Annotated in this window: 96 protein-coding genes, 1 tRNA gene and 1 pseudogene (1 of these 98 cut by a window edge); 27 read left to right on the top strand and 71 right to left on the bottom strand. The window is 54.2% G+C overall.

Annotated elements, in window-relative coordinates; all coding sequences use genetic code 11:
• The 6 genes from DESAC_RS12140 to DESAC_RS12115 form a co-directional block, all read right to left on the bottom strand.
• Nucleotides 1-438 carry the start of a Glu/Leu/Phe/Val family dehydrogenase gene (locus tag DESAC_RS12140; protein ID WP_013707368.1) on the bottom strand. The gene continues 822 nt to the left of window position 1, outside the view, so the window shows 438 of its 1,260 coding nt (coding positions 1-438); the start codon lies at nt 436-438; the stop codon falls past the left edge of the window.
• A 183-nt stretch (nt 439-621) separates the two neighbouring features.
• The gene (locus tag DESAC_RS12135; RefSeq protein WP_013707367.1) at nt 622-924 is read right to left on the bottom strand and encodes a hypothetical protein; all 303 of its coding nucleotides are present in this window, start codon (nt 922-924) and stop codon (nt 622-624) included.
• 3 nt (nt 925-927) lie between these two features.
• A complete protein-coding gene (locus DESAC_RS12130) occupies nt 928-1,275 on the bottom strand; it encodes a hypothetical protein (RefSeq protein ID WP_013707366.1) in 348 nt (115 codons plus the stop codon).
• 394 nt (nt 1,276-1,669) lie between these two features.
• A complete protein-coding gene (locus DESAC_RS12125; protein WP_013707365.1) occupies nt 1,670-5,095 on the bottom strand; it encodes a DEAD/DEAH box helicase in 3,426 nt (1,141 codons plus the stop codon).
• Nucleotides 5,096-5,398: 303 nt separating this feature from the next.
• Nucleotides 5,399-6,139 carry a transposase gene (locus tag DESAC_RS16400; protein WP_013707364.1) on the bottom strand — a complete coding sequence of 247 codons (741 nt, stop codon included), beginning with the start codon at nt 6,137-6,139 and terminating at the stop codon, nt 5,399-5,401.
• Nucleotides 6,140-6,322: 183 nt separating this feature from the next.
• Nucleotides 6,323-8,173, bottom strand: coding sequence for a site-specific DNA-methyltransferase (locus tag DESAC_RS12115; protein WP_013707363.1), 1,851 nt, complete (start codon nt 8,171-8,173; stop codon nt 6,323-6,325).
• Here DESAC_RS12115 and DESAC_RS12110 point away from each other — a divergent pair.
• On the top strand, nt 8,172-8,369 hold the full coding sequence (locus DESAC_RS12110) for a hypothetical protein (protein ID WP_041283965.1): 198 nt from the start codon (nt 8,172-8,174) through the stop codon (nt 8,367-8,369). The two genes, DESAC_RS12115 and DESAC_RS12110, sit on opposite strands and share 2 nt — an antisense overlap.
• Here the strand turns inward: DESAC_RS12110 and DESAC_RS12105 are convergent.
• The 5 genes from DESAC_RS12105 to DESAC_RS12080 form a co-directional block, all read right to left on the bottom strand.
• A complete protein-coding gene (locus tag DESAC_RS12105) occupies nt 8,366-9,799 on the bottom strand; it encodes a sigma-54-dependent transcriptional regulator (protein WP_013707362.1) in 1,434 nt (477 codons plus the stop codon). The genes DESAC_RS12110 and DESAC_RS12105 overlap by 4 nt on opposite strands.
• Nucleotides 9,777-11,648 (bottom strand): PAS domain-containing sensor histidine kinase, encoded by a 1,872-nt coding sequence (locus tag DESAC_RS12100; RefSeq protein WP_013707361.1) that lies wholly within the window; start codon nt 11,646-11,648, stop codon nt 9,777-9,779. The genes DESAC_RS12105 and DESAC_RS12100 overlap by 23 nt, the downstream gene beginning before the upstream one ends.
• A gap of 389 nt (nt 11,649-12,037) precedes the next feature.
• Entirely contained in the window at nt 12,038-12,811 is a 774-nt protein-coding gene (locus DESAC_RS12090) for a class I SAM-dependent methyltransferase (RefSeq protein ID WP_013707360.1), read from the bottom strand.
• A 71-nt stretch (nt 12,812-12,882) separates the two neighbouring features.
• A complete protein-coding gene (fdhD, locus tag DESAC_RS12085; protein WP_052301961.1) occupies nt 12,883-13,722 on the bottom strand; it encodes a formate dehydrogenase accessory sulfurtransferase FdhD in 840 nt (279 codons plus the stop codon).
• A 51-nt stretch (nt 13,723-13,773) separates the two neighbouring features.
• Nucleotides 13,774-14,604 carry an NAD(+)/NADH kinase gene (locus DESAC_RS12080; protein WP_041284570.1) on the bottom strand — a complete coding sequence of 277 codons (831 nt, stop codon included), beginning with the start codon at nt 14,602-14,604 and terminating at the stop codon, nt 13,774-13,776.
• A gap of 113 nt (nt 14,605-14,717) precedes the next feature.
• Here DESAC_RS12080 and DESAC_RS12075 point away from each other — a divergent pair, with 113 nt between their 5' ends.
• Nucleotides 14,718-15,908, top strand: a complete 1,191-nt coding sequence (locus tag DESAC_RS12075) for a pyridoxal phosphate-dependent aminotransferase (RefSeq protein WP_013707357.1) — start codon at nt 14,718-14,720, stop codon at nt 15,906-15,908.
• A gap of 67 nt (nt 15,909-15,975) precedes the next feature.
• On the opposite strand, the gene DESAC_RS12070 is transcribed toward DESAC_RS12075, so the two are convergent.
• The 3 genes from DESAC_RS12070 to DESAC_RS12060 form a co-directional block, all read right to left on the bottom strand.
• Nucleotides 15,976-16,260, bottom strand: a complete 285-nt coding sequence (locus DESAC_RS12070) for a PxxKW family cysteine-rich protein (RefSeq protein WP_013707356.1) — start codon at nt 16,258-16,260, stop codon at nt 15,976-15,978.
• Nucleotides 16,261-16,397: 137 nt separating this feature from the next.
• Entirely contained in the window at nt 16,398-17,066 is a 669-nt protein-coding gene (locus DESAC_RS12065) for a hypothetical protein (RefSeq protein WP_013707355.1), read from the bottom strand.
• 27 nt (nt 17,067-17,093) lie between these two features.
• Nucleotides 17,094-17,906: a YkgJ family cysteine cluster protein gene (locus tag DESAC_RS12060; protein WP_013707354.1), complete on the bottom strand. Its 813-nt coding sequence runs from the start codon at nt 17,904-17,906 to the stop codon at nt 17,094-17,096.
• A gap of 196 nt (nt 17,907-18,102) precedes the next feature.
• On the opposite strand from DESAC_RS12060, the gene hypE reads away from it, so the two are divergent.
• Together hypE and DESAC_RS12050 are read left to right on the top strand one after the other, a co-directional pair.
• Nucleotides 18,103-19,101, top strand: coding sequence for a hydrogenase expression/formation protein HypE (hypE, locus tag DESAC_RS12055; RefSeq protein WP_013707353.1), 999 nt, complete (start codon nt 18,103-18,105; stop codon nt 19,099-19,101).
• Between the two features lie 240 nt (nt 19,102-19,341).
• A complete protein-coding gene (locus DESAC_RS12050; protein ID WP_041283963.1) occupies nt 19,342-20,319 on the top strand; it encodes a transporter in 978 nt (325 codons plus the stop codon).
• Nucleotides 20,320-20,613: 294 nt separating this feature from the next.
• Here the strand turns inward: DESAC_RS12050 and DESAC_RS12045 are convergent, their stop codons facing one another.
• The 4 genes from DESAC_RS12045 to DESAC_RS12030 all read right to left on the bottom strand — a co-directional run bounded on the left by DESAC_RS12045 (nt 20,614) and on the right by DESAC_RS12030 (nt 26,677).
• Nucleotides 20,614-21,252 (bottom strand): hypothetical protein, encoded by a 639-nt coding sequence (locus DESAC_RS12045; RefSeq protein WP_013707351.1) that lies wholly within the window; start codon nt 21,250-21,252, stop codon nt 20,614-20,616.
• Between the two features lie 15 nt (nt 21,253-21,267).
• Nucleotides 21,268-25,443 carry an acyl-CoA dehydratase activase gene (locus DESAC_RS12040; RefSeq protein WP_013707350.1) on the bottom strand — a complete coding sequence of 1,392 codons (4,176 nt, stop codon included), beginning with the start codon at nt 25,441-25,443 and terminating at the stop codon, nt 21,268-21,270.
• A gap of 119 nt (nt 25,444-25,562) precedes the next feature.
• Entirely contained in the window at nt 25,563-26,483 is a 921-nt protein-coding gene (locus DESAC_RS12035; protein WP_013707349.1) for a radical SAM protein, read from the bottom strand.
• Between the two features lie 20 nt (nt 26,484-26,503).
• Nucleotides 26,504-26,677, bottom strand: coding sequence for a hypothetical protein (locus tag DESAC_RS12030; RefSeq protein WP_169311540.1), 174 nt, complete (start codon nt 26,675-26,677; stop codon nt 26,504-26,506).
• A gap of 288 nt (nt 26,678-26,965) precedes the next feature.
• On the opposite strand from DESAC_RS12030, the gene DESAC_RS12025 reads away from it, so the two are divergent.
• Nucleotides 26,966-27,871: a DUF2156 domain-containing protein gene (locus DESAC_RS12025; RefSeq protein ID WP_013707347.1), complete on the top strand. Its 906-nt coding sequence runs from the start codon at nt 26,966-26,968 to the stop codon at nt 27,869-27,871.
• Here the strand turns inward: DESAC_RS12025 and DESAC_RS15875 are convergent.
• From DESAC_RS15875 to DESAC_RS12015, 3 genes are all read right to left on the bottom strand, one after another.
• Nucleotides 27,826-28,167, bottom strand: coding sequence for a hypothetical protein (locus DESAC_RS15875; protein ID WP_148231242.1), 342 nt, complete (start codon nt 28,165-28,167; stop codon nt 27,826-27,828). The two genes, DESAC_RS12025 and DESAC_RS15875, sit on opposite strands and share 46 nt — an antisense overlap.
• An 836-nt stretch (nt 28,168-29,003) precedes the next feature.
• Nucleotides 29,004-29,918, bottom strand: coding sequence for a quinolinate synthase NadA (gene nadA, locus DESAC_RS12020; RefSeq protein WP_013707345.1), 915 nt, complete (start codon nt 29,916-29,918; stop codon nt 29,004-29,006).
• A gap of 112 nt (nt 29,919-30,030) precedes the next feature.
• Nucleotides 30,031-30,753: a LolA family protein gene (locus DESAC_RS12015; protein WP_013707344.1), complete on the bottom strand. Its 723-nt coding sequence runs from the start codon at nt 30,751-30,753 to the stop codon at nt 30,031-30,033.
• A 435-nt stretch (nt 30,754-31,188) separates the two neighbouring features.
• Between DESAC_RS12015 and galT the strand changes: the two genes are divergently transcribed.
• Genes galT through DESAC_RS17035 form a run of 5 tightly spaced genes read left to right on the top strand, consistent with a single transcriptional unit; the run spans nt 31,189 to nt 36,771 of the window.
• Entirely contained in the window at nt 31,189-32,223 is a 1,035-nt protein-coding gene (gene galT, locus DESAC_RS12010) for a galactose-1-phosphate uridylyltransferase (RefSeq protein ID WP_013707343.1), read from the top strand.
• 18 nt (nt 32,224-32,241) lie between these two features.
• The gene (gene glgA, locus DESAC_RS12005; RefSeq protein ID WP_013707342.1) at nt 32,242-33,717 is read left to right on the top strand and encodes a glycogen synthase GlgA; all 1,476 of its coding nucleotides are present in this window, start codon (nt 32,242-32,244) and stop codon (nt 33,715-33,717) included.
• A 1-nt stretch (nt 33,718) separates the two neighbouring features.
• Nucleotides 33,719-36,073 carry a GAF domain-containing protein gene (locus DESAC_RS15415; protein WP_013707341.1) on the top strand — a complete coding sequence of 785 codons (2,355 nt, stop codon included), beginning with the start codon at nt 33,719-33,721 and terminating at the stop codon, nt 36,071-36,073.
• A 12-nt stretch (nt 36,074-36,085) separates the two neighbouring features.
• A complete protein-coding gene (locus DESAC_RS11995) occupies nt 36,086-36,439 on the top strand; it encodes a response regulator (RefSeq protein ID WP_013707340.1) in 354 nt (117 codons plus the stop codon).
• A gap of 35 nt (nt 36,440-36,474) precedes the next feature.
• A complete protein-coding gene (locus DESAC_RS17035; RefSeq protein WP_013707339.1) occupies nt 36,475-36,771 on the top strand; it encodes a lipopolysaccharide assembly protein LapA domain-containing protein in 297 nt (98 codons plus the stop codon).
• Here the strand turns inward: DESAC_RS17035 and DESAC_RS11990 are convergent.
• From DESAC_RS11990 to DESAC_RS11955, 7 genes are all read right to left on the bottom strand, one after another.
• A complete protein-coding gene (locus tag DESAC_RS11990; RefSeq protein WP_013707338.1) occupies nt 36,700-37,404 on the bottom strand; it encodes a YIP1 family protein in 705 nt (234 codons plus the stop codon). The genes DESAC_RS17035 and DESAC_RS11990 overlap by 72 nt on opposite strands.
• Nucleotides 37,385-37,846 carry a YdbT family protein gene (locus DESAC_RS11985; RefSeq protein ID WP_013707337.1) on the bottom strand — a complete coding sequence of 154 codons (462 nt, stop codon included), beginning with the start codon at nt 37,844-37,846 and terminating at the stop codon, nt 37,385-37,387. Before DESAC_RS11985 ends, DESAC_RS11990 begins: the two co-directional genes overlap by 20 nt.
• An 81-nt stretch (nt 37,847-37,927) precedes the next feature.
• Nucleotides 37,928-38,212 carry an acylphosphatase gene (locus DESAC_RS11980; protein ID WP_013707336.1) on the bottom strand — a complete coding sequence of 95 codons (285 nt, stop codon included), beginning with the start codon at nt 38,210-38,212 and terminating at the stop codon, nt 37,928-37,930.
• Nucleotides 38,209-40,239: an NAD-dependent DNA ligase LigA gene (gene ligA / locus DESAC_RS11975; RefSeq protein WP_013707335.1), complete on the bottom strand. Its 2,031-nt coding sequence runs from the start codon at nt 40,237-40,239 to the stop codon at nt 38,209-38,211. The genes DESAC_RS11980 and ligA overlap by 4 nt, the downstream gene beginning before the upstream one ends.
• Nucleotides 40,240-40,568: 329 nt before the next feature.
• Nucleotides 40,569-40,790, bottom strand: a complete 222-nt coding sequence (locus DESAC_RS11965) for an addiction module protein (protein WP_013707333.1) — start codon at nt 40,788-40,790, stop codon at nt 40,569-40,571.
• 72 nt (nt 40,791-40,862) lie between these two features.
• Nucleotides 40,863-41,081 carry a hypothetical protein gene (locus tag DESAC_RS11960; RefSeq protein WP_013707332.1) on the bottom strand — a complete coding sequence of 73 codons (219 nt, stop codon included), beginning with the start codon at nt 41,079-41,081 and terminating at the stop codon, nt 40,863-40,865.
• A gap of 273 nt (nt 41,082-41,354) precedes the next feature.
• Nucleotides 41,355-42,626, bottom strand: coding sequence for a DNA methyltransferase (locus DESAC_RS11955; protein WP_013707331.1), 1,272 nt, complete (start codon nt 42,624-42,626; stop codon nt 41,355-41,357).
• Between the two features lie 127 nt (nt 42,627-42,753).
• On the opposite strand from DESAC_RS11955, the gene scpB reads away from it, so the two are divergent.
• Nucleotides 42,754-43,533 (top strand): methylmalonyl-CoA decarboxylase, encoded by a 780-nt coding sequence (gene scpB, locus DESAC_RS11950; RefSeq protein ID WP_013707330.1) that lies wholly within the window; start codon nt 42,754-42,756, stop codon nt 43,531-43,533.
• 118 nt (nt 43,534-43,651) lie between these two features.
• Here scpB and DESAC_RS11945 read toward each other — a convergent pair whose 3' ends face one another.
• A complete protein-coding gene (locus DESAC_RS11945) occupies nt 43,652-43,864 on the bottom strand; it encodes a DUF2905 domain-containing protein (protein ID WP_013707329.1) in 213 nt (70 codons plus the stop codon).
• 299 nt (nt 43,865-44,163) lie between these two features.
• Between DESAC_RS11945 and DESAC_RS15410 the strand changes: the two genes are divergently transcribed.
• The 4 genes from DESAC_RS15410 to DESAC_RS11925 all read left to right on the top strand — a co-directional run bounded on the left by DESAC_RS15410 (nt 44,164) and on the right by DESAC_RS11925 (nt 50,901).
• On the top strand, nt 44,164-45,792 hold the full coding sequence (locus DESAC_RS15410; protein WP_013707328.1) for a TIGR03790 family protein: 1,629 nt from the start codon (nt 44,164-44,166) through the stop codon (nt 45,790-45,792).
• A gap of 180 nt (nt 45,793-45,972) precedes the next feature.
• The gene (locus DESAC_RS11935; RefSeq protein ID WP_169311539.1) at nt 45,973-46,653 is read left to right on the top strand and encodes a ribonuclease H-like domain-containing protein; all 681 of its coding nucleotides are present in this window, start codon (nt 45,973-45,975) and stop codon (nt 46,651-46,653) included.
• Nucleotides 46,654-47,019: 366 nt separating this feature from the next.
• Nucleotides 47,020-48,741 carry a proline--tRNA ligase gene (locus DESAC_RS11930; protein ID WP_013707326.1) on the top strand — a complete coding sequence of 574 codons (1,722 nt, stop codon included), beginning with the start codon at nt 47,020-47,022 and terminating at the stop codon, nt 48,739-48,741.
• A 6-nt stretch (nt 48,742-48,747) separates the two neighbouring features.
• Nucleotides 48,748-50,901 carry a RelA/SpoT family protein gene (locus tag DESAC_RS11925; protein ID WP_013707325.1) on the top strand — a complete coding sequence of 718 codons (2,154 nt, stop codon included), beginning with the start codon at nt 48,748-48,750 and terminating at the stop codon, nt 50,899-50,901.
• Between the two features lie 205 nt (nt 50,902-51,106).
• Here the strand turns inward: DESAC_RS11925 and ppsA are convergent, their stop codons facing one another.
• The 4 genes from ppsA to fusA all read right to left on the bottom strand — a co-directional run bounded on the left by ppsA (nt 51,107) and on the right by fusA (nt 57,283).
• A complete protein-coding gene (gene ppsA / locus DESAC_RS11920; protein ID WP_013707324.1) occupies nt 51,107-53,563 on the bottom strand; it encodes a phosphoenolpyruvate synthase in 2,457 nt (818 codons plus the stop codon).
• Between the two features lie 597 nt (nt 53,564-54,160).
• Entirely contained in the window at nt 54,161-54,652 is a 492-nt protein-coding gene (locus tag DESAC_RS11915) for a MogA/MoaB family molybdenum cofactor biosynthesis protein (protein WP_013707323.1), read from the bottom strand.
• Entirely contained in the window at nt 54,645-55,115 is a 471-nt protein-coding gene (locus DESAC_RS11910; RefSeq protein WP_013707322.1) for an MOSC domain-containing protein, read from the bottom strand. The genes DESAC_RS11915 and DESAC_RS11910 overlap by 8 nt, the downstream gene beginning before the upstream one ends.
• Before the next feature lie 89 nt (nt 55,116-55,204).
• Nucleotides 55,205-57,283: an elongation factor G gene (gene fusA, locus DESAC_RS11905; RefSeq protein ID WP_013707321.1), complete on the bottom strand. Its 2,079-nt coding sequence runs from the start codon at nt 57,281-57,283 to the stop codon at nt 55,205-55,207.
• A 664-nt stretch (nt 57,284-57,947) separates the two neighbouring features.
• Here fusA and DESAC_RS11900 point away from each other — a divergent pair.
• The gene (locus DESAC_RS11900; RefSeq protein WP_013707320.1) at nt 57,948-59,330 is read left to right on the top strand and encodes an MBL fold metallo-hydrolase; all 1,383 of its coding nucleotides are present in this window, start codon (nt 57,948-57,950) and stop codon (nt 59,328-59,330) included.
• 185 nt (nt 59,331-59,515) lie between these two features.
• On the opposite strand, the gene DESAC_RS15405 is transcribed toward DESAC_RS11900, so the two are convergent.
• The 21 genes and pseudogenes from DESAC_RS15405 to DESAC_RS11795 form a co-directional block, all read right to left on the bottom strand.
• Entirely contained in the window at nt 59,516-59,893 is a 378-nt protein-coding gene (locus DESAC_RS15405; protein ID WP_013707319.1) for a response regulator, read from the bottom strand.
• Between the two features lie 294 nt (nt 59,894-60,187).
• Nucleotides 60,188-61,621, bottom strand: coding sequence for a sigma-54-dependent transcriptional regulator (locus tag DESAC_RS11890; protein WP_013707318.1), 1,434 nt, complete (start codon nt 61,619-61,621; stop codon nt 60,188-60,190).
• Nucleotides 61,599-63,089, bottom strand: coding sequence for an ATP-binding protein (locus tag DESAC_RS11885; protein WP_013707317.1), 1,491 nt, complete (start codon nt 63,087-63,089; stop codon nt 61,599-61,601). The genes DESAC_RS11890 and DESAC_RS11885 overlap by 23 nt, the downstream gene beginning before the upstream one ends.
• Nucleotides 63,090-63,357: 268 nt before the next feature.
• The gene (locus tag DESAC_RS11880; protein ID WP_013707316.1) at nt 63,358-64,791 is read right to left on the bottom strand and encodes an efflux transporter outer membrane subunit; all 1,434 of its coding nucleotides are present in this window, start codon (nt 64,789-64,791) and stop codon (nt 63,358-63,360) included.
• Complete coding sequence (locus DESAC_RS11875; protein ID WP_013707315.1) at nt 64,788-67,961, bottom strand: efflux RND transporter permease subunit; 3,174 nt, start codon at nt 67,959-67,961, stop codon at nt 64,788-64,790. Before DESAC_RS11875 ends, DESAC_RS11880 begins: the two co-directional genes overlap by 4 nt.
• Nucleotides 67,962-67,966: 5 nt before the next feature.
• Complete coding sequence (locus DESAC_RS11870) at nt 67,967-69,157, bottom strand: efflux RND transporter periplasmic adaptor subunit (RefSeq protein WP_013707314.1); 1,191 nt, start codon at nt 69,155-69,157, stop codon at nt 67,967-67,969.
• Nucleotides 69,158-69,193: 36 nt separating this feature from the next.
• Complete coding sequence (locus tag DESAC_RS15400; RefSeq protein ID WP_013707313.1) at nt 69,194-69,904, bottom strand: potassium channel family protein; 711 nt, start codon at nt 69,902-69,904, stop codon at nt 69,194-69,196.
• A 72-nt stretch (nt 69,905-69,976) separates the two neighbouring features.
• Complete coding sequence (gene cax, locus DESAC_RS11860) at nt 69,977-71,059, bottom strand: calcium/proton exchanger (RefSeq protein WP_013707312.1); 1,083 nt, start codon at nt 71,057-71,059, stop codon at nt 69,977-69,979.
• 24 nt (nt 71,060-71,083) lie between these two features.
• On the bottom strand, nt 71,084-73,639 hold the full coding sequence (locus DESAC_RS16325) for a hypothetical protein (RefSeq protein ID WP_013707311.1): 2,556 nt from the start codon (nt 73,637-73,639) through the stop codon (nt 71,084-71,086).
• A 52-nt stretch (nt 73,640-73,691) separates the two neighbouring features.
• A complete protein-coding gene (locus DESAC_RS11850; RefSeq protein WP_013707310.1) occupies nt 73,692-74,975 on the bottom strand; it encodes a hypothetical protein in 1,284 nt (427 codons plus the stop codon).
• A gap of 500 nt (nt 74,976-75,475) precedes the next feature.
• Nucleotides 75,476-76,981, bottom strand: coding sequence for an alpha-amylase family glycosyl hydrolase (locus DESAC_RS11845; RefSeq protein ID WP_013707309.1), 1,506 nt, complete (start codon nt 76,979-76,981; stop codon nt 75,476-75,478).
• Between the two features lie 42 nt (nt 76,982-77,023).
• Nucleotides 77,024-77,401 carry a hypothetical protein gene (locus DESAC_RS11840; RefSeq protein WP_148231241.1) on the bottom strand — a complete coding sequence of 126 codons (378 nt, stop codon included), beginning with the start codon at nt 77,399-77,401 and terminating at the stop codon, nt 77,024-77,026.
• 32 nt (nt 77,402-77,433) lie between these two features.
• Nucleotides 77,434-77,868, bottom strand: a pseudogene (locus tag DESAC_RS11835) (hypothetical protein); the annotation flags it as partial.
• A 249-nt stretch (nt 77,869-78,117) separates the two neighbouring features.
• Nucleotides 78,118-79,602, bottom strand: a complete 1,485-nt coding sequence (locus DESAC_RS11830; RefSeq protein ID WP_083800287.1) for an adenylate/guanylate cyclase domain-containing protein — start codon at nt 79,600-79,602, stop codon at nt 78,118-78,120.
• A gap of 6 nt (nt 79,603-79,608) precedes the next feature.
• Nucleotides 79,609-80,133 carry a V4R domain-containing protein gene (locus tag DESAC_RS11825; RefSeq protein WP_013707305.1) on the bottom strand — a complete coding sequence of 175 codons (525 nt, stop codon included), beginning with the start codon at nt 80,131-80,133 and terminating at the stop codon, nt 79,609-79,611.
• 93 nt (nt 80,134-80,226) lie between these two features.
• Nucleotides 80,227-80,847, bottom strand: a complete 621-nt coding sequence (locus DESAC_RS11820) for a PqiC family protein (RefSeq protein WP_013707304.1) — start codon at nt 80,845-80,847, stop codon at nt 80,227-80,229.
• A 1-nt stretch (nt 80,848) separates the two neighbouring features.
• On the bottom strand, nt 80,849-81,796 hold the full coding sequence (locus DESAC_RS11815) for an MlaD family protein (RefSeq protein ID WP_013707303.1): 948 nt from the start codon (nt 81,794-81,796) through the stop codon (nt 80,849-80,851).
• 20 nt (nt 81,797-81,816) lie between these two features.
• The gene (locus DESAC_RS11810) at nt 81,817-82,575 is read right to left on the bottom strand and encodes an ABC transporter ATP-binding protein (RefSeq protein ID WP_013707302.1); all 759 of its coding nucleotides are present in this window, start codon (nt 82,573-82,575) and stop codon (nt 81,817-81,819) included.
• A gap of 49 nt (nt 82,576-82,624) precedes the next feature.
• A complete protein-coding gene (locus tag DESAC_RS11805; RefSeq protein WP_013707301.1) occupies nt 82,625-83,758 on the bottom strand; it encodes an MlaE family ABC transporter permease in 1,134 nt (377 codons plus the stop codon).
• Nucleotides 83,755-84,195 carry a hypothetical protein gene (locus tag DESAC_RS11800; protein WP_013707300.1) on the bottom strand — a complete coding sequence of 147 codons (441 nt, stop codon included), beginning with the start codon at nt 84,193-84,195 and terminating at the stop codon, nt 83,755-83,757. The genes DESAC_RS11805 and DESAC_RS11800 overlap by 4 nt, the downstream gene beginning before the upstream one ends.
• A gap of 118 nt (nt 84,196-84,313) precedes the next feature.
• Nucleotides 84,314-84,589: a hypothetical protein gene (locus DESAC_RS11795; RefSeq protein ID WP_013707299.1), complete on the bottom strand. Its 276-nt coding sequence runs from the start codon at nt 84,587-84,589 to the stop codon at nt 84,314-84,316.
• Nucleotides 84,590-84,752: 163 nt separating this feature from the next.
• Here DESAC_RS11795 and DESAC_RS11790 point away from each other — a divergent pair, with 163 nt between their 5' ends.
• Entirely contained in the window at nt 84,753-86,387 is a 1,635-nt protein-coding gene (locus DESAC_RS11790; RefSeq protein WP_013707298.1) for an adenylate cyclase, read from the top strand.
• 217 nt (nt 86,388-86,604) lie between these two features.
• Here the strand turns inward: DESAC_RS11790 and DESAC_RS11785 are convergent.
• From DESAC_RS11785 to DESAC_RS11755, 7 genes are all read right to left on the bottom strand, one after another.
• Nucleotides 86,605-86,681: transfer RNA gene (locus DESAC_RS11785), tRNA-Arg, on the bottom strand.
• A 175-nt stretch (nt 86,682-86,856) separates the two neighbouring features.
• Complete coding sequence (locus tag DESAC_RS15395; protein WP_013707297.1) at nt 86,857-87,789, bottom strand: YkgJ family cysteine cluster protein; 933 nt, start codon at nt 87,787-87,789, stop codon at nt 86,857-86,859.
• Nucleotides 87,790-88,041: 252 nt separating this feature from the next.
• Nucleotides 88,042-88,938 carry a M28 family peptidase gene (locus DESAC_RS11775; RefSeq protein WP_052301956.1) on the bottom strand — a complete coding sequence of 299 codons (897 nt, stop codon included), beginning with the start codon at nt 88,936-88,938 and terminating at the stop codon, nt 88,042-88,044.
• Nucleotides 88,935-89,798: a 16S rRNA (adenine(1518)-N(6)/adenine(1519)-N(6))-dimethyltransferase RsmA gene (gene rsmA, locus DESAC_RS11770; protein WP_013707295.1), complete on the bottom strand. Its 864-nt coding sequence runs from the start codon at nt 89,796-89,798 to the stop codon at nt 88,935-88,937. The genes DESAC_RS11775 and rsmA overlap by 4 nt, the downstream gene beginning before the upstream one ends.
• Nucleotides 89,746-90,261 carry a DUF2062 domain-containing protein gene (locus DESAC_RS11765; RefSeq protein ID WP_083800326.1) on the bottom strand — a complete coding sequence of 172 codons (516 nt, stop codon included), beginning with the start codon at nt 90,259-90,261 and terminating at the stop codon, nt 89,746-89,748. Before DESAC_RS11765 ends, rsmA begins: the two co-directional genes overlap by 53 nt.
• A 179-nt stretch (nt 90,262-90,440) precedes the next feature.
• A complete protein-coding gene (locus DESAC_RS11760; protein WP_013707293.1) occupies nt 90,441-91,013 on the bottom strand; it encodes a UbiX family flavin prenyltransferase in 573 nt (190 codons plus the stop codon).
• A gap of 167 nt (nt 91,014-91,180) precedes the next feature.
• Nucleotides 91,181-92,188: a sulfite exporter TauE/SafE family protein gene (locus DESAC_RS11755; RefSeq protein ID WP_013707292.1), complete on the bottom strand. Its 1,008-nt coding sequence runs from the start codon at nt 92,186-92,188 to the stop codon at nt 91,181-91,183.
• 618 nt (nt 92,189-92,806) lie between these two features.
• Here DESAC_RS11755 and DESAC_RS11745 point away from each other — a divergent pair.
• The 9 genes from DESAC_RS11745 to tsaD all read left to right on the top strand — a co-directional run bounded on the left by DESAC_RS11745 (nt 92,807) and on the right by tsaD (nt 100,607).
• Entirely contained in the window at nt 92,807-93,247 is a 441-nt protein-coding gene (locus DESAC_RS11745) for a response regulator (RefSeq protein ID WP_013707290.1), read from the top strand.
• Entirely contained in the window at nt 93,228-93,533 is a 306-nt protein-coding gene (locus DESAC_RS11740; protein WP_013707289.1) for an MTH1187 family thiamine-binding protein, read from the top strand. The genes DESAC_RS11745 and DESAC_RS11740 overlap by 20 nt, the downstream gene beginning before the upstream one ends.
• A 10-nt stretch (nt 93,534-93,543) precedes the next feature.
• Nucleotides 93,544-94,683, top strand: a complete 1,140-nt coding sequence (dnaJ, locus tag DESAC_RS11735; RefSeq protein WP_013707288.1) for a molecular chaperone DnaJ — start codon at nt 93,544-93,546, stop codon at nt 94,681-94,683.
• A gap of 167 nt (nt 94,684-94,850) precedes the next feature.
• The gene (locus tag DESAC_RS16320) at nt 94,851-95,015 is read left to right on the top strand and encodes a hypothetical protein (RefSeq protein ID WP_013707287.1); all 165 of its coding nucleotides are present in this window, start codon (nt 94,851-94,853) and stop codon (nt 95,013-95,015) included.
• Nucleotides 95,016-95,269: 254 nt separating this feature from the next.
• Nucleotides 95,270-96,301 carry a peptidase U32 family protein gene (locus DESAC_RS11725; protein WP_013707286.1) on the top strand — a complete coding sequence of 344 codons (1,032 nt, stop codon included), beginning with the start codon at nt 95,270-95,272 and terminating at the stop codon, nt 96,299-96,301.
• A 70-nt stretch (nt 96,302-96,371) separates the two neighbouring features.
• Entirely contained in the window at nt 96,372-97,079 is a 708-nt protein-coding gene (locus tag DESAC_RS11720; RefSeq protein WP_013707285.1) for a Smr/MutS family protein, read from the top strand.
• A 5-nt stretch (nt 97,080-97,084) separates the two neighbouring features.
• The gene (locus DESAC_RS11715; protein WP_013707284.1) at nt 97,085-98,629 is read left to right on the top strand and encodes an ArnT family glycosyltransferase; all 1,545 of its coding nucleotides are present in this window, start codon (nt 97,085-97,087) and stop codon (nt 98,627-98,629) included.
• Between the two features lie 201 nt (nt 98,630-98,830).
• Nucleotides 98,831-99,628, top strand: coding sequence for a DNA repair protein RecO (gene recO, locus DESAC_RS11710; RefSeq protein ID WP_013707283.1), 798 nt, complete (start codon nt 98,831-98,833; stop codon nt 99,626-99,628).
• Complete coding sequence (tsaD, locus tag DESAC_RS11705; protein WP_013707282.1) at nt 99,609-100,607, top strand: tRNA (adenosine(37)-N6)-threonylcarbamoyltransferase complex transferase subunit TsaD; 999 nt, start codon at nt 99,609-99,611, stop codon at nt 100,605-100,607. The genes recO and tsaD overlap by 20 nt, the downstream gene beginning before the upstream one ends.
• A 174-nt stretch (nt 100,608-100,781) precedes the next feature.
• On the opposite strand, the gene DESAC_RS11700 is transcribed toward tsaD, so the two are convergent.
• From DESAC_RS11700 to DESAC_RS11665, 8 genes are all read right to left on the bottom strand, one after another.
• Nucleotides 100,782-101,672: a complex I NDUFA9 subunit family protein gene (locus DESAC_RS11700; protein WP_013707281.1), complete on the bottom strand. Its 891-nt coding sequence runs from the start codon at nt 101,670-101,672 to the stop codon at nt 100,782-100,784.
• Between the two features lie 159 nt (nt 101,673-101,831).
• Nucleotides 101,832-102,212 carry a holo-ACP synthase gene (gene acpS / locus DESAC_RS11695; protein WP_013707280.1) on the bottom strand — a complete coding sequence of 127 codons (381 nt, stop codon included), beginning with the start codon at nt 102,210-102,212 and terminating at the stop codon, nt 101,832-101,834.
• Between the two features lie 16 nt (nt 102,213-102,228).
• A complete protein-coding gene (gene lon / locus DESAC_RS11690) occupies nt 102,229-104,640 on the bottom strand; it encodes an endopeptidase La (protein WP_013707279.1) in 2,412 nt (803 codons plus the stop codon).
• A gap of 63 nt (nt 104,641-104,703) precedes the next feature.
• Nucleotides 104,704-105,114, bottom strand: a complete 411-nt coding sequence (locus DESAC_RS11685) for an Hsp20/alpha crystallin family protein (RefSeq protein ID WP_169311538.1) — start codon at nt 105,112-105,114, stop codon at nt 104,704-104,706.
• A 402-nt stretch (nt 105,115-105,516) separates the two neighbouring features.
• Nucleotides 105,517-107,088, bottom strand: coding sequence for a hypothetical protein (locus DESAC_RS11680; RefSeq protein ID WP_013707277.1), 1,572 nt, complete (start codon nt 107,086-107,088; stop codon nt 105,517-105,519).
• Between the two features lie 155 nt (nt 107,089-107,243).
• Nucleotides 107,244-110,384, bottom strand: a complete 3,141-nt coding sequence (locus DESAC_RS11675; protein WP_013707276.1) for an efflux RND transporter permease subunit — start codon at nt 110,382-110,384, stop codon at nt 107,244-107,246.
• A 13-nt stretch (nt 110,385-110,397) separates the two neighbouring features.
• A complete protein-coding gene (locus DESAC_RS11670) occupies nt 110,398-111,564 on the bottom strand; it encodes an efflux RND transporter periplasmic adaptor subunit (protein ID WP_174261964.1) in 1,167 nt (388 codons plus the stop codon).
• A gap of 56 nt (nt 111,565-111,620) precedes the next feature.
• Complete coding sequence (locus tag DESAC_RS11665) at nt 111,621-113,204, bottom strand: efflux transporter outer membrane subunit (RefSeq protein WP_013707274.1); 1,584 nt, start codon at nt 113,202-113,204, stop codon at nt 111,621-111,623.
• Nucleotides 113,205-113,242: 38 nt separating this feature from the next.
• Between DESAC_RS11665 and DESAC_RS11660 the strand changes: the two genes are divergently transcribed.
• Nucleotides 113,243-113,428: a hypothetical protein gene (locus DESAC_RS11660; RefSeq protein ID WP_013707273.1), complete on the top strand. Its 186-nt coding sequence runs from the start codon at nt 113,243-113,245 to the stop codon at nt 113,426-113,428.
• A 33-nt stretch (nt 113,429-113,461) separates the two neighbouring features.
• Here DESAC_RS11660 and DESAC_RS11655 read toward each other — a convergent pair whose 3' ends face one another.
• Both DESAC_RS11655 and lptG read right to left on the bottom strand, forming a co-directional pair.
• A complete protein-coding gene (locus DESAC_RS11655) occupies nt 113,462-113,734 on the bottom strand; it encodes an HU family DNA-binding protein (protein WP_013707272.1) in 273 nt (90 codons plus the stop codon).
• A 412-nt stretch (nt 113,735-114,146) separates the two neighbouring features.
• Nucleotides 114,147-115,265, bottom strand: a complete 1,119-nt coding sequence (gene lptG, locus DESAC_RS11650; RefSeq protein ID WP_013707271.1) for an LPS export ABC transporter permease LptG — start codon at nt 115,263-115,265, stop codon at nt 114,147-114,149.
• Nucleotides 115,266-115,343: the final 78 nt, after the last annotated feature.

The raw sequence follows: 115,343 nt of genomic DNA, 5'->3' as shown, positions 1-115,343 counted from the left end.
CGGTATGTCTTTGGTAGGACTGATAAATTGGCCGATAGCCTTGATGTAGGCCCGACTGATGCGCTCCTGCTCCTGCAGGGATAATTCCTTGGGATTGCATACCACTCCGCCCTTGCCGCCGCCGAGGGGCAGGTCTAGCAGAGAGCACTTCCAGGTCATCCAGGCGGCTAGGGCCCGGACGGTATCAATGGTCTCATCTGGGTGGAAGCGAATCCCCCCCTTGGTGGGTCCCTTGGCATCGTTATATTGGACGCGGTAACCTTCGAAGACCTTAATCGACCCGTCATCCATCCGAACCGGGAAATTGACGTGAAATTCCCGCATGGGACGCAGGAGTACCTCTCGGGCGCTCTGCTCCAGACCCAGAATGTCGGCACAGGTCCTGATCTGCTGTTGGGCGATGTGGAACGGATTATGGTTATGGCTGTGTTCTGTCATCTAATCGACCTCTCCCCTTATGATAAAAAAATTTGTATGATTTTGATACTGCGTGCATTAGTTAGAAATCAGAGGGCGCAGCAGGCTGTAAGGCAAAGACGAAATTCGCTCCTTCAATTGAAGTCTCCAGGCGCGTTCTGATAATTGTGCCGTGGTTGCCAGTTCTGACTCATAAATTTGCCATTAGGCGTCTTTGGCGGCAAATTTCCTGGCATAATCAAGGTAGTGTTTCAGCAGCCAGAGTTTTTCCAGGAATTCGGCCCAGCCGCACTTGGGTTTGGCCCCTTTCTGGGCGTCGGATAGGATGATGCTGCCGTTGGTCACGGTACCCATCAGCTCGTTCCAGATGTCCGCCCAGGTCATCTGGGCCTCCCGCAGCAGGCTATCAAGAACCAGGTGAAAAGTTCTCAAGTCTTCTTCAGGGGACAGAACTTCATGGCTCTCAGGTTGTTTGCCTCCAGGGATGACTTCAAGTTTGCTGAGCATTATTCAACCTCCCTTCGGTTCCGAATGCTGTCGATCTATTGATCCTTCGCAGAGTCTTTTGGCATAGTCAATGTATGCCCGGAGAAGATGAAGTCTCTCGTAAAATTCCGGCCATCCCCCCGTCGGCGTTCGGGCCGCCGGCTCCGGGACCCCGTCTAAGATTTCTTTCCAGGAACGCGGATCTTGGCAGGAATCCCAGATTTCTTCTAAAATCTCAAGGGCGTCATGCATCACGGTGACAGCTATGCCCCGAAAATGACGCAACCTGGCGTTCGTGCGGGCGATCTCTTCCTGGGCGATCTCATCATCGGTTCGGCAGGTTCGGGATGCATCCTTGAGACTTCTTTCCATCAACGCCGCCTTTTAGCTGTAGGGGCGAATCCTGTATTCGCCCTGTAATAATCCATGCCAATATTTTCTGCTGGCGAAATGGCATAAACCGCAGGACGCCTGCTTCGCCGCCAAAGGTAGATTTTAGCTGTAGGGGCGAATCTTGTATCTGCCCTGTAATACTGCGAAGCAACACCTGTGCCAGCACGCCCGGCTAACCGGATGGAATTACCAACCGATTAATATAATTTATCAATGCATGAATCGGCGATCCTGCCGGGTCAGCGGCAGGTGGTTGAGATGGTGGTATTGCAACATCCAAGATGGGGTTCAAAGATCTGGAAAGGGGGGGAGAGGGGCTGCTGCCCTGCGCTATTTTCGGCCTGTGCAAATTTTGCACAGGGGTGCGGCATTATTAACCATACGTTAAACCGGCCATTCGGCCCAGGCAGCGGCACCAGTCAACCATAGCTTTCCAGGCCTCATCGGGGTTGTCCAGTTTGGTTTCCACATGCGCTACCCGGGTATTGCGGAATGCCGTTACCGGTTTGAGGATAGTAAAGAGTTCAGCCATGGCCTGGTCGGCGAAGCATTTTTCTACGTCGGCCCAAACACCCCCGGTTCGATGGCCGCCCCCTTGGGCATAGTCGATACAATAGAGGAGCAGGCCGACCTTGAAGATCGGACGGCCAAAGACCAGATAACCGCGCAGATATTTCTGATAGCGGGATAACAACATCTGTTCTTTTTTGGGCAGGTCTTCGAGATATGGACTGAAATAGGCCCATTGGGAGGCAGTGTCCGGCGGGAGGCAAGGCCGCAGGCGGTTTTCCAAGAGCTTTATGGCATATTCATCCAGCGGGCGTAATAACGGTTGAAACGCATGGCTGAGATCCTGCATTCCGGCCCGTACGGCATAATCCAGGAGATGGACCGCCTGGCGCAGGGAATCTGCCAGCGCCGCGGGTGCTGACGACATACCCGCCTGCTGCAGGACGGCGGTAAACCGGTCTTCTGCTTCCTGTTGGGCGGTGGCCTCTTCCAAAGGGAGCCGGGCCTGTCTCGATTTTTCTTCATCAAGCAGCGTTTTGAGGGAGGGCTCGCAGGCGCGCCGCAGTTCCTCCAGGGTGGCCGGAGCACTCTGTTGAAAGAGGTAGTAGGGAACATAAAGGTAACGCCACCTGACCTTTCCCTGGGAGGCCGCCCGGCACCATTCCACCGCCGTTCTGGCTTTGAGGGGAACCAGGTTGTCCTGTTTGCCTTTCAGTTCCACTAGCAGGTAATCGCCCTCTTTGAGACCTACAAAAAAGTCGGGGATATAGTGGGCGCGATGACCGTCGGGTTTCAGATAGTCAATCATCAGCTTTTGCGGTCCGGCGTTTTTGGCGAAGGCCCTGATATCATCGGCAAAGTCGCAGAAATCGGCGAATTCCTGCTCAAATTCATTTTCGCAAGGCGCCAGGTTGAACATGGTGCGTCGCGCCGTGACCGCCGGACGCTTTTCGGTGCTGCTGGCCTGGTATGGTTTCCAGGTGGAAAGGCGCTGTCCCCGGCTGATCCGCTGGCGTTCTTTCTTCTTGACCGTGCGGCTCAGAATTAATGGGGTAAAGGTGGCCCGAACGTGCTCCATAACGTCGACCTCCCGCATGCGGTGGTCCACTTCTCCGGAAAAGAGGTCCACCTCGCGCTCGAACAGCACCTTGCCGAGGAACTCCTCCACGAGGGGCGTCAATATCTGGTGCGGGTTGCTCAGACGACAGGCCCGGCCGAGCATCTGGGCGAAATACCCTGCCGCCGACCAGGCGTTGGTCAGGAGGCCGGCATCCAACTGCATCCGGGCGACGACTTCATCGGTGAAGAGATGGCGTTCTTTGTACTCCACCGGGCCTGTTTTTCTCCGGCCGACGGGCAGGGGGCTGTAACGCTCCTGGAAATAGCGCCGCACCGCCGCAAAGGTTAAGCCCTGGAGCTCGGCAATGGTTTCCACGGCATCGGAGATGAGCGGGAGTTCTATTTCCAGGTCTGCCACCGGCTTGTTGGCGCGGTCGACAAAGATGGTCACCGTCTGTTTGAAGACTTCCCGGATAGGCAGGTAGCCGATATCCACCCCCTCCTGGGCCAGCTCCTCCTCATAGAGTTTACGGAACGCCGGATGGTGTACCACCGTCACCATTTCCGGGATGCCGGCGGCCGGGAACATGCGGCGCAGGCCGCGGCCCAGGGTCTGTTCCGGGAGAATCCCCGCCTTGGCGGAATAGGGGCGCAAAGGTACGATGGTGGTGACGTTGCGCACGTCCCAGCCCTCCCGGAGCATCATCACGGAAACCACGCAGCGGAACTTGCTGTCTTTGGCGTCCAACTCCCGGGACATCTCCCGCAAGGCCCGGAGGTCATCCGGTTTCATGGCGGTCTCGTTTTCGACGAATTCCTTGATTTCCCGTCCGCCGCGTTTGACAGTTTTCACCTTGCCTTTCAGGCGGGTGTGGATGTTGAGGACCCGGCCTTTAAGGAGAGGGAAGGTGTCGCTGTCCAGGTAGTCGGCAATTTCATTGGCGGCCTGGGCGTCTTCGGTCATGACGAACAGGATCGGTTTGCGCACTCGGTTCCATTCCGCATAGGTCTTTTCATAACGCTGGTAGCCGAGATTCAGGTGGTTGGCGTAGCGTTGGCGGGCCGGGGTTCGCTTATTGCCCCGCTCCACAAGTTCATCGGATTCACCCAGGACCGGCACCTTGACGATCCCGGCGTCCACTGCCTCACCCAGGGGGAAGTCGCAGACGATATGGTGGAACAGCTCGCCGTTGGTATGCTTGGGGGTGGCGGTGAAGTCCAGTTGCAGACAGACGCCGCCGTTGCCCCGGCTAACGCTCTGGCGGTGCAGCGCCTCGATGGCCTTGTTCCAGGCCAGGTCGGGGTCATGCAGGTGGTGGGCCTCATCATTGAGCACCATCAGCCGGGGATGGCGAGTGATCCGTTCCCTCAGCGCCGCGCCGGTGTCCAGAGCCTGGGCCCGCTTCACTGGCGGGCCGAAGATAGCGGCCACGCCCTCGGCCTCTGTGCCGCCGCCGTTAACCCGCGATTCATACAGGCGGTGGATATTGGTCAGGTAGACGGCGCCGCCGGTGCTGGCCCCGCCCGGCTCATCCTGCAGTACTACCTGCACCTGAAAATCAGACTTCCATTCCTCCGGCAGCAGCGGGTCGTGATAAAAAACGACGCAGTTTTCAAAATCATCTTTCAGGCGTTCATAGACCGTCAGGTTGGGGGCAATGATGACAAAGTGCCGGGCCAGGTCGGAGCCCGGTTCGTACAGGCGGTGGAAGTAGCTCCAGACTATCGCCAGGCTCATCACCTTGGTCTTGCCGCCGCCGGTGGCCACCTTGCAGCAGTTCCGGGGCCAGCGGTCTTCCTCCGGGTTGAGGCCCAGGGCCAGGTCATTCAGGCTGCCGCCGCCGAATTCCGTCATCATCTCCGCCAGGCTTTTGATATTTCGCAGTTCATAGAGGTAGATGATGGTCTCAATGGCTTCCCGTTGGGCCCAGTGGTAGCGGAAGGGGATGGCGTTGCCGGCCTCATCGCGGATTTCGTGTTCGGTACTGAACCAATAAGTGAGCAGGGTGCGGGAGGTTTGGCTGACGCCGGCGTAGCCGCCCTGGCGCCAGCCGTCCACTTCCGCCCGGATGCTGCGGACCAGAGAACATTTGCTCGGCCGCCGCCCCGGCTGGATGATGGCCGGACCGCCGGGCATGGGGTTCGGCAGACGGTGACGGAGGGGTTCTTCCCAGGGGTTGAACAGCGGCTCCAGGGCGGCAAGATTTTTTTCGTTTACCTCGAAAGCCATAGATCTCCTCGCTTGCGAACGGGCTTTCTATTTTCCCCCGCGCGTCTATTGTCGGGGCGAATACAAGATTCGCCCCTACGGGATGTGGAAAATCTGTTATTGGCGGGGCGAATACAAGATTCGCCCCTACAGCAAAAGAGATCTCCGTTGTAGGGGCGAACCTTGTGTTCGCCCATCACGCCGGGTGAATATGTGGTTCGCCCCAACAGGATGTGGATAATCTGTTATTGGCGGGGGGAATACGAGATTTGCCCCTACGCGGTATGAATAACCTCTTTGCCGGGGCGAATACAAGATTCGCCCCTATAGAGGCATGGATGATCGGGGAAATTGATTCAACCATATGTCGAAATCATCCTGTCCCTGCGGTTGCGGATTTTCACGATCAAGATGCCATCTCAACGGGTTTGACACAACGTACTCTCGGATTCGATTCAATGCTGCCTCATCACGTACCACATGGTCATAATAATTTCTTTGCCAGAATCTTTTCGAAAACGGAGGCCATCCACGATTCTTGACCCCGGAAATATAAGCCAAAGTCGTGATGGATTTGAATGTTTGTATTATGCGTCCAACAGAATCGTTTGCTGTCCCTCCTGGCCAACCCCCGTCGGGGCGAACCTTCTCGTCAGGGCGAATACAAGATTCGCCCCTACAGCAAAAGAGATCTCCGTTGTAGGGGCGAACCTTGTGTTCGCCCATCACGTCGGGGGGAATATGGGGTTCGCCCCTACGGGATGTGGAAAATCTGTTATTGTCGGGGGGAATATGGGGTTCGGTCCTACCCAACCCGGTAAATAAAAAAATGCAATGAAAATGATTGGGCATGACCACCGAAATGTCCGGTGTCATAAAGGGAAATCTTAGGGGCAAATCTTCCCAGGCATGGCGGACCATTTCTCCTGCTTCATTTAGATTCATCACCCCTTCAATGATGTCGCCTAACAGACAGAGGCGATGTTGAATACAGATGGTAATAAAATATGCGCCCGGTTGACTGTAATCATATCCCGCCACGCGCATGGAACGCCGCTGTTTCATTTTATTGTCCTTGCACCTATCCTCTCCCCGTAGGGGCGAACCTTGTGTTCGCCCATCACGCCGGGTGAATATGTGGTTCGCCCCAACAGGATGTGGAAAATCTATTATTGGCGGGGCGAATACAAGATTCGCCCCTACGCGGTATGAATAACCTCTTTGGCGGGGCGAATACAAGATTCGCCCCTACACCGCAATTATTGTGGTGGTGTCCACCCCAAAGACGTCGATCACCTTGATGCAGATCCGATGGGGGCCTTGGTGGTCATATTCCCAGCCCAGATCGGTTCGGGTCTTGAGGGAGCGGTCCTTGCGGGTGCGGAAATCCTGCCAGTGATGTTCAAACGGTTTGTTGTCCCGCCAGTCGAAGTCCACGGCCCAGAAGTCAATGAAATCAAACGGGGATTTTATGGCCCGTTCCCGCAGGGCCGACATTTCCGCCTCTGGCGCCTCGGCCAGGGCCGGAGTGAAGCGGAGCAGCTCCACATCCACTTTTTTGCCCTTTTTGATGGCCCTGGCCTCGAGGTAGCCGGCTTCGAAGAACTGGCAGGCGGTGCGGTTGGGTTCCATGATCTCCCGGGGGATGTACTTCAGCCGGACGGTGAGGCCGGTTTCCGCTTCGATGGCCTGTTTTTTGGCGGCCAACTCCATCTCAAATTCCCAGGCCAGGCAGTGCAGTTCCCGGCCCCCCGCCGATCTGGCCGCCTCGGCCGCCGTCTTGAGCTCATCAAAGGCAAAGATGCTGTCTATCTGGTCCACATGCACGAAGGCGCCATGTTTCTTGCCGTGCAGGAGCGGATGGGGCGGGTTGTCCAAGGGGGCGGCCTGGTAAAACTGCAGGACAAGGCGCCGGTGTTCGCTGTCGGCCCCCTTGAGCCGGTCAAGCTGCCACCACTGGCGCTCGTAGCGGCCCAGGTTGTAGACATCGAAGGAGCGGTAGGGTTTGCCGGCGGTGTGGAGTTCCCGCTGCACCTGGATGAGGCGTTTGCGGCTGACGTGGATGGCGTAGCGGCCCAGGTCCACGCCAATCCAGCGGCGGCCTAGTTTTTCAGCGACGGCCATGGTGGTGCCGGAGCCGCAGAAGAAGTCGGCGACGAGGTCGCCTTCGTTGGAAGCAGCCTTAATAATAACATCGAGCAGATTTTCAGGTTTTTCTGTTTGGTAGGTTGCATTTCTCTCGAAGGGAATACTCATCCAATCATCAGGAAACTTACCTTTTTCATGAAGCTCACACACACTACCCTCTTTTAATAAACCACTTCCAACACCTTTTTTTGCATAACCTGCTCTTTTTTTACTGCTTTCGGCATATTCAGTTCTTACTTGGTCAACATTGAAAGTAAACCCTGGTCCTTTCCGATACCAAAAAATAGTTTGATGTGTATTATTAAAGTTACGCTGATTTTTTGAGGCCATTCTCGAGTAAATCCAAATAAGTTCGTTTTGATGGTTATCCCCACTTAAGATGTCATCAAGCAGTAAACGGATGTAGCTATTTACTCTCCAGTCACAATGCACAAATATATTACCACTCTCACTTAAAAGATCTTTCATTAATACCAGCCGCTCATACATCATATGCAGATAAGAATCCGTTCCCTTGCCCCAGGTGTCTCGGTAGGCTACCGCCTCGAGAATCGATTGTTCTTTCTGTAATGCTTCGCCTTCTCCGCCGAGCTGCACCTGCATGGTGAAATCCGCCCCCACATCGAAAGGTGGGTCGATGTAAATCAGGTCAATTTTGCCCCGGAACTGTTCCAGCAGGGCGGCCAGGGCGAGTTTATTATCTCCCCAGATGAGGAGGTTGCGGAAGTCATCGCGGTGGGCCGACTCGGGTTCCCATAACAGCCCCTGGGAGCGGCTGCGGTCCCGGGGTTCGTCGATGGTCTCAATGCGCTGCAAGGGCAGGGGGGAAGCAGGTAATTTGATGGGGCGGCGATTGCCGTATGCATCGTATTTGCCCTCCCAGACCAGTTCGGTCTTCATGGTGGAGAGAGGATGGGGGTGGTCGGGACCGAAGGCAGCAGGGCGGTTCATGTCGGCGTCTCCACGTCTTTTAGGGAAAATCTTTAGGGGCATATTAGGTAATGTAGTCTTCTTTTCCTTATGCCACGAATTGGCGGCATCGGTCAAGAGTATCTTGCAGAATTGGGGAGCGGAAGGCGGGAGGCGCGGCGCTTTGGCTGACGCCGATCTGCGATTCCCGCAACATCTTGTGGTCTTATGGGGTTAGTCGGTGGCCAGGTGAAACTTTTTCATGCGGTGGCGGAGCGTATTCCGGCTGATGCCGAGCATTTTAGAGGCTTTTACCTGGTTATAGCCGCACTGTTGCAGGACCTTGGCGATGAGCGTCTTTTCGACCAGGTCGATGACGTTGGCATAGGTTTTTTCACTGGAGAAGCGCAGGATCTCTGGAATGAGCTCTTCCAGCTTTCTATCGATGGTGGCTAGTAATTGTTCCTGGCCGGCGCCTCGCAGTTCCGGTTGATCGGACTGGAGTTTGAGATGTTCTTCCAGGATAACATCTCCTAAAGACAGCAACACTGCCCTCCGGAGGCAATTTTCCAGTTCTCTGACGTTGCCCGGCCAGGCATACGAGGTGAGCTTCTCGATGGCCGCCGGGGCCACATACCGGATAGGGGTTTGATACTCTTCGCTAAAGCGGCTGACAAAATACTCGACCAGCAGCGGAATGTCTTCCGGTCGTTCCCGCAGGGGGGGCAGATGAATGGAAATGACTTTGAGGCGCCAATACAGGTCTTCCCGGAAGCGGCCCTGCTCGACTTCTCTTTCAAGATTTTTGTTGGTGGCGGCAATGATCCTGACATTGACCTTGAGATTCTCGTTGCCGCCAAGCCGCTCAAATTCGCCGTATTGCAGGACGCGCAACACCTTCGCCTGAATTGAGAGGGACATGTCGCCGATTTCATCGAAGAAGAGGGTGCCGTCCTGGCATCTTTCGAATTTGCCGATATGGGTCCGCGCCGCGCCGGTAAAAGCGCCCCGCTCATAGCCGAATAATTCGCTTTCCAGCAACATCTCCGGGATGGCGGCGCAGTTGATGGCCAGAAACGGTTTATCCTTCCGGTGGCTGTGGTGATAGATTGCCCGGGCCACCAGCTCCTTGCCGGTGCCGCTCTCACCGGTAATGAGAATGGTCACGTCCTTATCGGCGACCTGGCCGATGAGTTTGTAAACTTCCTGCATCCGCCGGTGGTTGCCGACAATTTTTATTGGCCCCCGATCGGGAGCGGCGGGTTGGCAGACGTGGCCGGGAAAACTGACTCCCTCCTTCATGAGGCGATTCACCTCCAGGGCGTCGGCGGCGATGCGCTGCAATTCCTCCCGGTCGAAGGGTTTGAGCAGATAGTCGTAGGCCCCTAGCTTCATGGCCTCGATGGCGGTGTCCGTGGTGCCGTAGGCGGTCATGATAATGACAGGGGTTTTGACCTGTAGGCGCCGTACTTCCCTGAGCGTGTCCAGACCATTGAGGCCGGGCATTTTGTAGTCGAGCAGGATCAGATCGAACTGCTCGCCGGCTATCCTCTCGAGAGCCGCCTGGCCGCTGCTGCAGGCGCATACCCCATATCCCTGCCGGACAAAAAAACGATGCAGGAAGTGGATCAGGCCTTCATCATCATCAACTATCAGTATGTTTTCCATTTTTCCCGATTGCGGGTTCCGCCTCTGTCGGGATGAACACCGAGAAAGTGGTTCCCCGGCCGACGACGCTGCGCACCATGACTTCCCCGCCATGCCGTTGCACCGTGCTGGAGACAATAGATAACCCCAGACCGGCGCCGGTGGCTTTGGTGGTGAAGAAGGGTTCGAAGAGTCGGCCGATATTTTCCCCCTGGATGCCAGGGCTGGTATCGCTGATGTCAATCACCACGCACGGGCGCGAACCATCCGTTCCCGGCAATTCTCCGGGGTGCGCTGCCACCGTGAGCCTGCCGCGCTGGGGCATCGCTTCAAGGGCATTGACCATCAGGTTCAGCAGCGCTTCCCCCAGTTGTTTTCTATCCCCTTTGATCTTGGGCAGGGATGGGCTCAAAGACTTCCGGATCGTGGTTTCCTGCAGGCGGGCCCGCGGTCCGATTATTAGGAGGGCATCTTCCAGCAGATCCCCCACCTCGAGCCAGGAATAGACCGGTTCCCGCGGTCTGGCGAAGTCAAGGAAGCGGTTAATGGTGGCCTCCATCCGCCGTATCTGGTTCATGGCCACCTGAAAGTCCTCTTCGTATTCCGGGGATATGGTGATTTCGTTCTCAATCGATTCGAGAAACAATTTGAGCGAAGTCAGGGGAGTCCGGATTTCATGGGCCACCCCGGAGGCCAACTGCCCGAGAGAGGCCAATTGCTGCGATCGGACCGCGGCCTGTTGGGTCTCCTTCAATTTTTCGCCGGTCTCCTCCAGCTCCGACTCGGTGAGGACCATGCGCTGCTCAAGCTTCTGCTGCCGGCTCTCGAGCTGCCTCGCCATATCTGCAAAGGCGTTGGATAACAGCCCAATCTCGTCAGCCCGGGTAGTCTCAATAGAGGCCTCGGCAAATTCACCTCGGGCCAGGCAGTTGGCGGCGACGCTGAGTTTCCGAATCGGATTGACGATATAATAGGAGAGCAGCCAGGCCAAAACCAGCGCCCCCCCGGCGGACATCGCCGCTACTAGAAAGATGTAGTGCTTTAACCGGAGGGCGCCGCGAAAGGCTTCATCCTTGTCCTGTTCGACGACCAGGGCCCAATCGGTTCCGCCCACCCGCGCCGAGGCTCCGATGACTTCTATCCCCCGATAATCGATGTAGGTGATCCGGTGGGTTCCGGCATTGAAGATATTTTTAAAGCTTTCCGACTGGGCAATGGTCTCCGTCAGTATTCTCCGGGGTTCTTTGTGGGCCAGGAAGGTTCCTTCGCGGTTTACCAGGTAACATTCACCGGTCTCGCCGAGGGAGATCCGCAGGATGATGGAAAGAATAACGTTCGTGCCGACCTTGGCGCATACGGCGCCTTGCACCCCTCCCGAGGCATGCAACAGGGGAGTCGATATTCGGAAGAACGATTCCTTCTGGGCGGCATCGAAGGCGATATCAGACATATATGGTTTGCCGGCCAGCGCATTTGAGAACCATTCTGCCGTCCGGGGGTGGTGGCGGTTGTCCGTGCTGTCGTAGATGATCCTGCCATCAGACGCGATAACGATAAATTCACTGTATACCTTGTACTGATCTCTGACCAACTCGAGAAAGGGAGCAATCTGTTCCCGGTTGAGCGATCCCAAGAGGCTGGAACCGGCGATGACTTTAAGGTCGGCCTGGCGTTCTGAAATCCATCTCTCTAATAACGTTGCCTTATCGACCGCAATGTGTTGAATCTGGTTCCTAACCATGTTCAGGATGATTTCTTCAGCGGTCTTGATGGCAAAGGCGCCGACAATGGCGAGGGGCGCCAGGGCCAGGGAGATGAAAAGCAGCATGACCTTAATCTGCAGGTTCGTGAAGACCAGTCTCTGCTTCACAATGCGGGGCCTCTGAAAAATATGGACAGATGCATTTCCGAGTTATGAGTTGACCGCCAGGGCACAGGCGGGACGCCTGGGCCACCAATGAGGCGGAAAGAGATATTGCCATCCGCCGGGGGGAATACGAGATTCGCCCCTGCAGCCGTAGGGGAGAACCTGGTGTTCGTCCCTCCTGCCGGGGGGAATACGAGATTCGCCCCTACCGCAAAAAAAATCTCCATTGTAGGGGAGAACCTGGTGTTCGTTCCTCGTGCCGGGGGGAATATGAGATTCGCGCCTGCAGCCGTAGGGGAGAACCTGGTGTTCGTCCCTCTTGCCGGGGGGAATACGAGATTCGCGCCTGCAGCAAAAGAGATCTCCGTTTGACGGGGTAGGCATAATGACAATTATTTTTGAATGATAAAGTGGTAGTCGCACGTCCGGATAACAATGCGTCCGGCCAAGGCATACGGGTCGAATAGTTTCAAGACTTCTCCCCGGTTCATCCGGAAAAAATGTTCTCCCAGCAAGAAACGGCACATCTTGTGGCGGTTTTCCTCCAGGTCCGGGAAAATCAACTCAAAATCGACCTCATGCCTTTGAAACTCCAGTCCTCTGCCGCCCAGTACTATTTCAAGGTCTTCAGCCAGGTAATAGGGCATAGGCTCGTCAAATGAGGCAAAGGCGAGGTTGATGAGGTGACAGAGGACATTCTTGCTCCCCCCCATGGAGATGAGGAACAGGCCGCCGACGGTGAGCGTATTTAATATCTGCCCCAGGGTCTGGTCCAGATCGTTGACATAATAGAGGACGTGATTGGCCACAATCAAGTCAAAGGAATGTGATTGCTCCGAGGGAAGTGAGGTCCAGGCTGACACGGGTGTGCTTGAAAAGGTCTGAAGCCGGGTTGCGGCCTGATGGAGATAACCCACGTCGGGTTCGACTAGGGAGAGGGTCAATCTGTTAGGATCGAATCCGGCCCGCGAGAGCAACCGGGAGGAAAATAAACCGTCGCCACAACCGAAATCCAACAGGCGGATTGTCTTGCCGGATTGCACCAACGGCGAGAGATAGGGCAGGTGGCTTTTCAAGTCCTGTTCAGCCTCAGTAGAGTGCTCCATGAAGAAACTATAGGCGTCATGGATTGAGTCGAAATTCTTGCTGCTGCTCATATGATCCATCGCAGTATCCGAGATGAGATAAAAAATAGTCTGCAGGGCAGGAGAGTGAAGCGCCTGCCGCCTGCCGCACCTTAAACCGCGGCCCGGGGAGCGAGTTCGGCCAGGCGGTGGGGATGGGTATAGACATTAAGGTGTTCTCCGCGGGCGAAACCGATGAGGGTAATGCCCTGTAGTTCCGCCAGCCTGACCGCCAGAGAGGTGGGGGCCGAAACAGAGGAGAGGATGGGGAGGCCGGCGCGCGCCGCTTTGAACACCATCTCAAAACTGGCCCGACCGCTGAGCAGGGCGATGGTGGAAGCCGTAGGGAGGTTTTTCATCAGGGCCTGGCCGATGACCTTATCAAAGGCATTGTGGCGGCCCACGTCTTCGGCGCTGAGGAGGATGCCGTCCCCGTCGGCGGCGGCCAGACAGATGGCGTGGGTAGCCCCGGTCTGGCGGAAGATTTCCTGGTGGTGCGGCAGGGCGGCCATCAGCGCTTTGATTTTGGAGACCGGAACTTGTACCGGCGACTCTTGGGACCGGCGGAACTGCCGGGCAGTGAGGTTATCATTGATCCCACCTTCGCCGGTCAGGATGGCAAGGGCATGGTGAGAACTGAAATTGTTTTTGAGATCAGCCGGCTTGGCTAAGCGAATCCATACTTCGCCCCAGTCCCGGCCGGCATGCCAATCCGGCGGCAGCAGCCGCATCTCGAGGACCTCGGCCATGGTTTCGAGAACACCGCTGGTCAGTAAGAATCCCAGGCAGAGTTCGATTTCCAGTTTTGGCAGATAGAGGAATTGATGTGCTTTCTTTCCGTTAACATATAGAGTTAAAAGAGATTCAGGGGCCAGCAGATCGGGCTTTTGCCTGATGTCATGGCCTGCAATCTTCCAGGTAACGATAGGGTAGGTGTCCCGAGAAGTCATCATTTGGTTGATTATCTAAGATCCTTCTAAGAAAACTGGAAACCGGAAGCCATCCTACATCTCTCCCCAACGCAGTTTCGTACGCAGAATTTCAAAATAGCTTTTATAGGGTGATTTAATCAGGTTGATGGCCCCGTCCGCTTTTTTGATTTCGACGATATCCTGCGGCTGCAGGGCCAAGCCAACCTGACCGTCAAAAGTGAGGTAGACATCCCGGCTGCGATCGTCCAGGACTACCGAGATGCTGAAACCATCCGGCAGGATCAGGGGGCGATTGGTCAGGGTGAAGGGGCAGATGGGGATCAGGGTGATGGCCTGCAGCGTCGGGAAGACGATGGGGCCGCCGGCGCCCAGGGTGTAGGCGGTAGAGCCGGTAGGAGTGGAGACGATGAGGCCGTCGGCCCGATATGTAGTTAAGTATTCGTTATCGATGTAGGTTTTCAATTCGACGATGCGGGCCAGGGCGCCTTTGTTGATGACCACGTCGTTGAGGACGCTCTGTCGGCAGAAGACCTCCCCCTGGCGGATGACCGTACCGGTAAGCAGCATCCTCTCCTCCACCTGGAAATCATGGTGCAGGATTTTTTCGAGGATAGGGTAGAGTTTTTCCAGGCCGATAGCGGTAATGAAGCCCAGGCCGCCGACATTTACCCCCAGGATGGGAGCACCGTGCCGCCCATAGTGCCGACCGGCGGAGAGGAGGGTGCCGTCGCCGCCGAAGACTACGATAACCTCAGTCTGCTCAGGTAAGGGGGGGATATCCGGCTCCGGTTCATTCAGGAGCAGGTTGGAACGGACGTTGCGGGCCGCCAGCCAGCTTTGCAGGGCCTCGCCGGCCTGAACGGCGCTGGCATTTTTTTTAACGACAATGCTTATATGCTGAATCATGGTTAGTTCGGCAGCGGAGAGTTCCCAAAAATGAGCAATGTTCGTTGACAGATATCACAATTTCTTGTAATTATCAAGTTTTGAAATTATCTTCAAAGGAGAAGAAAGTAGTGTTGACCCAGCGTATCAGTCAGATCAAACCCTCTCCCACCCTGGCTATCGACGCCAAGGCCAAGTCGATGCTGGCCCAGGGGATTGATATTGTCAATTTCGGCATCGGCGAACCGGATTTTGAAACCCCTGAAAATATCAAAGAAGCAGCAATTAAAGCCATCCGCGATGGTTTTACGCGCTATACTCCGGCGGGCGGCGTCCTGGCCCTGAAAGAGGCGATTGTCGAGAAGTTCAAACGGGATAATGACCTGGACTACCGGCCGGAAGAGATCATTGTCTCCTGCGGCGGCAAACACGCCCTGTATAATCTCTTTCAGGTCCTGTTTGAGAAGGGCGACGAGGTCATCGTGCCAAGCCCGTATTGGGTTTCCTATCCACCCATGGTTATGTTGGCCGAGGCGACGCCGGTCATCGTGCCGACCCCGGAAGCAAACGGCTTCAAACTGACGCCGGAGGTTTTACGGGCGCATATTACCCCACGCACCAAGGGCCTGATCCTTAACAGCCCCTCCAATCCTACCGGATCGGTTTACACGAGGAGCGAATTAGCCGCTTTGGCCGAGGTCATTCTGGACCATAAACTCTTTGTGGTTTCGGACGATATCTATGAGAAAATCCTGTTCGATGGCCTGGAGTTCTTCAACCTGGCGCAACTGGACCCGGAATTGAAAAAACTGGTTTTTGTGCTCAACGGCGTGTCCAAGACCTATGCCATGACCGGCTGGCGCATCGGCTACCTGGCCGGAGACGCCAGGGTGATCAAGGCGGTGACCAACCTGCAGAGCCAGAGCACTTCCAATCCCTGCTCCATCGCCCAGAAGGCGGCACTGGAGGCCATCAACGGTCCGCAGGACGCAGTTGCCGCCATGGTGCAGGAATTCGCCTGGCGGCGGGACGATATCCTGACCCGGGTGGCCCGGATTCCCGGTCTGAAATGCGTCAAGCCGGGGGGGGCGTTCTACGTATTTCCTAATTTCTCTTATTATTATAATAAGATAAAACCTGATGGGCAGGGGAGCTATTCTGATCCGTTAGCGGATTTTCTGTTGGAAGAGGCGCACGTGGCCCTGGTGGCGGGCATCGGCTTCGGCGAAGACGCCTGCCTCCGTTTTTCCTATGCCACGTCCCGGGAACGGATTGCCACCGGATTGGCCCGTATTGAGGCGGCGTTGCAGAAGTTGGGATAAGAAGAGACGGCTTAGCCAGCGCGTCGGCTGATATTCAAGCCGCCGCGCTGCTCCCGTTGGTAAAATGTTACTGCCGCATACCCCGTTTAGAGGCCTTTATTGGGTTGATCTTGACGGTCTTGCCACCGCTGGTGGCGTTTTTGACGTGCGTGGCCAAATTGCAGGTTCCGGTCCGCCATTTGGCCTCCGGGTTAGGCGTGGCAGCACAGTACCGACCGCTTTCGGTTTCCAGGATGCGATCACAGCCTTCGCATTTATCGATGATCTCATGGCACCGGCCGCCATTGAAGGAGCAGCCTTTTTTGGTCATAAAATTACAGGGTTGACCAGCCTTAATCGTTACACAGTCCATGGGTATCAGTCCCCCTTTCCGGTATTGCAGATTTTCGATTATTCTAAATTGTACATTTTATAATACTTTAAATTTAATTGTCAAGCCATCAATGGCGCCATACAGCCCCAATGACAAAATGATAGTTAATTCAGACCTTATGGTTCCGGTGACGGCATTGCCTTCTGAAAGGATTTCAGCATCTCCGCCGCTTCCGGGGGGAGTTGTTGATTTTTCATCATACCGTCCAGGTTTTTAAAGAGTTCCGGTCCCTGCTCCCGCCAGGCCTGGGGGTCCTTGCCGCTGGCGAACCCCTGCATCAGCTCCAACATTCCCTTGAATAAACCTGCCGCTTCGGGTGGAAGCTTCTGGTTCTGCATCAGGCCGTTGAACTGTTTGGTGAGCGCCTCGAGTGAAACCGGCGCCTCGCCGGGAGAGAGAGGCGTTTGTGGTGAGCCGGTTGCCGAGGGCATCAGCTTCTGAAAAGACTTGAACAGCTCTGCTGCTTCCGGGGGAAGCTGCCGGTTCTGTTGCAGACCCTCCAGGTTCTGGAATAGCTCCCGGGACCGGCTGCGCAGGGCTTCCGGGTCCTTTCCCTGAGTGGCTCCTTGCATGATCTCGATGAGCCCCTGAAATGATTTAGCCGCCTCCGGAGGGAGCGTCTGTTTCTGCATCAGGGTGGAGAATTGTTTGGTAATCTCCTCTGGGTTAACCGGTGGGGTCCGTTCCTGGGCAGCCACTTCTAGGGGTGGCAGCAGGGCGGCAAGCATCAGGCCGACCAGCAGAGCGAACCCGGCTTGTCTCGGGGTTGGCAATTGTACGGCCATCGTTATGATCCTTTCAAGGAAGATGACTTAGAAAAAGAACAGGGACGACCGTTGATCGGCAGGCAACGGCATCATCTGCATTTCTTCCTTCATCTGTAAGGCGTCTTCAATGAGGAGCGCCATCTTAAGATACTTGTAGCCGAAGCGCAGGAGTTCTACGTCACTCTTTTGCACCACCTCCGCCACATTGGGTGGAATCTCAAAGATGTTCAGGAAGGGCGTTTCAAAAACGAACCGCCGAAATTTATCGATATCATAAGCAACCATGGAGAACAGGGCGGGAGCGCGGGCGTCGTCGGCGGGGGGATTGATATCTCCCCGTTTCAGAATAATCTCCAGCCATTCCTGGCTCAAAAGGTCGTAGGGTTCAAGGTTCTGATCGGCCTTCCACTGGGCCACCGTCCATTCCCGGTTCTCATTAAATCCCTGGCAGAAATCCAGCCGTTTACAGAAATAGTGATCTATGACCGCGCCTCCCGCCAGGCTGCTCCCCTGGGTGATGGGAAAAAGTCGGCAGGCGCCGGGCCGGTCGTCATAGACGGTACAGCCATTCTCGCCTAAAAAAGGGCAGCCTTTTCCCCCCTCCCGGTCGATATCCAGTAGCATGAGAGGCAGATAGGATTTTCCCTCCACCGTCTTGGTGGTATAGCGCTCCAAAAATTCAGTGGACGAGATACCCAGCCGCCGGCGCAGGCGGAGGATGTCGTAAGGTTTCAGGATTATCGTGGGTTGCCGGCAGCATTGATTGAAGCAGGACAGCCCGGAATGACAGTTAAACCGGAACGTGCTTTCCAACAGTAATTTCTCCGGGGACTCCATGTCTTTATAGAGGTCAACCATATGAGTTTTCTCCCAAAGTTAGTGTCTAAGAGGCTGTTTGGCAGACTGGAATTCGTCGAAAGCGCCGCCAGACCTGGTATCGAAGCCGATTTTCCTTCCCAATAATACGTTTATTGGCGTATAGATATATCATAATGAGTATAACCAATTGGGGCAACATCGGCGACGAAATTTATCAGAGGTGCGAGGTCCGGCCATGAAGCGCATCCTTCTCAGTCATGGGGCGGGGGGGCAGGAGATGTTTGCCCTTATTGAGCAGGTTTTCCAGCGCAGCTACGGTCCCTCCGGGGTCAGCCGGGACGATAGCGCCATCATAGAACTCGCGGGCGGCAATCTGGCTTTAACCACGGACGCGTATGTGGTCTCCCCTATCTTTTTTCCAGGGGGGGATATCGGGCGGCTGGCAGTAGCGGGGACGGTGAATGACCTGCTCACCGCCGGGGCCAGACCAGCGGTCCTGGCCGCCGCCTTTATCCTGGAAGAGGGCTTTCCACTGGAAAGCTTGCAGGCCATTACCGATTCCATGCACCAGACTGCGGCCGAGGCCGAAGTAAACATTGTTACCGGAGACACCAAGGTGGCGCCGCGCCGCGCCGCCGATGCGGTCTTTATTACTACTACCGGTTTAGGCGCGGTGCTTCGACCGGGGTTGTCCGGCGCCGCGGCCAAACCGGGAGATAAGATCATAGTGACCGGCTCATTGGGCGACCACGGTATTGCCGTGATGTTGGCCCGCGAGAACCTGTTGGGAAGCGACAATATTCGCAGCGACGTGGCGCCCCTCACTGAGATTGTCCTGCGTCTGCTCGAGGCTGAGGTGGAGGTGCATGCCTTACGCGATCCCACCCGAGGGGGGATAGCGGCGACGCTCAACGAAATTGCCCGGCAGTCGCAGGTCGCCATTGAGATCGAAGAGTCGCGGGTGCCGGTGCGTCCGGAGGTGGCTGCGGCCTGCGAGGTTCTCGGCTTTGATCCCTTTGCCGTGGCCAATGAAGGAAAGATGGTGGTTATCGTGGCGGCCTCGGATGCGAACCGCGCCCTGGGAATAGTGCGGGACTGCCGTTATGGCCGGGAGGCACAGCTCATCGGGGAGGTGCTACCGGCGCCAGCCGGGCGGGTGCACTGCCGTACGCCCTATGGCGCCGCCCGATTGCTGGAAATGCCAACCGGAGAGTTGCTGCCGCGTATCTGTTAGACTAATTTAGCATCAAAATTAGAGTTTAGAACAAATGACTTAAAGGTCGATCAAATAAGGTGGAACAGGCTTTCGGCCTGTTCAATATGGCACAGGCGGGACGCCGGTGCCACCGATAGTTTTTCAATTACTCTATATTTGACATCAAATTAGTATTAAATGGCCCGGTGGCCCGTAAAAACCGTGATCAGGCCGGGAGGGAAAGGAAAGCGCCTCCCGCCTGGCAAAGCGTAAGGTAGTATGATGAGAGTTGTGACGGCGTTTTTGGGTTGGCTGCTGCTTATGGCGGTCTTACCGGTGACGGCGTTGGGGGGAACTGAAAAAAACGAGGTTGGATATGACCATCCACCACGATTCGATCCCATTATCACTGATACCGCCGTGCCTCTCCATCCGAATAAGTTGTGTCTCGAATATAATTGCGGCCTCTCTTTCTACACCCACAGACTTAGCCGCAACTGGCGTCAACAGTCAGCTGGCGGCGATTATAGCTCCCTAGATATGGAGCTCAAGATCAGTTATGGACTGTTCCGGGATTGTGAGATCTACGTAACCTTGCCCTTCGAATACAACTGGGCTGGCGACGTCAACCAACCCGGCCCTGGTGGGGAGCGCTCGAGCACGTTTGGCGGGTTAGATGATGTCAATCTTACCATAAAGTATCAACTACTGGCAGAAGGCTATAGGGTGCCTACCATAACGGGCCTGGTTGCCATGGATTTTCCAACCGGCCGTTATCGCAATCTCGATCCGGGGCGCCTGGGGACCGATGCCATCGGAGATGGAGTCTATGTTCTTACGGGCGGCTTGAACTTTTTTAAGACCCTCAAACCCGTTTATCTGTATGCCAACCTCTGGTACAGTGTGCAGACCGCGTATGACTATGAAGATACTGAAAGTGGTCAGGATCCATTTAACTACCTCTATCATCCCCGAGATTATCTCACCGTCAACCTGGCGATAGATTACGCCCTGACCGCTAAATGGTTCGCAAAATTGGAAGTCAACAGCTACTGGGACGTCGGCAATCTTTCCGGCAGGATCTTTGGCGGCCAGGCCCAAGCTCCCTATACGGCTCTTATCACCGTTCAACCCGGGATCGGTTTTATGGCTACAGACAGATTCTCGTTGGATCTGGGGGTGGGAATCGACGCCTGGGGGAAAAAATCTTATCGGGCCATCACGCCGCTCCTCTCATTGGGATATAGTTTTTACTAGGTTTCAGAGTGGCGCGAAGAGATCCTGCCTGCTCGTTTCCATCGGGAAAGTCCTTTTTCCGGCCCGGGGGCGAGAGTTGCTTGGGGCGAATACAAGATTCGCCCCTACAGACGGGTCTGTCAATGCTTTAGTGCTGTAGGGTGCTGTCGCGGCTGCACCACCTCAGTTACCCAATTCAACAGATGGGTCTGTCGATGCTTTGGTGCTGTAGAGTGGGCACCGCCAACCATGCTCCTGATCTATTATCTCAGATAGCTGAAGTATTACGAAACTCGAAGCCGGAAATCTCCGAAGCTAATACGAGGGAGAGCGGATGCCAAAAACGTCCTGATAGGCAACCGTGAGGGTGCAGATGGTCCAGGGTACCGTTACCAACAGTCCCAGGCCCAGACATAACATGCCTCCCAGGTTGATGAGCAGGAGCAGGAGGGCAAAAGTAAAGACCTCGAACCAATGTTTATGGACCGTCTTGCGGCTTATCTCCATGGCCGGCCAGAAGTCCAGCCGGCGGTCAATTATCAGCCAGGTGGTGAAGATGTAGCCTACGACCAGATAGAGGCCCGGCAGGATCAGCAGGATCAGACCGGCGGTGATAAAAACTGAGGAGACAACGCTGTAGAGTAACAGCGGCAGGAAATACTTGAAGCCGGCAGTAAAGTCGTTAACCTGAGTGGGTTGTTCCTGGATCATTTTCAGGCTGACGATAACCAGACCGGCCCAGAGGGCGCCGCTGATCACAAAGGAAACCAGCTGTCCGATAGCCGGTTGAGAATTGAGGGCCAGTTGTAGAAATAAGGCCACCAGGCTGAAGCCGATATAGCCGAGAAAATTCTTTTTGAGCAGTTCCCAACCGGATTTCAGGTAAAAACCAGGTTTAATCTGATAATCGGCTGGCATCGCTTCGGTAAGATTGATTAATTCGCCCTCGGCCATGCTGGTCTCTCCTTTCTAACGGTGAAGTTCCTGATATTGGCGGACCTGATACATAAAGGCCTCCATGCGGGTGCGGGTATTGGTCTGCTCCTGGCCGTCGTAGGCCAGGTTTAGAAAGGGGATGTTGTCATGTTCCTCCCGGAAACGTTTGAATAAGGCATTAACCACCGTGCCGGGCATACAGGTGAAGGGCATGATATTCACCAGACCGCTGACCCCCTTGCGGATAAAATCCTTGGACTTGCCGATGCTCAGGATGCCTTCGCCTTCGAAGGAAGAATCCAGATAGTCTTTGGCATTGGCGATGAGATCGGCGATGGGCGGTTCCGAGAGATTTTTGAGGCTGCCTCGAAAAACCTCTGCCAACCGGTGTTCGTCTTTCTGTTGTACCCGTTCGGTCAGGTAGACCTGCAAAAAATGCTTCCATTGGCGCGTCTGCCAGGCCCGGCGTTTAGCCGTGAAGTTGACGTACAGGAGCCATTCGCTGATGGGGGCCATCCAGACTTCGCCGCCCAGGGCTTCGATTTCCCTGACAGTGTCTTCGTTGGCGAAGGTATTGGCGCGGGTGTAGATTTCGCCCACTACCCCCACCACCGGCTTACTTCTCAGGCCGTTGCGCGAGATGTTGTTGAAGGACTGTTTGATCTGGCCTAATATGGCCGGCAGATTACCCCGGTGGCGCAGGGTTTGGTAAACTTTTTGTAATGATTGGGCATAGACCGCATCCGCCTCCCCGGCGTACCGTTCGTAAGGTCGGATTTCCCGCACTTTTTTCTCCAGCAGGTCGATAGCGACCACACCCTGCCAGGCTATCCGGGAGAAGTCATCACCCACCATGCCGAGTTCCTGATAAAACGTTTCCGTCTGATTGGGGGAAACGATGGGGGTCTGGGGGAACCCCAGGTCGTTCAAGATCATGCGCTGCAGCCTGTTATATTGGCCGAAGCGGCAGGGACCATCCCCGCCGGGCATGAAGAAGGCGCTGCGATCCGGGTCGAAATCAGCCCGCCGGGTCATTTTCGCCATATCGCCGGTGGTCAGGATTAGGGGATAGCACTCCTTCCCGGAGGTCAGGCGGCGGCCGCACAGCAGGGTTTCTTCATCCGACGGCGGCAGCAGTTCGGCCTCCATGCCGCACGCCTCGAACGCAGCCACCAGGGCCAGGGCATGATCGGTCATCGGCGGGACATAGACCTTCCGTTTGGTAACGCTGGGGATTCTGATACTGGGCGGACCCATCGGCAGTTCTCGGGGCAGCGGCGAGACATTTTTGAGGCTGTCCAGGAAGGCCTCGAGGCGGGTGATCGCCCCGACGTCAGCGGAATGCTCGTCGATTTCGATCTCCAGATAAGGTTTCCCCTGCATTTTGTCTTTGAAAAAGTGTTGGATAAAGGAGTCCGGGCCGCAACTGAAGTTGGTGACATAGACGGCGTAAAGCTGCGGGTCTTTTCGGATAATGTCTGCCGCCGCCAGGATTTTCTGGCCAAAGCGCCAGTACATCTCCTTGATTTCCTCCGGGTGGCCGGATTCGTCCAGGGGGAGGAAATCCATGGGAATGGCTAATACGCCCAACTGACGGAGTTTGCGGGGTAGATTGAGGTTTACGCCGCAGTCAAAACCGTTGTAAGGCCGGCTGACGATCACCATAGCCCGGTTTTCCGGATTCAGGGTTGCCAGGATTTCCCGGCCGCGAGCCTGTAGACGTTGATAGAAGGCCATCTGCGCGGCTTCGGCGGCGCGCCAGGCCCGGTCAACAGAATGGGAGGAAACGCCCAACTGTCTACCTAAAGACCGCAAGGAATGGCGGAGCGCCTGAGGTCCGCGGCCGAAGTAGATTACGGGGGCGAGAAGTCTGGCTTGGTAAGCTGAAAAATTGATCGTCGCCGGTACGGTGTAGGCCAGGGTCTGCGCCAGGGGACAGACCAATCCCTGGGCGACGGTCGGGTTTGGGTGCTGCAGGTCGATAATGCTCGGCAGGAAGATCTGGTCGATCCCGGACTCTAACAGGTCCAAGATATGGCCGTGGGCTACTTTCACCGGGAAGCAGGTTTCCGCCGCCATGCATTCGACCCCCCGACGGATGACGGCTTTATTGGTCTTGGGGGAATACATCACGCCAAATCCCAAGGACTCAAAGAAAGTCCGGAAAAAGGGCATCAATTCCTGAAAGAACATTGCCCGGGGGAGGCCGATCAGACCGCGCCGACCCGCCTGGGGGGGCTCTTCCCCGTAGAGCCAATCATCCCGCTCCCGGAACAGATCCGGTAGGTCGTAAGTCTGCTGAGCGCGGCTGACTTCGTATTTCTCGCAGCGGCCGCCGTAAAAAAGGGGTTTCTCGCCAACGATCTTCACCTGCCTGATCTCACAGGTGTTGGGGCAGCCCTGGCACTCAAAGGAGGAGATGGAATACTCGCGGTTGACGAGGTCAAATCCTTTGAAACGGGAGGTTTCCCAGGTCCGCTCGCGTTTGGCCAGGATGGCGGCGCCGATGGCGCCGGTGACATCGTGATGGGGCGGTACGATGATCTTCTTACCGAGGACCGCCTCAAAGGCAGCCACAATGCCACGGTTGGCCGCAGTGGCGCCCTGGTAGAAGATGACGTTGCCCACCCGGCGCTCTTCCTTCACTTTGTTGAGATAATTTTGGACGATAGAGTAGGCCAGTCCGGCCACCAGGTCTTCTTTGGCGGCGCCCTGCTGCTGATGATGCACCAGGTCGGATTCCATGAAGACAGTACAGCGCTCTCCCAAAGGGACCGGTTTGGTACTTGCCAGAGCCAGGCGGCCGAACTCCTCTTTAATGGCGATGCCTAATTTTTCCGCCTGTTCTTCCAGGAAGGAACCGGTTCCGGCGGCGCAGACCTTGTTCATCATAAAGTCGACGATAGCGCCATGCTCCAGACTGATGAATTTGGAATCCTGGCCGCCGATTTCAAAGATAGTGTCCACCTGGGGGTTAATGGCCGCGGCGGCGGTTGCCTGGGCGGTGATTTCGTTGCGCACCAGATCGGCCCCGATGAAATCCGCCGTGAGATAGCGGCCGGAACCGGTAGTGGCGGCCCCCAAAATTTTCAGCCGGTCCCCTAGGCTCTTGCCGATGCGCCTCATACCTTCTGTTACCGCCTCGAGCGGCCGTCCTGCGGTCATGAGGTATTCTCGGGCCAGAACCTGCATTTCGGCGTCGATCACCACGATATTGGTGCTGATGGAGCCGACGTCGATGCCTAGATATCCTTCGGCCGCGGTTTGGGGGGGCAACTCCACCACCCGATAGTGGTCCGGGGTTAAGGGTTCGGGTTCGGACAACGGGGTAAGATGGCGCTGCTGGCGATCGGACCGCTGCAAATACGCTGCTAATTCGCCCAGGTTGAGTTCGAAATCGGGAGAGGGATTTTCCCGGCCCACCAGTACGGCTCCGACCGCCCCCAAGGAACAGAAGTAAGGCGGGATGATCAGATCGCCCTCATCTAGTTCAAACACCTGCCGGAAGGCCTGGCGAACGCCAAGATTATGAGCCACACCGCCTTGAAAGACGACCGGTTTACGGATGGTCTTGCCTTTGGCGATGTTGCTCTTAAGATTGCGAGCCATGGCCAGACAGAGGCCGGCAATGATCTCATAGTCCGGCGTGGCGCCCTGTTGCAGGTGGATCATATCGGTTTTGGCAAAAACGCTGCAGCGACCGGCAATTCTCGGCGGAGTGGTGGATTTTAGGGCCAGGCGACTGAAATCTTCGATGCCGTAACCTAATCGGTGGGATTGTTGATCCAAGAAAGAACCGGTGCCAGCAGCGCACATGGTATTCATGGCGAAGTCTTGGATGACCAGGCCGCCCTGCTCATCCTGGTCCAGGAGGATGAGTTTGGCGTCCTCGCCACCCATATCGATAATTGTGCGAGCTTGCGGCAAAAAAAAGAAAGCGCCGCGGGCCTGTGCGATGACCTCGTTGATAAAAGGGCTCCTCAAGGCCTCCGCCAGCATCTTACCGCCGATGCCGGTAAAGGCCGCCAGGCGCCAGATGGCCCCGGCAAATCTTACCTGCAGTTCCCTCAGGATTGCGAGGGCGGTCGGCAACGGCTCCCCGTGGGTCCGCCGGTAGTCTTCGAAGACTACCTCGTCCCGGCGATTGAGAACTACCGTATTGATGCTCACTGAGCCGATATCCATGCCCAGATCAAGAAATTCCTTCATAAAACGACCCTCAAGTCTGGTCTAAAAATTTCAGGTGCCAAATTCCAGGTTCCAGGTTCAAGGTTCAAAGTGAGATAATGAAATAAAAAGAATTATTGAGATAGCATAATTCGAATGAATCAATGCGTCTGATAAAATATCCGATTCTGGCGCTGCGAGCGGGAAACCCGCCCTTCCCGGAAGAGGTGATCCAGACGTTTCATTACGGCCACCAACGGCATTCCCAAGACCTCGGCCAGGTCTCGGGCGGTCTGCGGTCTGCGGGCCAGTGTCGCCAGCAACTCAGAGTCGGTCAAGATAAAGGTCGGGTGCACAGAGCCGCTGAAGTCAGCAATAACCTCGGTTCCTTCTCCCAAAAAGGACGCCGCTGCCGCCAACTCCTCCGGCGTGAGCGGTTTGGCGGTCTCTTCGGTTGCCGGCCGCACCGCCGTATTGAGCTGCACTCTGTCCGGCTGGAGCTTTTGAATAGCCTTTTTGAGGTTGGCCAGTTCGGTCTCGGTGTCGTTCAACCCGCGCAGCAGCAGTATCTCCAGCCAGATCTGGCCGGAATATTCGGCCCGGAGGTGGTGCAGGCCGGTAATCAGCGCCCCGATGATAAGGCCGGCCACCGGGCGATTAATCATCTCAAAAAGCGCCGGTGTTACCGCATCCAAAGACGGCAGGATGACATCGGCGTTTATTATTTCCCGGCGTACCTCCGGCAGAGAGAGGAGGGCGCCGTTCGTCAAGACTGCTACCGGCGTGGAGGTTAGTTCCTTAGTGCGCCGGATGATGCGTCCTAAAGCGCTGTTTAAAGTAGGCTCTCCCGAGCCTGCCAGGGTTATATAATCAGGGTTCTGGCTGGCGTTGGCAAGGTACTCCTCTAACTCGGCCAGAATTTCTTGAGCCGGGATATACTCGCGACGTTCCCGGGTTTTTACCGTGGTCGGGCCCACCTCGCAATAGATGCAATCAAAAGGGCAGGTCTTAGGGGGGATGAGATCAACTCCTAAAGACATGCCCAAACGGCGGGACGGAACCGGTCCGAAGAGATATTTCATGCCCCTCTCCCCCGGTCTGTTTAGAAGCAGCCTAGTTGGCATTGAGTTATCTTGATCCTGAGTTCATTGAGCAGTTCTCCCAAACGACTCTCAGAGATGTTCAGGGTCTTGGCAAGTTCGAAGGCGGCGGCGCAGGCGATTCTGTCCTCGGGGGCCGCGGCCCGGATACGATTTTTCAGTTCCTCAATAGACATACAGACATACCCCATGAAGATCAATGGTGTTGCCAACGGTAAGCGGGTGGAAAGTCAGATTTGTAAGAGAAGGGATACCGGATCTGAGGTCTGCCGATCGCTTGTCCTCTGACTTGATCCGTCAACAACCGCCTCACTTTAGCTGATCCCTCAGAAATGTGCTAAAATCAGTATACCCAATCTGATTCTGATATTATGTTATAGCTCAGAGATTGATAAAAGGCAATAATACTCCCTTAGCAAGAATAATTCGCACCATCTTAGTCTCTGATTAAAGGATCGGCGCCGATGAACCATGTACCCCGTTTCCCAGAATTTCTTCCTATCAGCCTGGAGGCAAAAGATCTTTTTAAGAGATTCTTGCGGGATTATCAACCCACAACCTCCGAATTAACCTTCAGTAATCTCTTTATCTGGCGATCCCATTATGGCCTGTCCTGGAGTCTCTATCAAGACTGGCTGGTTTTATTGAATGAACCGCCGCACGGGGAGCCGTGGTTTTTACCGCCGGTGGGGCCGCCGGGCCGAGTTGAGGTATGCCGCCGATTGCTCGATTGGTTGGGGGAGGTTAAAAAAATTTCGCATCCCTGCATCAATCGGGTTGATCGGCGTCTGGCAGAGGAAGTTACCCAAAAGGGATTCACTTGTGAGACGGTGCGGGATCATTTTGATTATCTTTATCGGAGTGCCGACCTCATCAGCTTAAGCGGCAATAAATACCACAGCAAAAAAAATCATATTAATCGTTTGAGGCGACTCCAACAACCTGTTTATGAGCCTTTGCGGGAAGAATTTCTCTCGGCCTGTCTACACCTCACGGACTGCTGGTGTGAATTTAAGCGCTGTGAAGAGGACTTGAATCTAACCAGCGAATGGGAGGCCACCCGTTTGGCGATCAGACATTTTAGGGAACTGGAGCTGCAAGGGGGATTGATCTTACTGGCAGGAAAGGTCGAGGCCTTTGCGCTGGGTGAATTACTCAACCGGCAGACTGCAGTCATTCATATCGAGAAGGCTAATCCGGAAATCCAGGAGCTATATGCCCTGATCAACCAACAATTCTGTGAACATGCCTGGAAAGAGGTGGAATTGATCAATAGAGAGCAGGATTTAGGCGAACCCGGCCTCAGAAAGGCCAAACTATCCTATCACCCGGTGCTTTTAGAGGAAAAGTTTCGGATCTCCCTGGGCTGAGCTGGGAAAGGATTTCCATGAGTATTTAAAGATGCTAGCTCTGGACCGGAATGAGCCGGCTTTGAAGAATTGATATTGGAGTGTATCTGGCGGGCTAATTGCCGGATTGCAGTTATTTTTTCAATGATTGACTGCAGGTTGTCACTTATGTTCTTGATTTCATTAAAATATACCATTTTCGGATCGGATTCAAAGAGCATCAGATCAACAGTACCTGCAACCACCGACAGCGGTTGGGCAAGGTCGTGCAAAGCTAAACGCATGTTTTTAATTAAACTGTCTAAATCTTCGGCCATGAGCCACCTGGTCAAAACGAATTTTAATTGATCGATTGGATACATCTTCCTTAATACCTCTTATCGGCAGTTTTGTGAGATTAATTAAAATTTAATATTTCTGAGTGAAATATTTGCAATATTAATGCCATATCGAAGTCTTAAGGGCATCACGGTTTTTTGTGGGCTAGCGCAGGCTAGCGTAAATTTCTGAAGTGTCATGGCCCTGAAAGGCTTCAAGAAAAAGTCTATACTTAGTCTTCTGTCTCGGGGGAAAAGTTATGGCGGGAGTTGCCTGGATGCCGCTGGGAGCTGCGGAAGGGGCGTAATTAGAGCGACTGCCAAAAGTTCTCATGTTATCGGAAACACTACGAAATATGAAAGAATGACTGGTGGCATAGGCCTCCTGACCTGTGCATCAGCGTGCAGACTGGAGAGCCTGCACCACCATAACGGCCAGGGAAGGTTAGGCTTGCGGTTTTACTGCCAAAATAAGGACCAAGACCTGGGACACTGGGACTCTGCTGCCGCGGGACATGTAATAACGTTTCCGGTTTTTGAAAATAATTGCCATTGCCTACCAGCCCCACTCGAACCATGAGAATCATCTGGTTGCTTGGGTCGAATACAAGATTCGCCCCTACAGATCAGTTGTTTGGGGCGAACACAAGATTCGCCCCTATCAGACGGGTCTGTCGATGCTACGGTGCTGTAGGGTGGGCACCGCCAACCATGTTCCTGATCTATTATCTCAGATAGCTGAAGTATTACGAATTCTTTTATTAGCTCGAAACCCGGAACTTGAAACTCAAAACTTATTATCTTAGTAATTAAAACGCATTATCCGGTTGGACGGCTCAATCCCGGGGGACGGCCATCATGCGGTTTACTGCCAGGAGGGCGCGTTGGCGTATGTCCGGCGGCACCGAGACGACTGGTGCCAGGTTCTGGAGAGAGGCAACGATGTCCGCCAGAGAAATTTTCTTCATATCCTGGCAGAGGAGCCGTTCTGAGGGGGAGTAAAAGTGTTTCTGCGGATTTTCCCGTTTCAGGGTGTGCAGCAGGCCTTTTTCGGTGCCGATAATAAACTCCTGATGGTCATCATGGCGGACGTAGGTGAGCATTCCCGAGGTGCTGCGGACGGCGTCGGCCAGGTCCAGGACCTCGGGGCGGCACTCGGGATGGGCGATGAAGGACGCCTCCGGATGGGCAGCCTTGCAGGCCAGGACCTCTGCCACGGTTAATTGATCATGGATATTGCAGCAGCCTTCCCAGAGGTGGATTTTTTTAGAGGAATGCCGTTGGGTGTAGAGGGCCAGATTGCGGTCGGGGGCCATCAAAACCTGGATTTGGGGCAGGGAATTGACTACCCGCACGGCATTGGCGGAAGTGCAGCAGATATCGCTTTCCGCCTTGACCGCGGCGCTGGAGTTAACATACATCACTACCGGGACTCCAGGCAGGGTCGCCTTTTTCTGCCGCAGTGATTCGGGAGTGATGGTGTCGGCCATAAAACAACCGGCGTCCGGCCGGGGGAGCAACACTAACTTTTCGGGGCAGAGGATCGCCGCCGTCTCCGCCATAAAATGCACCCCACAGAAAACGATGACTTTGGCCGAGGTTTGCGAGGCGGCCCGAGACAGTCCCAAAGAATCTCCCGTGAGGTCGGCAATGTCCTGTATCTCGCCGGGTTGGTAATTATGGGCCAGAAGAATCGCAGCTCTTTTCTCCAGCCAGCTTCGGACTTCCCGTTGTAGGGGTGATAAGTTCACTGATTATTTCCCTTCAATACCTTCAAATGCTTATGAAGTGAAACGGCAGTAACGGCGACTGCTTCATGACGTGCGGCTGATTTATACATAATGGCAATTACTAGGGTTTTCCTCAGTAGATTTTGTCTCTGACGATTTCCACTCCCGGCGGCGGGATGAAGGTGAAAAAGCCTGGAGCCAGTTTGATGTCCAACTGCGTCTGGGTAAAACTCATCCGGGTGTGATCGCCGTAGGCATTGCTGAACTCCAGGGCTTGCACCAGAAACGTCTCGGGATCAATGGTGAGAATCAGATGCTTTAACTCAGGCTGGGGTTTGACAGGTTTTAATCTGATCCTGATCGGCTCATGGATCTGGTACGGCCTGTCCCAGGTCACGGTAAAGTCTGTTTGCAGGCGGCCCATGCCTGAAAAAAAGCGCATGACCAGATCGGAACGGAGGACCTGGTTAAGGGGATATACCATCACCATGCGGTCTTGGGGGATATAAATGGAGACCTCCCGACCGTCGGCAATGACCTCTTTTTTCTGCTCTGGCGGATATTGATATTGCCACCGCATCCGGGAGGGTTTTTTGAAGAAGAGCCACCCTTCGGCAGTATCAGGAGCGCCAGCCGTTTTGAGCTGGGATTCCTGGCGAAAGCGCGTTTTGAACATCCCGGTGGCGTCATATTTTTTCTGCACCTGGGTGATGATTTCTTCCGGACTGACTGCAACAGCCGGACCCGCTGGTCCTAGGCAAAATCCCCAGACCAGGAGAATCATGGCTGCCCACAAGATGCTTCGACAGTGCACCGGATAACAGGATAAGGCGTTATTTTTAGACATCCTCTTCATGAACTGAGTATTACCTTACCGAAGGCGAGCTGTCAAGGCGTTCCAAATAAAGTCTGGTTGCGTCAATGGTCCTAAATTTACTGAGAAAATGGCGCAAACCCCTTTTTCCCCTTAAATTTTGCCTCAGATAGCTATCTTCAGACAGGACTGATCTACTGTTTTGAAAATTAAACACCGAGAAAGCCACAGTGGCAGATTCTTTGCAACATTGAGTTGGTATGAGCAGATGGTCTTGAATCACTATGGAAAGGACTTGCATTATTTTAGGTGGTCGATATACTGATTCAGATTGATGCGAGAATATTGATGGGACATATGCCTCTTCTTTGCCAATAATCCCAACCGCCTGCGAACCGGGGTGCTGCGGAGAAGAGATCATTGATGGGTGCGGACCTTCTAAGTATCGGGGACCAATAGCTCGAGGAGAACAACTGCATGCCGGAACTAAGAAAAGATCCGATTATCTCACGTTGGGTTATCATTTCTACCGAGCGCGGAAAGAGACCGCATGACTTTGTGGTTGAGCCGGAGGTCACCAAGGGAGGTTTTTGCCCTTTTTGTCCTGGCAATGAGCATACGACACCTCCCGAGATCATGGCCTATCGACCGGCGGGTCAACCGGCGAATTCACCGGGCTGGACAGTTCGGGTGGTTTCCAATAAATTTCCGGCGCTAGTCATTGAGGGGGAACTGGACCGCCGGGGTGAAGGTATGTATGACCTGATGAACGGTATCGGGGCCCATGAGGTTATCATTGAGAATCCTAATCATCAGGCAACCCTCTCCACTCTCACGATACCACAATTTGCCGATGTCCTCTATGCCTATCGGGATCGGATCCGAGATCTGAGCCGAGACCCGCGTTTCCGCTACATCCTCATCTTTAAGAACTCCGGTCGGGCCGCCGGTGCCTCATTGGAACATAGCCACAGCCAGCTTATCGGTCTCCCCATCGTCCCGGAACTGGTTCAGGAAGAGCTTTCCGGGTCTCTGATGCACTATCGGTTGAAGGAGCGCTGTGTCTTCTGCGATATGATCCGCCAGGAGCTGCAACAGGGGGTGCGGGTGGTATTAGAAAATGAGCTGTTTGTGGCCATCTGCCCCTTTGCCCCGCGTTCCCCTTTTGAGATCTGGATATTGCCCAAAAAGCATCATTCCTCCTATATAGATATGCTTGACAAGGAATATTTAAAGCTGGCCGAACTTTTCTCACCCGTACTACGGCGGCTGGATGTCGCCTTGAATCGGGCGCCCTATAATTTTATTCTGCATACCGCCCCGGTGCGCGAAACCCATATGGAACATTACCATTGGCATTTTGAGATCATGCCCAAGTTGACTTTGATGGCCGGTTTTGAGTGGGGCTCCGGTTTCTTTATCAATCCCACGCCACCGGAAGACGCCGCCCGTTATCTCCGGGAAGTTCAACTTGAGGAGGCTGCACCGCCTGCGGGAGAGAGCACGACATAACAATGGGGATCAGAGCCTATGCGTATCCTAATCGTTAGTCCGGAAGCCAACCCCTTTGCCCGCGCCGGCGCTCTGGCGGAGATTATCTACGGTCTGGCCAAGGCCCTGTCCCAACGGGGTGATCAGGTCGCCGTTGTTCTGCCTCTGTATCGCCAGGTAAAAGAATCATCGTGGGACTTGAAGCCGACCGGTACGAGCATATCTATTCCTCTGTCCATTAAAACCCTAACGACTGATATCTATACTACCCGCCTGGACCCAGGGCTGGATTTCTATTTCATCGGCCAGGATAGTCTTTATGACCGGGAAGGATTGTATGGCACCCAGTTCGGGGACTACCAGGACAACGCCGAGCGTTTTATCTTTTTCAGCCGTGCGGTGCCGGAACTGCTCAACGCCCTAAAACTCCACTTTGATGTCTGTCATTGTCATGAATGGCAGACCGGACTGGTGCCGGTTTACATTAAGACCCTGTATCAAGACTCTCCCTATTGTAAAAATCTGGCCACGGTTTATAGCGTCCATAATGTTGGCTACCAGGGAATTTTTTGGCATTATGACATGGCCCTGACCGGGTTGGGATGGGAGCTGTTCACTCCCAACCTGCTGGAATATTATGGTAAAATAAACCTGGAGAAAGGCGGCTTGGTAACTGCCGATATCATCAACACCGTCAGCCAGACCTATCGCCAGGAAATCCTGACGCCGGAGTTCGGCTTCGGTTTGGAGGGAGTCTTCCAGGAGCGCGCCGCTGATTTATACGGCATCTTGAACGGGGTCGATTATGAGCATTGGGATCCGGCGCATGACGCCTACCTTGCGGCCCCTTACGACGCCCGGAATCTGGCCGGCAAAGATCACTGCAAGCTTGACCTGATCCAACACTACGGATTGAAAGTTTCTCTTGACCAGCCGCTGATTGGCATGACCACCCGCCTGCGGGAACGCAAAGGATTGGATCTGGTCAGGGAGATCATGCCCCAATTGACCGATGCCAACATCGGCTTTGTGCTCCAGGGAACCGGTGAGGAAAGATATCAGTATGCCTTTATGGAACTCCAGAAACGCTATCCGGCATCGGTGGGGGTGAAAATAGGCTACTCGGAAGAAACCGCCCATAAGATTATCGCCGGGTCTGATATTTTTCTCATGCCCTCGCGTTACGAACCATGCGGTTTAGACCAGCTCTACTGCCTGCGCTATGGAACTATTCCAGTGGTGCGGGCCACCGGCGGCCTCAAAGAAACAGTGGTGGAATATGACCCCGTAAGCGGTCAAGGAACAGGTTTCACGTTTTCCAATTTTGATTCTCTAGAGCTCTGGATGGCGATTCAGCGTGCCATTGCCTTATATGGCAACCGCCCATCCTGGGACCTGCTGCGGCGGCAGGCAATGCAACAGGAATTTTCCTGGCTGCACGCCGCCGGACAATACCAGGAGCTTTACCGGAAGGCCGTACAGAAAAAACTAACCCAGGCACCGAGAGACATCTGAAATGCCTCTTAACCGGTTATCATTCCTTACTCAGTTAATCGATCTCTTCACCTCTACCGTCAGCTATAACGAGAGGTTGGATAATTTTGTCTATCTCTTGGCCCGCAATCTGAGAGTGGACCTGATTCTTTTTTTCGGTCTGGATAAAAACCGGGAGACCCTCTTCCTGAGCGCTGATAGCCAAAGAAGCGAAGTGGCCCGGCCCCGGGTGGAATTCCCTCTGGGCGTTGGCATTGTGGGGCAGACGGCCCAAACCAGATGCCCCCTGGTGCAGCATCTAGATGCCCCTGGGACAAAAGACAGCAACCTGGCTATAGAGGCTATATTCCCTATATATCAGACCCTTACCAGTTTTCCCGTTGCCGATGATAATTTTCTCTACGGCGTTCTGCTGCTCGTCGATAAAGCCCGGCGTGAGTATGATCCCTACGATCAAGAGACCATCCTGATCGCCTGCCGGATGTTGGCGGGCAACATCCGGCAGGCTCTTCTCCACGAGGAGGCCAAAAAGCGCATCGCCGAATTAGCCGTGCTCTTCGACGTCGGCAAGGCCATGAGCTCCACTATGGAGTTGAACGCCCTCTTGGAGAGAGTGGTGAGCATCAGCGCCAAGGTGATCAATGCCCGAGGAGCAACTCTGCGCATCGTTGACGAAGTATCCGGACAGGACCAGGTCAGTGCCGAATATGGCGACATCCCCGGCGGTTTCCCGTCGCTGGAAACCATTACCGGTCAGCCACCTTCCGGAACCGGCGAAATGCCCTGTGTGGCCTCCGAGGTCGCTGATGCGGGTGGCAATAAGCATTATTATTTAGGCGTGCCGCTCAATCTAAAAGGTCATTTGAAGGGGATGCTCTCCGTTTATGACAAGCAGACCCCCAACCAGCGGTACCAACAGTTTGATTCCGAGAACCGCCAGTTACTCCAGACTTTGGCGGGAATGGCGACCAGCAGTATTGAAAATGCTCTAGCCTTTCAACAGATAGAATCTCTGGCAGAAAAAAATGAACATATGGTGAATGTCCTGACGGTGTTGCATGATATCTCCTATGCGCTGATGACCACCGTCAATCTAGACAAGATTCTGACCATTCTGATCAAAGGCCTTACCCTGAACAATGCCATGAATTATGATCGGGCCCTGGTCTTTCTGATCGATAAATTCAGGAATGGTCTTGTCGAAGTACGATATTCCGGGGGACAGGAAGCGCCACCCAGATTGCCGCTGCGAGAAGCCCTGCTGCTGGACAATGACCAGAAATTAAGACCCGCCCTGGGCACCGCCGGTCCTATCCGGGTAAGGTTGGAAGAAGATCAGGGGGTGTTGGCCCGGACGGCCCTATATAAAAAGGCCTTTCATATTACCCAGGCCGACCAGAATGTCTTAGTAAACCAAGCGATTCGAGCCAAACTAGATACCCTGGAATTTTTGACCGTGCCGCTTCTGGTCAAGGACGAAGTGATCGGCGTCGTTGTCATTGATAATTATCAATCGAAAAAGCCCCTTAAAGACGAGGACTTGCATTTCCTTACGATGTTTGCCAATCAGGCGGCTTTGGCCATTGAGAACTCCCGTCTGGTTGCCACTATTGAGTCCAGTAATAAAGAACTGACCCTCATCCGGGAGAGGATGCTGGAATCAGACCGTCTGGCGGCCATGAGCAGCATGGCAGAGGGACTGGCCCACGAAATCCGCAATCCCCTGGTTTCCATCGGCGGTTTTGCCCGACGTATAAGTAAACAGGTGGCTTCCGAGGATCCCATCAGACAGTACGTTGATGTGATTGTTGACGAGGTCGGTCGGCTGGAAAAAATTCTACGCCAGATGTTTGACTTTACCGGGGATGCCATCGGTCACTTCCAGGAACATGATCTCAATAAATTAGTGGCTGACGCACTGACCCTCATCCAGCGCGACCTCGACCGGGATAATATTCGGGTTGTCAAGCAGTATGCCGAGTTGCCCCTGGTGTTCTGCGACGACCGTCAGATAAAACTGGTATTCTATCACATCTTTCAGAATGCCCAGCAGGCTATGGGGAGCGGGGGGACGCTGACTATCCACACATTTCCCCTGGAAAAATCAGACGGCCTCTATGCTGCCATCGCCGTTTCGGATACCGGCGGCGGTATCCCGCCCGAATTGGTCCACAATATCTTTAATCCGTTCTTCACCACCAAGGAGATGGGAACCGGTCTGGGGCTCTCTATCGCGCAGCGCATTGTCGCTCGCCACTACGGCGACATCGAAATTAATAATGAACTAGGCAAAGGTATTACGTTTACCGTGACCCTGCCCATCGCCAAGTACTGTTTACTTGATGCTAGAACAACATCGCCATTGGAGGAAAACTAGAGGAGATTTAACATGAAACGAATTCTTGTGGCGGATGATGAGATGAGTATACGTTTATTGTATAGCGAAGAATTGAGAGAGGAGGGCTATGAAGTGCTCACCGCCGCCAATGGTCGCGAAGCCCTGGAAATAGTAGAAAAGGAGCCTCTCAATCTGATCATCTTGGATATCAAGATGCCGGAAATGAGCGGTATTGAGGTACTGCGGCAGATCAAAGAGAAGCACCCCAACCTTCCTGTCCTCCTGAGTTCGGCTTATAGCGAATATAAGCAGGACTTCGGCACTTGGGCCTCAGAAGAATATCTGGTTAAGTCTTCCGATCTGGAAGATTTGAAAACCGCGGTGCGTAAGCACCTGAAGGATTAAACCGGTCGGCGCCGAGCGACGCGAGGAGGTCTAGCATGGCAAAAATCAAGATATTTTTGCTGATTCTTTTTACATCTCTACTTACTTACTTTATTATTGAAAATTCGGTATTGGCTCCGCCCATAAAGGTTTTTGGCAAGGAATTGATTCAATTACACACATCGCTCATCATCATTATTTTTTTCGTTCTGGGTTTTATCCTCGGATGGCTAGGCCACGTCGGTTGGCGTCACCGGCGCCGCAAAGCGGCTGAATCTTCCTTAGGAGAAGAGAAAATTCGAGAGTCCGCGAAAGATGAAGAGTCCGCCGAGGAGAAGGAGAAACAGGAGTAACATCGCCTGAAAGACGGCGCTGAGGATGAGGGCGAAGATCGCCTTAGGAACAGTAAGATTGAAAGTTTGGCCGAGTCCGATGACCAGGACCCAAAAGCCCCAGACGGCGGCGGCCAAGGAGCCGACCAGGGGTATCAGGCAGGCAAGCATGGGGGCCTCGGCATAGGCGGCGACCCGGAACACTGCTTCAAACGTAGTCTCACTCGGTCCGGTCAGGCGGACGGCCCAGGTCAGGCAGATGCTCAGGAAAAATTGCCCTGCCGCCACCAGGAGCGGCGCCAGCAGGAAGAGTCCGACAATCAGCTTGGGGGTGTTGAGGAATCTTAATGTTTGGGTGAGGAGCATACCGGAAGCCGATTCAGATAATCCTCCCTCCAAGAGGGCCTGCCAGATAAGCGAACTGAGCAGTCCCAATGTGCCCACCACCAGAGCGAAGCCTAGCGGTTCCCCCAGGCCGCCGGTGGTTGGCAGGGTTTGAAAAAAGCTTCTCGGTCGTCTCAAAATTCCCGTCAGCGTCGAGCACAAGGCTGGGAGAATCGAAAGCGACGGGTCTTCCCACGGCGGCAGCGGTTTTTCCTGCGGCAATGCCTCTTCGGCCGTCGCATCAGTCCAATCAATCGGAGGTAAACTCATCGAGGCCTCTTTCCAGGTAGGTTTTTATCTGTTTGGGGTTTTTCATACCGTACCAGACAATCTCTTTATCGGCGGACTGGCGTTTTTGGATAACGATGTTGCCGATACCCAGCAAGGTTTGGGTCAAGCCGCAGCGTATCTTGATAGCGGCGATATCCGGCCAGGGCACGATTTCCCGGCGCCTCGGGTAGTGCCAGATTTTCATTACTCCTTCTGAGTCGGCGGCGTATTCCTGGCCCCATTTTAGGTACCAGACACCGGCCAGCAACAGGGTTCCGAGGACCAGTCCTATTGCTGGACTAAGACCTAACTGGTCGGCAAAATCGGGATTTAGCTGCGGTCCGAACCAGCAGATGGCGATGGCGAGATAATACAAATAAAAGGCCCGCCAGGAGGTGGTGAAGACCTTTTTGGTGTCCGGATGCCTCTCTGATTGATTCATGGTTTCCTCTGGAACGGTAATGATAGAAGATTTGGATTGGGATTTCAAGAAAAACAGCGCTAACTCAGGAACGAATGGGCGTCAATAGGCCACCTGAAACCCTTTCTGGTCGCCCAGATACGGTTCGTAGGAGACATGTACTTTATGAACCGCGGCATAAGGTGGCCCCTGGTAGCACCAGGCCAAGATTTGGCTGACTGCGGCTCGGTCTCCTTCGAACAAGGCCTCCACGCTGCCGTTGGGCAGGTTGCGGACCCAGCCCTGAATACCGAGTTTTCGCGCCTCGTCCCGGGTGGAGGCGCGGAAGAAGACGCCCTGGACCCGGCCTTCGATCACGGCGCGGGCGCGCAGCATATTTTGAGTCATGTTATCCTCCCGATCAACTGAGCGAAACCGGCCTCATCCAGGATAGTCAGGCCCAGCTCCAGCGCTTGGGCGTATTTAGTGCCGGGGTCTTTGCCCACCACCAGGTAATCGGTTTTGGCTGAGACGGAGCTGCTGACCTTGCCGCCTTGGGCGGTCACCAGGGCTTTGGCTTCATCTCGGGAAAGTTGTTGCAGTCTGCCGGTGAAGACAAAGGTCTGGCCGGCCAGGGGGGTGGTCAGGACTTGGGTTGCTGCCTGCGGCTGCAGGTTGGCCTGCAGTAATTTGGCCAATAAAGCCTGGTTTTTGGGGTTTTGAAAATAGTCCCGAATGCTGGCGGCCACCTGGGGACCGATGCCTTCGATCAGGAGGAGGTCTTCCACCGCCGCCGCCTTCAGGGCGTTCAGGGTCTGGAAATGGCGGGCCAGGAGGTTGGCAGTGGCCTCCCCGACATAGCGGATCCCCAGGGCATAGATGAATCGTCCCAGGGACGGCTTTTTGCTGCCGGCAATGGCCTGCACGATATTCTGGGCCGATTTTTCGGCGAAGCGCTCCAGGGGTAGCAGGTCAGACGCCTGCAGGCGGTAGAGATCGGCCACATCCTGCACTAATCCTTGATCAATGAGCTGCTCGATGATCTTTTCCCCCAAGCCGTCGATATCCATCGCCCCTTTGCTGGCAAAGTGGCGGATGGCGCGTTTCAGTTGCGCGGAGCAGTCCGGGTTGGGACAGCGGGTTACAGCCTCACCCTGCGGTCGCACCAGAGGAGTATCGCATACCGGGCATCTTTCCGGCATTTTGAATGGCTTTTCGCGGCCGGTGCGCCGGCTGGTGATTACCTTTACCACTTCAGGGATAACGTCTCCGGCCCGCTGAATCAACACCCAATCGCCCTCCCGGACGTCCTTGCGGGCTACTTCGTCTTCATTGTGCAAAGTGGCTCGGCTTACGGTGACGCCCCCCACCTCCACCGGTGCCATGATGGCCGTCGGGGTGACGGCGCCGGTGCGCCCCACCTGGACGATGATTTTCCGTACCTGAGTAGTTGCCTGAGTAGCGGCGAATTTATAGGCCAGGGCCCACCTCGGGCTGCGGCTCTTGATCCCTAATCGAGTCTGCAACTCCAGGGAATCGACCTTGATGACCACGCCGTCAATCTCATAAGGCAATCCGTGGCGCAGTCCTTCCAGGCGATGGTGATAGGCAACGGCCGCCTCAATGCCCTGGCAACGGTCGACATACGGGTTCACCCGCAGCCCCCACGTTTTTAAGGTCTGCATGACTTCCCAATGGCTGGAGAACTCGCGTCCGGCTACTTCCCCTATGCCATAGCAATATATTTTCAATGGTCGACCGGCGGTTACTGCCGGATCGAGCTGCCGGAGGGATCCGGCGGCGGCGTTGCGGGGGTTGGCAAAGGCTGGCTGCCCCTGGGCCTCGCGGGCGGCGTTGAGCTTTTTAAATTCGGCCAGTTCGATATACACCTCGCCTCGCACCTCTAGGAAGGCTGGCGCCGGGGTTGTCTCCCGCCGCAAGACCAGGGGAATGGTCTTAATGGTCCTGAGATTCTGGGTGACGTTTTCACCCCGATGGCCGTCTCCGCGGGTAGCGCCGATGGCAAGGAGACCGTCCTCGTAGGTCAGATTCACCGCCACGCCGTCCATCTTGGGTTCGAGGACGTAATCGAATTCCGCCTGCTGGTGCAAGAACCTCTTAAGCCGCGGCTCGAATTCCTGCACCTCACCCTCGCTGAAGGCGTTTTCCAACGACAGCATGGGCTGGCGGTGCGTTACGGACTCAAATTTTTCCGCCGGTCCGCCGCCTACCCGCTGCGTCGGGGAGTCGGGAGTAACCAGTTCCGGATACTCTTCCTCCAGCCGCTCCAACTCCCGGAACAGTAGGTCATATTCGGCATCAGAAATCTCCGGGTCGTCCAGGACATAGTAACGGTAGTCGTGGTAGTGGATCTGGTCCCGCAACCGGGCTGCTCTGGCTGCTATTTCTATAGTTATCCTGGCATTATCTATCATAAGTTTAGTATTATTAATTACTTAATTCTTCCCGGTCTTGTAAGAACGTTCTAATAAATTTAGGATCGCGAACACAATGAAATAACCCGAAAATAATAATTGTGCTTCCTGCCAATCGATAATAAATGGCATAAGGGAATCTTCTGAGAAGACGCCGACGAAATTCACCATAAACCTTTGGTAACCCTTGGGATATCTGATCAAATCATGGGTGCAAGCCCAAAACATTCGCAGGAATTCCTCCCCGAGCCCTGGCGATTTCCCATCATACCAGGCATACCCGGTCAGGATATCGTTTTCTACTTCAGGGAGAAAACGGACAGCTTTCGTCATTTTCGGCTTTCTATACGTTCCTGAAGCTCTTCTAACGAAAGCAAATCTCCTGGATGAGCCATATACCTTTTTAGTCTTCTTTCCAATTCCTCGACATGACTCTGCGGCACAGGAACTTTGGCCTCATCCCTGATAATACTATCCCAAAGGTCCTCTACTAATAATATCTTTTCGGCAGTACTTAATTGATTTATATATGGTATATCGTTCGCACGCATCTAGGAACTCCTTTAGCAATCCTAATTGATCTAAGTCTTTTTCAGCCCGCCGGGAAATCTCAACGTGATATTTCACAACCCACGGGCCTTTTCATATTCATCCAAGGAAATGACCCTGCCTTGGGCTACATCCTCCCGGCCTTCTTGGATTGCCGTCCAATCATCGTCAGTCAGTAATTCATCTTCTTGTTCATAGAGAAATTCCACAAATTTTCGGAGGGCATGACTATCAGGTCCCTGATAAATGGTATGAATCATAAAAAGTAATTGCTCATCGATATTTATTTTCATTATTTGCTCTACAAGGACAATACTCCAATCGGTATACTTCAGCTATCTGAGAGAATAGAGCAAGGAATGGTGGGCGTGCCCATCCTACGTTTAAAAACCTTGATTTCTCGATGATTGCCACTACCCGTGGGTTACCCGTAAACCATGAAAATTGGTGTCGGAGCATTCCAAAAGGCGGGATGCGCTCCGCTTTTCCGTCCTACAACAACACTGCAGCACCGGCAGATCCATCCCTTGGAGCGAATCTTGTATTCGCCCCAAGCGACTGAGTTGTTACAGGTATTTTAAAAACCTCTCTTTGTATTTATAATTACTTTCAGTATCGACATCAACCAATTTATTTTTTATTAGGTGAGCATTAATAAATGTCTTATTGGTAAGGTATAAATAAACCTGATCAGAATCTTCAGATACTTTTTCGTCCTTCCGGAAAAACACTTTACTACCCTTAGTCAATTTTTTGAGAAATTCTATGGCATCTCCATTTTTTCCTGGAATTTCCTTGATTCCGAGTAAAGATATATATTGGCCATTATTCAAAAGCAGTCTTGTAGGAGATAAAATCTCCCGTACTCGAGAATAATCTTCTTTCTTTCTGCTAGTCGAATCAATCTTTGAACCATAAGTCCTTTCTTTCGGGTTATTTTTTTTATCAAAGCGTATCGGATCATGGAATACATACGGCAAGGCGGCGATGCGAGTCATATGGTCGGTAGGAGCCTTTTTCCGTTGGGTTAGTACAACCTCATCGGAACCAAAAAGGGCTCCGTGCTGCAGCCCCAATTTCTCCTGAATGATCGGCAGAAATTCCTCGTTGATCTCATAGCCCACCGAATTCCGGCCCAGATTCCTGGCCGTCAGGCTGGTGGTGCCGCTTCCCAAGAATGGGTCCAGGACGGTCTCCCCCACAAAGGTAAACATCTTTATAAGACGCCGGGGCAGCTCTTCCGGGAACATGGCCAGGTGTTTAGACTGCTTTTCGCCGGGGAAGTTCCAGTGGCCCTGGAAATAGGTTTTCCATTCCTCCTGGCTCATTCGGGACCGCTCTTTTACTTCAGCCGAGGCCGGCGGTGTCGCTCCGGGCTTTTTGAAGATCAAAATAAACTCATAGTCCAGCTTCAGCATACCGTTGCGGGGGAAGGGAAACGATCCCATGATGGTGGCCCCGCCGCTGGTGTTGCAGGTGGTGACCTTCTGCCAGATGATCGCCCCCATGTAATCGAAGCCCATGGTTTCGCAGAACTTGATGATCTCGGTGCGGATGGGCATGATCTTATACCGGCCATAGTAGGCCGCCCGGGCGAACTGGTCGCCGATATTGACACACAACCGGCAGCCGGGGTGCAGCACCCGCCAACACTCCTGCCAGACCAGGTTGAGATGGTTGATGTAGTCCTCATAGGAGTCATCGTAGCCGATCTGCTGTTTCGGCCCATAGTCCTTCAACTGCCAGTAAGGTGGCGAGGTTACCACCAGGTGCACTGTGGCATCCGCCAATTCCGGCATCCGGCGGCAGTCGCCGACGATGATCCGATGACTGGTCAAAGATAGTCTATCCTTTCATCCATAAGAAATAATTTCATAGTAAATGTTCTCTTGCCGAACGTCAAGTTTTAGATATGATGACATAATGGTGATAGAGATTTAAAGAGAAAGATTGAGGAGGAGTTCTATGTCTCTGGTCATTCAGGAAGTGCGCAACGCTATCGGCATTATTACTTTTGATAACTATGACCGGCGCAACGCTCTCAGTAAGGCCTTTATTGCAGATATTATGACTGCTATGAACAGCCTGCTCTATGAAGAAGTCCGGGTAATTATTTTCCGGGCCCACCCTGGCGCCAAGGTCTGGTCCGCCGGGCATGATATCATGGAACTCGAGCGGCCGGGGCGGGACCCTTTGGGTTACTATGATCCTTTGGAAAAGATCATCCGGGCGATTCAGAACTGTCCGACGCCGGTCATCGCCCTGATCGAGGGGGGGGTCTGGGGCGGAGCCTGCGAACTGGCCTGTATCTGTGATATTCTGATCGGCGGTCCCAATGCTTCTTTTACGATTACGCCATCCCGTTTCGGCATTCCCTACAATCCCTCCGGTATTCTGCATCTGATCAACCGGTGCGGCTTGGGCGCGGCCAAGGAAATGTTCTTTACCGCCCAGTCGGTGAATGCCGAACGGGCCTTGCGGCTAGGAATCTTAAATCACCTGGTAGCGGCAACAGAATTGGAAGACTTTACCTATGACCTGGCCGGAGCCATCGCCCGCAATTCGCCCCTGAGCGTCTCCGTCATCAAAGAGCAGCTCCGGATTTTCAGCAATGCCCTGGCCCTCAATCCGGAGACCTTCGAACGTATCCAGGGCCTGCGCCGTCTGGTCTGGGATAGCGAAGACTACATCGAGGGGAAAAAGGCCTTTCTGGAAAAGCGGGCGCCGATATTTAAGGGAGAGTGAGACGATCAGGCCAGGCGGAATTAAAAAAGGCGCCTCGCAGGGAAAGATATTTCGGCGCCATTGCCCACTTGGAATGGCAGGTAAGATAAACCTGACCTGGATCGGATGTCACTGCCCGCTAGCGGCGGAATAGGGAAAACAGGAGGGTCAGGATGATGCTGACAACAATACAGGTGCCGAGCGGAAAATACAGAGTGAATTTTTCGCGTTCAATCGTGATATCTCCCGGCAGTTTCCCCAGCCAGGGAATTTTGGGGGCGATTATCAGGATCAGGCCGATACCGGCCAGAATGAGTCCGAAAAGTATTAAAGTCTTTCCTAAGCCGCTCATGGTAATGTCCTTTTAACCAGTGTGCATTAAATTATATCATAGAGGTTCCTGCAAAAATCATCTTTTCCTCCGCTATCATTACGGGCGTGGTGAGCTGTGTATACTTAACCCGTTCGATATTTAGCCGGAGTGTCAGCAAGAATTTTGATAACATCCGGATATTATTAAGCGATAGACTATTCGAGACCTTCCTCCGGCAAACCCAACGGCTGTGAGGTTGTCACGGAATTCCCATCTGGCGGGATAGAGATGCATAATATTTAGTGGGCATTGCTCCTCTAATTTATTATACTTTCCTCATGCAAACTATCGCTATTCTTGCCCTGTTCATCTGGGCCGGGTTGCTCTTTTCGCCCACCCCCGTTCCAGCCCTTGCTCCCGAGGATCTCATTATCGTCTATAACCGCAATCTGCCGGAGAGTAAGGCTGTTGCCTCCTATTATGCCGATAAACGCCGGGTGCCGGCGGAGAATCTCCTGGCTGTAGACGTTCCCCCGGGTGAAAATTTTATACGGGATGACTATGAGAGGCAACTGGCTGAACCGGTGCGCCGGAAGGTGCAACAGTTTCAAACCGGAGGAAGGCATCCGGCCATACTTCTGGTCTATGGCATTCCCCTGCGAGTGGATGATCTGTTATTCTCCCATTGGTTTAATTTGGATCAGGAATTTCTCACTCTGGCCCAGACCAAGGCTCAGGAATTAGTCAACCTCTGTTGGCGCCTTACCAACCAGCTGGATGTCCTGCTGGGCGAGGCAAAACTTCCGGCCGGAGAGACCCCGCCGCCTTCGGAGGTTGTCCGTCATACCCGGGAGACTGTGGAGCGGGCGGGGCAGTTCCTCCAGAAAAAACCAGTCCGTCGGGGCTTCGACCTCAAACGGACCAACATCGCCGCCCAGATGATCAAACTGACCGGCTCCGAGCCGGAGTTCGAAGCCTTCCGCCAGAAGGCTCTCAGGCAGGGGAAGGGGGCGCATGTTTCGCTACCGCCCCAGTTCCATCACTATGTTCTCCTGAAGACGGGGCAGGAAGAAGCCGGTTTTCGGGGGGTCTTGCCCGAGACCGCGCTGGAACTGGCCCCCTCCATCCGCCACACCAATGGTCTCCTGGGAGAGCTGCAGTTTTGGGAACAGGTAATCCACATTTACCAAAATCCTCAGACCAAGGCGGCGGTGGACAGCGAATTAGCTCTGGTTCTGGCCGGACCGTATCAAATAGCCCAATGGTTGCCGAATCCTTTACAGGCCCGTTATGACCGGTTGCCTTTCATTCGGGGTATTCGGGATGCCACCCTCATGGTGGGTCGATTGGATGGCCCTAGCCCCGAGATCGCCAAACGTCTGGTGGATGACGCCCTGGCCGTAGAACAGACCGGACTTTCCGGTACTTTTTATATCGATGCCCGAGGACTGCCCGATAAACCTGATTCGGGTGGCTACGGCCGCTTCGACGGCCACCTTCGCAACCTGTATGATATCCTGAAAGAACAGACCTCTCTGCCGGTGGTCCTGGATAATAAGCCAACGCTTTTTCCTCAGGGTTCCTGTCCTCAGGCGGCCTTATACTGCGGCTGGTATTCCCTGAGAGAATATGTGGACGCCTTCACCTGGAAACAGGGAGCCGTTGCCTTCCATGTGGCCAGCTCCGAATGTACCACCCTGCGGCGGCACGGCAGCAACGTCTGGTGTAAGCGGCTGCTGGAAAAAGGTGTGGCGGCCACTTTGGGTCCGGTAGCCGAACCTTACCTCAATTCCTTTCCTCTCCCGGATGATTTTTTTCCTCTCCTGCTTACCGGTAAGTTGCCTCTCCTGGAAGTGTATTTCCGCACTATTCCTTACCTCTCCTGGCGCCAGGTCCTTATCGGGGACCCTTTATATAATCCCTTCCGGGAAAAACCTGTCCTCCAGACCGGGATATCCCTCCAATGAACGTTTAGTTAGAAAATAAAGTTTCCGGTTTCCGGTTTTTAGCTGTTGGTAAGTAATGACCATTATCTAAAAAAATCTTAGTCCGGTTTACCATTCTCTACCATCGGGATGCTTAAGAAGACATTTATCCATCTTCCAAAAGTCGGTCCAGCTACAGAACTACAATTCTGGCGTCAAGGGTTGCACACATGGGAAGATTTCCTGAAGGCGGGAAAAGTCCGGGGTCTAAGCCCACTGCGGTTAGAGATGCTGCAAAAAGAACTGGCAAGTTCCCTGAAGCATCTTGAGAACCCGGACTATTTTGGCCGCCGCCTGCCCTTTGCCGAGCATTGGCGGTTGTTCGAGCAATACCGACCGCAGACTGCCTATCTGGATATAGAGACTATCGGCTCGACCTGGCCGCATCTGTCAGTGACTGTTATCGGCTTGTATGATGGCCGGGGTTTCCGCCAATTTATTTTAGGAGAGAACCTTGCGGATTTCCCGGAGGTCATCCGCAATTATCAGATACTAGTTACCTTCAATGGTTCGCAGTTTGACCTTCCGGTCTTGGCAACATTTTTTAACGGGTGGCGCTTTCAGCAGACTCAGATTGATCTGCGTTTTGTATTAGCCCGTTTGGGTATTAAGGGCGGCCTGAAAAGAATTGAACGGCAGTTTGGCCTGGAGCGTCCTTTAGATGTGGCCGGGCTTGACGGATATGATGCCGTGCTCCTGTGGCAACGTTATCAACGAGGTGATCAGAGTGCTCTGGAAACTCTGCGGCGCTATAATCGGGAAGATGTAATAAATCTTGAGCGTCTTATGGAAAGAGCCTACGAACTATCCTGCCAAAGGGTTCTGGCTCCCCTGGCACAATGAAGCAGTTATGGCTATTAACCAAACGTGATACTTCGGTTGCCGGGGGCGAATACAAGATTCGCTCCTAGGGATGGTCCTGCCGGTGCTGCAGTGTAGTAGGGCGGGAAAGCGGAGCGCATCCCGCCTACTGGCATTCTTTGAAAATAAGTTTTGCTCAGGTTAGAAAGCCTGTGCTACCGGTAAATGATTTTCTGTGTTCGCGGGGGATCAACAGGTAATGGCAATTATCGAGAGATTCTTATTGTAAGGGCGAATCCGGGATTCGCCCTAAGCTGCTAGAACTATAGCTAAACGCTGGCAAATAAGTTATAATCCAAAATAGTTTTCTACTGCGGGATGTTCCCATGGATCGGCAAGGAGATGTTGATGTATTATTCGAAGATGTTGCTCCCCACTCTGAAAGAAACTCCGGCTGAGGCTGAAACCGTCTCTCATCAACTATTGTTGCGGGCCGGGATGATCCGCAAGTTGACTTCTGGCATTTACGACTACCTCCCCTTGGGTCTGATGGTTTTGCGCAAGGTTGAGGCTATTGTCCGGGAGGAAATGAATTGCGCCGGGGCGCAGGAGCTGCTCTTGCCGGCCGTGCAGCCGGCTGAACTCTGGCAGGAATCAGGGCGCTGGCAGATTTATGGCAAAGAGCTGCTGCGCTTCCAGGATCGGCATGACCGTGATTACTGTTTCGGTCCCACCCATGAGGAAGTAATCACCGACCTGGTACGCCGGGAGGTGCATTCCTATCGCCAACTGCCGCTGAATCTCTATCAGATTCAGACCAAATTCCGGGATGAAATCCGCCCCCGCTTCGGTCTGATCCGTGGCCGGGAGTTTATCATGAAGGACGGTTACAGTTTCGATATCGACGAAGCCGGCGCCGATCAGACGTATCGGGCCATGTACGACGCCTATACCCGCATTTTTTCCCGGTGCGGGCTGCGTTTTAAAACCGTCGAAGCCGACTCCGGTCCTATCGGCGGCAGTTTTTCCCATGAATTCATGGTATTGGCTGAGACCGGGGAAGACGTTGTGGTGTCGTGCACCGCCTGTGCCTATGCGGCCAATCTGGAGAAAGCTGAAATCCTGCCGACAGAATCCAGCCTTCCGGTTGAACCGCTGCTGCCACTGGAAAAGGTGCATACCCCTGGAGTCCGCTCCGTTAGCGAGGTAGCCGATTTTCTGCAGACAACGCCTGATAGAGTTCTAAAAACCATGATTTATCAGACCGATGAGGGTGCCGTGGCAGTCCTCCTGCGGGGCGACCACGAGGTCAATGAGGTCAAGCTGAAGAATTTTCTCCAGGTGAGCGAACTCTTTTTGGCCCCAGAGGAGGTTATTCGACAGGAAACCAACGCCGCCGTAGGTTTTGCCGGTCCGGTGGGGCTCAACCTTCCCATTTATGCAGATTACGGCCTCGGGTCAGCGGTAAATCTAGTAGCGGGGGCGAATGAGAATGATTATCATATAATCAACGTAAACTTTGATCGGGATTTAGTAGTAAAAGGATTTGCCGATCTGCGGCAGGCTTCGAATTCGGACCCCTGCCCCCGGTGTGGTGCTGCCCTCGAATTCCTTCGGGGTATCGAGGTCGGCCATGTCTTCAAGTTGGGCTATAAATATTCCAAGGCTCTGAAAGCCACCTTCCTCGACGACCAGGGGCGTGAGCAGTATATGTTTATGGGTTGCTACGGTATCGGTGTCAGTCGCATTGTGGCGGCGGCCATTGAACAGAACCACGATTTGGACGGCATCATCTTTCCGATGCCCTTGGCTCCTTTTCAGGTTCTTTTAGTCCCTATCGCCGCAAACGATGTCGACACTATGGCCGTCGCCAGCCGCCTCTATCAGGAGATACGTGCAGCCGGCATCGAAGTGTTGTTTGATGATCGGAACGAACGTCCCGGCATTAAATTTAAGGATGGCGATCTGTTGGGTATCCCCGTGCGGGTAGTTCTCGGTCCCAAAACGCTGGCCCAGGGTGCTGCGGAAGTCCGCCAACGGCGGTCCCGCGCAGTCCAGTTAATCCCCCTTGCCAGCCTCGTTGCGTATCTCCAAGATCATATTCAGGCAGAGATGATCCGCCCCACTTAGGCCACCATGGTCAGAATTATCCGTATCAATGATATAATTGACGAAGTGCTCAGCCACCATCCCGAAGCGGATGTTTCGCTCATCCAAAAAGCCTATATCTTCTCAGCCCGCTCCCATGAAGGTCAGACTCGCCTGAGCGGGCAACCCTACCTCAGCCACCCCCTGGAAGTTGCTTATCTCCTGGCCCAGATGGGTCTTGATCCGGTCTCAGTAGCCTGTGGTCTGCTCCACGATACCGTCGAGGATACCAACACGTCCCTCGATGACTTGGATGAGATCTTTGGCGAGGAAGTCACCGACATTATCAACGGCGTTACTAAGATCAGCCAAATCTCTTTTGATAAAAAAATCGACCAGCAGGCGGAGTACATCCGGAAGATGATCCTGGCCATGGCCCATGACATCCGGGTCATCTTGGTCAAATTAGCCGACCGGGTGCATAATATGCGCACCCTGGGCTATATGAAACCGGAAAGTCAAAAGCGCATCTCTCAGGAGACCCTGGACATCTTTGCTCCCCTGGCAGGGCGGTTGGGTATGGGGCGGATAAAAGCAGAATTGGAAGATTTGGCCTTTTATTATTTAGAACCCGAAATCTATCAGCAGATCCAAGATGGCCTGGCCCGCAAACGGGGGGAGCGGGAGCAATATATTAAAGAAATCAGTGAAATTATTAACCAGAAACTCGGCGAACATCATCTTGTGGGCGAGGTCAAAGGCCGTCCCAAACATTTGTACGGCATCTATCGCAAAATGATCGCCCAGCAGATCAGCCTGGACCAGGTCTACGACCTCATTGCCTTTCGCATTGTCTTGAAGACCTTATCGGAATGTTATGAAACCCTAGGCCTGATCCACTCCCTCTGGCGGCCGGTGCCCAACCGCTTTAAAGATTACATCGCCATGCCCAAGGCCAATAAGTATCAGTCCCTTCATACTACCGTCATCGGGCCATACGGGGAGCGGATGGAAATTCAGATCCGTACCGAAGGGATGAACCGGATCGCTGAAGAGGGGATCGCCGCCCATTGGGCTTATAAGGAACGTCGCCAGGTGCAGCAGGACGACAATCTCCGTTTTTCCTGGCTGCGACAGATAATCGAATGGCAGAAAGATCTGACCAATCCCCAGGATTTCCTCAATACCGTCCGGATGGAGCTTTACCCCGAAGAAGTTTTTGTCTTTACCCCCAAAGGTCAAATCAAGGAACTCCCCCGAGGCTCCACCCCGGTGGATTTTGCCTACGCCATCCATACGGAGGTCGGCCATCACTGCACCGGCGCTCGGGTCAACGGGCGTATGGTGCCTCTGAAATATGAGCTGCAGCATGGCGACAGTGTGGAGATCATTACCTCTCCCACTCATGTTCCGAGTCGGGATTGGCTTCAGTTCGTGCGCACCACCAGGGCCCGGAGTAAGATCAGACAGTGGCTCAAGACAGCAGAGCGGGAGCGGAGCGTTGCCTTCGGCAAAGAAATCTTAGAGCGGGAGTTTCGTAAGGCGGGTCTGAATCTGGGAAAAATGCTTAAATCGGGCGATGAACTGCAGAAAGCGGCCCAGGAGATGTCCTATGTGCGGGTCGAGGATTTGCTGGCTGGGATCGGTTTCGGGAAAGTGTCCGCCGCCCAGGTAATTGGCCGGATTTTGCCCAAGGAGGAGCAGGCGCCGGAAGAAGACGTCTGGCTTTCAAAGACCGCGGCCAAGGTGCCCGCCGCCGATAAGGGCGGAATCAGCGTCAAGGGTCTGGACGATATCCTGATCAATCTGGCCCGCTGCTGCAATCCTATCCCTGGTGATGATATCAGGGGATATATCACCCGCGGCAAGGGCGTTACCATTCACCGGTCCGACTGTCCGGTACTGGCCCGGACGGAAAGCCTCCGCCACCTGCCGGCTTCGTGGGACGGTGTGGCCGCCGGTCGGCATCCGGTGCGTATCCAGATTGTTACCGTAGATAAACCCGGCCTGTTGGCCGACATCAGCAGCGCCCTGAAACAGGCCGAGGCCAATGTTCTGAAAGCCAACATTGAGACCACGGTAGACCAGAAAGGCATCTCCCTGTTTACCCTCGAGGTGACTGATACCACCCATCTGGCCAAGGTCCTGAGTGCCATTAAGCGGATCAAAAGCGTCATCAGTGTTACCCGCATGATGGGCTAAAAAAACAGGATCAAGAGTTAACGGTCAATATAAAACTGATTGCTCATCCGACCATTGGTCGCCGACTACGGATACCGATCCGCACTGCAAAAGGTATCAAAATGCCGGGGGAAACCTTGTTTTCAGCCACAGCCGAAGGCGAAGACAAAATTTGCCCCAACAATAGGAATCTACCTTTGACCGCGAATTGGAATAACCTCTGCTTTTAACCCAATTCTGCTTCCTTCCTGGCAATTTCCAGCATGGTCTTGATAACCGAATCGGGAGTCAGGCTGATGGAGTCAATGCCACATTCCACCAGATAAGTGGCAAAATCAGGAAAATCGCTCGGAGCCTGGCCACAGATGCCGATCTTGCGATTATATTGCTTGGCGGTGGCGATGATATTCTGAATCATACGTTTGACTGCGGGATTTCGTTCATCGAACAGATGAGCGACCAGCTCCGAATCCCGATCAATACCCAGGGTCAGTTGCGTCAGGTCATTAGAGCCGATGGAAAACCCATCAAAAACCTGAGCAAATTCATCCCCCAGGATAACATTGCCGGGAATTTCACACATCACGTACACTTCCAGGTTATTTTCGCCCCGGACCAGGCCGTATTCCCGCATGACCTCGATGACCTGGCGGCCCTCCGCTGGAGTTCGACAGAATGGCACCATGATCTTGACATTATTGAGCCCCATGTCATTGCGAACCCGACTGAGCGCCAAACATTCCAGGGCAAAAGCGGGTTTAAAGACAGGATCGTAGTAACGGGAGGCACCCCGCCAACCCAACATCGGATTTGACTCCGCCGGTTCGAAGAGCCCGCCGCCGATGAGATTCGCATATTCGTTGGATTTGAAGTCGGACAGCCGGACAATGACATCTTTCGGAAAGAAGGCGGCGGCGATGCGACCAACCCCTTGAGCCAGGCGTTCGATGAAAAATTCTTTTTTGTCTTCATACAGTAAAGTGCGTGCCTCGATCTTCTCAAGCTCGCTAGCTACCAGAGGATCGGAGGCAGCTCTTTCCTGCAATTGTTCATAGTACACCAAGGCCAGAGGATGAATCCCGATATGAGAGTTAATAATAAATTCCTGTCTGGCCAGGCCGACGCCAGCATTAGGTATCTGGCAATCCAGGAAGGCTTTTTCAGGAATGCCGATATTCATCATGATCCTGGTGCGGGTGGGGGGCAGGGATTTAAGGTCAATACGCTCTACCTGAAATTCGAGCAGGCCCTCATAGATTTTCCCCTCCTCGCCTTCAGCACAACAGACGGTGATTGGCTGACCATCGTGGATGAGATTGGTGCCTTTTTCGGTACCGATAACGCACGGGATGCCAAGTTCCCGGGAGACGATGGCGGCGTGGCAGGTGCGGCCGCCCCGATTGGTGACAATAGCCGCTGCTCCTCGCATGATCGGCTCCCAATCCGGGTCAGTCATGTCTGTCACCAGGACTTCGCCCGGCTGAAATTGGGCCAGCGAAGCCGAGCTCTCAATGATGCGGGCCGGTCCCTGGCCAATTTTGGCGCCTACTGCCTGTCCCTGAACAATGACCTGGCTGCGCGCCGGAAGATAATAATTTTCAATGACAGTGAAATCACGCTGCGAATGGACGGTCTCCGGCTGAGCCTGAACAATATAGAGATGGCCGGTGCCTACTGCCCTGCCATCTCCGTCTTTGGCCCATTCAATGGCCATGGGCCGGAAATAACCGGTGGTTTCAGTGTAATGGTCTTCTATAATGCAGGCCCAACGGGCCAGGGTGATGATTTCTGCGTCAGTGAGGACGTAGCGGCGCTGCTCTTCTTCTGAGGTAGCGATTGTGCGTACCGGCCTGGTCTCGTCTTCGGTATACACCATTTTGATCTTGTGATCGCCCATCTTTTTGCTGACGATGGGATATTTCTCCATCTTCAGGGTAGGTTTAAAGACCTGATACTCATCCGGCGTTACCTGTCCTTGAATAATAGTTTCGCCTAATCCATAGGTGCCGGTGATATCGACGATGTCCTGAAAACCGGAATCGGTGTCGACGGAAGATAAAACCCCGGAACAGGCGGAATCGGAACGTACCATCTTTTGCACGCCTACGGATAAGGCCAGGTTGAACTGATCAAAGCCCTTGTCGTGCCGATAGCTGATGGCGCGATTGGTGAACAGGGAGGCAAAACAGCGCTTTACCGCCCGAATCAGAGAGATCCTGCCACGGACATTAAGGAAGGTCTCTTGCTGACCGGCAAAAGAGGCGTCGGGGAGATCCTGGGCCACGGCGGAGGAACGCACCGCCACATCCAGGTCAGTACCGGACAGTCCATACAGGTCTTCCAGTTCTTCATAGGATTTGCCGATTTCGGCCACTAAGGCGGAGGGCAGGGGGGCATCGAGGATAATGTCACGCACCCTCTTGCCCCGCCGCAGGAGGTCGTTCATATCACTGGTGTCCAGGCCGTCCAATATCTGCCGGATACTCTTTTCGATACCGGCGGTCTTTAAAAAATATCGATAGGCTCGGGCCGTAATGGCAAAACCGTTGGGAACCAGGATGCTTTTGGCGGCCAAATTGCGGATCATCTCCCCCAACGAGGCTATCTTGGCCCCCACCAGTTGAGTGTCAGCCATGCTGATTTCATCAAACCAAAGGATAAACTTTTCTTCTTTGGCCCCCATTGATTGTGCCCTCCTCAAATTTAACCCCGTTAATGATATGAATGACTAACCAAACCGTAAATTTTTAGGTTAGCATACCTTTAGCTTTGATGTCAATGTAAAGTAGCAGTATTTACGACTTCCGGGCGAACGATAAAGGGCTGGCAGAATATATAAGCGTGCAGCCATCAACTTACGGATATCACTAATCAAGATAGAGTATTCGGGAGTGCTCTGGCAAAATTGTGAGCTTCCGTTGGAGGTATCGTTGAGGGTAATATCTGGCGGCTTAAGGTGAGAGGTCCAGAAAAATTTGGTAATACTTCAGCTATCTGCGAAATAGATCAAGGAATAGAGGGCGGTACCCACCTTCCATTTAAAAACCTTGATTTCTCGATAATTGCCATTACCTGTGGGTTACCCGCGAACTATGAAAATCATTTCCCGGTAGCGCAGGCTTGCTAGTCTGTGCAAAAAGTATTTAGGGAGAATTACAGTAGGCGGGAGGCGCTCCGCTTTTTCTAGATGACCGAGGGTTACCAGAGAACCTCCTCCCGCCGGAACGGCAAAAAGGGGCTGATCGCCCCTTTTGTCGAGATTAAATATTTCCGGTTGGCTTTACGCCGAACCGCATTCCGCCGGACTGCCTTTAATTTTCTCCAGGGCATGGGGCAGGGCGGGCAGCACTACCTCCAGGTTTTCCCGCACTCCCTTGGGACTGCCGGGCAAGTTAACGATCAGGGTCTGTCCCCGAATACCCGCCACTCCTCGAGAGAGCATGGCATGTGGGGTTTTGAGCAGGCTGGCGGCCCGCATGGCCTCGGCCATACCGGGAACTTCCCGTTCAATAACGCCTCGCGTGGCCTCCGGGGTAACATCCCGGGGCGAAAGACCGGTACCACCGGTTGTCAGGATCAGATCGAGGCGGTCCTGGTCACACCAGGCCACGAGCAGGTCCGTAATTGCTTCTCGGGTATCCGGGACAATGGCATAGTTTTCCACTCGGAAGACATTGACCGGCAGCAGTTTTCTGGCCTCTTGGGCGCTTAAATCCTCTCGTTCACCCCTGGCGCCTTTATCACTGCAGGTCAAAATCCCTACTCTAACCATGTACTAGCTCAATAGCATCACCCGGGCGCACCACACCGCCGTGCAGGACCTTGGCAAAGATGCCCTCGGTGGGCATGACGCACTCGCCTAACCGTTTCTTGATAGCACAGCCGTCGTGGCAGGTTTTACCGATCTGAGTCACTTCCATCTCTACTTCCGGACCGATCTTTAACCTGGTCCCCACCGGCAGATTGGGGAGGTCAATACCCTCGGTTGTCAGATTCTCGGCAAAATCACCCGGTTGCAGTTCCATTCCTTTGCCCCGCATCTTCTCGATGCTCTCCAGGGCCAGCAGGCTTACCTGCCGATGCCAGGCGCCGCCATGGGCGTCACCTTCCAGGCCGAAGCCCACCAGCGCTTTGGCTTCAGCCACATTGTCTTTTTTAACGCCCTTGGTTCTGCTGACGGATACAGCGACGATCCGGGAGGGGTATCGGTCAGCAGGGGTTGAATTAAGGGTCATGGTGATTTTTTCCTCGCAATATCTTCTCTACGACGGCCATAGAAACAAATCTGGGTGGCAGAGGGGGGGGTAAACCACCTCTCATCCGGTTATTCCTTTTCTTTGGCGGCCTTGGCTTGGGCGATAATCTTTTCGGCCAGCGGCGGCGGCACTTCTTCGTAGTGGGAGAATTCCATCTCAAAGGTTCCGCGGCCACCGGTCTTGGAGGTCAGATCGGGTTGATAGTGCTGCACTTCTGAGAGAGGTACGTTGGCCGTAATGATCTGTAGACTGCCTTTCGAATCCACTCCGAGCACCCGACCTCGACGGCCGTTGAGATCACCGATTATATCACCCATAAAATCTTCCGGTACCGTGACTTTCATCTGCATTACCGGCTCCAGCAGGGTAGGCTGGCAGGCCATGAAGCCTTTTTTAAAACCCATGGAGCCGGCAATCTTGAAGGCCATTTCCGAAGAGTCCACTTCGTGAAAGGAGCCGTCATAGAGCATCACCTTGACGTCCACTACCGGGTTGCCGGATAGCTCGCCTTCCAGCATGGCCTCGACGATTCCCTTTTCTACTGCCGGAATGTATTGCTTGGGGATGACGCCACCGACTATTTTATCGACAAATTCAAAACCGCCGCCGCGAGGGAGGGGTGAAATGTCCAGCCAGGTGTCGCCGTATTGGCCCCGGCCGCCAGATTGGCGTTTGTATTTACCCTGAACTTTGGTGGAATTTTTGATAGTCTCCCGATAGGGTACTTTGGGGGTTTTCAGGTTGACCTCCACCCCGAATTTACGCTTAAGCTTTTCGACGGTGGCCTCTATATGAACCTGACCCATCCCGGAGAGCAGAATCTCCTTGGTCTCGGCGGTGCGGGTCAGACTCAGGGAGGGGTCTTCTTCAATCAGCCGAGAGATGGAAGAAAATACCTTGTCTTCATCGCCCCGGCTCTTGGGCTCTACGGCAAAGGTGACCACCGTTTTGTAGGGCTCCGGGGTGGGCAGGATGATGGGTTTGGCTTCTTCGCATAAGGTATCCCCGGTAACTGTCTCTTTGAGCTTCGCTACCGCCGCGAAGGTTCCAGGACCGGAACTCTCAACCGACTTCTGGTTTTTTCCCTCCGGCAGGAAGAGCTGGCCAAACCGCTCAGCCGCTTCTTTACCGGCGTTCCAAACGGTGGAATCGGCCTTCAGGGTGCCGGAATAGATGCGAAAGATGCTCAGGCGACCGGCATAGGGGTCGGCCACCGTCTTGAATACATAGGCACAGAAAGGACCGTCCGGATCGGCTTCCAGACTGATTTCCTCTTTAGTTTTGGGATTGATGCCGCTGATTGCTCCACGATCCGTGGGTGAAGGAAGATAGGCGTTAATGGCGTCCATAAGCAGGTTGACACCCAGATTTTGCGTCGCCCCACCACACAATACCGGGACAAAATTGCCTCCCAGGGTTCCGAGCCGCAGTCCCTGTAATATTTCTTCCGTGCTGAGCTGACCTTCTTCCAGGAATTTTTCAATCAGAACGTCGTCGGATTCGGCGGCAAAATTCAACAGATCACCGCGCCGAGACTCAACTTCGTCGGCCAATTCCGCCGGTATCGGACCTTCTACGAACTTGCCGGTGCTATCAAAGGAGTAGGCCTTCATGGCTACCAAATCCACCACACCCTTAAAGCTGGCCTCCTGCCCGATGGGAATCTGCAGCAGTACCGGTTTGGCCTGTAGAGTATTACTGATTTCCTGGACGGCTTTGTTAAAATCGGCCCGCTCCCGCTCCATTTTATTAATGAAAACCAACCGCGGCAGCTTGGAATGATCGGCGTAACTCCAGACCTTCTCCGTTCCAACCTTCACCCCATCCACCGCATCAACGATCACTAGAGCGCCGTCGACAACCTGGAGGGCGGCCCGTGTCTCAGCCAGAAAGTTGTCATCACCTGGCGTATCAACGAAGTGAATGGCGTGTTTCTTCCAATCGAAATGGTGGCAGGCCGCTGAAATGGAGATGCGGCGCTTCACCTCTTCCGCCTCAAAATCTAATACTGAACTGCCGTCATCCACTTTGCCCAGCCGATTCGACGCCTTGGCTGTAAAGAGCATTGCCTCGGCCACCGAGGTTTTGCCGGCGCCGCTGTGTCCGATCAAGGCCACGTTGCGGAGATGATCAAGTTTTCCAGCCATGCAGGTCCCCCTTTGTACAATTCCTGATAACTTCTACTGTCGGAATTTTTATTTCTACCAAACTATAAGGAAAAACACAAGAGGGGAATGGATTATCGTGAATATATTCATATAAGTTCACATGTTCTCAAGAACACAACGATGCATGAAAACAGTCGACTTCCAACGGATTGCCAGGAGTTATTACCTCTTACCCCTTACCTATAACCTTTTTTTATATAAGTCCACATGTTCTGCCGAACACAACGAAGCATAAAAACAGAACCGTGGCGGCTGCTCACAATAATGTTTTTGCTGCTCACGGCTCACGGCTCACGGCTCACTGTTTTTATACAAATTTTTTCTCATCGACCATGTTAAACAGAAGCGGCGATCATGGGCCACCCTATCCCATTATCGATAATTTATTTGGCAATTTACTCATAGGGAGGGCCGCGCCCGGCGTCTTTAAAAGCTGTTTGCGTATAAGATTCTCATGGCTTTGGGGGTGAGGTAGGAATAACGACAATTATCTCGTAAAGATTCTTGCCAGTGGCCGGTTGAATGAGTACCATAATTCTATGTTGGCCGATTTTTACCAGCTACTGGCAGGCTGCACCGATTTCGGCGACAAAGCCGGTAAAGGCCATGCACCATCAGATCATTAAAAATCGGAGGGATAGAGATGTTCTTTAAACAATTTTTTAATGAAGGGTTGGGGTGTTGCTCGTATATGGTCGGCTGTGCCCAAGCCGGAGTGGCAGCGGTCGTCGATCCGCGCCGTGATATCGGGGATTACCTGACTTTGGCCCATCAGGAAGGTTTAAGGATCACCCATATCATTGATACTCATGTCCACGCCGATCATATTACCGGTAGTCAGGAACTCCAGCGAGTGACCGAAGCGCCGATATATATTCATGCCCAGGCGCCAGTGAAGTATGGGCATCAGGGACTGCAAGAAGGTGAAGAGATCATATTGGGCACCGCTCGTCTGCAGATCTTGGATACTCCCGGTCACACGCCCCACAGTGTCTCAGTGTTGGTAACTGACGCCAGCCGGGGCCGTGAACCCTGGTTGATGCTTACCGGTGACCTGCTGTTTGTCGGCGATGTCGGTCGACCGGACCTGGCCGGGGCGGAAAAATTGGAAGAACAGGTAGAAAATCTGTATCACAGTCTGTACGATAAATTGGGGAGATTTCCTGGCCGCCTGGAAATCTATCCGGCTCATGGCCACGGTTCCCTCTGCGGTCGGGCTTTGAGCAGCAAACTGAGTTCTACCTTGGGATTCGAACGGCACAATAACCCCGTTTTGCAAAAGGGTTCACTGACCGAATTTAAGACGGTCATGATGCAGGAATTTCCGGCCCGCCCGAAAAACTTTACTCACATCATCGCTACAAACCTGGCCGGACCGCCGTTGGTAGATCAACAGCGGCCATTTCGTCCCCTGAATGTGCCAGAGGTAAAAGCCAAGCTGGAAAGCGGTCATGTGCTGCTGGACACCCGGGAGGAGGCTGCCTTTGGAGGGGCTCATATTCCTGGCAGCATCAACATCGGGATGTCACCGCCGATCGGCAACTGGGCCGGCATGGTACTCGAACCTGGCACGCCGTTGGTATTGTTGGTGGATAACCAGGAAAAGCTCAGAGAAGTAGTCCGGCAACTCTACCGGGTCGGCTATGATGCCATCGACGGCTATTTATCCGGGGGCATCAAGGCCTGGGAGATGGCTGCGCAGCCGACCGCTTTTCTGCCCCAACTGACTCCCCGGGAATTAGCCGATATGTTAAAGTCGGGCAAGCCCGACCTCTTGCTGGATGTCAGGACGCCGACGGAATGGCGGCAGGGACATATCGCCGAGGCCGAACACGCACCTTTATCTCAACTGGGCCAGACTGATCTTAGCCCTTTTGTCGGCAAACGGGTGGTTATCATGTGCGGCAATGGCTACCGCGCCAATATAGCCGGCAGCCTGCTGATGCGGCATGGAGCCAAAAGGGTGATGGCCGTCGCCGGAGGCATGGTTTCCTGGCGGAACGCCGGCCTACCGCTAGTTACTTAGAGATGCGGACGGACAGGCGGTACCGATATTTTTCTTATCACACCAGAGTTCCGAGTTTAAAAAAATGATGATATTAGAGTTTCTGGCGAAATAGCTCCTTGCATCTGCCGGAAACTGAAAACTCGGAACTCAACACTCGGAAACCTAATAATCTCAAAGTATTATAAGAACGCTGCTTGATCGGATCATGGGGGAGACTGTTGCCGCAGTGCGACAATCGTGGTTTTAAGCCGTTTGAGGTCTTCGGCTTTTTCGACATAGGCCGCAGCGTTGGAAATGTCCAGGTCATGGAAGTTTTCCGGTTGGAACGCATGAATGAGGATCAGTACGGCAGGGTAAAGCCGGTGTATCTCTTCAATCAGCTTAAACTCCGCCACATAAGGAGTCTCGGGATCCAGGATGAGAATATCCGGGGTCTCTCCCGTGGCCAATAACGCCAGAATTTCCCTCGCGTCTCGGGCCACGCTCACCCGGTGTCCCTCCATCGCCAACTCCCGCCGCAGCAGATCCCGGACATGCCGATTGCGGTCGGCGATCAATATGTGTGTCGCCGTTTCACTCATAATGGTCTCAGCATGGATTACTGAGACTTTCTGCAATAATAATACCAGCGTCAAATTCTTTCGGGAAGACCTGACCTCATGTCAGAGGACCTGAAAATCACCTTGGTTCCAGTTTCAGGATTCTCTTTTTCTATCAATAGCTTCTGTAATATCAAATATTTTTGGATTTTCCGGATTGAACTTCAGGCAGAATAGGGTATTGCCCGGATCGAAGGTCCGACAATAAGCGGTTTCCGGCCTGCCCGTTTTTTTTACACCTTGTAAAAACAGACCAAGGTAAGTGCAGACAATAGGTCAGATATCGTCGGTTCGGACCGAGGTCTCCAACCGCAGGCGATACTTATCGATTTTGGCCTGCAGGGTAGGGCGGGAAAGGCCCAGAAGTTTGGCGGCCCGGGTGCGGTTGCCACCGGTAAGATCCAGAGCTTCGCTGATAAGAAGGCTGGCAAAGCGGTCCATACATGAGTCAAAGGCATTGTCATCCGAAGCACTCAACAGTCCTTGGCGGACCCATTGCCGGAGGCATTCGAAGGTCTCTTTGACGCTCGCCGTCTTGGCCATACTGTCGCCAATGACCTGGGAGACCTCCTCCGGGCGGATGAGATAGCCCCGGCTGAAGATCAGGGCTTTTTGGATGGTATTGGCCAATTCCCGGACGTTGCCCGGCCAATGGTAGTTGCAAAGGATATTTTTTGCGGCAGGAGTCATGCCTGGATTGGCGAGGCCCATTTCCCGGGCAAATCGTGCCAGAAAATAATCGGCCAAGGCCGGGATGTCGCCGGTACGTTCACGCAGCGGGGGCAGCCAGAGTGTGACAACTTTGAGACGATAATAGAGGTCTTCCCGAAAACGGCCTTCTTTCAAGGCTACTTCCAGATCACGGTTGGTGGCCGCAATGATCCGGACATCCACCGGAATTGTGTCGCGGCCGCCCAATCTCTCGATGCTCCTTTCCTGCAGCAGACGCAGGATCTTGGCCTGAATGCTGAAAGGCATGTCACCGATTTCATCCAAAAAGACAGTGCCGCCATGGGCCTGTTCGATCTTCCCCACCCGACGGCTGACCGCGCCGGTGAAAGCTCCCTTTTCAAAACCGAAGAGCTCGCTTTCCAGGAGGGTTTCAGGGATAGCGACGCAGTTGATCACCAGAAAGGGTTTATCGGCCCTCAGGCTGTGTTGATAGATGGCCCGGGCCACCAGTTCCTTGCCGGTGCCGGATTCGCCTCGCAGAAGCACCGTAGCATCAGTGGGAGCCACCCGGCCGATGGCTTTATAAACTTCCTGCATGGGGCGGCTATGTCCGATAATTGCCTCACCGCTGGCGGTTTGTGGGGGCCGGTTCATCTCCACTTTGGAGCGCATAAATCTGCCCGCTTCCAGCGCCTGGCCGATGATGACCAGGATATCGGGAATCTCAAAGGGTTTTAAAATATAATCGTAGGCCCCGAGTTTGGTGGCTTCGATGGCCGTTTCAGTCGTACCAAAGGCGGTCATGATGACAACCGGCAGTTTAGGTTCGAGGTCATGCATAGTCTTAAAAGCTTCCAAACCGCTCATTCCGGGCATGCGGACATCCATGATGACTAGATCAGGGGGAGCCTGACGGATGAGGGTCAAGGCCGCTTCCCCGTCGGGGGCGGTTAATACTGCGTGACCTTCATCGAGCAGCAGTTTTTCAAAGCTTTGCCGCAGCTGGGGGTCGTCGTCAACTATGAGTATAGTTCCCATGCCTGATCCTTCTAAGAGGTAGAGTGAGGCTAAAGATAGCGCCCTGTCCGGGAGGCGACTTGACTTCGATCCAGCCGCCATGTTCCTGGATAATCCGCAGGGCGATACTTAACCCTAATCCGGTTCCCTCCTCCCGGCTGGTGAAAAAAGGTTGGAAGATGTTTTCTTGCATGCCTTCAGGGATACCGGGGCCGGTGTCCTGGATAACTATCTGGACAACCCGACCGATGCCAGCAATAAAATCCTCTGTTTCAGTAATAGTGATAAGGCCGCCTTTTTCCATGGCTTCACAGGCGTTGACGATAAGGTTCACAAATACTTCTTTTAACTGATCGGGGTCGGCCCAGATTTCCGGTAGGGGTTGTTGGCGGTTCAGGTGAACCAGGACCTTAAAAGATTCCAGTCGGGGACGGAGCAGAGTCAGGGCCATATCGATAACGGCAGAGGGACTGCATTGCTGTATGGTAAGTTTGGGAGGACGGGCGTATTCGAGGAAGTTTCTGACGATGGTGTCAATATGGCCGATCTCCTGGGAGATAACATCCAGATCCTCCAGTTGCCCGACGGGCAGATTGAGATGGCGACGCATGGAGTAGAGGCGCATTTTTACAGAGGTGAGAGGATTTCGGATACTGTGCGCCACGCCGGCGGCAAGCTTACCCACCATGGCCAGTTTTTCTGATTGGACCAGGTGTACCTGACTCTGTTTGAGCTGCGTCTGGGCCTGATCGACGTCCTCTTGAAGATGAGAGACTTTGCGGCTGAGGGCCTGCACCTCGTTTATAGCTTCATTGGCCGGCGCCGTCGAATCAGGTTCCTGCAACAACTGCCTGATCGGGGCCAATATCTGCTTGACGAGGATGTAAGCCAGCAGCAGCCCTAGAATTCCCACCCCGGGAATGATCACCAAGGCGGTGTTGGTGATGAGTTTGGCCTTAAAACCGCTCTCCAGTTTGGCCTCAGCGATTCTCTGCTCATGAATGAACTTATAACGGTCGCAGAGGCTATAGAGGCGGTAAAACTGTTGGCGCGTCTCCCAATGCAACCGCTTTCCCTCTTCCTGGCGATTATATTTATAAAGATCGATGACCTGGCGCCGATCAGCAACGTAGTTCTCGTAAGATCGGGCAATCTGTTGCAGCAGTTTCTCCATATCAGCGGTATGAGCAGATTTCTTGGCTTTGGCGAGCCACTCCTCAAAATTCCGCTGCTGTTCCGCCAGTTCCGATAGCCAGGAGGGGTTTCGGTCCAGGAAATAATACGTGACGCTTCCTTTCTGACGCAGGAGGGCCGATTCTAGCTCCGCCGCGGCCTGAAAGGAAGCAACATTTTTATCGATGAGGTCTGTTAGCAGGGAGTCGATGGCTTCACTATACCAGACCGTCACCAGTCCGCCAGCCAGGGCGGTTAAAATTAAGGCTGCCAGAACGATCAGTAGACGAGCCTGCAGGCTGAGACGTTTCCACATATGCAATCTATCACTGAATAATAGCTCTAAGGGTAGCAAAAAGTTTTATCTTATTCACCGCTTACCCTAACCCTCTCCCCTCAAGGGACGAGGAAAAAAAGACAGATATTTGGATAAGTTGAATTTTTGTTCCCGCATCGTTGCCCCAGGATCTATTATACATACTTTTCACAAAAGATCATGTTCGCTTGTGATATTTGACGATTTTTTATTTTCTCAGATGACTGAAGAGTTACAAAGGCTCATGGTTCACTCTGGAAGATCTCGGCTATTGATTTTGAGAGTCGGCAGGTTCACTGGCAGTTTGCCAGCCACCCCCCAGGGCCCGGTACAGGGCAATGACGGCCAGGAGTTCGTTGGCCTGGACCTGGGTCAGCCGCAGTTCGGCTTCGAAAAGCTGGCGGTCGGAGTCCAGGACCTCCAGGTAGGGAGTCACACCGCCAAAATAGCGTTGGTTGGCCAGGTCAGTCTGCTTGGTCAGGGCCTGGACCTGCTTTTCGGCCTCGAGACGGACTTCCCGTAAGCGGCGGACGCCCACCAAGGCGTCGGAGACCTCCCGGAAGGCCTGTTGAATGGACTTTTTGTAATTCAGGAGGGCCTCCTGCTGCAGGGCCTCGGTGGCCCGGACATTGGCCCGGAGCCGCCCGGCGTTGAAGATGGGCTGGGTGATGCCGGGGGAAATAACATCCCAGAAACTGGCATGGGCGGAGAACAGACTTTTCAGGGCCGCGGATTCCCAGCCGGCGACGCCGGTAATCCTGATGTTGGGAAAGAGCAGGGCCTTGGCCTCCCCGATGCGGGCGTTGGCCGCCACCAAGGACTCCTCGGCAAAGCGGACGTCGGGGCGCCGCTCCAGGAGAGCGGAAGTCATTCCCGGCGGGATAGTGACGGATAACTTCTGCTTCAGGAGAGGTTTGCCCCGGCTAACTGGCCCTGGGTTGCGCCCCAGCAGGGTGGTGATGCGGTTCTCCTGCTGTTCGATGGCTCTTTGCAGGTCGGGAACCACGGCCCGGGCGCCGTAAACCAGATTTTCGGTCATGAGCACGGGTGTCTGGGAATCCCAGCCGTAATCAAAGCGCGCCTTGACCAGTTTGAGTGACTCTTCCCTGACTTTGACGGTGCGGTTGCTGATGTCGAGCTGCTGGTCCAGGGCCCTGAGCTCTATGTAGGCCCGGGCCAGATCGGTTACCAGGGTCTGGATGACGAATTTGCGGTTCTCTTCGGAGGCGTAAAACTCCGCCCGGGCAGCTTCCGTGGCTCGGCGGATGCGGCCGAAGAAGTCCAATTCCCAGGAAAGGTCGCCGAAGATTAGGCCGGCCATACGCTCCTGCTGGGGGGCGAGAACGGAAAAGCCACGTTCCGAGGTGCGCAGGCTCTCCAGTTGGCCGTTGGTATTGAGGGTGGGGAAGAGATAGGATCTTTGGATGGTCACCTGTTCCCGGGCGGCCATCACCCGCTGGGCGGCGATCTGGACGTCGTAGTTTTCCTGGAGGGCGATGTGGATCAGCTCCTGGAGTTTCTGGTCCTTAAACACCTCGAACCACTTCAGGTCCCCGAAGGAGACCTCGGCTGGCTGCTTGGAGAGATCCGGTCCTGCACCCCGAAAAGTAGGGGGGACCGGATAGCCGGGCCGCTGGTAGTCAGGGCCGAGGGTGCAGCCGCACACCAACATGAACAGAAGCATGATCAGACAGATCCTCATGATTTTTCTCCTTGATGACCCGGGGGATCAGCCGCGGCCACACTGGGCCTCGGGTTTTCCTTGCCTTTGCGGTGAGAAAATTTTTCCACCACGTAAAAGGTCACCGGGATGAGGAAAATGGCGATAATTGTTGCGGCCGTCATCCCCCCGATCACGGCGGTGCCCATGACCTTCCGGGCGATGGCCCCCGAACCGGAAGCCAGGGCCAGGGGAATGCACCCCAGGATAAAGGCGAAGCTCGTCATGAGAATGGGGCGGAGCCGCAAACGCGCCCCCTCCAGGGCCGCATCGGCGAAATCCTTGCCTTTTTCGTATTCCACCTTGGCGAACTCGACAATGAGGATGGCATTCTTGGCGGCCAGGCCGATGAGCAGGATCAGGCCGATCTGAGCATAGATGTTAAGCTCCATGCCCCGCAGGGATATGCCTAAAAAGGCCCCAAAGATCGCAACGGGTGTGCCCAACAGCACGCTGAAGGGAAGGGACCAACTTTCGTATTGGGCCGCCAGGATCAAGAAAACGAACAACAGCGACAGGGCGAAGACAACCCAGGCAGGTACGCCTTCCTGGGCCTTCTTCTCTTGATAGGACATCCCCAGATAATCGTAGCCCATTTCAGCCGGCATGGTCTGTCGGAAGACTTCTTCCAAAGCCTTCATCCCCTGGGCGGAACTGTAGCCTGGGGCGGTGACGGCATTGATCTGGACGGCCCGGTAGAGGTTGTAGCGCATGGTGAACTCCGGGCCGGAGCGCTGCTCCAAACTGGTGAGGGCGCTTAGAGGTACGGCGTCGCCGTTCTTATTGCGCACATAGAATTGGCCCAACTGTTCGGCCTGGACCCGGTATTCCCCTTCGGCCTGCACATACACCTGCCACTGGCGGCCGAAGCGGTTGAAGTAATTGACGAAGTAGCCGCCCATGAAGGCCTGCAGCACCCGGTAGACCTCGCCGATGTCCACCCCCTGCTTGAGCACCTTGTCCCGGTCCACCTTGACGAAGATCTGAGGCACGGTGGGGACGAAGGTGGTGGTAACGCGGGAAAGTTCCGGACGTTTCTGGGCTGCGGTCAGGAATTTCTGCGTGTTTCCCCAGAGGAAGGGGATGTCTTTGCCGGCCCGGTCTTCCAAGATGAAGGTGACCCCGCCGGCGGTGCCGATGCCGGGAATGGCCGGAGGCGAGAAGGCAAAGGCAATACCCTGGGGGAGCTTGCTCAATTTCCCATTGAGGATGGCCATGATGGCTTCGTATTTCTCTTCTGGTTTTTTTCGCTCGTGCCAGGGCTTCAGAGTGACGAAGAAAAAGCCGCTATACGTGTTGGTGACGCCGCTCAACATGCTGTAGCCAATCACCGAGGTGACGTATTCCACCCCCGGGGTGCTCCCCATAATCTCCTCGATCTGGCGACAGACTTCGCTGGTGCGTTGCAGGGAGGAGGCGTCGGGCAACTGCACCCCGGCATACAGATATCCCTGGTCTTCTTCCGGGAGGAAACCGCCGGGCAGTCTACCTCCCAAAAGTCCGGCGAGTCCCGCCACCAGGGCCAAAAAGAGGAGGCTCATCCCCGCCTTCCGGATAAGAGTTCCGCACCAACTGACATAGCCGTTGGTGGTGCGGCCGAAGGCTTCATTGAACCAGCGGTAGAAGCGGCTGAGCGGCCCCTGCGATGCCTTTTTCGGCTTGAGAAGCAGGGCCGACAGAGCTGGGGTCAGAGTGAGAGCGTTGAAGGAGGAAATGATAACCGAGACGGCGATGGTGATGGCGAATTGCTGGTAGAGCCGTCCGGTGATGCCGGGAATGAAGATGGTGGGAATGAAGACCGCGGCCAAAGAAAAGGTCGTGGCCACCACCGGCCCGGTGACCTCCTCCATGGCCTTGATGGTGGCGTCTTTGGGCGACAAGCCATGCTCGATGTGGTGCTCGACGGCCTCCACCACCACAATGGCGTCGTCCACCACGATGCCGATGGCCAGGACCAACCCCATGAGGGCAATGGTATTGATGGAGAAGCCCAGGAGGGGGAAAAGAGCAAAGGTGCCTACCAGCGAGACGGGCACTGCTAGGGCCGGGATGAGGGTGGCCCGCCAGCCCTGGAGGAAGATGAAGACGACGATGATGACGAGAACGAGGGCTTCAAAAAGGGTGTGAACGATTTCCTTAAGACCCTCCCGCACTGCCTGGGTGGTGTCCAGGGCGATGGCATAGTCCATATCGGGGGGAAAAGACTTTTTGGCCTGCTCCATGAGCTTTTTCACGCCATCCACCGCCTGGATGGCATTGGTGCCGGGGAGCTGGTAGATGGCCAAGACGGCGCAGGCCTTGCCATTCAAACGTCCTTCGAGGGCATAAGTCTGGGACCCCAGTTCGATGCGGGCCACGTCTTTCAGCCGGACCAACGATCCGTCCGGGTTGGCCCGGAGCACGATCTGTTCAAACTCCTCCGGGTTTTCCAGTCGGCCCTGGGAGCGTATGGCGTAGGTGTATTCCTGGCCTTTAGGGGCTGGCTCCGCCCCCACTTGTCCCGAGGGATTCACCGTGTTCTGTTTCTGGATGGCATCGACGATCTCGGGAATGGTGATGTTGAGCTTGGCTAGTTGGTCGGGTTTGACCCAGAAACGCATGGCATATTGGCCAGCCCCGAAAACGGTGACGCTGGCAATGCCGGCTACCCGGGTGATCTGGTCGTTCAAGTTGATGTAGGCGTAATTGGCCAGGAAGGTGGCGTCGTAGGTGCCTTGGGGAGAAATGAGGTCCACCACCATGAGGGGCGCCGCGGTTGATTTCTTAACGGTAATGCCGTAGTTGCGCACGTCGGCGGGGAGTTTGGCCTCGGCCTGGGCCTGGCGCATCTGGGCTAGCACCTGGTCGATATTAGGGTCGGTTTGGACATCGAAGTTTACGTACAGCTTTAACTCACCGTTGTTGGCGTTCAACGAGTACATGTAATTCATATTGTCCACGCCGCTCATCTCCTGTTCGATGGGCGTGGCCACGGACTGTTCCACCGTTTGGGCATCGGCGCCCACGTAGGTGGTGTTGATGAATATTTCCGGCGGGACAATGTTGGGGTATTGGGAAATGGGCAGACCCAAGAGCGCCACCACTCCCACGATCACCATGACGATGGAGATGACGATGGCCACAATGGGCCGATTAATGAAAAAGCGCGCCATGGCCCCTACCTCTCCTGCTTCCCGGCGGGTAAGTCTTGGGCGCCAGCCGAAGCCTCCTGATGCGGCTTGGGGGAGACTGGCATACCGGCTTTCACCTTTTGGATCCCCTCCACAATCACGTTCTCCCCTGGCTTGAGGCCCTCATCAATCACCCAGAGAGGGCCGGCGCGTTCACCCACCTTGACCCAACGCAGGTCCACCTTATTGTCTGGACCCACCACGGCCACCTGGAATTTTCCTTGGAGTTCGATGACCGCGCGCTGCGGAACCAGTAACGCCCCTTCTTGCGTATCGATTAATGCTTTGATTTTGGCGAATTGCCCGGGCCGTAGGATATTCCCGGGATTGGGAAAGAGGGTGGCCACTTTGATGGTGCCGGTGCGCTCGTCCACCTGGCGGTCGGCAAAGAAGACCTTGCCTTTGTGGGGAAAGACCTTGCCGTCGGCCAGGACCAGTTCAAGTTTAGGAGTTTCTCGGTCGGATATTTCCTTAGCTTCTCCCTCCTTGATATAATGCAAATATTCCTGTTCGCTGAGAGGAATATACACTTTAATGGGATCAACCGTGGATACCGTGGTCAGTTCCGGACCGCCGGGATTCCCCACCAGTTCCCCCAACTGGGCTTTGGCGATGCCAGCAATGCCATCGATGGGGGAGGTTATCTTGGTAAAACTGAGATCGATTTCCGCTTTCCGCACCGCCGCCTTGGCGGCCTGGACCGCGGCCCGGGCCGAAGCCTCCCGGCCGATGGCGTCATCCAGATCTTTCTTGCTCACCGCGCTCACCGCGGCCAGGGGCCTGATCTTGTCCAGGTTGGCCTTGGCGGTGTAGAGCTGGCCTTCGTTGATGGCCAGTTGCCCTTTGGCCTGCTCCAGGGCGGCCTGGAAAGGCCGGGGGTCGATCTCAAAGAGAACCTGACCGTTCTTCACCACCGAGCCTTCCTGATAGTTTTGCTTGATGAGGTAACCCTGCACTTGGGCATTGATTTTGGCGTTTACCAGGCCGTCCGTAGTGCCCACCCACTCTCGGAAAATGGGCACGTCCTTCTGGGCCACATTCACCACTTCCACCGTGGGAACTGCCGGGCCGGCCGCCTTTTTCTCGCCGCAGCCACTTAACATGCAAGCCGATAGGCTGATGGCTGCCAGAAAATGAACTGCAACGCCGGGGCTTAGGACAATATGATATCGATCCATTGAAGATTACCTCATATCTTTCAGATCTTAAAAATTTCACGGGTTTTCTTTTTGGTGCATAACTGCCAAAGATACCAGCCGGGCCAAGGTGATGGCCGGGTAAAGCTGCCCCACCAGGGCCTCGAGCATGCACAATGTGCGCGCCAAGGGATGTATCGGGGTAATATCGCCGTACCCGGTGGTAGTGATAGTGATAAAACTGAAATAGGTCAACGTGCGTTGCAATACGTCAGGATCCCCAACGCCCATTCCTTCCGGTAAGCGAAAAGCATGGGGCATGGTCAAAGCCACCACTTGGTAAAGCATGGCCCATAATCCCCCCAGAAGCAGGTAAATCAGAATGGCGCCGCGAATCCGGTGGCCGGTTACCGGTCCTTCCCGAAAGACCTGGTTTATCACTATGGCCAACAAGAACGCCATATAGATGAGGCTAACGCTAACGTTCAGGGTCGTTAGTCCCCCTCCTGGCCGAATTTCCTCCGCCCAGTTAAGGGCCAGACTGGCCACCGCCAGGACCAAGGCGAACCCCCGTAACCATCGGTGTTTAAACGTAGTGAAAACGCCGGCTACAATAATGAGAGAAAAAAACAGGCGGGCCGCCAACCTGCCGAAACTGAACTCACTCAGTGAATTAAGGACAATCAAATATCCCAGAGTAAAGATAAGCAGGCTCGTGAGGCTGCTTTCATCGGACCAAAAATGGTGTGGATGGAGTTTTGAGAGACTCATGCGCTGTTTTTTTAGCATAGTGCTTCCCATCTCTGGGAACGCCGGTGAAAACCGATGCCCCGGGCTACTCCCTGAAATTCTTTTCCTTGATTATGAGCCTGGCAAAAAATAAAACATGATGGCCAATATGATATAAACCGTGATTAACTGGACTCCCTTAAACCAGTTGGCTTTGCCGTCTCCTGCCACCATGGCGCCGATCAGCACGGTCAGGAATATGATCCCCAACAGGACCCGATTAAATACCAGATTGAGGGGTTGGGGAGCTATGAAGTAGCTCATAAGTACGAGGACCGGCGCCACAAACAGGGCAATTTGTATGGAGCTGCCGATGGCAATAGAAAGGCTCAGATCCATGCGGTTTTTCATCCCCATGGCCACCGCCGAGCTACTCTCCGCGGCACCGCCGACCACGGCCAGGATGACTAAGCCAATAAAAGCCTGAGACATGCCTAAAGTCCTGCCTGTTTCCTCCACCGCGCCCACCAGGATTTCGCTCATAAAGGCCACGAAAACCGAAGTCAGCAGCAGGATGGCTACGGCTCGGGGTAAACTCCACCTCACTTCATCCGGAGGTTCCACATCCTCCGCTGAACTCTTAAAGAAATCGGGATGGGTCTGCAACATAAAGAACAAGCTCAAGCCATAAGTGGCTAAAAGCACCACGGCCACGGCCAGATTAACATATTGTTCGTGCTGAATGGCGTCAGCGGTGACAAAGTTGTGAAAGGTGCTGGGAACGGCCAGGCTGATGACTGCCAGGAGCATCATGGTCATGAAATTACGGGCGGCGACCGGATTGAAATTCTGAGTGTGGCGGCGATATCCACCTAACAGAAAAGCCAGCCCGAGGCCCAGGAGCATGTTGGCCAGAATGGCGCCAATAATGGACGCCTTGACCATGTCATATAGCCCGGCCTTCAGGGCCACCAGCGCAATGATCAACTCTGGGGCGTTGCCGAAGGTGGCATTTAACAAACCACCGATGGTGTCGCCTGTGTAGGAGGCCAGTTGCTCGGTGGCATGCACCAACAAAGCCGCCAACGGAAAAATGGCTACGGCGGCCAGAAAAAACAATAGCGGTTGGGGTACACCCCCGATCCTATCCAGGATTATGGTCAAGGGGATGAAGAACAGGGTCAAACCATAAAAAATTTTTTGGAGTATTTTCAAAGAATTTTCCTTCGTACCGAAAACCTAACGCCGGCCGCCCCGGCCGCCGCCGCGACCGCCGCCCCCGCGGAATCCACCGCCGCCGCCACCGCCTCGGAAGCCGCCGCCGCCGGGTCGGGAGAAACTGGGGCTGGGCCGAGAGGCCGAACTGGCTCGCTGGAAGTTCTGGGTGCGCCTCTCGCCCCGCTGCCGAGCCGCAAAGTCCTGGTTCAATCGACCGTTGTCGAAGCTGGGCCGCGGAGCCGCGGTTGGACGGGCTGCGGGAGTTGGGCGAGTCGATGCCGCCGGGCGCTCAGGCCGGGAGGCTGGCCGAGTTGCCGCCGCCGGCCGGGTTGCCGGAGATGCCGCCGGTTTCCATTGGCTCCCCTGGCGCTGCTGCCAGTTGCCCTTGTTGTCCCGTTTCATGACATTGCCATTCTTATCAGCAAAGACGTTGTTGGGACCGGCGGGGCGAGGTTTGGCCTGGGCGGGGCGGGTTGCGGGTTTGGGCCGCCCCACTTGGCCAGGACCCCCGGGGCGCTCACCGGGTTTACCGGGCCGCCGCTCCGCCAGATTATTCTTATTGCCGGGCCGATTGTAAAGATTTCCCACCAAGCCTGCGGCTGTCCCACCCGCCAAACCTCCAGCCAAACCCCCGGCCAGGGCTGCACGGTGGTCCACCCTCGGCCCTTCCCCAAGGCCAGGCCGCTCGCCAATACCCGGCCGGTCGCCTGGTCTTGGCCCATCCATCCAAGGCCGCGGCGGCCGCTGACCGGGAGGCGCGGGAGGAATACCTACCACCCTATAATGAATGTTATTGATGTTGGTATAGTGGTAGCCCCCGGCGCCCCAGTAGCCGCTAGCCCCACCCCAATAACTCGGACCGTAATAACCGGGGCTGTAATTGTCCCACCAGTTGTCTGCCACCGCAGCAGTAAGGGCCACAGTGCCCGCAGCTACTGCGGCAGCACCTAGCCAGGAGACGGGATCGTAATACGAGGGGGTAGAAGCATAGGATCCGGCATATGGGTCGTAGGCTGCGCCATACCCATAGGTGTCTTGATAAGGGATGTAAGCCGTGTCACTGGCATAAGCCGGATAGGTATAGCCAGTGCCATATACCGGCGTGCCGCCCTGCATGTAGGTCCCAGTATAGCCTGGGGTATACCCTACATAGGCTACATCGTCGGTGGAATCATAGACGTCCGCGTACTTCACGTTGTAGTGGGGGTTGCTGGGAGGGATTTTCCCCTTGTCTTTGGGAGGCTGGACTGACACCCGCCAGGGGCCGTTGGGGGAGTCCGCCTCATACCACACCCCCTGATCGCAGGCATAAAACTTCGCCCCTTCCTTAAACACGGCCTGGCCGGTGTTCTTGGCATACTCCAAATCAGTTCCGGCCACCTTCTCAAATTGCGGCTGACCGTCGTACTTGACCTGGGTAGTGGCCTTTTTCCGGTCAATGGCCGCGGTCTGAGGAATGGCCGCCTCCGCCGCTGCCTCTTTGGCCTCCTGGGTGCCGGCCACATTGGCCAGGACAAAACCCTTGGGAGACTTTTCTGGAATCTTGGCAAAATCCCCCGGCAGCTTATCCGGGGCCACATAGGCCCAGGGGCCTTCCTGCAGAGACTTGCCGGTGAACCAGCGGCCTGAAATGAGCACAAAATACTGCTGGCTGGCGGTATCCGTAAAGACGTTGCTGTCGGTGTTGCTCAGATAGAGCAGCCCGGTGCCAGAGATGGGTGTCCAATCCGCCTCGCCTTCCGAGACGATGAGTTCGGTGGGCTCCGTGCTGACGATGACCTTCGGCATCAGGTCAAGGGAGGCCTTCACCTTTTTCCCCTGGGGCGCTTTGCTTTCTTTCTGGGTGCGCTCCTCCAGGGCCTTCATCTCCTCCGGGAGGCTCTTGGCGTCTTTCCAGGGACCCTGCACCTCGGCGGCGGTGAGCCAGACATCGCCGCCCTTGAGAAAATAGGCCTTGGTCGCCGGATCATAGATCATGATGAAGGGGGTGTTCACCACCCGCATGAGTTTGGTCTTTTCCAGGGGGCGCAGTTTCGGGGCGCCGTCCAGCGGCACCAGCACCGCCGGCTGGTTTTCATAGATGATTTTGGGAGGATTGGTTCTCAGGCCTTGATCTTCGGCCTGATGTTTCTTGAGGTCTTCCACCATGACCAGAACCCGGTCCATGGAGATGTCAGCGCTCAAATCCTGCACCTCGGAGTTGATAAACTCCTTGAATTTCTCCAACTTCTCCGGTTCCACCCCGGCTGCTTTGATGTCGGTGATTTTCGGTTCATCAATGGTGACCATACGGGTGTCCCGGTCGGTGGCCACCCGGGCCGAAAGCCACACCACCCCGAATATCGGCTCCTTCATGTCCTTGCGCTTTGCTGAGACCGCCGCCCGGGCCGTGAGCTTGTCGGCCTCAAAGCTTTCTAACTGCGGCTGATACATGGTGACTTTGCCGTTGGGGTGCTCAAAGACCTTGGGCCATGACTCCTGAGCAGCCATGGCTGCCCGGCTGAGAATCAGAACCGAAGTCAGAATAGTCAAGATAGCCATTTTTCTAAACTTACTCGCATGACGCTTTCTGTTCATGACAAACCTCTCCTTTTCGGTTCATAGCCATTTGTAACAAAACTTAGGGCCATCAATCCATCATACCGATGCGCTGCTCGACATTTTCCACCACCTTAATGCCTTGGGCCTCAAGCTGACGACGAGCGAGGGGAGACACCGCGCCGGTCACCCAGAGTTCAAAGTTAGCAGGATTGCGGCTGGACATCTTGTAGCCGGCCAGGGTGTTCTTCACCGCCCGCTCGGCCCGTACCGTCCAGACCCCATAATCCAGAGGAAAGGGAATAAGCACCGTGCCGTTGGCCGCCCGGGCCATGACGACCCCAGGTGCCGTGATCTCCTGGAGGGGTGCAACTGACTGCTGATAAGCCGCCAGAATTTCGGCTATGTTTTGCATAAAATTAGCCGAATCCTCGTCAGTGGCCCGCAAGGCAAAGTTGATGAACGCCCCCCGGCCCTGAGCTCCGTGAAGCTTTTCCAGGCTTGCCACGATAACAGTCTTCTGGCGCGGACTGAGCTGAGTATGATTGAGTAATCTCTCCGTCAGGCTCTGGTCCACCCCCATGGCCTGAAGTTTTTGTTCGTTGATATTCCGAAGTCCACTCGGCGATTCATCCCGGAGCAGACGGTTCACTTGGCTGGCAGTGGCCGACATTCTGCTGATACCCGCCACAGCGCCGCCACCATAAGGAATAGCTGCCGAAACTCCTAAGGAACCCAGAGCTTGGGCCTTACTCAGGCTATCCAATTCATTTTGCAGCACCCGGTTGCTGGAGTAGACATCCACCCCCAGGTCATAAGCAATTTTCCGTTTGGCGTCGGAGACATTTAAAAGCTGTTGGCGCACGGGATCCCGCCGGGGCTCCCGGGGTTGTTGAAGACCCGTAGCAATGTTGTCAAAAAGCTTGGCCACCCCTTTGGGAACGCTGGCCAGGGTGTTGGCGGGATCAGCAACAAGATTGGTCCCAAATTCCAAGGTCTCTTGCGCCTTGCCTTTCACCCCTTCCACGAAGGCTTCGCCTCGACTCATTTCTTTCATCGCGGCAATGGCTTGAATTTCTTTAATGAGCTTTCGCAGGCCATACGTGCCGGTGACCTGAAAAGTCCCGTAATCCGAATTAACCGTATAACGGAGCATATATCCATCCGCCGCCACCTGGTCCTGAACGTTAAAGTGCGGTCCGGACCTCAGTTTCGGTGGCAACACCTCGGAGGCCTGTTTATTGCTGGGCACCTCGTAATTGGCGGCGCTAAGGGCCACTCCACTGGAGAGGATTACTGTGCACAGTATGCCGGACAACAAACCGGGTAAAAGACTATATCCGGTTTTGGCTTTTTTTCCACCATGGTTCATCATGGGCTTTCCCCTTTGATTCAGTAATATTTTTTTCTTCTTACTCTTTATTTTCTAACAGAGGTCCTCCCGGTGGCCTCGGCCTTCTCTTAGCCTCGATGGCCTGCTTCAATCTCGGCGGATGCTTCATCCGGGGATATCCTCGGGAGCCCGGGTCATTGCACAGGTCGAACAACTGATTCATGTAATTTCTGTCAAACTACTCCTGCCGTTCCACGTCACCCCCCCCGGAATCATCGCCAGGTTGAAATCCACCCCGTTCACCTAACTCATGGCGCAAATCCGGTAGAGATCGCCAATCCCCTAATATTTGATGATGGTGTTCAGGCCCCGTTGCGTGATGCCTTTGAGACTAGCTTCGGTCTTGACCCACTTGGGTTGGACCTTGCTGTTACGCACGATGAACAGGCGCATGGACCGAGGTTTAAATTCCTTCTCCCTCAGGTGTTCGGAGTTCTGATGAAGGGCCAGGCCCAGGCAACCATAGAGTCATATCGTCCCAACTAATCAGACCAGTCACACGCAAGGATATGATATCCCCAAGCGGGCAGGTCCAGGTAAAGACCATTAATCAGTAAGTCATCACCTCCCCGCTCATAAACTGTTTCGCTCATCAGGTCTTGAAGGATTACCTTTCTCCCGCTGAAATCAACAAAGGGGAAATTGACGTAGCACTGTCCCTGGGTGTGACCGTAATTCACCGCAATCAGCAACCGTTGCCCCGGTACTCTTTCCCAGGCGAAGGCCAGGAGGCGGTCCCAGGTGGGGTTACACTCCCAGGCTGGACGCACCTCCAGGAGTTTCCAGCGACCGTCCCGCACTTCCGGTCGCTCCAGGCAAGCCAGCAGTTTCCGATAGAATTTCTGAAGGTTGGGGTCAACCGGTTCTTCCGGGCGACGGCCCAGATGCATAGAGACTTTGATCCGGCGGCCCTCAAGTTGACCTTCGTGAAAGAACCGCAGACCGGGTATACAGTAGGTAATGACTGCCGCGGCCTGGTGCACTGGCGGAGAAAAATCTTGGGCAGCGCGAGGCTCGTCATGGTTTTCCATAAATCTGACTAACCGATCCTGATAAACCATATCAGCCCAGAGATGGCTGCGCGCGGCGGCGGCGTCGTGCGATAAAAGCCGGTCATACAGCTTTTTATCATAGCAATAATCAAAACCCTGCTGCATGAGTTCCCACTCCAGGTCCCAGTAGACCTCAGCCATAAAGATAAACCCTGGGGTTTTGGCCTTTACCGGCCCGGTGACTGTTGGCCAGAAGGGCTCGTCCATGGGATCCGAACCATCAGCCGGAAGGGACCGCTCGCCCCAGGTACGCTGGAAGACCTCAGGGAGAACCAGCATGGCCATGTCACAGCGCACGCCATCAGCGACCTTGGCGAGTTTGAGGAGCACCTGCGTCATCGCCTCCCTGAGGGCCGGGTGGCGGTAATTGAGCTGAAACGTATCAGGCCAACCGGAAGAGAAAGGATCACGGCCGTGGGCCAGGATGAGAGAGCCGCGACCGGTCTCTACCTGCCGGTAATTGTGAGGCTCCCGCTCCAGGTCGGTTTTACTCCCCTGGATGTAGAACTCCGGGTGGGTCTGTACCCAGGGGTGATCCGGGGCCGTGTGATTAGGGACAAAATCCACAATAAGTTTTAGTCCTCTTTCCCGCAGGCGCTCTCTCAACCCGAATAGATCCTCTTCCTGGCCGAAATCCCGATGCAGGGTGTAACCCGTCACTGCAAAGGGCGAACCGCTAACGTCGGCCTCGGCAAAACCTGGAAGTGTCGCCTGGAATTCCCGCAGCCATTCGGGATGGCTCAGGGAGATTGCTCGTCCGGCGGGGCCGGTCTGCCACAAGCCCAGGAACCAGACATAGTCAAAGCCCCTGGCTGCCGCTTGGTCGAGAAACTCCTCGGGAATGTCGGCCAACATGGCAGGACGCCCCAGGGCGGCTCCAAGCTCCCGGAGCCACACCCGGGTGTTGATCTGGTAAAGCGAAGGGTAACGAACCATGTTCAAATCCTCCCAGTGGCGGGGGGGCTTTCTTCCTTACCATTAAAATCGATATGAGAGCCCGCCGGAGACACTGCGCATCTGATAAGAAGTAGCCCCTGGCCCCACGTTGTGAGAATAAAACCCCACGGCGCGCAGAGACAGGTGGTAGGTCAACAGGTAGTTCATTTCCGCCAGTGCGTTGACGGTCTTTACCCCGATATTGTTCCCCTGCCAGCTATAATTGATATTGCTCTCCAACGCCAGTTTGGCTCGCTTTCCCCAGTTCTTTTCCAGGACCATGCCCCAGGAATGAAACGTTATCGACTGGAAATCGGTATAGGAAGGCCCGGTAGCGGGGGGAGCCACTTCCTCGGCGCGGCGGTTATAGTCGCCATAAGCAAAAAAATACTTGAGTTTAAGCAGCGGGTGCATCAGCACCCGAAATTGGACTCCACTTCCCAGAATGCTGCGCTGGTTTCCACCAGGTTGGCATATGGATAGGCTGCCTGGGGATACTTGTAAAGATATTTCATGTAGGAGTGGGTGGGGGTGCTGTCCAGATAAAAGTAATATTCCTTGACGTCCTCGCCGTGGTTGCCTTCGGCGTTGGTAAGTCCGAAGAGGCGCTCTTTGATGATGGGGTCCCGACCGTTCCATAAGGCCAGGGCGAAACATAGGTGCTGCTTATCGTCGGATATGCCGGCCAGTCCATCTTCCCCCCAGCGGTAGGCTCGAGAGCGGGCCTGGTCGTGGGTGAAATAGCTCCAGGCGTCGCCGTTGTCGCTATAATCCTCCCGTACGGTGCCCCATTGACGTTCGCTGAGATAAGGACCCCACTTCTTCCAGGGCGCTTTGCCGTCCCTGGCTTCTTGCAGGCGAATGGTCTCTGTATTTTTGGCAGACATATTCACTCCTTAAATTAAGAGTTTCTTGGTATACTCAGTTGTATACCTTAACCATAGTGGAGAGAGAAAAACGGCCTTTTTAGTTTTTGGATTATAGCGGGTTGCTTGCCAGGACAGCAATTCCTTTGAAATATTAAATTGTTGAAGGTATGAGCCGCGTAGTGAAATCCTTCAAGATGATCTTTAGGAATGTATCCATAGACCTTATTATGTATTATTTCATTGAGTTTTCGCTCTGCGGATTTGGCTTTACGTTGCTTTATCCTTATTCGCCTGATATTCTTTGGCTCGGGGGTTGTTAACCGTGCTCGCCAGCCGTTGTAGCCATGCCCGCATCCTGAGTGGAATCGAAGTGAAGTGGATAACATAGCGACTTGATGACTCATCAAGAATCTGAACCACTTTGGCATATAACTCTTCCGACTTTACCTCATCGGATTTAACCTCCAGTCGAAGCATTATGTTAGAATGACGCGGCAAATTTCTGGCTGCTTCGACTACTGCCCGCCGTTGAGAAATTCCGGTTAGCGTGGCAGGATGCATCTGTTCATCAAGATGCTTGTCAGTCAATACTATGTAGTGAAACGGTAAGGGTTTACTAAGCATCGCGAAGATCGTCTCTTCCGCTTCGAGCATGAGTTCCGGGTAGTCTCCGTGGCCCAGCAACTCGCGACACTTGAGGGGTTCCCGCATGCCCTTAGCGTGGACTTTGACTTCGTCACCGAGGATGAGGCCCCTTCCAACGGCGTTTATTAATGTTGGTGAGACAAGCACCTGTCCACCTACGGTGAAGCTCTCGATGCGCGCCGTCAGATTGACCGTGCGCCCCACTACTCCATACTTCGAGCGCTTGGTCGAGCCGATGTTACCCACCACTACCTCTCCGGTATGTATGCCTATCCCCATCTCGATTTCGGGCCAATCCATTTGGAAGTTGTATTCATTCACCCCGCGCATTGCCTTCTGCATGTTAATGGCACAACGGACGGCGCGCCGAGCCGCGTCAGGCATCACCATGGGGGCACCAAAAAGGACGAAGATGGCGTCCCCGATGATCTCATCAATGGTGCCGCCGTGGTGGTGGATTAACTCGACCATGGCCGAGAGGTAATGGTTCAGCAAGGCCACCACCTCGGTGGCCTCCAGCCGTTCGGCCATGGCCGTGAAACCACGCAGATCGGACATCAACAGCGTCACCTCGCGCTTTTCGCCGCCCAGTTTCAGCCCTTCAGGCATATCCAGGAGGACCCCCACGATGTCGTCACTGGTATAACGCCCGAAGGTCTCGCGAATGAACTTATTGCGGCGCTCTAATTGCTTGTTCAAATCAACGAGTTGCTCATGGGAGTCCTTTAGTTGCTGGGTCATGCTGTTAAAGGCTGTAGAGAAATCTCCCATGAAATCCACCCTCTGATCGAGGTCCCCCGCCGCGATCTGTTGCGTTTTCCAGGTGAGGTGCTTGAGGTTGGACTGAAGTGCCTTGAAGGAATGGACCCCCACCATCTTGCTGGCCATTGGACGAGTGTTCAGTTCTCCCCGGGCGATCTGCTCCATAGCTTCGTTGAAAATAGCGAACTCAACGAGAAAGCGGTTCACGTAGGTGATGAGTTGCCGGATTTCATTGTCCGGAAGGTCATCCGGTATAGGAATCGGTGGCGGAACTTTCCCGGTGCGCAGGTAATGAAACGTTGCCGTTATGCGGTCAATGAGTTCCTCTTCAACAGAGAGCATCATGTCGCCTCATTTGGGAATTACGGTGAAACGGCAGACTCGCCCTCCGGAACCCCAGCAGTCCACTTCCTTGACGTGAAAGTCCTTTCCGGTGTAAGCAAGCAGCAGGCCAGCAATAAATCCCTCATCATAAATGCAAACCTCCTCCGAGCAAGCGGGAATGCCTGAACAATCAAGATCCTCGGCCACAGTTACCACGAAAGACCCCTTCTCGGAATCGGCCGATTCAACCCTGAAGATCCCGATGCCCAGCTCCTTCATGGTGCGCTGAATATCGGCAAAGAAGCTGGACAGGTCACTCTTATCGGTGACCACATTGTCGCAGTATTCTGCACCGGCTTTCTTGCCAGCCTCGGAAAAGATCCGGTCAGCTTTTTCGACCCCAAAATCCCGGATGAGGATGTCGCGCAGCGTGTATTGCATTAGACGATACACCGCCACGTGCACCATGGGACCGAGATTCGGACGGCCTGCTTCGATATCACCCAGCATGCTCCAGGTGAATTGACTCTCGTCCCGTTCTTCTCTGAACATACTCACTTCTCCTTTTGGGCGAAGAGTTAGCATACGGTTCGAAGGGCAAGCTTGCCGAATCGGCTGTGAACTCTTCCGGCGCGCAGACCCCCTTCAGTTCTTCCCAGCTCTTTTGATCGCCGCGGCAATCTCCTGGCTGAGCCTGGCCAGGGCCCGGCTTTGGGCTGCCACCAAGTCCGAGTAATCCGCACCTGTCACCGGCTCGCTGATACTGGACCGCATTGTTTGTACCAGCTTTTTTCCCGGACCCGTGAAGATGCTCCAACGGCTTTCCAGCCAGGCGGCCTCGCCCAACCGGCCGTCGCAACGCACCACGTCCACGGTAACCTGGTAGTCGATGAACACGTTCCCACGCCAGGGGTAGAGATTAATCCGTTCGGTGGGGAGAAGAAAACCGATATTGTCCGCCAGGACATTCACGAAGTTATCCTTGAAGGAGCCGACCCAGCGATCGTACTCGGCTTTGCCCACCTGATTGTCGCTGGTGCGGGTGACAATCTGCGACGTCTCGAGGTAATCGGCCAGATTGACGGGACCGATGCCAATAACCGCGTTTTGAGCTGGGCTTTCACTTTTTACCAGCACCTGATCTTTTTGCATTGCACTCAAGTTGTAAAAACGCGGTGTTTGACTCCTGCTCAGGCAGCCGCTGCAAAAAATGGCCACGATGACCAGGATTATTGGTAGGCCGCAAGAAAGTGGCGTCTCTCTCATGTTATTTCCCTCCAGGACTCTTCTTGCCGCGAATCACGGTTTCGGGGTGCTGTTCCAGATAATTGGCCAACTGCCGAAATGACCGGCTCATGGCGGAAATCTCTTTCATCGTGTTCTGCAGTTCAACTATCAGCGGTGAGTCTTCGGAAATGATCCCCCTGACAGAGGACATGGTCTTATCCAAACCGGTCCCCAGCGGGTCTAATTTGGCTTCGGCATTACGGGCCAGCTTACCGATATCTTTGACGGATTTTTTCACGTCGTCCGCCAGTGGATTAATCTGACCTTCCATTTTGACAACGATTTTGCGGACATCCTGGAGAGTATCTTTCAGAGCCCGGATACCGGCGATCAGGTCCGGGCCGTTAACGAACCGATCGATACCGGCCAGGGTCGATTCCAAGTGTTTTTTCAGTCCCTCGAGATCCAGCTTATCCAGGGTCTGGGCCAGCCGTTCGCTGGTGGACGGGATCGTTGGAATCTCGATAAAGTCTTTGCCGATGTTCTTCAGCACCACCGGCGTGCCGGGATGGAAATCAATCTCGATCATTAGTTGCCCGGTAATAAAACTCTGCATCGTCAGTACGGCTCGGAGGCCCTTGTCGATGAGCTTGGCTATATTTTTTCGGGGCTCTCTGGGTATTTTGCCGCCTTCTGCATGCACCTTGAATCTATCCGGCTCGAATTCGATGGTTACAGGAATTTGTGGCTGCAATTTAGCAGGGTCGACTTGGAGAACAATGCTGGTCACCGACCCGATTTGAACGCCCTGGAACAGCACCGGCGCGCCTACATTCAACCCCTTGACGGATTCATCGAAGTACAACACGCATTTCACGGTTTTCTTGAAGAACTTGCCTGACCCGAAGACCACCAGGCTGGCGGCCATCAAAATCACGGCAAGAACCACGAAAACGCCGATCATCATTCGGTTTGCTTGCTTAGCCATGTGTGCCCATATCCTATCGGTTAAGATTGCTCGCCCCGGGTTAAAAACAGGCGCAGATTGGGGTCTCGGGTTTTGGCCAAAAGCTGGTTCGGGTTGCCCGAAGCCGTCATGGTCCGTTTGGAGACATCCAGAAATACGGAATTGTTGCCAATCGCAAAGATGCTGGCCAACTCATGGGTCACCACCACCATGGTGGTGCCCAGGCTCTCCCGCAGTTCCAGAATCAGGTCATCCAGACGGCGGGCGCTCACCGGATCTAACCCGGCGGAAGGCTCATCGAAAAACAGGATCTCCGGATCCAGGGCCATGGCCCGGGCGATGCCGGCCCGTTTCTGCATGCCGCCGCTGATTTCCGCGGGATAAAACTCTTCGAACCCGGCCATTCCCACCAGCGCCAGTTTCAGTTTGACCACCTCGCGAATTTGGGCTGGGCTTAGATTGGTATAGGTTTCCAGCGGCAGGCCGATATTCTCGGCCAGGGTCATAGAACTCCAGAGCGCCCCGCTCTGGTACATCACTCCGGAACGGCGCATGATCCGGTTGCGGGTCTGGGGGGAGGACCCCCAGAAATCCACCTCTCCATAAAAGACCTTACCCTTGGCCGGGGCTTTCAAACCGATCAAAATGGTCATCAAGGTGCTCTTGCCGCAGCCGCTGCCACCCATGACGATGAAGATATCACCCCGGTTGATGGTAAAGGTCAGGTCCCGCATCAGGACAAAGTTGCCATAAGCCATAGTAAGATCGCGCACCGTTATGTGGGCTGCTTTTTCCGTCATGTTCCCTTTATCCGATAATGGTGGCTTTTCCACTTAAGGGCTAGCCGTCTCATATTCCCAGAAAGTTGCACAAAATGGTGATCGCCGCGGTGGAGACGATGATGCCGACAATGGCGGTGACCACTGCGGAGGTGGCCGCGTCGCCCACCGCCGAGGCGCTGCGGCCGCACTGCATGCCCCGCATGCACCCGGCCAGGGCCACGATCACCCCGAACACCGTGCCGGAAAACAGGCCGATGCCCAGATTCCACAGACCCACCGCCGCTGCGGTCTGGTTATAGTATTGAATAAAGCCGATACCGAGCATCCCGACCCCCACCGCCATACCCCCCAGGATGCCCATGACATTAGCGTACAGGCAGAGCAGGGGCATCATCAGGGCCAGTGCCAGCATACGCGGCAGCACCAGAAACTCCATGGGTGATATACCTAAAGTTTTCAAGGCATCGATCTCCTGGTTCACCTGCATGGTTCCCAGTTGGGCGGCGAAGGCCCCGCCGGTGCGGCCGGCCATGACAATGCCGGTCATAATCGCCGCCATCAAGCGCACCATGGCAATGCCCACCAGGTCGGCCACATAAATTTGGGCCCCGAATAGCTTCAGTTGGATGGCGCCGATAAACGCCAGGATCAGCCCCACCAAAAAACAGATGAGAGAGACGATGGGCAAGGCCTGGACGCCCACGGCCTGCATGATCAAACCTAAATCGGCGCGCCGGTACTGGGCCTGGCCGCGTATGAGCCTCAGAACCGCAATAACCGCATCGCCGATGAATTCCAGCAGTTCGCCAGCAGACTGGAAAAAATTGACGGTTTCATTGCCCAAAAAGGCGAGAAACGACAGCCGCTCCTCCACCTTATGGGCGTCTTTCTTTTCCGGCACCGCCGAGGCCAATTCCAGCAGTCTCTTGGCCCCAGGCGGCAGTCCGTCACGGTCCAGGTAGATGTTTTGCTGAGAGCAAAATGTAGCCAGGCTCATCAGGAAAGTCAGCAGCCCGGTGTCCCAATGAGCCAGCTCCCGGGTGTCGAAGACTAGGTTACGAACCCCTAGGCTACCTTCCAGCCTCTGCTGAACCCTATCGGCGGCTGGCAGTTCACCGCCAAGCAGCCAATCCCCGGAAATCATTACCTTCAGCGTGTCAGCCGAAGATTGCTCCATGATCATTTCACCCCGGGTCGTCATATGCTTTTTTCTCCATGGTATCTCCCTATAATGGTGGCCCAGAAGCGGTTTTGCATCTGGCCGGTAAGGAGCCGCACCAGAGTCAGGGCCACCAAGCAAATAACGATAGCGTAGAGGCCATCCCGAGGTAGGTCGAGGTGTTCGGCAATACAATAGGGAATCCATAAAAGGATCAAACCCAACGCCGGACCTATCACGTATGAGAAATGCGTTAATCTCTTCAGATCGTAACAGAGGTCCTGGACTGAAGAACATTTTGACTGTTGGCGGGTAATCCAGGCGCGGATAACCGCGACTACTTTGTACGCCGCCAGGAGGGCGCAAGCTGCCACGGCAAGTTGAGCCGCCATGGATCCGGAAAGCATGTGCTGAAAGAAATATTCCCGGGCCTGGGACACGATTTTGTCCAAACGAGCCAGATCAAAATGACTACCCATGCTGCCTCTCCCTGGGTAAATCAACCGAACTTGAGGCAATCAAGCCCTCCCCACCTATCCCTGGATACTTTCTGCCGTATGGTTTAATGTTCATCAACATCTCTCCCAGCGAAAAACTTTAAACTTCTCCTTGTTCCAGATATTGTCGGACTTCCTGCTCTAGTTCCAGGAGGAGTTTGGCATAGGATCTACTCAAATTTGTGGCTTCCTCGGAAGAGGCCTGCCGCCAATACTGCCTGGCGGCCAGGCAATCCCGGTAATCCTCGCAAAGGGACTGGAAGGAAGAACTTTGCTGAAAGAGTTGCCGGATTTTGTCCCCCTCCTGCGGGAAATTCTCTAACACTGATGCCAGCGCGGCACTTTGGGGAGCATCTTTGCGGCCTGTCGGGGTCATACCGTCCACCCTGGAAAAATCAAATTTCAATAGGCCCTGATTAACCCATTTGCTTGACCTTTAAAAGTAATAATACGGTAACATTACAGTAACATCGAGGTTCTTTACACTCTCGGGTAATTTCTGATATCATAGAGACATTCATAGCTCGTTAGGGGTACCCATGGCTGCCAAAGATAGTAATCAACTTCCTCCAAGATCTGGGGCCAGTCCTCCCCCGGAGGAGGCCATCCGGCAGCAACTTGGAAAAATCCTGATCAGTCCACAGTTTGTTGGCTCCCTAAATCTACAGAACTTTCTTAGATTTATCGTGGAAAAAACCCTGGCCGGCGGGGGCGCTGAAATCAAGGGTTACACCGTTGCCACCCAGGTGCTGGGGAGGAAAGCGGACTTTGACCCGAACTTGGACCCTATCGTCCGGATTATGGCAGGCAGGCTGCGCCGGGCCTTGGAGCAGTACTACCAGGTGCAAGGGCAAAGCGATGCGGTAATCATCGATGTGCCGCGGGGCGCCTATGTGCCCGTGTTCTGCTCATCTTCCCGGCAGGAGGACGCAGGTGAGGTAACTCTTAAAATTCTCAAAGAACAGATTTGGGCGCTCCCGCCAGGACCATCCGTGGCGGTGATGCCCTTGCGCAACCTGACGGGTGACCGTAAACAAGAGTTTTTTGCCGACGGCTTAGCCGAAGAAATCACCAACGAACTGGCCCGTTACCAGGATTTGCGGGTGATCGCCTTTCAATCCACCCTCTACTGGAAAGGGAAGGAACATGACGTTCGGGAAGTAGGTCGGGACCTGAACGTGCGCTTTCTCGTAGAAGGAAGCATCCGCAAGGCCGCCAGGACCGTAAAGATCGCCATCAACGTCATAGATACGCTGAACGGCCTGCGGCTCTGGGGGGAGCAATATCACCGGGAGCTCAGGGCAGACAGTCTCATCGCCTTACAGGAGGAGATCGCCCTTCAAGTGGCGGCCAGGATCGGCAGTTTATATGGCATCATCCCCCAAACCCTGTCACGGGAGTCTCGCAAGAAGCCCCCTGATTCTCTCAAAACCTATGAGGCCTTTCTGCACTTCTACCACCATGTCACCATCTTGAGCCCCCAGACTTTTGCCGAGACCCTAAAGGTGTTGGAGCGGGCCGTAACCCGGGATCCAGACTCTGGTCTTGCTTGGAGTTTGTTGGCTTTTGTCTATAGCCAAAGTTACTCTTTGCAATTAGCACCCTTGGAATCACCCTTGGAACAATCCCTGGTCGCGGCCCAAAAGGGGGCGGCTCTGGAGCCGGAGAACCAGTTGGCTCGGGTCGCCCTTGCCAATGTGTATTTCTTCCGAAATGATCGGGAGTTGTTCCTATCGGAAGCCGAAACTGCCCTGGCCCTCAACCCCAATGCGCCTACCCCCATCGGTTTTCTCGGCTGGCTCCTGGCCCTTTTGGGGGACTGGGAGCGAGGGCTGACCATCCTGGAAAAAGGCATGGCATTAAATCCCCACTTCCCCGGGTGGTTTCGGATGGCCCCATTTTTTTATTACTATCTTCAGGATAGTTGTGAGGAAGCCTATCAGGAAGCCCTGGCTTTTCGGATGCCTCAACTCTTCTGGGATCCACTTTTGCGGGCCGCGGTGTTAGGCCGGTTGGGAAGGGAGGGAGAAGGGGCCCAGGCGTTGGCGGAGCTGCTCCACCTCAAGCCGGATTTCCCTACTGGAGCCCGCTTTCTCATCAGTTGCTATGCCAAATTCCCCTACCTGGTTGAGGGTCTCCTAGATGGCTTGCGCCTGGTCGGCCTTAAGACCTGATGGATAAATTGCGGTCCGGGAAGGTTTCCCAAATGACGCCTCTCTCTACCCGGTTCCCGGACGTTAGCAGCAGTCGGAGGCAGCGCGCCAAGGAAAGACAATCCGCCCACCCGGACATTTACTGGTATGTTTGCGATAGGTTGGGAATAGGGTTGGAAATGATTTTCAAGGGAATAAAAAGAGGGGTCAGACTTTCATCTACCCCCTTGATTTTCATTGGCGGGCGATGGGTGACTCGAACACCCGGCCTTTGGTTCCGGAGACCAACGCTCTATCCACCTGAGCTAATCGCCCGCGTCTTTTCTATACAATGGTAACAGATATAAAATCCCTGTCAAGCACCACTTCGGAATTCAGGCCTCAATCCCGGCCGGTCTCTCATATCGGGATGCGACTTCCCTCTCTTATTTAAGCCTCCATTGTTTTTAAGCCGTGACCGGCATATTCTGAGAATTGTCCGAATAACGTTCTAACGCAGTCTCTCCAGCTGGAAGACTCCTTCTGGCGTCATTTCGGCCTGCAGGTCGAATTGTTGGATAATTTGATTGACTGGCCGGCCCAGAAGGAGATCCAGGCTGGCGGCAGGAACTTGCCATTCCTGCAGAAGCATCTGCCGCAAGTAATGATCAAAATGGAGGATATCAAAGACAACTTCGGTTGCCGCGGCTTTCTCCCCCAGCAGATCTTGGAGGGCGGTAGCCAGTCGGTTAATGGCGCAGCGCTCCTCGTGAGTAGCAATGAATTCCCACAACTCCGCAACTTCCCCGAACAGGGCCTGCCGGTTTAAAAAACCGGAGACGTCCGGCGCCTTTTCCAGTTCGGCCCGGTAACACGGGAGTTTGCGGCATTCCTGCGGCCTCTGATCATAGATGAGGCAGCGGTTGGGATTTGGGGCAAAGAAAAGGCAATGGCCACCTTTAGAGCTTTCTTTGACTTTCAACCGTTCCTCAGCAAGGACTACTTCTTCGCCGGTTTTGGGGGAGATGCTTTTCTCACCCCGACGGAGGGTATAGACCTCGGTCCAGTGGAGTAGATCGTCCTGAAACAGGGAAAGGTCGGCCATCATCAGGACTGGGGCGCCTTGGGTGCAGCATTCACCGCAGCGCAGACAGGTTCCCTGTGTCTGCTGCACCACCGCTTTGGCAGCCTGGACCAGAAGAAGCCAGCGGTCGGCGCGTTCCGGGGTGGTCAGGTCGTTCCAATCCTGATATAAGCGGTCAAAGTCCCCTGCCTGTTCGATCCGTTCTGTTAGGAGGCGGCGACGGCCGGATTTTGGGTTTAGATTTAAAAGTTCGGACAGGTATTCTTTCCAAAGGCTGAGCATCACTTCACGACCGCCCCGCTCCAGGGCGATGAGCGGGTTGGCACGAATCTTACCGGTAAACTTGGGTTTAGTGGTCATTTCGCTCTCGTATTACCAAAAAAAGCTTCCGGTTCCCGGTTGTTGCATAGAAAAAACTTGAAGTTTCAAGTTTTGAGCGCCGTAGGTTGGAAAAGCGAAGCACATGCCGCCTTCCGAATGCTCCGACACACATTCTTAGGGTTGGTGGGTAACCGGTAGGCAATGGCATTTATTATCATGATGTTGCAGGTTATAAGCAACGTGAAGTACCCGTTATCTTCGATTTGAGTATGAAAATTGTCTTATGGCGACTTAAGCCTGTTGTATAAAATAATGCAGCCCCACCGTAAGTTCAACCATGGCATCAAAATCAAGGGTGGCCAGCAGGTCCCGCGGACTGTGATAGTGGGGATTGCGCAAAAAGGCGGTGTCAGTAATCATGAGCGCCGGATATCCCTGATCCCAAAAACTGGCGTGATCGCTCAGGCGGCTTTCAGGTAACAGGTAGCCGCCCATAGGAACGGCGATGGAGGAGACCGGCAGATGGCAGCCGTTTTTCAGGGCATGTTCTAGAGCAGTTAACAAGGGGCGGGAGCGACGGTCAGACACCAGTGCGATAAAATTGCCCGTTGTCGGATAACCAAGATATTTTAGGGGGAAAGGTAGGGGTTGGCTGTCTGGTTCATGGCGGTAATAGCCGACCATTTCCAGACAGAGCATACCCTTAATCCGATCGCCGCGCTCTTTGGCCCGGCGGGCGTATACCCGACTGCCCATGTAGGGCGTGAGAAAAGCCGGGGGCTCTTCGGTGGTGAAGCCGATGAATACCCAGGGCGATGGGGGCCGCAAAGATCGGGCCAGTCTGGCCGTCTCCAACAGCACGGCAATGCCGCTGGCATTGTCATCGGCCCCGGGAGTGCCGGCTACGGTGTCAAAATGGGCCCCTAAGATATAATAGCCGGTATTGTTGGGATGTCCAGCAATGATATTGGCAACCCCCTGTCTCAGATAAAGGAAACCCTGACGGTTGGTAGGGTAACCCAGAGAGAGAAAGGTCTGGTGAACATAAGTTTCTGCCGCCTTCAAGACCTCGGGTCGATAAATACTGCGGTCTCCCAGAGTTTCGCTCAGATAGCGCACATGTTCAAAAAGACGTTGACGGATTTCGCTCTTGTCGGGCATCTCGCTCACCAAGTCAGAAATAGTCAATAGGGCTTACCTGTTTTTTCTGCCAATCGGTTGCTCAGTCTGACAAAATCATCGACCGAGAGGGTTTCCGCCCGGCGGCCGGGGTCGATCCGGAGATCGTGCAAGATGGCCAGGATGACTGCCGGGGAAGCACGCAGCAGAGAAGATTGGGCCGTCAGGGTGTTTCTTAAGGTTTTGCGTCGGGTCGAAAAAGCAGCCTTAACAACCTGTGCTAAAAAATCCTCATTTATTGCCGATGGTTCTGGAAGGCGCGGCCGGAAACCCAGGACCACTGAATCCACCTTGGGGGCAGGATAAAAATTGCTCGGTTTTAACAAGAACAGCCGCCGGAGATGAAAGTGGTACTGAATCAGGACCGACAAGATGCCGTAGTCCTTGCCGCCCGGTTGAGCCATCAGACGCAGCCCTACCTCCTGCTGCACCATGAAGAGCATTATTCTGATGGCGGTCTTTACCCCCATCAGTTTAAAAAGCAGTGGCGAAGTGATCTGATAGGGGAGGTTACCGGCCACTGTCAGAGACTGCCCCTCCTCACGGCTCAGGGCCAGATAATCAAACTTCAGGGCGTCTTGGGAGACGACCATCACATTTGAAAAACCAGGCAGGACTTCCGTGGTCAGGATGGGGATGAGGCGGCGGTCTAATTCCAAGGCGATAACGCGGCCGCCTGACTCAGCCAGAAAATATGTCAAGGCACCCAATCCGGCGCCGATTTCTACTACAACCTCCTGGCCTCTCAGCTCCAGGGCGGCTACTAAACGCCGCGCCTGATCGGGATGCAACAGAAAATGTTGCCCCAGGGACCGGTTAGGCGTCAGCCTGTGACGGCGGCAGAGTACTTTGGGGGAGATGAATGGCACTTTTCAGGGGTGCTGGTTTTTGAGCACGTAACCGGCGCACGGCCCACAGCATGAGGAAATAAGCAACCATGCCCGACGGTAGGGCGAGTAGAAGGCCGCCCGTTTGTAAGGCCAGATTCACCCGCCAGCCCAACTGCAAAAGCTCCGACAGGTTGATGGTATGGGGAAACGTTAAGTGCTGATGAGGATAGAGCAGCAATTTGCCTAACTTGAAGCTGAAGTAATACAATGCCGGGATTGTGATCGGATTACTGATCCAACATCCCATAACCGCAGCCGCCCGGGACACCCGCAAGATACTGGCCAGGGCCAAGGCGCTGATCATGTGAAAAGGGATGGTAGGCGTAACGCCGATAAAAACCCCCAGGGCCATACCCCAGGCGATCTTGCCGGGATCACCCTTAAGCCGTCGCAGTCGCCAATAACAATGGCGTATTTTTCGGCGTAAACGCATGGACTTCATAGACACTTATGAATGTATCTTAGAGGCGGCCAGGTTGGCAAGATGGATTGAGAAAAATAAGAAAAAATTGATAAAAAAGGAAAACATGGAAGACAGGCGTTACGGCAGATGGGTCTTGAATGAACGACGGCTATGGAACAGGCACCGTTTGGTATCAGTATAATCCTGCCTGGGAAGAATCAGGGTTCTCCCCAACGGTGGAACAATTGGTGCGGAATGCCGAAACAGTCTAAAACCTTGCCCAGGGTCTGATGGATCAGGTCTCGAATCGTCTGCGGTCGATGATAAAAAGCTGGCATTGGTGGCAGGATAGTGGCCCCCATAGCAGCCGCTCTTTGCATGAGCTCCAGATGTCCCAGGTGCAGAGGTGTTTCCCGTACCACTAAAACCAGAGGCCGACGTTCCTTGAGGGTGACATCGGCCGCCCGCACCAACAGACTGGCGCTATAGGAGTTGGCAATGGCAGAAAGGGTCTTGATACTGCATGGTATGACCACCATCCCGCGGGTCAGGAAAGAGCCGCTGGCGATCGGGGCAGTGAGGTCTTCATCCTCATAGGCTCGGTTTGCCAGTGCCTCGGCTTCCAGGGCGGAATATTCCGTTTCCATCTGAAAATTAAGGCGCCCGGCGCGGGTGATCACCAGATGACTCTCGATCTTGAGCTTCTTCAAGATGCGCAGCATTTCCAGCCCGTATATCACCCCGCTGGCTCCTGAGATTCCCACTACGAACGGCTTATTAGGATTACCCATTTCGTTTTTATTTCCTTTGCCACAAAAATTTTGGAGAGATCAGTTTTTTAGGACTGACTCGCATCGATGAGCCGGGCAGGGTAGGGCAGGCGGGTAAAATGATTTTTCAATTCGGATTCCGGCTACCAGTGGCAGATAATTCCCATTGACGGGGCCACCCCATACCATCAGGTTATTAGTTTCAGCGCCATGCAGCCAATGGTCAGGAAGATGACCACAGCAAAGGCCAACTGCCACTTGGGGGTAGCCCACTGGCGCTGCCAGGCGGCGCCCAACTGACTGCCTACGGTGCCTGAAACCAGCAGAATAATTACCAGGATCAGTTCCACATTGCCCTTCAGGCTATGGGTCAAAGCGCCATAGAAAGAGGTAAGTAAAAGTTCAAAAAGGTTAGTGCCGATAGAGACAACAGTAGGTACTCCTAAGACATAAATCAAGGCCGGCATCCGGATGAAACTACCACTGACTCCCAAAAGTCCGGTCAGCAGACCACTCAAAAATCCCACTCCCAGGACGATCCACAAGGAAATGGCGTCTACGCCGGAAACCGGCAGGGCGATCATCGGCCGCAGACTGATCATACGCAAGCGATTGGCCACCGGGGGTGCCATGGCCCCCGGGGGTTCCTCCAACATCTTGGTTTTGAGCGCGGCCTTGGCTTCACGGTAAACTAGAGAAGCGATCCATCCAAGTAGTAATCCATAGACAACGGTCATAAACAACTGTAAGAGACTGATCTTCCAGTTTCCTACCATAACGTCGCCGCCTCTTTTGAGTAGTTCGACTAAACGGGCACCGATCTCCACTCCAAAGATACTACCGCTAAACATCAGGGTTCCCAGTTTAAAATCAACATATCCTGAGCGTCCCAGGCGGATCTTGGCCATGGTGGCCGTTCCCACCATCTGGGTGAGATCAGTTCCCACTGCCACGTTATAGGGAATATTGAACATCAGGTTTAGCCAAGGTGCCATTAAAAATCCGCCGCCAACACCGTAAAATCCGTTAAGCAGTCCGAGTAGGAGCCCTATTACCACCAGCGCCGCGAGGTTGACCAGAAGATCGCCGTCGGTCGTAATGGTGTAAAACCAGCCGTGCAGTGGTTCGGTTAGCCTGGCTAACTCTGGATGGAGGACTTTCTGCCAATAGCCTGCTATCGGAAGCATCAGATTCATCAGCGTCTCCTAACAGAACCGGGCCTGGAAATAAACAGGCGTCGGTCCGATCCAAGCATATCCTATAATAGCCTAAAACTATTTCTAACCATTGATCCTTGACCGATGGCAGGTAAACGTTGGCCGCTCTCTTTAAATGCCGCCACCACCGAGCCGGATGTGACAGATTTTCTCGATCAAAACGATCACTCCATATAAGGCTATCCCTAGTACCACCGGGATACCCAACGCCGACGCCACGTACTGCCACTGTGGAATGAATGGCTGAGCTGGGCCTGCAGCACTTTGGGAAATCTCGGCCAACCATTGTCCTAAATGCATAATATGCTTTCCCTTCCGGCCTCGATATTGTAATATAATTCACTAAATATTGTATTGAACCCGGTTCCGTCCTGTCAAGCCGAGAGTAAAAATCCGGACTATATTTTTACGATACGTGCATCATGAAAAACCTAAACTTTTTCTTTTGCTTGATACTTCTAAAAATATCTATATATTATTTGGTATAAAGGTTTCCTGCCTCCGCCTATGTCTCCTTTCTCAATCTGGACAATAGTTAAATGAATGATTATTTTAATCGAAAATGCGTTTTAGATAAGGCGCTGAAAGGAGGGTCCTATGCGGCGCATACTGATTGCCGACAGCGATCCTCATATCCTGCTTCTCTGTCAGGATGAGCTGCGGGATGAGGGCTATGAGGTTTGTGTTGCCTCCAACGGCCGAGAGGCCCTCTTGCTGATTGATGAAGACTGTCCTGATCTGGTAGTGCTCGAAATCATGTTGCCTGACATGTCCGGTTTGGAGGCATTGCGGATTATTAAAGGAACCTGCCGCCAGACGCCGGTGATCTTCCACTCGACGTATGAACCGCCCGAAACTTGCGGTGTTCACCAGATAGATGGCGCAATCTTGAAGACACATGATATGGAAATTTTAAAGAAAACCGTACGACGTTTTTTGCCGAGCCATCAGTCGTCCAAGTATGATTGGCAGGGCCGGCAAGGCGCCAAAGCCTCTTTATGCAGTCAAGGAGCCTGTCATGGCTATAATGGAAATTAGCGTCGTTCCCCTGGGGATGGGAGGCGTTGGGGTCGGAGAATACGTCGCTGACCTTATCCGTTATCTGCAGAATAATAGTATTCCCTATAAGTTGACCGATATGGGCACAATTCTGGAAGGGGAGGTCGATCAACTTTTATCGGTAGCCCGTAATTTGCATGAGTTACCTTTTCACCGCCAGGTCAAACGGGTAGTGACGCACATTGCCATAGATGACCGTCGGGACAGAGAAGTACATCTGGAAGATAAAATTAAAGCTGTTACCCAACGATTGACTCAGAGTTAATACGCCTGCTATGCCTTCGTACAATAAAGATTATTATCAGATACTTGGAGTAAGCCGCGACGCCACTGAAGCAGAGATTAAAAAGAGCTATCGGCAGTTGGCATTAAAATATCATCCTGACCGCAATCCCGGCGATAAGGCGGCGGAAGAGAAGTTTAAAGAGGCTTCCGAAGCCTATGAAGTGCTGCATGATCCGGCCAAACGACGTCTTTATGACCAATATGGCCATGAAGGGTTGAGGGATTCGGGCTTTACCGGTTTTCGGGATTTCGGCGATATTTTCGGCGCTTTTGGGGATATTTTTGAAGACCTGTTCGGCTTTGGCGGTCCGCGACGGGGTCGTAGTCAGGTTCAGCCGGGCAGTGATCGCCGGTATGATCTGGAGGTCGACTTTGTCGAAGCCGCCCTGGGAACCGAAGTCACGGTGGAAATCCCCCGCAATATCAATTGCACAACCTGTCAAGGCAGCGGGGTTCGACCGGGAAGCCGGAAAATTATCTGTCCCGTCTGTGGCGGACGCGGTCAGATCACTCAGACGCACGGTTTCCTGCGGATCAGCACTACGTGTTCCCGTTGTCAGGGCCAGGGGGAGGTCATCGCCGAACCCTGTCCTACGTGTCAGGGGCGGGGTCGGGTTGTCGGAAAAAAGAAATTGTCCGTCAAAATTCCTCCCGGAGTAGACAATGGCATTCATTTGGTCATGACCGGAGAGGGTGATGAAGGTATTTTGGGGGGCCCTCCCGGCGATCTCTACATCGTGATTCATGTTCGTCCCCACAAATTATTTCGCCGAGACGGTGACGACCTGGTGTTTTCACTGCCCATTTCTTTCTCCCAGGCCGCTTTGGGCGACGTTGTTTCCATACCTACCCTAAATGGCAATAAAGACCTGACTATTCCTCCTGGAACCCAGCCGGGTGAGGTTATCCGTCTCAAAGGGGAGGGCGTACCACATCTCAAAGGTTTTGGCAGAGGTGATCTACGGGCGGAGATCAAAGTTACAGTGCCGCGTCGGCTCAATGAGCGTCAAAAGGATCTGTTAAAGAAATTTGCCGCCGAAGAAACTCCCCACAAAAAATTGAAACAACCGCCTCCGGCCAAGGGTTGGCTGGAGAAAATCCAAGATTTCGTCGGTTCTCTCATACCGTAATTGCAAACCTAAGGATTGCAGCTAAAAAACATAGATTCAATAAGGCTCAGAGGTGAAAAAAATCCTTTTCGAATGTTGAATCTTTATGATATAATTCACAAGAAGGTTGCGGAAAGCTGACCGGAAAATGACGGGTGCAATTGCACCAGACAGATAAAGAGGATCCTATGGCATCAAAAGAGCTCACCTCTTGGGATATTTTGCGAGACCCTAACCGGATTTTGTTGGAAGAAGACTACGGTTCCTGGTTGACGCTCCTCATCTACCTGCTGACCTGGGTTGTAGAAATAGGCCTGTTGTTTGTCATTGCCTTGGATCTGTTGCGGCGTTAGCCAGCCGGGGCATGAGTATCGGCGGTGTTCGTGGCGACCTAGGCGGTATCCGGGCTTATCACCCACATCCGGGTCGACCTTGCAACCCACGCGATTCATCCCCATCTTGACGCCGTTAAATAGTGCGTAACATAATAATAAAGAGAACCAGGACACTTGTTTTCTGTCACAAGGCCCTAGGTTTATTGGCTGCCGGATCGATTGTCGTCGATTCGGGAACTGATGAAGTGGAACCTTAGGGAGGCCTTGCAATCATGATCAATGAACTATTAGCTCCAGGTGGTAGCCTGGAAATGGTCGAGGCGGTGCTCAAAAATGGCGCCAACGCCGTTTATGTCGGTTCCAAGGGTTTCAGCCGGCGTAAATGCGTCTGGGAAATGGAAGACAGCCAGATCGGTGAGGCGGTTAGGATTGCCGAAAATCTGGATGGGAAAATCAGGGTGGCTTTAAATGCCGAAGTTCCCGAAGATAAGTTTGCCTTAGTCCTGAAGAAGGTGGAAAAATACGCCGGTTATGGTATTGAGGGGGTGATCGTCAAGACTCCGGCCCTCATGCAGTTGATTCATCAGAGATTGCCGCATTTGGTCATCCATGCCAGTGTCGGTTGCAACATCCAGACAAAAGAGGAAATGGCCCGTTATCTGCCGTTAGGGGTTACCCAGATCGTCGCCTCCACCGAGATCGATACGGTCGACAAACTCCGCCGCTTCAAAGCTGACGCTGATAGCCTGGGGGTCAAGACTGAAGTTCTTATCCACGGCAATCGCTGTATCGGCGGGGTAGGCAATTGTATCTTTCATGAACTCATAGCCGATTCGTATATCCGTAAAGTTTATCATGACGAAGACGGCAACGAGATTGTCGAATACGAAGGCTGGCCTGATCGGAGTGGCAGTTGTTTCCGTCTCTGCCTGCTGACTGATGCGCAACGGCAGAAGGTGCTGGCAAAACGGGGGTGCCCGCAACGCGACATCGATGATATTAACGAGCGTGTCCGGCGCAACCCGAATGTGGCCTTTGCGATCCTGGGGGACGAACTCAAGCAATATCTGGATTTGGGTCTGGCTACCGTCAAGGTGCAGGGCCGAGAATACGCTGTTAGTATGATAGGTCGCATGATTAACTGCTACCGCAAGCTTATTGATGCCCACGCCCAAGGTGAGGATATCAACGCTCCTATGTTTCTGCGTCTGCAGGATACATTGAGGGATATTGTCGCCGAGCGTGATCGGGCACGTTGGGAAAAGACCCACGAACTGCATCGCAATATTATCGGCCTTTACTGAGCCTTATCTCCCTAACAGGAACGGAAGCCTGTCCCCCAGAGACAGGCTTCCTTTTCGGGGAAGCGGCCTGATGCACGAACACAAAACCAAAGACCGAGCCTCCCCATCAGGATTCTATCAACCCTTCCTGAGATTAAGAGAAAATCTGCTCCAATCGTGTTCAAACCTGCCGGTCAAACCCTGCCCCCCCCGTTTCCGGGCGACGGACGATGAATCCAGTCTTTTTGCCGTTGCCATGCAGGAAGTAATTCCTCTGGATCGGCAAGGAGCGCACAGCGTGCCCTATTACGCCCGACAGTGCGCACCGGTGGTCTCCGTGAGCGAAGATGTCGAAACGTTGTGTCGGTTAACCGAACTCGTTGACGGCAAAGGTCATTTCGATCTTTCCCTGAGTGATGAGTATGTTGAAGGGCAGGTTCCTTATCTTGATCCGAGAGTCGCCGCCGCTCTCAAAGCCGGGGTCTTGCCGATTCAGGACTACCGTGACTTGCACGGTCTGACGGTTGCAGGCGCTCAGGACTGTCTGCGGCAATTCTTGGCTCTGGCCGCCGCCCGTGACTATCGTACCGTCCTGGTAGTGCATGGACGGGGGCGCAATTCGCCTGATCACCTGCCGGTCCTGAAGAGCCATCTGCAACAATGGCTGACTATGAAGCGATTCCGCCGCCAGGTGCTGGCCTTTGCCTCGGCGCAACCGTGGGATGGTGGTGTGGGGGCTCTTTATCTACTTCTCAGGCGTCTGCAGCCTTGCCAAAAGAGAGAAAAAAGGCGGATCTAACCTTCATGCCGCGTTATGCCACACGTTTGGTGCCAATTCTGGTCTGGACAATAGTAATCTTCTGCAGTTTCCATAACTTGCGAAATTTCCCGACAATCTGGTGGGATGAAGCCATCTTTTCAGAAACCGCCGCCAATCTGGCCCAGAAGGGGCGTTATGCCTTTACCATAGAGAGTCCTGACAAACTCAGCGATTTTGATTATCGCATCAGTGCCGGACCGGTCATCATCGCACCGGTAGCTTTGGCCTATTATCTTTTTGAGGTAGATATCTTTTATGGTCGGCTTGTGGCCGGAGTCTTCCTGTGCCTGGCATTTGTGTTACTGTATCTGAGCGCCCGGTGTCTGCTGCCCCGCGGTCCCTCCCTCTTGTCAGTTCTCCTCACTCTCGGCACTACGGACATCCTCTATTGGGGACGCAGTGTCATGGGAGATATCCCGGCCATAACCTGTTTTTTAGGAGGGATTTTTTTTGTTCTTAAGGGTTTGCAAGAGGAGCGGCGGTCCTGCATGTGGGCCGCCGGCTGTTGCCTGGGTCTGGCGGTGGCTGCCAAGGAATTCTACGGCCTGGCTTTGTTCCCGGTTCTGGCGATTCTTTTCTGGACCTACCGCCGTCGTCTTTTAGAACTGACGAAGACTGCTGGAGTACTGCTTCTGGGCTTCTTCCTACCTCTGGCCGTCTACCTGATCGTCAAAGCCTTTATCCTGGGTGGCTTACTGCCGGCCTTGAACCACTTTTATGTTCAGAAGAAGTTGCTCTGCCATGAATTTTTTACACCCATGACGATCGGCCGTTTCTATCCGGAAAGTTTTGCCTATCTCCTGACCCATCCGCTCTTTATCACTGGCCTGATCGGTTTCTGGCTCTACCAGCGTCGGAACGGCTGGTCTCCCTCTTTGCGGTATTGGCTCGGCAATCTCTCTCTCTGGGGTGTCTTTTACCTCCTGGCGGTCTATTGGCAACGCTTTGCTTTGCCCGTCCTAATTCTCTCGAGTCCTTTCGCCGGATATCTGCTCATAGCCACCTTCAATGCCCTTTCTGAGGCCGCCGCCCTCCGCCGTTTTCCGATGTGGGCCAAGATCAGTGTTTTGAGCATGATGATTGCCCTGGTTTTTCCACTGTCGATTTTTTCCTACCTGCCGCGCATTATGAACAGTGCCGACGATAGTCCCCATAAACTGGTAGATTACCTCCAGCGCTCCATACCTAATGACGTCCTGATTGAAACCCCGGAATATGAACTGGTTTTTTTAGACGATGAGCACCGTTATCACCTGATGCCAGCTTTTTATTTTGTGGAATCCACTCCTGATAAGATTGTCCTGCATAGTCCGGAGACGGGGAGGTATGATTTTGCGAAGGTAAAAGCCGACCTGCTGATTTTGGGCAGTTTTGGCAAAAGTGTGTTCCGCCAGATTTATCCCTGGTCTCAAGTGCGGCGGTATTATAAGAAAATCAGCACTATCGATTATTATGACATCTATCTGCGCCGAGATAGCAACCTCGGACGCCAGGTACAGGCGTTAGGTTTAGGCCCATCCGCTCGTTAGCTTCCCTATTGCTTATGACCCAGCCAATCATGGCGGTTAATTCCCATCGATCCTCCGGGGATTTTTTAATCACTTTCCTCAAAGGAAAGAGGTTGGACCGATGGTCGAAGAAAGGGTTATTTTCCACAACAGCGCCAGTAAAGCGGTTTCCGGTGGTCCGTCTCCCGGTGCGTTTGCCTGCCCCGCTAACAGGTTAGCACGATGCCGCCGCGCCAAACCTTGGCCCTCATTCTCAAAACCCAGGATTATGGGGAGGCTGACCGTCTGGTGGTCTTTCTTACTCCCGATGAAGGGCGGGTCACTGCCCTGGCCAAACACGCCCGCAAGAGCAAACGCCGGTTTGCCAACTGCCTGGAACCGTTTTCCCTGGTACAGGCGATTTACACTGCCAAACCCAACCTGGAACTGGCCCGGTTGGACCGCGGCGAACTGGTGGAGGCATTTCCCGAACTGCGTCGCAGCCTGGACACTTTGGCGGCAGCGGCCTGTTTGACCGAAACTGCCATGGAAATCGTTGGCGCTATTGATAATCTGGCAGAGTTATTTGCGGCGCTGCAGAGTTCGCTGACACATCTGGCAACGGGACTGCCTTCCTGGTCTCTGCTTTGCAGCTACCTCATCCGGCTCTTAGCCCTGGCGGGATACGGCCCGAGTTGGCAGACCTGCCAGGTTTGCCGACGGAATACCGATGGGTTGGTTTGGTTCAGTCTCAATAAAGGCGGTATTGTCTGTAGTTCGTGTCTTGGCCAGAGTCAGGGGGAGCGACTCTACCCCCTGCATCCCGGTGCCCGCAAGCTCATCCTGGCGGCCCAGCGACTGCCCCTGGAAAATCTCCCCCGCCTGCGGTTTCCGGAGTTGGCGCAGAAAGAGACATTGGCCCTACTGAATGGCTTTATTCGCCAGATATTGGGCAAGGAACTAAAATCATTTAATTTTATCGATACATTACGCAACTTCCAAAAACGGTCGACTGACCCTCATGCTCATACTCGGAATTGAAACCTCCTGCGATGAAACCGCAGCCGCAGTGGTGGCGTCCGGACGCAAAGTTCTGGCGGATGTTGTGGCTACCCAGTTCGATCTCCATGCCGATTATGGCGGGGTAGTTCCGGAACTTGCCGCCCGGCGGCACCAGGAAAATATTCTGCCGGTCATCCGGGCGGCCCTGAAGCAGGCGAACGTTACGCTCCGAGAGGTACAGGCTATTGCCGTCACTCAGGGGCCGGGGCTAATCGGTGCTTTGGTCGTCGGCTTTGCCGTAGCTAAATCCATGGCTTATGCCTTGAAAGTTCCTCTGCTGGGGGTGCATCACCTGCAGGCTCATATTGCTGCCGCCTTCTTGGGCGATGCGCCTCCGGATTTTCCCTTCATTGCTTTGGTGGTCTCCGGCGGGCATACCAACCTGTACCGGGTGGAGAGTTTCAGACAGATAATACTGCTGGGCCGCAGCCGGGACGACGCCGCCGGCGAGGCCTTTGACAAGGTGGCCAAGTTGTTGCAGTTGGGCTACCCGGGCGGCGTGGCCATCGAAAAACTCTCTGGCCAGGGAGACGCGCAGACTTTTGCATTGCCCCGGCCCCGCATCCACCATGAACCCCTGACCTTCAGCTTCAGCGGTCTCAAAACGGCAGTGGCCAATGTCCTCAAGAGGAACCAGGATATCATCCGAACGCCTCAAGGCGTGGCCGACCTGGCGGCCAGCTTTCAGCAGGCAGTGGTGGATTCATTGGTCAGCCGGGCCCTGTTGGCTGTCCGTCGGCATGACTACCCCTGTCTGGTAGTGGCCGGCGGCGTAGCCGCCAACCAGCGCCTGCGCCAGGAATTACAGGCCCAGACCGCGGCCGCTGGGGTGAAATTGTTTCTGCCGTCACTCAAACTGTGTACCGATAACGCCGCCATGGTTGCGGCCATGGGTTATCATCTTCTGCAGGCGGGGGAGACATTGGATCTGAGGGCGGATGTCTTTGCCAGAGGGTGAGATTATCTCAGACTCGGATGACCAGGGTCAAAAGAGAAGGTCAGCCAAGTTAGAATTACGGATGCACAGCTTCCGGAAAAATCGGTGAAGCCGACCCTCTTTGAACGGCGATGGCAGCATGCCCGTCAGAGGTAGTTTTTGCTCTCAGAATCTAAAGATCAAACTTTGTCCTTCTTAGACCAGATATGAGGCCAGTCCGGCCGCGAGGGGCACCGGTTGGATGCCAAAATCCCGGTAGAAAGCTGAGGGATCGCAGGTATTGCCGGCCAGCAACATGGTGATCTGATCGGTGGTCACCGGGAACCAGGCAAAGCCCTGCAACAGAGCGGCGGAAAGGCGGAGCGGCCAGACCGGCAGATGGATCTTTCCGACTTTTTTCCCGAGGACTTGGGCTACGGTGTCAATGAGTTCGTCAAAGCGGAGAGGCTCGGGGCCGCCCACGTCATAACTACGATTCTCTGAGATCGGCGTTTCCAAAGCCAGGGCGAAACCCTGGGCCACCACCCAGACCGGCACGGGTTGAATCTGATATCGGCCGTCGCCGATGACCGGGACCAGGGACAGGCGTTTGATCTGATCTTTGAACAGGTTGATGAAGGCATCTCCCGGTCCATAAATGATGGAGGGGCGGAAGATGGTAAAGGTGAGACCCGAGGCCATGACGTATTCTTCGGCCTGCTGTTTGGTCTGATGATATCCCGCTACGGGGGCCGGTTTGGCCTCGAGGGCGCTCATGTGCAGATAGCGCCGGATGTTGGCCTTTTTCGTTGCTTCAACGATATTTTGAGTGGCCTCGAAATGCATTTTTTGGAAGGTGATGCCGCGGGAGGGGAATTCCCGAATAATGCCGACCAGATGTACGACGGCATCGCAGCCCTGCACCGCCGACGGCAGGCTTTCGGGGCGGGTAACGTCCCCGGGAGCGAATTCCACTCCCGGAGCCGCCCCGAGCTTCTTCTCAGAACCGGGCCGTACCAGGCAACGCACCTGATGGTTGTGGGCCAACAACTGCCGCACCACTTCTTTGCCGACAAAACCGGTCCCACCGGTAACCAGAACCCGCATGATAGCCTCCGTTAGTCGAGTATCTTCATCAGTGTCAGAAGGAACGTTCGATTTATCCTATCCTGGCCCTTTCGCATCGAGGGGAAGATTTGAAGATGGTTGCGTTCCCAAGTATAACCGGGGTACAGGCCGGAGCTTCGTTTAGACCGGAAACCTACCTTATCTTTCCAGCACTACGACGGCGATGCCGAAATCGCCTTCATCGGTCAGAGAGACGAACATCCCCTTAATTTCAGCCGTTTCACAGAGTTCAGCCGCCCGGCCGCTGACCCTGACTTCCGGCCGGCCCAGGGAGGTGGGTACAACCTCTACGTCTCGCCACCGGATGCCATGACGGCGCAGCCCAACTCCCAGGGCCTTGGAAAAGGCCTCTTTGGCGGCAAACCGCAGGGCGTAGTTATTGGCCGACTGGCTGTTGCCGTCGCAATAAGCGATTTCTTGCGGGGTGAACACTTTATTTTTGAAACGTTCCCCGAATCGCCCCAGTGCGGCGGCGATACGGGGAATTTTCACCAGGTCAACGCCGATGCCGAAAATCATTGTCGTCAATCAGGGCTCAGGCGGCCGCGGCCTGCCGGGGCTGAGAGGCCTCACTGGCCTGGTCGAAGGCAATTTCCAATACCTGGTCCATGCGCTCTACCAGGTGGATCAGCAATTCATCTTTGACGTTGGGCGGGATATCCTCCAGATCTTTGGCGTTCTGCGCTGGGAGGATGACCTCTTTGATGCCTGCCCGGTGTGCTGCCAGGACCTTGTCTTTGATGCCGCCCACCGGCATGATGTGACCCCGCAGGGTAATCTCTCCGGTCATAGCCAGGCCTTTTTTCACCGGCCGATCCGAGAACAGTGATACGAGAGCGGTGAGCATGGCGACGCCGGCCGAGGGTCCGTCTTTCGGGATAGCCCCGGAGGGGACATGGACATGGATATCAATGTCTTTGAAGAAATCTTCCTCGACGCCGATATACGGCGCCCGGGCCCGGATAAAACTCAGGGCCGCCTCTACCGATTCCCGCATGACCTCACCGATCTGTCCGGTCAGCTTTAGCTTGCTGCTGCCAGGCATCCGCAGAGTCTCAATGAAGAGGATCTCTCCTCCCACCGGCGTCCAGGCCAGACCGGTAGCGATGCCCGGCTCCGGATGGTCTAGAGCGGTTTCCCGGAAGAATTTGGCCTGACCCAAATATGTGGGTACATCCTCTTCCTGGATGGTCCTGGCGGTGGTCAAACCTTCAGCGACTTCACGGGCTACGCTACGGCAGAGGGCGGCCACCTCCCGTTCGAGGTTGCGCAGACCCGCCTCACGCGTATAGTCAGCGGTTACCCGTCGCATAGCCTCAGGCGTTATAGTCAATTGCTCCGGCTTGAGACCGTGGGCCTCCAACTGCCGCGGCAGGAGGTACGAGAAGGCGATCTGGATTTTCTCTTCTTCAGTATAGCCCGGAAGTTGCAGGACTTCCATCCGGTCCCGAAGGGCCGGGGGAATGGTGTCGAGCATATTAGCGGTGGTAATGAACATCACCTTGGAGAGGTCGAATCCCACCTCCAGATAGTGGTCAGAGAAAGAAGAATTCTGTTCCGGATCAAGCACTTCCAGTAGCGCTGAGGCCGGATCGCCCCGGAAGTCGGCGCCGATTTTATCGATCTCATCTAAGATGAAGACCGGATTGTTGCTGCCGGCCCGGCGAATGCTCTGGATAATCCGACCAGGCAGGGCCCCGACATAGGTCCGCCGGTGGCCGCGAATTTCGGCTTCGTCCCGCACGCCGCCCAGAGACAGACGGACAAACTTACGCTCCAGGGCGCGGGCGATGGACTTGCCTAAAGAAGTTTTGCCGGTACCCGGCGGACCTACAAAACATAAGATGGAGCCTTTCATATCCGGTTTCAGTTGGCGTACGGCAAGAAATTCGAGGATGCGCTTTTTCACCTTTTCCAGATTATAATGGTCTTCATCCAGAATTCTCTTGGCCTCGGCCAGATCCAACCGATCTTCGGTAGTGACATTCCAGGGCAGCTCGATCATCCATTCCAGATAGGTGCGAACAACCTGATGGTCCGGCGAAGTAGACGGAATGCGGCTCAACCGGGTAAGCTCCCGCTCCGCCTCTTTGAGAGCCGCCTCCGGAAGCCCGGCTTCTAGGAGGCGCTCCCGCAATTCATCGACCTCGCGAGAACGCTCATCGCCCTCTCCGAGCTCCTTTTGCAAGGCCTTGATCTGCTCCCTGAGATAATAATCTTTTTGGGCCTTGTCCATCTCGGTCTTGACATTGGCCTGGATCTGTTTGCCCAACTCCAGGATTTCGATTTCCCGGCTGATCAGCCGCAAGACCTTCTGGAGACGTTCTTTGACCTCTATGGTTTCCAGCAGATCCTGTTTCTCGGTCTTGGCAATATTTAAACTGCCCCCGGTGACATCGGCCAGTACTCGGGGATCATCCAGCTCCTGAACCATAGCCCCTAATTCGGTAGGAAGGTAGGGCGACAGTTCGGACATCTTCTTAAACATGCCCTTGAGACTGGAGACCATTGCGTCGATCTCCAGATCAGCTTCGTAGGTCTCGGTAATGGGGCTTACCCGAGCCTGGATATACGGTTCGGTGTCAACGAGTTCTTCCACCTTGAACCGGTAAAGGCCTTGGATCAGTAAGCGGACCGCGCCCTCCTGAGTCTTGCCCATTTTGAGGATCACCGCCGCAGTACCGATGGGATAGAGGTTTTCTGTCGTATAGACTTCGGTAGCCGGTTGCCGGCTGGTCAAAATGCCGATGATTTTATCTTTTAACAGTGTATCATCGATCAATCGCTGTATCGACTCTTCCCACAGGGCCAGAGGGATGATCAGCCGCGGGAACAGCACCAGTTCACTCATCGGGATAATGGGCAGCAGACGTGCTTCGCCTGCTTCGGCTGCAGGATTGCCGCTCTCCGTCGGCGTCACTTTTGTATTGGTAATTTTTTCTTCCATTTTGAAATCCGTATATACTGAGGGAGGGTTTTAACCCCTCGGGTTAATATTCGGGTAGATTGATTACTCCTCTTCTTTTACGGAAATGCGTTGTGAAGGTCCAGCCTGACGCCAAGGCAGCCGTATGATTAAAAGACCATTGTTGTATTCAGCTTCCACCCGAGCTTCCTCCACCGCCTTAGGGAGCTGAAACCGGCGTTCAAAATTGCCGTATTCGATCTCCAGATGATAAAATCGCTGCACCGGTTCAGAACTCGGAAAACGACGCCGGCCGCACACCGCCAATTCCTGCCGGTGCAAGGTGAGGGAGATATCCGCCTTGTTCAGGCCGGCTAACTCCATACGGATCACTAGAGATTCAGGGGTCTCATAAATATCCGCAGCCGGATGGTAACTATGGGCCGCGGCTGGCGTCGAAGCACTCCAGGGACCGAACATATTTTCCATGAGACGCCGCATTTTTATTTCCAACATCTCAATATCCTTAGCTAATTTAATTTTTATTGGCGACATTACCGCATTCCTTACGCAGAGCTTGCGGGTGGCGGCATACTGCCACCCATATTTTTAAGAGCTTCTGACAACATTCCCGGTCATTACGAGAATGGAAAAGGTCTTTTACAATTTTGCCATACTGCTTTTTTATTATCCCGGGCGGGAAGATCGTAGCCCAAAAGCCCCGCAGTCAGAGTTTCCTAAATAGTAAACCATTTTCAACCCTTATCATTTTATATAATAAGTGTTCGCAGGGCAGATGTAAAGGTGTGGGGAACATTTAAGGCAGGTTCGGTTGAATTATTCGGACCCGGATCTCAACCTCCGGGTGGGTTGGGCTTTGCTTTCATGCCCTACGCATATGCTTCCTGCTGGCCATCCTTAATAAAGGCGACTGATTAACTTGCCCATGCGGTAAAGAGAAACCGGGCCGTCCATGGAGATGCACAGACCCAATACTTCCGGGCAGAAGGCCGAAAATTCCCGGGTGGCTTGATGGCGGGTGCCGCTGCCTAACTCATCACCCCGCAAGGGGGGCAGTTGCAGACCGGTGGCCTTGAGCCGGACTCGAAAATGGGTTACCTCCAGTCGTTCGTTAAATATGATGGCCCCGTCGGATTTGGCCAGGCCGAGGATGATAGCGCTCCAACGATGCTGTAAGGGCGTCGGCTGGGCCAGTCGAACTTCATTTTCGATGGGGATATAGGGCTCCTGCAATCGGGCTGCATTCAGGCCCAGCAGGAAGATGCCTCCCCGGGCGTTGGCGCGCATGCCGCGGATGAGCAGTTTCAATTGTTGCAGAACTTCCGGATAGTTGCAATCGGGACAGCTCTGACGCAGCTGACGCTCCAACTCCTGCCAGAAGACGTCCTGAAACAAGGGGATTTGGATATGGCCCTGACGGTATTCCAACAGGGAGAGAGGAATGCGGGCGTTTTGTCGTCCTTTGAGGGCCAGCCAAAAATTAAAGCGGCCTCTCCTGGAGATAGTGGCCAACAGCAGAGATTCGCGCCAGGATCTGACCGTGGTCAATTGCTGCTGCGTTCCTTTGGTCAGATGCAGCACACCGATAATACGGTCTTGATATACCGAGAGAAACGTGCTGCGCCCATCCGCATTCAGCAGCAGTTGCTTGATGGCTTCGATGCCTTCATTGAGCGGAACTTGGTCGGCCTCATGATACAGCAGCAGGTCTGACCAGCGTTTCTGGTGGTGCATTAGGGACTTGTGCGATGGCAGGAAAGCAAAACCGGTAAAGATGGGTTCGCCCTCAATAGAGAAATTCAGTAGGCGCTTAAACAACCGCCAACCGCGGATCATACCCTCTTCCTTGCTGCTTCCGGGAATCTCACAACGTTTTAGATCGGCGCTGGTGTACAACCTGGTGCCGATATAGGGGTTGTCTTGCGTATCCAGTTGCACGGTGGCGCAGGGGATCCATACGAGGCTCTGAAGGTATCGGGCAATGACCTGTTCTTCCAAAGAATACGGTGCAAAGGCAAAAAAATCCTGCTGCATTGCTGCGGTTTCAAAGGCCAGGGTATAGAACCAGGTTATCCCAAAAATAATACTGATAAAACGGCAGTGGAAGGGCGATAGCAGAAAGGTTGATTGGGAGGTGCTCAGGTTGAAGTAGTGGGTTTCATCCCCTAAGCGTATTTTAATCAGGTGATACAGGACGCCGGTTTCCGGTTCTTCCTGATTGGGAAAGAGCGTGCCGCTAAGTTCCAGCCGATGGCGTCGGGTATGAACTGTCAGGAAAGGAAATAACTCCACCCCCCCTTTGGACGGCGGTTCTTGCCATCCGCTGAATCGGGTTTCTTCGCGACTGAGTGAACAGGTAGTAATATCTTCAAGGAGGCGACTGACCTCCGGAGAATTGACCAACGTTAAAAAACTATGGCGTAGTCGGGAAAGATTAAGAGATTGCGAATTTGGACGTGCCGGGGGCATTGTTCCATCCGTACGATATTGTATGGTAAAGTATTTTAACTTATGGTGGCCAAGTTGCCAATATTTCAAATCAGTGAATGGGCAGGTAGAATCAAAAGGCGGGATGCACCTTGCTTTCCCGCCTTAAGATTGAACCTTACTCTCTATACCCGATTCTATTTTTTATTCCTTATCCCCGTTTCCTGCTTCCTGCTTTTTAGCCGTTCGCTCAGCCCTTCCATGACGACATAAAACACCGGTACAAAGGGAATGGCCACCAGGGTAGAGGAGATCATGCCGCCAAAGACCACGGTGCCGATGGCGCGTTGGCTGGCCGCACCGGCGCCTCCGGCCAATAAGAGGGGCGCCACCCCCAAAATGAAGGCGAAAGAGGTCATAATGATGGGTCTCAAGCGGCGCCGGGTGGCTTCGATGGCTGCTTCTACGGTGGAGAGTCCCTTTTCCTTCAGTTCCCGGGCAAATTCCACTACCAGAATAGCGTTTTTGCTGGCGAGGGCAATCATCAGCACCAGCCCTACCTGGGTGTAGAGGTCGTTATCATATCCTCGCACATTCAGTCCGATCAACACTCCTACCAGGGCCGTGGGTACCACTAAAATGACCGCGGCAGGATGAAACCAGCTCTCATATTGGGCCGACAATACCAGAAACACCAGAATAATAGACAGGGCATAAATAAAATAAGCCTGGCTGCCCACCAGCTTTTCCTGGAAGGCGGTGGCAGTCCAATCGAAGGCCATCCCTTTGGGGAGTACATTCTGGGCCACCTGCTCCATGAGGTCTATTGCCTCTCCGGAACTGAACCCTGGAGCGGCGGCGCCGAAGACTTGGGCTGCCGGATAGAGGTTATAGCGGGTTACCAGTTCCGAGCCCAGGCGGCGATGGACCGACATCATGGTTCCCAGTGGTGTCATCTCACCTTTCTGGTTGCGCACGTAGAGGTTTTTCACGTCATCCGGATTCAGCCGGAAAGGAGCATCCGCTTGGACGTATACCTGATAGGACTGGTCGAATTTGTTAAAGAGGTTGACAAACGTGGAGCCCAGGTAGGCCTGCAGAGTGGCAAAGACATCACCCAAAGGCACTCCCATGGATTCCACCTTGGTTCTATCGATATCCAGGTAAATCTGGGGGCTGCGGGCGCTGAAAGTAGTGGCCAGACCCATCAGTCCGGATTGGGACCCGGCGGCCTGGATCAATTCATTCGTGGCTTTCTGCAGCTCTGCCAGACCGAGACTGCCTCGATCCTCCACCATCATCTGGAAACCCCCGGCTTGGCCCAGACCAGTAATCGGCGGCGGCGTGAGCACTACGGCGTAGGCCTCCTCAATACTGCTGAGCCTACGGTTTAAGTCGGCAATGATCTTTTCCTGACTGAGGTCGGCTCCCCGTTTGTCCCACTCCTCATAGATGGCAAAGGTACTAAAGGTGTTGGAGAGGTTGGCGCTGTCCATCAAGGATAAACCGCCGACGGTTACCCAAGCCCTGATGCCGGGGGTTTCTTTCAGGATGGCATTTACTTTTCGAGAAACCGCCTCAACCCGAGGCTGAGCCGCTCCCTCTGGCAGCCGCACGGTCACGATGGCATAGCCCTGATCTTCATCCGGCAAGAAACCCGTCGGATGTTGGACGAAAAAAAACCCGGTAACGGTTATGAGACTGAAAAAAATAATGAGCATGACCTTGGGGTGGTGCACCATCCGGGTGACTATGGCCATGTAGGCGGCTTCAACCTTGGCATAGAGCTGATTGAAATGACAATAAAACCAGCCTACTTTTTTTTCGCCCCGAGGTTTCAGATATTGAGCGCATTGCACGGGTTTCAGGGTCAGGGCGTTGAGGGCGCTGATAACGGCGGTGGAGGCAATGACCAGGGCAAACTGCCGGAAGAGTTGGCCATTGATGCCTGGCAGGAAGGCGGCAGGGAGAAAGACAGAGGTCAAGACCAGGGTAATGCCGATTACCGGTCCGGTCATCTCCTCCATGGTTTTAATAGCAGCATCTTTAGGAGACAAGCCCTGTTCGAGATAATAGGAGGCATTTTCCACAATGACGATGGCATCGTCGACTACGATGCCGATGGCCAGGATGAGGGCAAACAGGGTCATGAGATTGACCGTGAACCCCAGCAGAGCCATGGCGGCAAAGGCGCCGATGATGGTCACCGGCACGGTGGTGGCCGGTACGAGGGTTGCCCGCCAATTCTGGAGAAACACCATGATGACCACCAACACCAGGATGCCGGCCTCGAACAGGGTTTCGTACACTGCGTGGATTGCCTGCTGAATGAATTTCGTGGTGTCGTGCTCTATAACGTATGTCAGCCCCTCGGGGAAATTTTTGCTCATCTCGGCCACTGCCTGGCGGACCTCTTCGGCAACGGCGAGGGAGTTGGCCCCCGGTAGGGGATAGATCAAAATCTGGGCCGACTTCTTGCCGGACAAGCCTCCGAAGTTGATAAACAATTGCTGGCTGAGCTCTACACGGGCAATGTCCCGTACCCGCACGACCTGGGGGGCTTCTCCCCGAATACTTTTGACGATGATATCCTCAAACTGTGAAACCTCGGTAAGGCGGCCCAGGGCATTGACGGTAAACTGGAATACCTGCGATTCCGGCACCGGTGGCCCGCCCATCTGTCCGGCCACCACCTCGATATTCTGGCGTTGAATGGCATCAACCACATCCAGGGTGGTAAGCTCAAAGGTCTGTAGCTTGTTGGGATCCAGCCAGACCCGCATGCTGTATTGTCCGGCGCCGAAGACCTGGACATTTCCCACTCCATCGAGGCGGCCTAAAGGGTACTGGAGATTGATCATGCCATAATTGGAGAGGTAGGCCGGATCGAATCGCTCATCTTGGGAATACAGGCTCACTACCAGAAGGATATTGGTGCTGACCTTTTTGACCGTTAATCCTTGGGACTGCACTGGTCCCGGCAACTCTGGCATGGCCTTGTTGACCATGTTTTGCACCAGAGACATGGAGGTGTTGAGATCGGTCCCCACGGCAAAGGTCACGTTGAGGGTATAGCTGCCGTCGCTGCCGCTGGTAGAGGTGTAATAGAGGGCGTTTTCCACCCCGTTGACCGCCTGTTCGATGGGAATGCCGACGGTATTGGCAATAACCTCAGCGCTGGCGCCAGGGTATCTGGTGTTCACCTGGACAACGGGGGGCACGATCTCAGGATATTGGGCTACCGGCAGTCGCCAGAGACAGACGATTCCCAGGATGATAGTGATAATGGCAATGACGTTGGCTAAGATGGGCCGCTCAATGAAGAACTTGGACAACATCTGGCCGCCTCCTCTACTTCTGCGGGGATTTGGAGGGTTCTTTTGCGGCGGCCAATTCCGGATGTACCTGTCTACCGGGGATGGCACGAAGCAGACCGTCGACAATGACCTGTTCAGAGCCTTTCAGGCCTTCCTGAATCACCTGCAGCTTATCGAAGACGGCACCAAGGGTAACGCTACGGCGCTCCACCACATTTTTATCATTGACTAACAGGACATAGGGACCTAATTGATCAAAGCCAATGGCCTCCTGGGGCACTAATAAAGCTGATCGCTGGGTAGCATGCACCGGCGCCCGCAGGCGGGCAAAAAGGCCGGGGAGGATCATTGCCTGGGGATTCGGGAAAACCCCCCGCAGGAGGAGAGTCCCGGTGTTGGGATTAACGGTGATGGCGGCGAAATCCAGATATCCCTCATAGGGATATCCCGGCTGATTGGCCAGTCCCATGTATATCGGCCATTTTCCTTTTTCTGCTTCTTCGGGTGATTCTTGGGCATGAGCCATAACCTGAAGTAAATCTCGCTCGTTGATGGTGTAATAGGCGTAGATAGGGTCGATCTGGTTGATTTCGGCCAGGACGGTTTCTTCTCCGGCCCCTACGAGATTGCCGACATCTTTGAGGCGCCGGTCAATTCGGCCATCAAAGGGAGCAACAACAGTAGTATAGCTTAGATTTAATTTGGCCAATTCCCGGTTGGCTTCACCGGCTAGTACCGCAGCGCGGGCGGCATCCCGTTCGTAACGCCACCGGTCGACGTCGGTTTGCGCTGCGGCCTTTTGCCGGAGCAGACTGGAGAAGCGGACAAATTCGGTTTGGGCATGTTCTAATCGGGCTTTTTGGGCCAGTACCTCCGCTTCGGCCTGCTGTAATTTGGCCTGATAGGTGTTCTGTTGAATGATAAAGAGGACCTGGCCTTTTTTAACCCGATCGCCGTCCTGAAATAGCACCTTTTCCAGGAAACCTTCGACTCGAGCCCGGAGTTTCACGGTGTTAAAGGCTTGGGTATTGCCCGTGAATTCGAGGTAATCGGTTACCGATTGCCGTATTGGCTGGCTGACGATTACCTTGGGAGGCGGAGGCGGAGCATAAACGTTACGGTCGCCGCAGGCTGCGGCCCATACCAATAATGCCAGAACCGACACCCAGATTATAGGGCGGCGGGGTTCTCTCACCGTCATTCGTGCCATCATCTCCCTCTGTTTGTGAACCGACCTGAAGCGTGAACTTTATCCCTCTACCATTGCGGCGGCCGTACAAGCTTTTGGGGTTTGCCTGGTCCTGAGGCATCGGACCCCCCCGTATTGAGAAGCCTGCCCCAATTGGTCCGCCGGGCCATGGCCGCCTGGGTTTCGGCCGCCACCAGTTCCTGTCCTTCCCGAATCTGCCAGCCGCCGCCCAGAGCCCGATATATTCCCACCAGACTGCGGGCGATGTCACCCAAAGCAATGGCCAGATTATCCTGTTGGCTCAAGAGATTCTGCTGAGCCGTCAGCACTGTGGTAAAATCGGTCATGCCCTCACGGTATTGAATCATAGCCAATTTGAGGGAGCGTTCCGCCGCGGCAGTGCTTTCCCCTAAAAATTTTGCCTGGTCTTCGGTTTTCAAAAAGGCAATGAGGTTGTCTTCAACCTCCTGTTGGGCTTTTAAAACCAGGTTCTGATAGGCCAGCAGGAGTTCCTGAAAACGGGCGTCCTGGACCCGCACCAGATTGGTGATGCGGCCATAGTTCAAAATATTCCACCGGAATGAGGGCCCGCCAAACCCTTCGCGGCTGCGCCATTGGAACATATCCGCCAGGGCGATATTGCCTACGTCCGCTGCGGTGAACCCGAAACTACCACGCAGATAAAAGGCGGGAAAGAGATCGGCTTTGGCAACCCCGATGCGGGCGCATTGAGCAGCAGCCTGCCATTCCGCTTCACGGAGATCAGGCCGGCGGCGCAACAGATCAGCGGGTATTCCTACTGCTACGGTGGGGGGTGGCACCGGAACGGTTCCATATCCCGGAAGCAACTCCGGTAGCTGCATAGGCGGCCGACCTAAGAGGACGCTCAGGGCATTCTTGGCCTGGCGGACAAGTGCTTCCAAACGGGGTATGGTGGCCTCAGTGCTGCCCAGAACGGTCAGTGCCTGTTCCACGTCCCGCATCGAGGTGACACCGCCTTCGAAGCGGTACCGGGCGATCTCTAAACTTTCATTTTGGACCTGGACGTTATTCCGGGCAATGTCCAGGCGTTTTTCAAACGTTCGCAGAACAATATAGGTATTAGCCACCTCCGCCGTCAGGCTTACCAGGACACTGTCATAGCCTGCTACCGTCGCCTGCAGGTTGGCGTCGGCCGACTCTATCGTTCGACGCAATTTGCCCCAAAAATCCAGCTCCCAGGTAGCCTCTGCCCCCAACTTAGAAGTGGTGTAGTTGAGAGCCGTAGCTCCCTGTGTGGAACCTTTGGCGCTCAGGCGGTTTTTTTCAAGAGAGCCGACAGCCTGCTGGGTCTGGGGGTAGAGTTCGCCGATAGCTATCCCCAATTGAGCCTTTGCCTGAAGAACCCGCACGCCGGCCTGCTGTAAGGTCAGATTATCCTGATAGGCCTGTTGAATGAGGCGATCCAGTGCTTTATCGTTAAAGACGCGCCACCATTCCCGGTGTTCTTCGTTGACCGGAGTAATTTTTCGGCCATCGGTCTCTAGCCAATTATCGGTTACCTGAACGGGAGGCGTCAGATAATCCGGTCCGACTTTGGTGCAACCGGCAGCCAGGATGGCAATCAATGCACAAACCAGACAGAGCTCACCAGATATGCGGCGGACAGGCATAGCGAATATATCCCTTCAACAAGAATGAGGGAGGCCTTATGACCTCCCTGCAACCTTTCGGTTTTGAGGCGTTGGATGGTGAGGGCAAGAAAGTTACGGTGAACAGAAAAACCCCTGCCGCCACTAGTAAGAAATCCATGACCAAATATCATCGGCGTTGGATATCCGGCACCGATCCGAGAAATACGTTGAAAGATAGCAAGGTAATGAAATCAAGGCAGTAATGCGAAAATATCTGTTATTGGGAGCTCGTTATCTTATTTAATAGTGTCTTTCAGAGATTTTCCAGGTTTAAATTTAACCACTTTAGTAGCCGCTATTTTGATGGGCTCACCGGTTTGAGGGTTTCTACCTTCCCTTTCTCTACGTTCAGTGACTGTAAAGGTGCCAAAACCGGCCAGTGAAATACGACCTTGCTGCTGTAATATATCGACCATTGTTTTGATAAAGGCATTCAATGTTCTTTCCACATCAGCCTTTTTTACCTGTCCTGCAACAGCTATTTGAGAAATTAACTCTCCCTTGGTCATAATTTATCTCCCTCATAAATGAATAATACCTTTGAATTAAGATTTGACCGACGCTTTACACAAACCTCCATCCTTAAGATCAATTGTGGCCCCAATCCCCTCCTCTCTAGATGACGCCAAATTTCTTGCCGGTAGAACGAAATGATGTAGAAGCAGAATTATAAGCAAAAGGTGCAAATCTTGATTATCCATAGCATAGAAATTGTGAACTTGACAATAAAAAATTGCATTTTACATCGATCTGGCGGGATTTTTTTGTAATAAAGAAACTATGGTTGTTTCGGTTTCGCTTCGATTAAAAAGTTGGCCAAGGGTGGAAAAGCTTCGGGATACAATTCAAAACCATAATTTATATGGTATTATAATAAGTTATGTAATCAGCCATTCGTGGGGTAGCATTTCGGGGATCAACTTAGCGCGAAGCTTTGGAAAGCGCCAGGAAGCCCCCCAGGCCAAAGATGATGTTTGCCAGCCAGGCTGCCAGGAGTACCGGCATAAACCGCACCTGACCTAAAGAAAGGAAGAAAGTGGACAGGAGCCAGTAAATAAATACCAAGGCGATGCCCGAGACAATGCCCAGGGAAATATTGCCCTTCTCCCGCCAAAAAATGAGGCCGCCCCCTATCAAGGTGACGATTATGGGGGTTAAGGCAAAGGCAATACGACTATGCAGCTCCACCCAATAAGGTCGTGAATCATAGCCATCCCGTTCCAGACGCCGGATATAGCGGTAGAGATCATAGCCGTTAAGTTCGGTAACCCGCCGTTCAAGATTGACAAAATCTTCGGGCCGTTCGGTCAGGATCATAGTGCGTTCAACAAAGGCCTCGCTCACTATCTCACCCTGGGGAAGAAAGGTTTGGATCATGCCATCCGAAAAACGCCAATTCTGTCCAGTCCACTGGGCTCTTTGGGCAGCAATAAACTGGGTGAGGTGGAATTGTTGGTCGAAAACATAGATCTTGACGTTTTCCATTGATTTTGTATCCTTACGGAACTCCGAAATATGGAAGATAGCACGATCACCTTTATACCAGAGCCATTTTAAATCGATTAATTCCCTCGCCGGTTTCTTATCTACCTTGGTTTCCCATATAATATTGACCCGTTGAGTTAGCCAAGGGGTGAGAAAAAGGTTTAGACTCAGAAGAAAGAGCACCAAAACCGATGCCAGCAACAGGATCGGCCGCAGCAGGATAGTAATATTAAGACCGGCACATTTGATAGCCGTGGTCTCATTGTGGCGGGCGAGAATGCCGAACGTTATAATTACGGCCAGGAGTACGGAAGCCGGCAATACCTGGCCGGTAGCCAGGGGCAGTTTGGCGCCGAAATACTCCAGGATTCCGACGAAGCCGAGTTGGGCTCGATGCAGCCGGTCAATCTTCTCGAAAAAATCAATAATGAGATAGATTCCGACAAACGCTGCTAAAGTGAGGAAGAAATTGCGACAGAATTCCCGGGCGACATACAGCATTAGCAGACGGGGCTGAAAATAATCGGAGACGTTGGTTAGGACAGGATTTTTCATGGCCACTCTTTTATTGCCAAAGCTTCTTTTTGGTACTAACGTTGCGTATTCGGATGACTAGTGGTTTACCGTTATGAA

This window comes from Desulfobacca acetoxidans DSM 11109, from assembly GCF_000195295.1.
Taxonomy (GTDB): Bacteria; Desulfobacterota; Desulfobaccia; order Desulfobaccales; family Desulfobaccaceae; genus Desulfobacca; species Desulfobacca acetoxidans.
This window is presented reverse-complemented; position numbering and strand designations above follow the sequence as displayed.

Bases quoted from the DNA above. Each gene is read 5' to 3' on its own strand.
- DESAC_RS12115 (WP_013707363.1), bottom strand. From the start codon at position 8,173: ATGAACCGCCCTGCTGCCTTCGGTCCCGACCACCCCCATCCTCTCTCC.
- DESAC_RS11725 (WP_013707286.1), top strand. From the start codon at position 95,270: ATGATCAATGAACTATTAGCTCCAGGTGGTAGCCTGGAAATGGTCGAG.
- DESAC_RS11960 (WP_013707332.1), bottom strand. From the start codon at position 41,081: ATGAAAATAAATATCGATGAGCAATTACTTTTTATGATTCATACCATT.
- DESAC_RS11655 (WP_013707272.1), bottom strand. From the start codon at position 113,734: ATGACCAAGGGAGAGTTAATTTCTCAAATAGCTGTTGCAGGACAGGTA.
- DESAC_RS11760 (WP_013707293.1), bottom strand. From the start codon at position 91,013: ATGGGTAATCCTAATAAGCCGTTCGTAGTGGGAATCTCAGGAGCCAGC.
- DESAC_RS11930 (WP_013707326.1), top strand. From the start codon at position 47,020: ATGTATTATTCGAAGATGTTGCTCCCCACTCTGAAAGAAACTCCGGCT.
- DESAC_RS12090 (WP_013707360.1), bottom strand. From the start codon at position 12,811: ATGGATCATATGAGCAGCAGCAAGAATTTCGACTCAATCCATGACGCC.
- DESAC_RS11790 (WP_013707298.1), top strand. From the start codon at position 84,753: ATGGCTGCCAAAGATAGTAATCAACTTCCTCCAAGATCTGGGGCCAGT.
- DESAC_RS16325 (WP_013707311.1), bottom strand. From the start codon at position 73,639: ATGAACAGAAAGCGTCATGCGAGTAAGTTTAGAAAAATGGCTATCTTG.
- DESAC_RS12015 (WP_013707344.1), bottom strand. From the start codon at position 30,753: ATGAAGAGGATGTCTAAAAATAACGCCTTATCCTGTTATCCGGTGCAC.
- DESAC_RS11660 (WP_013707273.1), top strand. From the start codon at position 113,243: ATGACCTCCCTGCAACCTTTCGGTTTTGAGGCGTTGGATGGTGAGGGC.
- DESAC_RS12060 (WP_013707354.1), bottom strand. From the start codon at position 17,906: ATGGTTGACCTCTATAAAGACATGGAGTCCCCGGAGAAATTACTGTTG.
- recO (WP_013707283.1), top strand. From the start codon at position 98,831: ATGCCGCCGCGCCAAACCTTGGCCCTCATTCTCAAAACCCAGGATTAT.
- DESAC_RS11795 (WP_013707299.1), bottom strand. From the start codon at position 84,589: ATGACCCCGACAGGCCGCAAAGATGCTCCCCAAAGTGCCGCGCTGGCA.
- DESAC_RS12110 (WP_041283965.1), top strand. From the start codon at position 8,172: ATGTCGGCGTCTCCACGTCTTTTAGGGAAAATCTTTAGGGGCATATTA.
- DESAC_RS11820 (WP_013707304.1), bottom strand. From the start codon at position 80,847: ATGAGAGAGACGCCACTTTCTTGCGGCCTACCAATAATCCTGGTCATC.
- DESAC_RS12130 (WP_013707366.1), bottom strand. From the start codon at position 1,275: ATGGAAAGAAGTCTCAAGGATGCATCCCGAACCTGCCGAACCGATGAT.
- DESAC_RS11720 (WP_013707285.1), top strand. From the start codon at position 96,372: ATGCACGAACACAAAACCAAAGACCGAGCCTCCCCATCAGGATTCTAT.
- scpB (WP_013707330.1), top strand. From the start codon at position 42,754: ATGTCTCTGGTCATTCAGGAAGTGCGCAACGCTATCGGCATTATTACT.
- DESAC_RS11665 (WP_013707274.1), bottom strand. From the start codon at position 113,204: ATGCCTGTCCGCCGCATATCTGGTGAGCTCTGTCTGGTTTGTGCATTG.
- DESAC_RS12030 (WP_169311540.1), bottom strand. From the start codon at position 26,677: ATGTCTATTGAGGAACTGAAAAATCGTATCCGGGCCGCGGCCCCCGAG.
- DESAC_RS11800 (WP_013707300.1), bottom strand. From the start codon at position 84,195: ATGGGTAGTCATTTTGATCTGGCTCGTTTGGACAAAATCGTGTCCCAG.
- DESAC_RS15405 (WP_013707319.1), bottom strand. From the start codon at position 59,893: ATGAGTGAAACGGCGACACACATATTGATCGCCGACCGCAATCGGCAT.
- DESAC_RS12070 (WP_013707356.1), bottom strand. From the start codon at position 16,260: ATGGACTGTGTAACGATTAAGGCTGGTCAACCCTGTAATTTTATGACC.
- DESAC_RS11910 (WP_013707322.1), bottom strand. From the start codon at position 55,115: ATGACCCTTAATTCAACCCCTGCTGACCGATACCCCTCCCGGATCGTC.
- DESAC_RS11985 (WP_013707337.1), bottom strand. From the start codon at position 37,846: ATGAATCAATCAGAGAGGCATCCGGACACCAAAAAGGTCTTCACCACC.
- DESAC_RS16400 (WP_013707364.1), bottom strand. From the start codon at position 6,139: ATGAAACAGCGGCGTTCCATGCGCGTGGCGGGATATGATTACAGTCAA.
- DESAC_RS11700 (WP_013707281.1), bottom strand. From the start codon at position 101,672: ATGCGGGTTCTGGTTACCGGTGGGACCGGTTTTGTCGGCAAAGAAGTG.
- DESAC_RS15415 (WP_013707341.1), top strand. From the start codon at position 33,719: ATGCCTCTTAACCGGTTATCATTCCTTACTCAGTTAATCGATCTCTTC.
- DESAC_RS12125 (WP_013707365.1), bottom strand. From the start codon at position 5,095: ATGGCTTTCGAGGTAAACGAAAAAAATCTTGCCGCCCTGGAGCCGCTG.
- DESAC_RS11980 (WP_013707336.1), bottom strand. From the start codon at position 38,212: ATGACTCAAAATATGCTGCGCGCCCGCGCCGTGATCGAAGGCCGGGTC.
- DESAC_RS15400 (WP_013707313.1), bottom strand. From the start codon at position 69,904: ATGCTAAAAAAACAGCGCATGAGTCTCTCAAAACTCCATCCACACCAT.
- ligA (WP_013707335.1), bottom strand. From the start codon at position 40,239: ATGATAGATAATGCCAGGATAACTATAGAAATAGCAGCCAGAGCAGCC.
- DESAC_RS11825 (WP_013707305.1), bottom strand. From the start codon at position 80,133: ATGTTCAGAGAAGAACGGGACGAGAGTCAATTCACCTGGAGCATGCTG.
- DESAC_RS12025 (WP_013707347.1), top strand. From the start codon at position 26,966: ATGAACCATGTACCCCGTTTCCCAGAATTTCTTCCTATCAGCCTGGAG.
- DESAC_RS17035 (WP_013707339.1), top strand. From the start codon at position 36,475: ATGGCAAAAATCAAGATATTTTTGCTGATTCTTTTTACATCTCTACTT.
- ppsA (WP_013707324.1), bottom strand. From the start codon at position 53,563: ATGGGGGCCAAAGAAGAAAAGTTTATCCTTTGGTTTGATGAAATCAGC.
- DESAC_RS12105 (WP_013707362.1), bottom strand. From the start codon at position 9,799: ATGGAAAACATACTGATAGTTGATGATGATGAAGGCCTGATCCACTTC.
- DESAC_RS11740 (WP_013707289.1), top strand. From the start codon at position 93,228: ATGGCTATAATGGAAATTAGCGTCGTTCCCCTGGGGATGGGAGGCGTT.
- dnaJ (WP_013707288.1), top strand. From the start codon at position 93,544: ATGCCTTCGTACAATAAAGATTATTATCAGATACTTGGAGTAAGCCGC.
- DESAC_RS12065 (WP_013707355.1), bottom strand. From the start codon at position 17,066: ATGGCCGTACAATTGCCAACCCCGAGACAAGCCGGGTTCGCTCTGCTG.
- lon (WP_013707279.1), bottom strand. From the start codon at position 104,640: ATGGAAGAAAAAATTACCAATACAAAAGTGACGCCGACGGAGAGCGGC.
- DESAC_RS11830 (WP_083800287.1), bottom strand. From the start codon at position 79,602: ATGATGCTCTCTGTTGAAGAGGAACTCATTGACCGCATAACGGCAACG.
- DESAC_RS12035 (WP_013707349.1), bottom strand. From the start codon at position 26,483: ATGAAATATCTCTTCGGACCGGTTCCGTCCCGCCGTTTGGGCATGTCT.
- DESAC_RS11995 (WP_013707340.1), top strand. From the start codon at position 36,086: ATGAAACGAATTCTTGTGGCGGATGATGAGATGAGTATACGTTTATTG.
- hypE (WP_013707353.1), top strand. From the start codon at position 18,103: ATGAAGCGCATCCTTCTCAGTCATGGGGCGGGGGGGCAGGAGATGTTT.
- DESAC_RS11890 (WP_013707318.1), bottom strand. From the start codon at position 61,621: ATGGGAACTATACTCATAGTTGACGACGACCCCCAGCTGCGGCAAAGC.
- DESAC_RS11765 (WP_083800326.1), bottom strand. From the start codon at position 90,261: ATGAAGTCCATGCGTTTACGCCGAAAAATACGCCATTGTTATTGGCGA.
- DESAC_RS15395 (WP_013707297.1), bottom strand. From the start codon at position 87,789: ATGACCACTAAACCCAAGTTTACCGGTAAGATTCGTGCCAACCCGCTC.
- DESAC_RS12050 (WP_041283963.1), top strand. From the start codon at position 19,342: ATGATGAGAGTTGTGACGGCGTTTTTGGGTTGGCTGCTGCTTATGGCG.
- DESAC_RS11875 (WP_013707315.1), bottom strand. From the start codon at position 67,961: ATGGCGCGCTTTTTCATTAATCGGCCCATTGTGGCCATCGTCATCTCC.
- DESAC_RS11845 (WP_013707309.1), bottom strand. From the start codon at position 76,981: ATGGTTCGTTACCCTTCGCTTTACCAGATCAACACCCGGGTGTGGCTC.
- DESAC_RS11870 (WP_013707314.1), bottom strand. From the start codon at position 69,157: ATGGATCGATATCATATTGTCCTAAGCCCCGGCGTTGCAGTTCATTTT.
- DESAC_RS11850 (WP_013707310.1), bottom strand. From the start codon at position 74,975: ATGATGAACCATGGTGGAAAAAAAGCCAAAACCGGATATAGTCTTTTA.
- acpS (WP_013707280.1), bottom strand. From the start codon at position 102,212: ATGATTTTCGGCATCGGCGTTGACCTGGTGAAAATTCCCCGTATCGCC.
- DESAC_RS12135 (WP_013707367.1), bottom strand. From the start codon at position 924: ATGCTCAGCAAACTTGAAGTCATCCCTGGAGGCAAACAACCTGAGAGC.
- fusA (WP_013707321.1), bottom strand. From the start codon at position 57,283: ATGGCTGGAAAACTTGATCATCTCCGCAACGTGGCCTTGATCGGACAC.
- DESAC_RS11755 (WP_013707292.1), bottom strand. From the start codon at position 92,188: ATGAATCTGATGCTTCCGATAGCAGGCTATTGGCAGAAAGTCCTCCAT.
- DESAC_RS11990 (WP_013707338.1), bottom strand. From the start codon at position 37,404: ATGAGTTTACCTCCGATTGATTGGACTGATGCGACGGCCGAAGAGGCA.
- DESAC_RS11810 (WP_013707302.1), bottom strand. From the start codon at position 82,575: ATGACGGAAAAAGCAGCCCACATAACGGTGCGCGATCTTACTATGGCT.
- fdhD (WP_052301961.1), bottom strand. From the start codon at position 13,722: ATGATGACTTCTCGGGACACCTACCCTATCGTTACCTGGAAGATTGCA.
- DESAC_RS12045 (WP_013707351.1), bottom strand. From the start codon at position 21,252: ATGGCCGAGGGCGAATTAATCAATCTTACCGAAGCGATGCCAGCCGAT.
- DESAC_RS15410 (WP_013707328.1), top strand. From the start codon at position 44,164: ATGCAAACTATCGCTATTCTTGCCCTGTTCATCTGGGCCGGGTTGCTC.
- lptG (WP_013707271.1), bottom strand. From the start codon at position 115,265: ATGAAAAATCCTGTCCTAACCAACGTCTCCGATTATTTTCAGCCCCGT.
- DESAC_RS11915 (WP_013707323.1), bottom strand. From the start codon at position 54,652: ATGGTTAGAGTAGGGATTTTGACCTGCAGTGATAAAGGCGCCAGGGGT.
- DESAC_RS12040 (WP_013707350.1), bottom strand. From the start codon at position 25,443: ATGAAGGAATTTCTTGATCTGGGCATGGATATCGGCTCAGTGAGCATC.
- DESAC_RS11680 (WP_013707277.1), bottom strand. From the start codon at position 107,088: ATGCCCCCGGCACGTCCAAATTCGCAATCTCTTAATCTTTCCCGACTA.
- DESAC_RS11675 (WP_013707276.1), bottom strand. From the start codon at position 110,384: ATGTTGTCCAAGTTCTTCATTGAGCGGCCCATCTTAGCCAACGTCATT.
- DESAC_RS11745 (WP_013707290.1), top strand. From the start codon at position 92,807: ATGCGGCGCATACTGATTGCCGACAGCGATCCTCATATCCTGCTTCTC.
- DESAC_RS16320 (WP_013707287.1), top strand. From the start codon at position 94,851: ATGGCATCAAAAGAGCTCACCTCTTGGGATATTTTGCGAGACCCTAAC.
- DESAC_RS11805 (WP_013707301.1), bottom strand. From the start codon at position 83,758: ATGACGACCCGGGGTGAAATGATCATGGAGCAATCTTCGGCTGACACG.
- tsaD (WP_013707282.1), top strand. From the start codon at position 99,609: ATGCTCATACTCGGAATTGAAACCTCCTGCGATGAAACCGCAGCCGCA.
- DESAC_RS11670 (WP_174261964.1), bottom strand. From the start codon at position 111,564: ATGACGGTGAGAGAACCCCGCCGCCCTATAATCTGGGTGTCGGTTCTG.
- DESAC_RS11925 (WP_013707325.1), top strand. From the start codon at position 48,748: ATGGTCAGAATTATCCGTATCAATGATATAATTGACGAAGTGCTCAGC.
- DESAC_RS11885 (WP_013707317.1), bottom strand. From the start codon at position 63,089: ATGTGGAAACGTCTCAGCCTGCAGGCTCGTCTACTGATCGTTCTGGCA.
- DESAC_RS11965 (WP_013707333.1), bottom strand. From the start codon at position 40,790: ATGCGTGCGAACGATATACCATATATAAATCAATTAAGTACTGCCGAA.
- DESAC_RS11945 (WP_013707329.1), bottom strand. From the start codon at position 43,864: ATGAGCGGCTTAGGAAAGACTTTAATACTTTTCGGACTCATTCTGGCC.
- DESAC_RS11900 (WP_013707320.1), top strand. From the start codon at position 57,948: ATGTTCTTTAAACAATTTTTTAATGAAGGGTTGGGGTGTTGCTCGTAT.
- DESAC_RS15875 (WP_148231242.1), bottom strand. From the start codon at position 28,167: ATGGCCGAAGATTTAGACAGTTTAATTAAAAACATGCGTTTAGCTTTG.
- galT (WP_013707343.1), top strand. From the start codon at position 31,189: ATGCCGGAACTAAGAAAAGATCCGATTATCTCACGTTGGGTTATCATT.
- DESAC_RS11715 (WP_013707284.1), top strand. From the start codon at position 97,085: ATGCCGCGTTATGCCACACGTTTGGTGCCAATTCTGGTCTGGACAATA.
- DESAC_RS11685 (WP_169311538.1), bottom strand. From the start codon at position 105,114: ATGTTGGAAATAAAAATGCGGCGTCTCATGGAAAATATGTTCGGTCCC.
- DESAC_RS11815 (WP_013707303.1), bottom strand. From the start codon at position 81,796: ATGGCTAAGCAAGCAAACCGAATGATGATCGGCGTTTTCGTGGTTCTT.
- DESAC_RS11880 (WP_013707316.1), bottom strand. From the start codon at position 64,791: ATGAGGATCTGTCTGATCATGCTTCTGTTCATGTTGGTGTGCGGCTGC.
- glgA (WP_013707342.1), top strand. From the start codon at position 32,242: ATGCGTATCCTAATCGTTAGTCCGGAAGCCAACCCCTTTGCCCGCGCC.